General features: G+C 61.4%; 97 protein-coding genes, 5 tRNA genes and 2 pseudogenes (2 of these 104 running past the window's edge). 47 read left to right on the top strand and 57 right to left on the bottom strand.

Translation table 11 applies throughout. The annotated features are described in order from the left end of the window. Positions 1-4554 carry the 5' portion of an alpha-2-macroglobulin family protein gene (locus V4R08_RS04365; RefSeq protein ID WP_335578213.1) on the bottom strand. Its footprint begins 663 nt before the window's first position, so 4554 of the gene's 5217 nt are visible here — the first part of the coding sequence; the start codon lies at positions 4552-4554; its stop codon lies beyond the left edge, outside the window. A gap of 275 nt (positions 4555-4829) precedes the next feature. On the opposite strand from V4R08_RS04365, the gene V4R08_RS04360 reads away from it, so the two are divergent. Beyond that, positions 4830-4906 (top strand) — tRNA-Arg (locus V4R08_RS04360). 111 nt (positions 4907-5017) lie between these two features. Here the strand turns inward: V4R08_RS04360 and V4R08_RS04355 are convergent. Continuing rightward, positions 5018-5506 (bottom strand): single-stranded DNA-binding protein, encoded by a 489-nt coding sequence (locus V4R08_RS04355; RefSeq protein ID WP_335578212.1) that lies wholly within the window; start codon positions 5504-5506, stop codon positions 5018-5020. Between the two features lie 396 nt (positions 5507-5902). Here V4R08_RS04355 and V4R08_RS04350 point away from each other — a divergent pair, with 396 nt between their 5' ends. The 6 genes and pseudogenes from V4R08_RS04350 to V4R08_RS04325 all read left to right on the top strand — a co-directional run bounded on the left by V4R08_RS04350 (position 5903) and on the right by V4R08_RS04325 (position 16749). Further along, entirely contained in the window at positions 5903-6670 is a 768-nt protein-coding gene (locus tag V4R08_RS04350) for an outer membrane protein (RefSeq protein ID WP_335578211.1), read from the top strand. Positions 6671-6965: 295 nt separating this feature from the next. Next, a complete protein-coding gene (gene uvrA, locus V4R08_RS04345; protein ID WP_335578210.1) occupies positions 6966-10010 on the top strand; it encodes an excinuclease ABC subunit UvrA in 3045 nt (1014 codons plus the stop codon). Between the two features lie 328 nt (positions 10011-10338). Further along, on the top strand, positions 10339-10884 hold the full coding sequence (locus V4R08_RS04340) for a BA14K family protein (RefSeq protein ID WP_335578209.1): 546 nt from the start codon (positions 10339-10341) through the stop codon (positions 10882-10884). 816 nt (positions 10885-11700) lie between these two features. Next, positions 11701-15106, top strand: a pseudogene (locus V4R08_RS04335) (adenosylcobalamin-dependent ribonucleoside-diphosphate reductase); the annotation flags it as partial. A gap of 471 nt (positions 15107-15577) precedes the next feature. Continuing rightward, complete coding sequence (locus V4R08_RS04330; RefSeq protein WP_335578207.1) at positions 15578-16234, top strand: ImmA/IrrE family metallo-endopeptidase; 657 nt, start codon at positions 15578-15580, stop codon at positions 16232-16234. Between the two features lie 311 nt (positions 16235-16545). Next, positions 16546-16749, top strand: a complete 204-nt coding sequence (locus V4R08_RS04325; protein WP_335578206.1) for a hypothetical protein — start codon at positions 16546-16548, stop codon at positions 16747-16749. A gap of 548 nt (positions 16750-17297) precedes the next feature. On the opposite strand, the gene V4R08_RS04320 is transcribed toward V4R08_RS04325, so the two are convergent. From V4R08_RS04320 to V4R08_RS04310, 3 genes are all read right to left on the bottom strand, one after another. Further along, positions 17298-17660 carry a hypothetical protein gene (locus tag V4R08_RS04320; RefSeq protein ID WP_335578205.1) on the bottom strand — a complete coding sequence of 121 codons (363 nt, stop codon included), beginning with the start codon at positions 17658-17660 and terminating at the stop codon, positions 17298-17300. Positions 17661-17821: 161 nt separating this feature from the next. Further along, complete coding sequence (locus V4R08_RS04315) at positions 17822-18037, bottom strand: hypervirulence associated TUDOR domain-containing protein (protein WP_335578204.1); 216 nt, start codon at positions 18035-18037, stop codon at positions 17822-17824. A gap of 26 nt (positions 18038-18063) precedes the next feature. Beyond that, entirely contained in the window at positions 18064-18753 is a 690-nt protein-coding gene (locus tag V4R08_RS04310; RefSeq protein WP_335578203.1) for an ROK family protein, read from the bottom strand. A gap of 162 nt (positions 18754-18915) precedes the next feature. Between V4R08_RS04310 and yghU the strand changes: the two genes are divergently transcribed. The 6 genes from yghU to V4R08_RS04280 all read left to right on the top strand — a co-directional run bounded on the left by yghU (position 18916) and on the right by V4R08_RS04280 (position 23103). After that, entirely contained in the window at positions 18916-19788 is an 873-nt protein-coding gene (yghU, locus tag V4R08_RS04305) for a glutathione-dependent disulfide-bond oxidoreductase (RefSeq protein WP_335578202.1), read from the top strand. 44 nt (positions 19789-19832) lie between these two features. Beyond that, positions 19833-20513 (top strand): 3-oxoacyl-ACP reductase FabG, encoded by a 681-nt coding sequence (gene fabG, locus V4R08_RS04300; protein WP_335578201.1) that lies wholly within the window; start codon positions 19833-19835, stop codon positions 20511-20513. Positions 20514-20646: 133 nt separating this feature from the next. Beyond that, on the top strand, positions 20647-21189 hold the full coding sequence (fabA, locus tag V4R08_RS04295; RefSeq protein ID WP_335578200.1) for a bifunctional 3-hydroxydecanoyl-ACP dehydratase/trans-2-decenoyl-ACP isomerase: 543 nt from the start codon (positions 20647-20649) through the stop codon (positions 21187-21189). 38 nt (positions 21190-21227) lie between these two features. Further along, on the top strand, positions 21228-21902 hold the full coding sequence (locus V4R08_RS04290) for a DUF2161 domain-containing phosphodiesterase (RefSeq protein WP_335578199.1): 675 nt from the start codon (positions 21228-21230) through the stop codon (positions 21900-21902). A gap of 398 nt (positions 21903-22300) precedes the next feature. Beyond that, on the top strand, positions 22301-22600 hold the full coding sequence (locus tag V4R08_RS04285; RefSeq protein WP_335578198.1) for a hypothetical protein: 300 nt from the start codon (positions 22301-22303) through the stop codon (positions 22598-22600). Positions 22601-22857: 257 nt separating this feature from the next. Beyond that, entirely contained in the window at positions 22858-23103 is a 246-nt protein-coding gene (locus V4R08_RS04280) for a DUF6719 family protein (protein ID WP_335578197.1), read from the top strand. 45 nt (positions 23104-23148) lie between these two features. Here V4R08_RS04280 and V4R08_RS04275 read toward each other — a convergent pair whose 3' ends face one another. Next, a complete protein-coding gene (locus V4R08_RS04275; RefSeq protein WP_335578196.1) occupies positions 23149-23712 on the bottom strand; it encodes a CreA family protein in 564 nt (187 codons plus the stop codon). 204 nt (positions 23713-23916) lie between these two features. Here V4R08_RS04275 and V4R08_RS04270 point away from each other — a divergent pair, with 204 nt between their 5' ends. The 3 genes and pseudogenes from V4R08_RS04270 (at position 23917) to V4R08_RS04260 (ending at position 26420) form a co-directional block, all read left to right on the top strand. After that, positions 23917-25404: a L,D-transpeptidase gene (locus V4R08_RS04270; RefSeq protein WP_442935626.1), complete on the top strand. Its 1488-nt coding sequence runs from the start codon at positions 23917-23919 to the stop codon at positions 25402-25404. A 173-nt stretch (positions 25405-25577) separates the two neighbouring features. Then, positions 25578-25817: pseudogene (locus V4R08_RS04265) on the top strand (polysaccharide deacetylase family protein); the annotation flags it as partial. 24 nt (positions 25818-25841) lie between these two features. After that, complete coding sequence (locus V4R08_RS04260) at positions 25842-26420, top strand: dihydrofolate reductase family protein (RefSeq protein WP_335578194.1); 579 nt, start codon at positions 25842-25844, stop codon at positions 26418-26420. A 5-nt stretch (positions 26421-26425) separates the two neighbouring features. Here V4R08_RS04260 and V4R08_RS04255 read toward each other — a convergent pair whose 3' ends face one another. From V4R08_RS04255 to aspS, 3 genes are all read right to left on the bottom strand, one after another. Then, positions 26426-26875: a DoxX family protein gene (locus V4R08_RS04255; RefSeq protein WP_335578193.1), complete on the bottom strand. Its 450-nt coding sequence runs from the start codon at positions 26873-26875 to the stop codon at positions 26426-26428. A gap of 106 nt (positions 26876-26981) precedes the next feature. Next, complete coding sequence (locus V4R08_RS04250) at positions 26982-29282, bottom strand: NADP-dependent malic enzyme (RefSeq protein ID WP_335580178.1); 2301 nt, start codon at positions 29280-29282, stop codon at positions 26982-26984. Between the two features lie 167 nt (positions 29283-29449). After that, positions 29450-31354: an aspartate--tRNA ligase gene (gene aspS / locus V4R08_RS04245; protein ID WP_335578192.1), complete on the bottom strand. Its 1905-nt coding sequence runs from the start codon at positions 31352-31354 to the stop codon at positions 29450-29452. Between the two features lie 222 nt (positions 31355-31576). Here aspS and rnd point away from each other — a divergent pair, with 222 nt between their 5' ends. Then, a complete protein-coding gene (rnd, locus tag V4R08_RS04240) occupies positions 31577-32725 on the top strand; it encodes a ribonuclease D (protein WP_335578191.1) in 1149 nt (382 codons plus the stop codon). 114 nt (positions 32726-32839) lie between these two features. Here the strand turns inward: rnd and petA are convergent, their stop codons facing one another. The 5 genes from petA to V4R08_RS04215 form a co-directional block, all read right to left on the bottom strand. Further along, positions 32840-33499: a ubiquinol-cytochrome c reductase iron-sulfur subunit gene (gene petA / locus V4R08_RS04235; RefSeq protein WP_335578190.1), complete on the bottom strand. Its 660-nt coding sequence runs from the start codon at positions 33497-33499 to the stop codon at positions 32840-32842. A 149-nt stretch (positions 33500-33648) separates the two neighbouring features. Further along, the gene (gene ppx, locus V4R08_RS04230) at positions 33649-35160 is read right to left on the bottom strand and encodes an exopolyphosphatase (protein ID WP_335578189.1); all 1512 of its coding nucleotides are present in this window, start codon (positions 35158-35160) and stop codon (positions 33649-33651) included. A gap of 7 nt (positions 35161-35167) precedes the next feature. Beyond that, positions 35168-37369 (bottom strand): RNA degradosome polyphosphate kinase, encoded by a 2202-nt coding sequence (locus tag V4R08_RS04225; protein ID WP_335578188.1) that lies wholly within the window; start codon positions 37367-37369, stop codon positions 35168-35170. Positions 37370-37494: 125 nt separating this feature from the next. Next, positions 37495-38175: a P-loop NTPase family protein gene (locus V4R08_RS04220; RefSeq protein ID WP_335578187.1), complete on the bottom strand. Its 681-nt coding sequence runs from the start codon at positions 38173-38175 to the stop codon at positions 37495-37497. Positions 38176-38224: 49 nt separating this feature from the next. Then, entirely contained in the window at positions 38225-38767 is a 543-nt protein-coding gene (locus tag V4R08_RS04215; RefSeq protein WP_335578186.1) for a CDP-alcohol phosphatidyltransferase family protein, read from the bottom strand. 173 nt (positions 38768-38940) lie between these two features. On the opposite strand from V4R08_RS04215, the gene purM reads away from it, so the two are divergent. Both purM and purN read left to right on the top strand, forming a co-directional pair. Continuing rightward, the gene (gene purM, locus V4R08_RS04210) at positions 38941-40011 is read left to right on the top strand and encodes a phosphoribosylformylglycinamidine cyclo-ligase (protein ID WP_335578185.1); all 1071 of its coding nucleotides are present in this window, start codon (positions 38941-38943) and stop codon (positions 40009-40011) included. 14 nt (positions 40012-40025) lie between these two features. Beyond that, positions 40026-40676, top strand: a complete 651-nt coding sequence (gene purN / locus V4R08_RS04205; protein ID WP_335578184.1) for a phosphoribosylglycinamide formyltransferase — start codon at positions 40026-40028, stop codon at positions 40674-40676. A 92-nt stretch (positions 40677-40768) separates the two neighbouring features. Here the strand turns inward: purN and V4R08_RS04200 are convergent, their stop codons facing one another. The 3 genes from V4R08_RS04200 to ndk form a co-directional block, all read right to left on the bottom strand. Continuing rightward, positions 40769-40972, bottom strand: a complete 204-nt coding sequence (locus V4R08_RS04200) for a cold-shock protein (protein ID WP_335578183.1) — start codon at positions 40970-40972, stop codon at positions 40769-40771. Positions 40973-41357: 385 nt separating this feature from the next. Continuing rightward, positions 41358-42179 carry a YjbE family putative metal transport protein gene (locus V4R08_RS04195; protein WP_335578182.1) on the bottom strand — a complete coding sequence of 274 codons (822 nt, stop codon included), beginning with the start codon at positions 42177-42179 and terminating at the stop codon, positions 41358-41360. A gap of 26 nt (positions 42180-42205) precedes the next feature. After that, positions 42206-42628 (bottom strand): nucleoside-diphosphate kinase, encoded by a 423-nt coding sequence (gene ndk / locus V4R08_RS04190; protein ID WP_335580177.1) that lies wholly within the window; start codon positions 42626-42628, stop codon positions 42206-42208. Between the two features lie 290 nt (positions 42629-42918). On the opposite strand from ndk, the gene V4R08_RS04185 reads away from it, so the two are divergent. Beyond that, a complete protein-coding gene (locus tag V4R08_RS04185) occupies positions 42919-43266 on the top strand; it encodes a DUF6481 family protein (RefSeq protein ID WP_335578181.1) in 348 nt (115 codons plus the stop codon). Positions 43267-43288: 22 nt separating this feature from the next. On the opposite strand, the gene V4R08_RS04180 is transcribed toward V4R08_RS04185, so the two are convergent. From V4R08_RS04180 to V4R08_RS04165, 4 genes are all read right to left on the bottom strand, one after another. Next, positions 43289-45322, bottom strand: a complete 2034-nt coding sequence (locus V4R08_RS04180; protein ID WP_335578180.1) for an acetyl/propionyl/methylcrotonyl-CoA carboxylase subunit alpha — start codon at positions 45320-45322, stop codon at positions 43289-43291. A gap of 2 nt (positions 45323-45324) precedes the next feature. Continuing rightward, positions 45325-46929, bottom strand: coding sequence for a carboxyl transferase domain-containing protein (locus V4R08_RS04175; protein WP_335578179.1), 1605 nt, complete (start codon positions 46927-46929; stop codon positions 45325-45327). A 208-nt stretch (positions 46930-47137) separates the two neighbouring features. Then, complete coding sequence (locus tag V4R08_RS04170) at positions 47138-47443, bottom strand: ETC complex I subunit (RefSeq protein WP_335578178.1); 306 nt, start codon at positions 47441-47443, stop codon at positions 47138-47140. 201 nt (positions 47444-47644) lie between these two features. Then, positions 47645-49456: a carbamoyltransferase family protein gene (locus V4R08_RS04165; RefSeq protein ID WP_335578177.1), complete on the bottom strand. Its 1812-nt coding sequence runs from the start codon at positions 49454-49456 to the stop codon at positions 47645-47647. 504 nt (positions 49457-49960) lie between these two features. Between V4R08_RS04165 and V4R08_RS04160 the strand changes: the two genes are divergently transcribed. Continuing rightward, positions 49961-50287 carry a hypothetical protein gene (locus tag V4R08_RS04160; protein ID WP_335578176.1) on the top strand — a complete coding sequence of 109 codons (327 nt, stop codon included), beginning with the start codon at positions 49961-49963 and terminating at the stop codon, positions 50285-50287. A 315-nt stretch (positions 50288-50602) separates the two neighbouring features. Here the strand turns inward: V4R08_RS04160 and V4R08_RS04155 are convergent, their stop codons facing one another. The 4 genes from V4R08_RS04155 to V4R08_RS04140 all read right to left on the bottom strand — a co-directional run bounded on the left by V4R08_RS04155 (position 50603) and on the right by V4R08_RS04140 (position 52851). Continuing rightward, positions 50603-51022 (bottom strand): GTA-gp10 family protein, encoded by a 420-nt coding sequence (locus V4R08_RS04155; RefSeq protein WP_335578175.1) that lies wholly within the window; start codon positions 51020-51022, stop codon positions 50603-50605. 182 nt (positions 51023-51204) lie between these two features. Next, positions 51205-51281, bottom strand: a tRNA-Pro gene (locus tag V4R08_RS04150). Between the two features lie 250 nt (positions 51282-51531). After that, positions 51532-52023 carry a DUF192 domain-containing protein gene (locus tag V4R08_RS04145; protein ID WP_335578174.1) on the bottom strand — a complete coding sequence of 164 codons (492 nt, stop codon included), beginning with the start codon at positions 52021-52023 and terminating at the stop codon, positions 51532-51534. A gap of 174 nt (positions 52024-52197) precedes the next feature. Then, positions 52198-52851, bottom strand: coding sequence for a cold-shock protein (locus V4R08_RS04140; protein WP_335580176.1), 654 nt, complete (start codon positions 52849-52851; stop codon positions 52198-52200). Positions 52852-53295: 444 nt separating this feature from the next. Here V4R08_RS04140 and V4R08_RS04135 point away from each other — a divergent pair, with 444 nt between their 5' ends. After that, positions 53296-53502, top strand: coding sequence for a hypothetical protein (locus tag V4R08_RS04135; protein WP_335578173.1), 207 nt, complete (start codon positions 53296-53298; stop codon positions 53500-53502). A gap of 46 nt (positions 53503-53548) precedes the next feature. Here V4R08_RS04135 and V4R08_RS04130 read toward each other — a convergent pair whose 3' ends face one another. After that, positions 53549-53884: a hypothetical protein gene (locus V4R08_RS04130; RefSeq protein WP_335578172.1), complete on the bottom strand. Its 336-nt coding sequence runs from the start codon at positions 53882-53884 to the stop codon at positions 53549-53551. A 208-nt stretch (positions 53885-54092) separates the two neighbouring features. Here V4R08_RS04130 and V4R08_RS04125 point away from each other — a divergent pair, with 208 nt between their 5' ends. Further along, the gene (locus V4R08_RS04125) at positions 54093-54542 is read left to right on the top strand and encodes a VOC family protein (RefSeq protein WP_335578171.1); all 450 of its coding nucleotides are present in this window, start codon (positions 54093-54095) and stop codon (positions 54540-54542) included. Between the two features lie 106 nt (positions 54543-54648). Here the strand turns inward: V4R08_RS04125 and V4R08_RS04120 are convergent, their stop codons facing one another. Continuing rightward, the gene (locus tag V4R08_RS04120; RefSeq protein ID WP_335578170.1) at positions 54649-54900 is read right to left on the bottom strand and encodes a hypothetical protein; all 252 of its coding nucleotides are present in this window, start codon (positions 54898-54900) and stop codon (positions 54649-54651) included. A gap of 278 nt (positions 54901-55178) precedes the next feature. Between V4R08_RS04120 and V4R08_RS04115 the strand changes: the two genes are divergently transcribed. Next, positions 55179-55253 (top strand) — tRNA-Glu (locus tag V4R08_RS04115). Between the two features lie 695 nt (positions 55254-55948). Next, positions 55949-56215, top strand: coding sequence for a BolA/IbaG family iron-sulfur metabolism protein (locus tag V4R08_RS04110; protein ID WP_335578169.1), 267 nt, complete (start codon positions 55949-55951; stop codon positions 56213-56215). Positions 56216-56621: 406 nt separating this feature from the next. On the opposite strand, the gene V4R08_RS04105 is transcribed toward V4R08_RS04110, so the two are convergent. The 3 genes from V4R08_RS04105 to V4R08_RS04095 form a co-directional block, all read right to left on the bottom strand. Then, on the bottom strand, positions 56622-57317 hold the full coding sequence (locus V4R08_RS04105; RefSeq protein WP_335578168.1) for a phosphatase PAP2 family protein: 696 nt from the start codon (positions 57315-57317) through the stop codon (positions 56622-56624). A 360-nt stretch (positions 57318-57677) separates the two neighbouring features. Further along, positions 57678-57762: transfer RNA gene (locus V4R08_RS04100), tRNA-Leu, on the bottom strand. A gap of 229 nt (positions 57763-57991) precedes the next feature. Then, positions 57992-58255 (bottom strand): FliM/FliN family flagellar motor switch protein, encoded by a 264-nt coding sequence (locus tag V4R08_RS04095; protein ID WP_011510634.1) that lies wholly within the window; start codon positions 58253-58255, stop codon positions 57992-57994. Between the two features lie 42 nt (positions 58256-58297). Between V4R08_RS04095 and lipB the strand changes: the two genes are divergently transcribed. Continuing rightward, positions 58298-59023 (top strand): lipoyl(octanoyl) transferase LipB, encoded by a 726-nt coding sequence (gene lipB, locus V4R08_RS04090; RefSeq protein ID WP_335578167.1) that lies wholly within the window; start codon positions 58298-58300, stop codon positions 59021-59023. A gap of 369 nt (positions 59024-59392) precedes the next feature. Here the strand turns inward: lipB and V4R08_RS04085 are convergent, their stop codons facing one another. Continuing rightward, positions 59393-59701 carry a hypothetical protein gene (locus V4R08_RS04085; RefSeq protein WP_335578166.1) on the bottom strand — a complete coding sequence of 103 codons (309 nt, stop codon included), beginning with the start codon at positions 59699-59701 and terminating at the stop codon, positions 59393-59395. A 149-nt stretch (positions 59702-59850) separates the two neighbouring features. Between V4R08_RS04085 and V4R08_RS04080 the strand changes: the two genes are divergently transcribed. Then, the gene (locus V4R08_RS04080; RefSeq protein WP_335578165.1) at positions 59851-60183 is read left to right on the top strand and encodes a hypothetical protein; all 333 of its coding nucleotides are present in this window, start codon (positions 59851-59853) and stop codon (positions 60181-60183) included. Between the two features lie 29 nt (positions 60184-60212). On the opposite strand, the gene V4R08_RS04075 is transcribed toward V4R08_RS04080, so the two are convergent. The 3 genes from V4R08_RS04075 to V4R08_RS04065 all read right to left on the bottom strand — a co-directional run bounded on the left by V4R08_RS04075 (position 60213) and on the right by V4R08_RS04065 (position 63472). Then, positions 60213-60512, bottom strand: coding sequence for an acylphosphatase (locus V4R08_RS04075; RefSeq protein ID WP_335578164.1), 300 nt, complete (start codon positions 60510-60512; stop codon positions 60213-60215). Between the two features lie 70 nt (positions 60513-60582). Next, positions 60583-62598 (bottom strand): acetyl-CoA carboxylase biotin carboxylase subunit, encoded by a 2016-nt coding sequence (locus V4R08_RS04070; RefSeq protein WP_335578163.1) that lies wholly within the window; start codon positions 62596-62598, stop codon positions 60583-60585. Between the two features lie 313 nt (positions 62599-62911). After that, positions 62912-63472 carry a cytochrome P450 family protein gene (locus tag V4R08_RS04065; protein ID WP_335578162.1) on the bottom strand — a complete coding sequence of 187 codons (561 nt, stop codon included), beginning with the start codon at positions 63470-63472 and terminating at the stop codon, positions 62912-62914. 15 nt (positions 63473-63487) lie between these two features. Between V4R08_RS04065 and V4R08_RS04060 the strand changes: the two genes are divergently transcribed. The 3 genes from V4R08_RS04060 to V4R08_RS04050 all read left to right on the top strand — a co-directional run bounded on the left by V4R08_RS04060 (position 63488) and on the right by V4R08_RS04050 (position 66057). Then, positions 63488-63787: a hypothetical protein gene (locus V4R08_RS04060; RefSeq protein WP_335578161.1), complete on the top strand. Its 300-nt coding sequence runs from the start codon at positions 63488-63490 to the stop codon at positions 63785-63787. A 73-nt stretch (positions 63788-63860) separates the two neighbouring features. Beyond that, the gene (locus V4R08_RS04055) at positions 63861-64520 is read left to right on the top strand and encodes a peroxiredoxin (protein WP_335578160.1); all 660 of its coding nucleotides are present in this window, start codon (positions 63861-63863) and stop codon (positions 64518-64520) included. 409 nt (positions 64521-64929) lie between these two features. Continuing rightward, positions 64930-66057: an S-(hydroxymethyl)glutathione dehydrogenase/class III alcohol dehydrogenase gene (locus tag V4R08_RS04050; protein WP_335578159.1), complete on the top strand. Its 1128-nt coding sequence runs from the start codon at positions 64930-64932 to the stop codon at positions 66055-66057. A 9-nt stretch (positions 66058-66066) separates the two neighbouring features. Here the strand turns inward: V4R08_RS04050 and V4R08_RS04045 are convergent, their stop codons facing one another. Both V4R08_RS04045 and V4R08_RS04040 read right to left on the bottom strand, forming a co-directional pair. Further along, positions 66067-68367: a CHASE2 domain-containing protein gene (locus V4R08_RS04045; protein WP_335578158.1), complete on the bottom strand. Its 2301-nt coding sequence runs from the start codon at positions 68365-68367 to the stop codon at positions 66067-66069. 287 nt (positions 68368-68654) lie between these two features. Continuing rightward, positions 68655-69995 (bottom strand): tetratricopeptide repeat protein, encoded by a 1341-nt coding sequence (locus V4R08_RS04040; protein ID WP_335578157.1) that lies wholly within the window; start codon positions 69993-69995, stop codon positions 68655-68657. Positions 69996-70363: 368 nt separating this feature from the next. Here V4R08_RS04040 and V4R08_RS04035 point away from each other — a divergent pair. Together V4R08_RS04035 and V4R08_RS04030 are read left to right on the top strand one after the other, a co-directional pair. Beyond that, positions 70364-70440 (top strand) — tRNA-Arg (locus V4R08_RS04035). A gap of 336 nt (positions 70441-70776) precedes the next feature. After that, complete coding sequence (locus tag V4R08_RS04030) at positions 70777-71142, top strand: PRC-barrel domain-containing protein (RefSeq protein WP_335578156.1); 366 nt, start codon at positions 70777-70779, stop codon at positions 71140-71142. A 434-nt stretch (positions 71143-71576) separates the two neighbouring features. On the opposite strand, the gene V4R08_RS04025 is transcribed toward V4R08_RS04030, so the two are convergent. The 3 genes from V4R08_RS04025 to istA form a co-directional block, all read right to left on the bottom strand. After that, positions 71577-72365, bottom strand: a complete 789-nt coding sequence (locus V4R08_RS04025) for a nodulate formation efficiency C protein (protein ID WP_335578155.1) — start codon at positions 72363-72365, stop codon at positions 71577-71579. Positions 72366-72521: 156 nt separating this feature from the next. Further along, the gene (gene istB, locus V4R08_RS04020) at positions 72522-73283 is read right to left on the bottom strand and encodes an IS21-like element helper ATPase IstB (RefSeq protein ID WP_335578154.1); all 762 of its coding nucleotides are present in this window, start codon (positions 73281-73283) and stop codon (positions 72522-72524) included. A 15-nt stretch (positions 73284-73298) separates the two neighbouring features. Then, entirely contained in the window at positions 73299-74837 is a 1539-nt protein-coding gene (istA, locus tag V4R08_RS04015; protein ID WP_335578153.1) for an IS21 family transposase, read from the bottom strand. 684 nt (positions 74838-75521) lie between these two features. Here istA and V4R08_RS04010 point away from each other — a divergent pair. The 3 genes from V4R08_RS04010 to V4R08_RS04000 all read left to right on the top strand — a co-directional run bounded on the left by V4R08_RS04010 (position 75522) and on the right by V4R08_RS04000 (position 78377). Beyond that, positions 75522-77129: an L-lactate permease gene (locus V4R08_RS04010; protein ID WP_335578152.1), complete on the top strand. Its 1608-nt coding sequence runs from the start codon at positions 75522-75524 to the stop codon at positions 77127-77129. Between the two features lie 183 nt (positions 77130-77312). Further along, positions 77313-77747, top strand: a complete 435-nt coding sequence (locus tag V4R08_RS04005; RefSeq protein ID WP_335578151.1) for a hypothetical protein — start codon at positions 77313-77315, stop codon at positions 77745-77747. 279 nt (positions 77748-78026) lie between these two features. Beyond that, positions 78027-78377, top strand: a complete 351-nt coding sequence (locus V4R08_RS04000) for a GrlR family regulatory protein (RefSeq protein WP_335578150.1) — start codon at positions 78027-78029, stop codon at positions 78375-78377. Between the two features lie 99 nt (positions 78378-78476). Here the strand turns inward: V4R08_RS04000 and V4R08_RS03995 are convergent, their stop codons facing one another. The 3 genes from V4R08_RS03995 to V4R08_RS03985 all read right to left on the bottom strand — a co-directional run bounded on the left by V4R08_RS03995 (position 78477) and on the right by V4R08_RS03985 (position 86462). Next, complete coding sequence (locus tag V4R08_RS03995; protein ID WP_335578149.1) at positions 78477-81158, bottom strand: PAS domain S-box protein; 2682 nt, start codon at positions 81156-81158, stop codon at positions 78477-78479. A gap of 136 nt (positions 81159-81294) precedes the next feature. After that, positions 81295-84792: an indolepyruvate ferredoxin oxidoreductase family protein gene (locus V4R08_RS03990; RefSeq protein ID WP_335578148.1), complete on the bottom strand. Its 3498-nt coding sequence runs from the start codon at positions 84790-84792 to the stop codon at positions 81295-81297. An 854-nt stretch (positions 84793-85646) separates the two neighbouring features. Continuing rightward, the gene (locus tag V4R08_RS03985) at positions 85647-86462 is read right to left on the bottom strand and encodes an isocitrate lyase/PEP mutase family protein (RefSeq protein ID WP_335578147.1); all 816 of its coding nucleotides are present in this window, start codon (positions 86460-86462) and stop codon (positions 85647-85649) included. Positions 86463-86734: 272 nt separating this feature from the next. Between V4R08_RS03985 and V4R08_RS03980 the strand changes: the two genes are divergently transcribed. Further along, positions 86735-87016 (top strand): GCG_CRPN prefix-to-repeats domain-containing protein, encoded by a 282-nt coding sequence (locus V4R08_RS03980; RefSeq protein ID WP_335578146.1) that lies wholly within the window; start codon positions 86735-86737, stop codon positions 87014-87016. A gap of 458 nt (positions 87017-87474) precedes the next feature. On the opposite strand, the gene V4R08_RS03975 is transcribed toward V4R08_RS03980, so the two are convergent. Beyond that, positions 87475-89595: a sodium-translocating pyrophosphatase gene (locus tag V4R08_RS03975; RefSeq protein ID WP_335578145.1), complete on the bottom strand. Its 2121-nt coding sequence runs from the start codon at positions 89593-89595 to the stop codon at positions 87475-87477. A 242-nt stretch (positions 89596-89837) separates the two neighbouring features. Continuing rightward, entirely contained in the window at positions 89838-91025 is a 1188-nt protein-coding gene (locus tag V4R08_RS03970; protein WP_335578144.1) for a pyridoxal phosphate-dependent aminotransferase, read from the bottom strand. Between the two features lie 103 nt (positions 91026-91128). Here V4R08_RS03970 and V4R08_RS03965 point away from each other — a divergent pair, with 103 nt between their 5' ends. From V4R08_RS03965 to V4R08_RS03915, 11 genes are all read left to right on the top strand, one after another. Next, positions 91129-92547, top strand: coding sequence for a M48 family metalloprotease (locus V4R08_RS03965; RefSeq protein ID WP_335578143.1), 1419 nt, complete (start codon positions 91129-91131; stop codon positions 92545-92547). 213 nt (positions 92548-92760) lie between these two features. Continuing rightward, positions 92761-93528 (top strand): DsbA family protein, encoded by a 768-nt coding sequence (locus tag V4R08_RS03960; protein ID WP_335578142.1) that lies wholly within the window; start codon positions 92761-92763, stop codon positions 93526-93528. 196 nt (positions 93529-93724) lie between these two features. Next, positions 93725-94453, top strand: a complete 729-nt coding sequence (locus V4R08_RS03955; protein ID WP_335578141.1) for a DUF1236 domain-containing protein — start codon at positions 93725-93727, stop codon at positions 94451-94453. 294 nt (positions 94454-94747) lie between these two features. Next, a complete protein-coding gene (aroQ, locus tag V4R08_RS03950; protein ID WP_335578140.1) occupies positions 94748-95218 on the top strand; it encodes a type II 3-dehydroquinate dehydratase in 471 nt (156 codons plus the stop codon). Between the two features lie 40 nt (positions 95219-95258). Then, positions 95259-95747: an acetyl-CoA carboxylase biotin carboxyl carrier protein gene (gene accB / locus V4R08_RS03945; RefSeq protein WP_335578139.1), complete on the top strand. Its 489-nt coding sequence runs from the start codon at positions 95259-95261 to the stop codon at positions 95745-95747. 25 nt (positions 95748-95772) lie between these two features. Further along, positions 95773-97128, top strand: a complete 1356-nt coding sequence (gene accC / locus V4R08_RS03940) for an acetyl-CoA carboxylase biotin carboxylase subunit (protein WP_335578138.1) — start codon at positions 95773-95775, stop codon at positions 97126-97128. A 144-nt stretch (positions 97129-97272) separates the two neighbouring features. Then, on the top strand, positions 97273-98805 hold the full coding sequence (locus tag V4R08_RS03935) for a sensor histidine kinase (protein ID WP_442935677.1): 1533 nt from the start codon (positions 97273-97275) through the stop codon (positions 98803-98805). Then, entirely contained in the window at positions 98802-99242 is a 441-nt protein-coding gene (locus tag V4R08_RS03930) for a response regulator (RefSeq protein ID WP_335578136.1), read from the top strand. Before V4R08_RS03935 ends, V4R08_RS03930 begins: the two co-directional genes overlap by 4 nt. Next, positions 99239-100327, top strand: coding sequence for a sensor histidine kinase (locus tag V4R08_RS03925; protein ID WP_335578135.1), 1089 nt, complete (start codon positions 99239-99241; stop codon positions 100325-100327). The genes V4R08_RS03930 and V4R08_RS03925 overlap by 4 nt, the downstream gene beginning before the upstream one ends. Positions 100328-100617: 290 nt before the next feature. Beyond that, complete coding sequence (gene aat / locus V4R08_RS03920) at positions 100618-101295, top strand: leucyl/phenylalanyl-tRNA--protein transferase (protein WP_335580175.1); 678 nt, start codon at positions 100618-100620, stop codon at positions 101293-101295. Beyond that, complete coding sequence (locus V4R08_RS03915; RefSeq protein ID WP_335578134.1) at positions 101216-101647, top strand: DUF3551 domain-containing protein; 432 nt, start codon at positions 101216-101218, stop codon at positions 101645-101647. The genes aat and V4R08_RS03915 overlap by 80 nt, the downstream gene beginning before the upstream one ends. 142 nt (positions 101648-101789) lie before the next feature. Here V4R08_RS03915 and V4R08_RS03910 read toward each other — a convergent pair whose 3' ends face one another. The 13 genes from V4R08_RS03910 to nuoN all read right to left on the bottom strand — a co-directional run. Next, entirely contained in the window at positions 101790-102488 is a 699-nt protein-coding gene (locus tag V4R08_RS03910) for an ABC transporter ATP-binding protein (protein ID WP_335578133.1), read from the bottom strand. 9 nt (positions 102489-102497) lie between these two features. Then, positions 102498-103778 (bottom strand): lipoprotein-releasing ABC transporter permease subunit, encoded by a 1281-nt coding sequence (locus V4R08_RS03905; protein ID WP_335578132.1) that lies wholly within the window; start codon positions 103776-103778, stop codon positions 102498-102500. Between the two features lie 73 nt (positions 103779-103851). After that, positions 103852-105171, bottom strand: coding sequence for a proline--tRNA ligase (proS, locus tag V4R08_RS03900; RefSeq protein ID WP_335578131.1), 1320 nt, complete (start codon positions 105169-105171; stop codon positions 103852-103854). Positions 105172-105360: 189 nt separating this feature from the next. Continuing rightward, on the bottom strand, positions 105361-106905 hold the full coding sequence (locus V4R08_RS03895) for a copper resistance CopC/CopD family protein (RefSeq protein ID WP_335578130.1): 1545 nt from the start codon (positions 106903-106905) through the stop codon (positions 105361-105363). 48 nt (positions 106906-106953) lie between these two features. Then, positions 106954-107484, bottom strand: a complete 531-nt coding sequence (locus V4R08_RS03890) for a YcnI family protein (protein WP_442935624.1) — start codon at positions 107482-107484, stop codon at positions 106954-106956. Beyond that, the gene (locus V4R08_RS03885; protein WP_335578128.1) at positions 107484-108014 is read right to left on the bottom strand and encodes a copper chaperone PCu(A)C; all 531 of its coding nucleotides are present in this window, start codon (positions 108012-108014) and stop codon (positions 107484-107486) included. The genes V4R08_RS03890 and V4R08_RS03885 overlap by 1 nt, the downstream gene beginning before the upstream one ends. An 89-nt stretch (positions 108015-108103) precedes the next feature. Beyond that, complete coding sequence (locus V4R08_RS03880; RefSeq protein WP_335578127.1) at positions 108104-110326, bottom strand: TonB-dependent receptor family protein; 2223 nt, start codon at positions 110324-110326, stop codon at positions 108104-108106. A gap of 93 nt (positions 110327-110419) precedes the next feature. After that, positions 110420-110785, bottom strand: a complete 366-nt coding sequence (locus V4R08_RS03875) for a DUF2946 domain-containing protein (RefSeq protein ID WP_335580174.1) — start codon at positions 110783-110785, stop codon at positions 110420-110422. 736 nt (positions 110786-111521) lie between these two features. Next, positions 111522-111797, bottom strand: a complete 276-nt coding sequence (locus V4R08_RS03870; protein ID WP_335578126.1) for a DUF1467 family protein — start codon at positions 111795-111797, stop codon at positions 111522-111524. Then, positions 111797-112201 (bottom strand): methylmalonyl-CoA epimerase, encoded by a 405-nt coding sequence (gene mce / locus V4R08_RS03865; RefSeq protein WP_335578125.1) that lies wholly within the window; start codon positions 112199-112201, stop codon positions 111797-111799. The genes V4R08_RS03870 and mce overlap by 1 nt, the downstream gene beginning before the upstream one ends. A gap of 114 nt (positions 112202-112315) precedes the next feature. After that, entirely contained in the window at positions 112316-113986 is a 1671-nt protein-coding gene (locus tag V4R08_RS03860) for a ribonuclease J (RefSeq protein ID WP_335580173.1), read from the bottom strand. After that, complete coding sequence (locus tag V4R08_RS03855; RefSeq protein ID WP_335578124.1) at positions 113986-114798, bottom strand: biotin--[acetyl-CoA-carboxylase] ligase; 813 nt, start codon at positions 114796-114798, stop codon at positions 113986-113988. Before V4R08_RS03855 ends, V4R08_RS03860 begins: the two co-directional genes overlap by 1 nt. Positions 114799-114812: 14 nt before the next feature. Next, on the bottom strand, positions 114813-115343 hold the end of the coding sequence (nuoN, locus tag V4R08_RS03850) for an NADH-quinone oxidoreductase subunit NuoN (RefSeq protein ID WP_335578123.1). It continues 906 nt past the right edge of the window; the window shows 531 of its 1437 coding nt (coding positions 907-1437); its start codon lies off the right edge, out of view; the stop codon is at positions 114813-114815.

Below are 115343 nucleotides of genomic sequence, written 5' to 3'. Positions count from 1 at the left end.
CGTCGAGGTAAAGGGCGTCAGCCCCCGCGCCGCCTCGACCCGCTGCACCGCCTGCGTCACCGTAGCCCGCGGCGCGTTGCCCTCGCTCGCCAGCGACACCAGCGCCGCGGCATCGCGCAGGGCCGAGCCGTAGTCCGTCCGTCCGAATTCGATGACCGGTTTGGGCGTCAGACTTTCAGCCGCCGCCGCATACACCCGTTCCGCCCGCGTCCGGTCGCCGACCAGCGCCAGCGCCGCGGCCAGTTGCGCCTTGGCGATCGGTGTCGCCAGATTGTTCAGCTTGGTATCGGCCAGATAGCGCAAATCCGCGATCGGGGCGGCGCCGTTCCTGGCGAGAACGTAAAGTCCGTAAGCCAGATCGCGGCCGCCGTCCTTCTCCGGTTCGGAGGCATTCACGACCGAGTTGCGAATGCGATCGAGCGCGCTCCTGAACAGGGGATCGGGAACCGCAAATCCCTTCTCGCGGGCGCGGGTCAGGAAGTCGGTGACATAGGCGTCGAGCCACGCATCGCCGCCGCCGGATGACCACAAGCCGAACGAGCCATTCGAGCCTTGCCGGGCCAGCAGACGGTCGATCGAGCTTTTGATGCGCTCGTCGATGCCGGTATCCATCGCGAGGTGTGCTCCGGCCGCGAGATCGTTGACATAGAGCAGCGGCATCGCCCGGCTGGTGATCTGCTCGGAACAGCCGAAAGGATAACGATCAAGGGCTTTCAGGACGCTCGCGGCATCCAGCGCGGACGACAGGCCAACAGACATCGACACCCCGCCTGTCCCCTCCACGAGGTCGGAGAACATGTCCGAGGTCAGCGTCAGGCTCTCGCCTTTTGCCAGCGTGCGGACCGAGCGTCGGGCCAGTATCTGGGTCGCGGGCTTGACGTCGAGATCATAGTGCCGCGCCAGCGTCAGGCCGTTCGGCCCCCTGATATCGACATCGAATTGCGCTGTGCCGGCGGAGCCGCCAGCATTGAGCGTCAGCGCCGTCGAGTTGCGCTGCCTGGCCGCGAGCGTGACCGTGGTCGCGGGATTGCCGACCACCGTCACGGGCCCCGAGGTCTTGACGTTGATGGTATAGTCGCCCGGCGCACCCTCGACGTTGTCGAGATCGAAGCTCATGGTGCCCTGGTCGCCGGTTAACAGGAAGCGCGGCAGGGTCGCCGTCAGCACGACCGGATCGCGCACGGTGACATCGACCGTCGCACGGCCAAGCTTGGTCGCGCTCCAGGCAACCGCCATCACCCGCGCGGTGCCGGCGAATTCCGGAATGTCGAAGCTGATCTCGGCCGTGCCGTCCGCGGCCACCGTGACGATACCGGAATAGAGCGCGAGCGGCTTCTGCGTCGGCGGGCTGCCCTGCAACTCCATTCCGGCGGAATCGCCGCCGGTCCTGAGCTGGCCGCGTGTTCCCTGCATGCCGTCGATCAGTTGCCCGTAGAGATCGCGGATTTCCGAGGTCATGCGACGCTGGCCGAGATAGTAGTCGTCGGGCGCGGGCGGCTTGTAGTTGGTGAGGTTGAGGATCCCGACATCGACGGCGGCAACGACGATCTTGGCGTCTTCGCCGGGGCTTAGACCGCCAATCTTCACAGGCAGCTTCAGCGTTGTCGATGGCCGCACCAATGCCGGCGGTGACAGGTTAACCGACAGAGTGCGCGCCGTCCTGTCGATGCCGAACCATTTGATGCCGATCGCCCGGCCGGGCATCCGCTGGGCGGCGACATCGAGCGGCCGCCGCAGCGTCGCCACCACATAGGCGCCGGTGCCCCAATCCTTGCCGACCGGGATTTTGACCTGCGACGTGCCTTTCTCGACATCGATGGTCCGGGTGGTCAGCAGCCGGTCGCCGAGAACGTTGATCGTGAGTTTGCCGGCGGCCCGGGCATTGACCGAAACGGTCATGGTGTCGCCGGACTGGTAATCCTGTTTGTCGATCGAGGTTTCCAGCAGATCGGGCGTGTCGGCGCTGCCGTCGGAATACCAGCCGACGTCGAACTGAACCGACGTCAGCGGACCGTTGGGATCGGACGATTTGACATCGAGCCGGTAGCGTCCCGGCTGGGGAGAGAATTCGATCCGCGCTGGCTTATTGGCGGCAATCGAGATATCGCCGTCGGCCACCCGCTTGGTCGATTTCACCGGCTCGTATTCCCAGGACGAATTCTGTCGATACCACTGATAGCGGCTCTCAAGCTTGAGCAGTTCGTAGCGCAGGCCTCCGCGCGCAAGCGCGGTGCCGTCCGGGGCGACGAAGGCGACATCGAAACCGGCCTTGTCACCTTCCGCGACGTTCTTGTCGGCAAACAGCGGCTTGACGCCGATCATGGCGGCGGCGGGGGCGACTGGGAGCACCAGTTTCCGCTCGACCGCGCGTCCGCCGGCCTCCGCCATGCGAACGAAGATCTGCGCTTCCTGCGGGCGGGTCGATGCCGGCGGCGTGGCGAGGCTGACCGGGAATGTGGCGACGCCGTTGGCGTCGGATTCGGGCAGGTTTTCGATCGGCGTGCGCTCGTTGCTGGTGGTCTCGTCGTCGGCGACCCCGAACTGATATCCGGCATAACCCGGGCGGCTGGCTGCGGGTGCCACCAGCATGTCGCCTTCGAGTTGCAGGGCGGATGCCGGCGCACCATAGAGGAAATGGCCGTCAACCTTAAGTTCTACCGGAGCTTGAGTATCGATCTGCTTCGCTTTGGTTGTTAAGTCGAATTCGATCCTGTCTGGTACATAGTCTTCGACCATGAAGGTGGTTTCGCCGACCGACGGCCCCTTCGGGTCGGTGAACGCGCGAACCCTCCACGTTCCGGTCGGGACCGCCGAATTGAGCGGCAGGGTCAGGCTTCGCCCGCCCGCGCCCTGATCGGGCAGCACGGCGCGGTGGAATTCCACACCGTCGGGCCGCTCCACCACCAGCGTCAGCGGTCCGCCGGTCACGGCGTTGCCCTGCCCGTCGCGCAGCAGCGCCGTGAGATAGACCGTCTCCCCGGAGCGATAGACGCCGCGCTCGGCGTAAACGAATGCGTCGGCCCCGGCAGGCACGGCTCGGCCCGACACACCGCGATCGGTCAAATCGAAGGCGCTCGACTTCAAGCTCAGGAATGCATAGTCGGCCTTGTCGGTGGTCACCGTCAGCAGCGCGGGCGACAGGCCGCCCTCGCCCCGGGCGAGACCCGGCTCGAACAGCGCATGACCGGACTCATCGGTCTTTCGGGTCGCAAGGATTTCATTGTTGCGTGCGATCAGGCGGACTTCCGCCCTGCCCACCGCATCGGTCGTGGCCAGCGAATTGACGAAGACATGGATGCCGTCATTGCCGGAATAGGCGGTCAGGCCCAGATCGGAGACGATGAACCACTGGGTCGCCAGCGAGCCGGACTCCTCGTCACCCGCCGAACCCGGCCCCTTGGGCGCGGCCGTCATCACGTAGACGCCTGGCTGGAGGTTTCCGAGCGCCTCATCGACGGGAAACGCAGTGGTCACATCGGCGTTCAGCGTGGAGGCCGTCGTAACCTCGCCCGACCAGACCTTGACCCCGCGCTCGTTACCGAGATCGGACAATTGATAGCCACTGAGCGTCTTCTGGAAGTCGCTGTCGATCACGGTGTTGATGAGATTGCGGTCGCCGATCCGGAATACCTGCACCGACACCGCCTGGGTATTCACACTGACCAGCGGAATGCCGCGCTGGCCGGTGCGCGGCAGCACGTAGGCGCGCCCGGTGAAGCGGACAAACGGTTTGCGATCCCGCACATAGACGTTGAATTCAGCGGATTTCGGCAGGCTTTCCTTGACGGTCGATGGCAGGCCGGCGCGCAGATTGATATTGTATCGCTCGCCGTGCTTGAGGCCCTCGACGCAAAGCTGCTTGTCTTCCGACGACAGCGCCGGCCGGTCCGCACCGGCGAGCGCGACGAACGGTGAAAAGTCGGTCCGCTTGGCAAGGTCCTCCGAGAACTGAAAGCAGACCCGCGGCGAGGTCGAATCCGAATCGACGGTGTAATCGAGCAGCCGGAAGCCGTGGTCGTCGCGCATTTTTTCGTACTGCTCGCGAACGTCGGCGACCTCCCGCAGATCAAGCGACAGACGCAACGTGTCGAGTGCCGGTCGCCACAGCTTGCGTTCCGAAAAGGCGCGTCCAAGAACCGCCAATGCATCCGCCTCGGCACCGGGATCGTTCGCCCGCTGATAGGCGATATAGGCGGCGGTGGAGGCCCGCTCCCGCAGGAAGGTCTGTTCCTGGCTCGTGGTCGGCTTGATCTGGAAAATCGTCCGCGCCAGCCGCAGCCAGTTGCCGCTATCGTCGGGTGCGACGGTCGCGATCTGGCCGAGAATCTGGAGGCCGCTGCGAAAATCGGATCGCTTGAAGGCGGCGTCGGCATCGGTCCGCAGCGTCGGGGCCGATTTGACGATGGTGCCGGCTTCGCTCTTGATCTGGGCCTCTAACTTGATCGCCGAGTCGGCGAGATCGTCGCGCTTGAAAGCCTTGTCCGCTGCCTGCGCCGAAACAAGCCCGATCGCCAGCGCCACACAGAGGACCACCGCACGAACCAAACCGGTCATGAAAGCTCCCTGCGCGGACAAATGCCGCCTAACGTTCCCGAATTCAAAGTCCGCCTCACTGCGCCTTCCGTAGCGAACGTCGGATTCGAAAGGATACTAGCAAACTTATGATTTGAGTGTGGTTCAGGTTCAAAGGTTGGCTTGGCAAACCCAAGGGCTTCGGACAAAACAGCGGGCGCCCGTACCGGTTCGTCGTCCGATCCATCAGAATGGTCCGGATCGGGGCTTGGCGCGAGGGCGGATTTTTCATATTGCGGTGATATGGCGACGTTAACGGTCCCGTAGCTCAACTGGATAGAGTAGCGGATTTCTACTCCGCGGGTTGCAGGTTCGAATCCTGCCGGGATCGCCACCATTTTTATAAAGACCGCCAGCAAGTGCAGGTTACCAGTGGAGTTTTTACATTCGCGTCCGGGACGTGCGGCCTGGGTCGCGAATGTCGAATTCACTCCACCAGACTCCACTAGAACGGAATGTCGTCGTCCATGTCGCTGCGGCGGGCACCGGCCGCAACGGCGCGGCGCGGCGTGCCGCCGGAGGGACTTCCGGACCCGAAATCGCCGCCGGAGTCGTCCGATCCGAAATTGCCGCCGCCGCTGTTGCGGCCGTCAAGCATCGTCAGCGTCGAATTGAAATTCTGCAGCACGACTTCGGTGGAGTATTTTTCGACGCCGTTCTGGTCGGTCCATTTACGGGTCTGCAACTGACCCTCGATGTAGACCTTCGCGCCTTTCTTCAGATATTGCTCGGCGACCTTGCAGAGGCCCTCGTTGAAAATCACGACGCGGTGCCACTCGGTTTTTTCCTTGCGCTCGCCGCTGGTCTTGTCGCGCCAGGTTTCAGACGTTGCGATCCGCAGATTGGCGATCGGCCGGCCGTCCTGGGTCCGCTTGATTTCGGGATCGGCGCCGAGATTGCCGATCAGAATGACCTTGTTCACGCTACCCGCCATCGCCGTTCTCCAATCTCCGGTCCCGATTTGCCAACACGCACAGGCGCCGCCGGTTCATCCCCGGCATCGCTCTTTGCGGCTTCGTTCTCGAGCCTATACTCCCGTCACATCGTCGAGACGGTCAATTGACGGGTTATCCACCGGTCGAATATACAATGTTCCATATTTGTTCTCAAGGCCGGCAATGCGAACAAAACTGCGGATCGGGCTTAGAAAGATTCCACGCTGGTTTCAGATAAATGGGCTTCGGGACGGATCAATTTGGCCCGGAGTGTTGCACTTGAGAGACGGCATTTTGCAACGGCGGGCGGTATAGTGCTTCACGAGTTTCAAACTGCCTATCCAGCGCTCGCGCCTGAGTTTGTTGAAAATAAAGCGGAAATCCGGGGAATCGCAATGAACAAGTTACTGATCGGGGTCGTCGGTGCTCTCGCCATTGGCCTCGGCGCCGTGCCGGCCACCGCGGCCGATCTCGCCCCGCGTCATTATACCAAGGCTCCTCCGATGATGGCCGCGATCTACGACTGGAGCGGCTTCTACATCGGTGCGAACGGCGGGTGGGGATCGAGCAGGAATTGCTTGACCCTGACCGATCCGATTGTAGCTAGCCCTAATGAAGGTTGCCACGACGCGACCGGCGGCACGGTCGGTGGCCAGATCGGCTACCGCTGGCAATCCAATAACTGGGTGTTCGGCCTTGAAGCTCAGGGCAACTGGGCCGATCTGAACGGCCGCAATGCCAGCCTCTTCAACCCTCTCGTCACCAACACCAGCCGTCTTGATGCGTTCGGGCTATTCACCGGCCAGATCGGCTACGCCTGGGATGCGACCCTGCTTTACGTGAAGGGCGGCGCCGCGGTGACCTCCAACCGCTATGGAAGGCTCGATACCGCGACCGGCACTCAGTTGACCGACAACGTCAACAACACGCGTTGGGGCGGCGTGGTCGGCGTCGGCCTTGAATATGGCTTCGCACCGAACTGGTCGCTCGGCTTCGAGTACGATCACATTTTCATGGGCAACAGCAACCACAACTTCATCAACAACGGCGTCGCCGGGGTGCCTGGTACGCTGTTCGCAACTGACAAAACCAGTCAGGATGTGGATCTCGTGACCGCGCGCATCAACTACCGCTGGGGTGGCCCGGCCGTTGCGCGGTACTGATCTTATCTGATCAATACTTCTCTCGGAAAACTATGAAAGGCCGGCTTTTCGCCGGCCTTTTTGTTGATCCCGCTGGTATCGGTATGCGGTCGCTGGAGGCCGCTACGAAAATCGGCGGCCGGCGGATATGACCGGCTTCCTCGCGATGAAATCGGTGATGATCGCTGACGCCCTCTGGAAATCGCCCGCCGTTCTATCTACGTTCCACAGATAGCTACACACAGCGCCAGCCTGGATTTCCTCGGTACGGCGCGCACGAACGCTGCGCCGCCGTCGCGGTCCGGAAAAGCCTGTCATGGATGAAGTCATCAAGGCGAAGCGGCAACAACCCGGTTCCGCCACACGCGCCATCACGATTCGCGGCGCTCGCGAACACAACCTGAAGAACGTCGATCTGGAAATTCCGCGCGACAGGCTGGTGGTGTTCACCGGCCTGTCCGGCTCCGGCAAGTCGTCGCTGGCGTTCGATACCATCTATGCCGAGGGCCAGCGCCGCTATGTCGAGTCGCTGTCGGCCTATGCGCGCCAGTTCCTGGAGATGATGCAGAAGCCAGACGTCGATCAGATCGACGGACTGTCGCCGGCGATCTCCATCGAACAGAAGACCACCTCGAAGAATCCACGCTCGACGGTGGGCACCGTCACCGAAATCTACGACTACATGCGGCTGCTGTGGGCGCGCGTCGGCGTGCCCTATTCGCCCGCAACCGGCCTGCCCATCGAAAGCCAGACGGTGTCGCAGATGGTCGACCGCGTGCTGGCGCTGACCGAAGGCACGCGGCTCTATCTGCTGGCGCCGGTGGTGCGCGGCCGCAAGGGCGAGTATCGAAAAGAGCTGGCGGAGTATCTCAAGAAGGGTTTTCAGCGCGTCAAGATCGACGGTGCGTTTCACGAACTCGCGGACGTCCCGGCGCTCGACAAGAAATTTCCGCACGACATCGACGTGGTGGTCGATCGCATCGTGGTGCGGCCGGACATCGGCCAGCGGCTGGCGGAGTCGTTCGAGACCGCCTTGAAACTCGCCGAGGGGCTGGCGGTGATCGAATATGCGGATGCGCCTGCGTCATCACCGGGCCGTACCGAGGGTGGGAGACCCGGTGGTCCAACATCTTCGAAAGAGATGGATGGCCGGGTCAAGCCCGGCCATGACGAGAAGAAAAAAGTCGCAAAAATCCACGACAAGAGCGGGCCCGAACGTATCCTGTTTTCGGAAAAGTTCGCCTGCCCCGTGTCCGGCTTCACCCTTCCCGAGATCGAGCCCCGGCTGTTTTCGTTCAACAATCCCTACGGCGCCTGCCCGAAATGCGGCGGCCTCGGCATCGAGCAGCATGTCGATGAAGACCTCATCATTCCCGACAAGGAACAGACGCTACGCAAGGGCGCAATCGCACCATGGGCGAAATCGTCGTCGCCCTACTATGTGCAAACGCTGACCGCGCTCGGCAAATTCTACAAGTTCACGCTGGACACCAAATGGAAGGACCTGCCGAAGAAAACGCAGACCGCATTGCTGCATGGCTCCGGCGACGACGAGATCAAGTTCTCCTACGAGGACGGCGTGCGCTCATACGACACCAGGAAGCCGTTCGAGGGCGTCGTCACCAACATCGATCGCCGTTTCCGCGAGACCGAAAGCGAATGGGCGCGCGAGGAACTCGGGAAGTATTTTTCCGACGTGCCGTGCGATGCCTGCAAGGGTTATCGGCTCAAGCCAGAGGCGTTGTGCGTCAGGATCGGCGGCAAGCATATCGGCGAGATCAGCGAACTATCGGTACGTCGCGCCGGCGAATGGTTCGAGACCGTTCCGAAAATGCTGTCGGCGCAGCAGAACGAAATCGCCGGCCGGGTGCTCAAGGAGATCCGCGATCGGCTGTCGTTTCTGCTCGACGTCGGCCTCAACTATCTTACGCTGTCGCGCGCTTCCGGCACGCTGTCCGGCGGCGAGAGCCAGCGCATTCGGCTGGCCTCGCAGATCGGTTCGGGCCTGACCGGCGTGCTCTATGTGCTGGATGAACCGTCGATCGGTTTGCACCAGCGCGACAACGCCCGCTTGCTCGAAACCCTGAAGCGACTGCGCGACCTCGGCAACACGGTGATCGTGGTCGAGCATGACGAGGACGCCATCCGCCTCGCCGATTTTGTGCTCGACATGGGTCCCGGCGCCGGCGTTCACGGCGGCCATATCGTCGCGCAGGGCACGCCGGCCGACATCATGAAAAACCCGAAGTCGCTGACCGGCAAATATCTCACCGGCGACCTGGCGGTCGAGGTGCCCGAGCGGCGGCCGCCGAACCATCGCCGCACCATCAAGGTGGTCAATGCGCGCGGCAACAATCTCAAGAACGTCACCGCCGAAATTCCGCTCGGCCTGTTCACTTGCATCACCGGCGTCTCCGGCGGCGGCAAATCCACGCTGCTGATCGACACGCTCTACAAGGCTATCGCGCGAAAGCTCAACAATGCCAGCGAAGGCGCCGCTCCTCATGACCGCATCGAGGGCCTCGAGCACATCGACAAGATCATCGACATCGACCAGTCGCCGATCGGCCGCACGCCGCGCTCCAATCCCGCGACCTACACCGGCGCCTTCACGCCGATCCGCGAGTGGTTCGCCGGCCTGCCGGAGGCAAAGGCGCGCGGTTATGCGCCGGGCCGCTTTTCGTTCAACGTCAAGGGCGGCCGCTGCGAGGCGTGCCAGGGCGACGGCGTCATCAAGATCGAGATGCACTTTCTGCCTGACGTCTACGTCACCTGCGACACTTGCAAGGGCAAGCGCTACAACCGCGAGACGCTGGAGGTATTGTTCAAGGGCAAGTCGATCTCGGACGTGCTCGACATGACGGTCGAGGAAGCCGCCGAATTCTTCAAGGCGGTCCCGCGCGTGCGCGAAACCTTCAAGACGCTGCATCGCGTCGGCCTCGACTATATCCATGTGGGACAGCAGGCCACCACGCTGTCAGGCGGCGAGGCGCAGCGCGTCAAACTCGCCAAGGAGTTGTCGAAGCGCGCGACGGGACGCACGCTTTACATTCTGGACGAGCCGACCACCGGCCTGCATTTCCATGACGTAAAGAAGCTGCTGGAGGTGCTGCACGAACTGGTGGCGCAGGGCAATACCGTCGTGGTGATCGAGCACAACCTCGAAGTCATCAAGACCGCGGACTGGGTGATCGACCTCGGTCCCGAAGGCGGCGACGGCGGCGGTGAGATTGTCGCCTGGGGACCGCCGGAAGACATCGCAAAAGCTTCGCGCAGCCATACGGGAAAATTTTTAAAGCCGGTGCTGGAGAAGGCAGGAATAATGCCGAAGCGGCGGGATGCCAGCGAGGCGGCGGAGTGACACCAATCGAGTCTGCGTATCAATCAGGCAATCGATAAGTGATTTTGACGATGGCTTGTCTGGATTTGGCCGGAAATCCTGCGCCCACGGTTGAAGTCATAATTGAGGAAAGCCTTACATCTATTTAGTCTCGTTAGGAAAATTTTACGTCACCTTCGAGCGGCAACAATAGATTCCGACAGGCTGAAAAGTGAGCCCCTCTCAAAAGTGAGAATACCCCAATCATGACAATTCCGTAACGCGCGTAGCGGAACTTGCCTCTTATCGCCACGTTGAGGTTCTGGAGCAAAGGCTCGATTTATTGGAAATCCGATACGGAGTTACAAATATGTTCAATTTCAAACCAGTATTGGCTGCAACAGTCATCGCACTTGCAGTGCCGCTGGCGACGACATCCCCAAGCTTCGCGCAGACAATAGGTCAGTACTCTGGCCTTGGCGGCGGTCACGGAGGTCACGGGGGCGGCGGTCACATGGGCCACGGGGGCGGCGGCCACATGGGGCGCGGTGGCGGCGGCGGTCACATGGGCGGTGGCGGTGGCCACATGGGTATGCGTCCGGGTGGCGGTGGCGGCCGACATATGGCCGGTGGTGGCTGGCACGGCGGTGGGCACCACGGCGGCTGGCATGGCGGCCACCACCGTCATTTCGGCGGATTCTATCCCGGCCTCGTCACGGGGTTCGGGATCGGCAGTGCATTCGCCAGTCCCTATTACTACGATGACTCCTACGGGTATTATGACGACGGTCCGGACGTTGAAGTCGTTCCGAACAGTGGCGACGCCGTCGCCTATTGCCAGCAGCGGTTCAAATCATACGACGTGCGCTCGGGAACCTATCTTGGTTACGATGGTCTGCGTCACCCCTGCCCGTAAACACGTGGCCGGGCTCGCGATTCGCGAGCCGTTGCCCTCAAATCCAGGAGCGGTGCCTTCGTGCACCGCTTTTGTTTTTAACGCTCCGTACTCCGTACACACGACTGTAATTCGAGCCCCGAGTTACTCTCTGGCATTGATTGAAGAATCCGGCGGAATTGACCGCCAGAACGCCGGTTATGACGACGCTGCGCTCTCGCCCAGGCCGGTTCGCCAGCTACGCCGCGGTGCGGCGCGAGTCGCGCTTAAAGCAATCCCTCGCGAGCAATAAATAGTTGTCCTGTGAACAGCGTGCGAAGCTCGTCCGAAGAGTGAATTGGAGGATTCTTTCGCTTGGGAATCCCTGAGGACTCACTGATACTTGGGACCATCCAAGGCGCGGGTTTGATCCCTGGCTTTCCTCTCTTTCCACCATATTTAGTATTTGATTTAGAAACTCGTACTACTCCTTGACGGGTACGACGGAGTCGTCATAGCTTCGATCCTGTTCGGCGCGAGTGTGTTTCGGGTCTTCGCCGGTCGCTCCTGAAGGGTTCCAGAATGGCCACTCCGTCCGCCGGTCGAGGCAGCGGAGCGTGGACGTGTCTGCTCTGAAACCGGGGCTATCAGGGCGGCCAAAAACCGGGGGCCGGCTCAAATCGAGGTGTAAGGCGTTGAGTCCGAAGCGTGGCCGAACCGGAAGGTTCGGGCGGATCGGGCTTCCAGGAAAACAGGGCCGGAACCACCGGCTGAAGCTGCGGGCCGCGAAAAGTCCGCGAATGGAAATCGCCGATGCCGCGCCGAAGCGGTTACGGGCAGTTACGGGGCACGAAGACAATGCGATTCCAACGGCGCTACACCAAAGATGGCCAGTCACCCTATGCGGAGATCGATTTCCGGCTGACGACAAGCGAGATCCGTAATCCGGACGGTTCGGTGGTGTTTCGCCTCGAGAACGTGGAAGTGCCGGAGTTCTGGTCGCAGGTGGCTTCCGATGTTCTGGCCCAGAAGTATTTCCGGAAGGCGGGCGTCGCGGCGCGCCTGAAGAAGGTCGAGGAAGAGACCGTGCCGTCGTGGCTGTGGCGCTCAGAGCCGGACACCGAGGCGCTCAGCCTGCTGCCCGAAAAAGAGCGCTTCGGCAGCGAACTCTCCTCAAAGCAGGTGTTCGATCGCCTCGCGGGGTGCTGGACCTATTGGGGCTGGAAAGGCGGCTACTTCACGAGCGAAGACGACGCTCGCGCCTTCAACGACGAACTGCGCTACATGCTGGCGCGCCAGATGGTGGCGCCAAACTCGCCGCAGTGGTTCAACACCGGACTGCACTGGGCCTACGGCGTCGATGGACCCGGCCAGGGTCACTACTACGTCGACTTCAAGACCGGCAAGATGACCAGGTCGAAGTCGTCCTACGAGCATCCGCAGCCGCACGCCTGCTTCATCCAGGGTATCGAGGACGACCTCGTCAACGAGGGCGGCATCATGGACCTGTGGGTGCGCGAGGCGCGCCTGTTCAAATACGGCTCCGGCACCGGCTCCAATTTCTCGCGGCTGCGCGGTGAAGGCGAACGCCTCTCGGGCGGCGGCCGCTCCTCCGGCCTGATGAGTTTCCTCAAGATCGGCGACCGCGCCGCGGGCGCTATCAAGTCGGGCGGCACCACGCGCCGCGCCGCCAAGATGGTGGTGGTCGATGCCGATCATCCGGACATCGAGCAGTACATCGACTGGAAGGTGAAGGAGGAGCAGAAGGTCGCGGCGCTGGTCACCGGCTCGAAGCTGAACCAGAAGCACCTCAAGGCCATCATGAAGGCCTGCGTCAACTGCGAGGGCTCGGGCGACGACTGCTTCGATCCCGAGAAGAACCCGGCGTTGCGCCGCGAGATCAAGCTGGCGCGCCGCGCGCTGGTCAACGACAACGTCATCAAGCGGGTGATCCAGTACGCCCGGCAGGGCTACAAGGACATCGACTTCCCGGTCTACGATACGGACTGGGACTCCGAGGCCTATCTCACCGTCTCCGGCCAGAATTCCAACAACTCGGTGTCGCTAAAGGACGACTTCCTGCGCGCGGTCGAGACCGACGGCGACTGGAGTCTGGTCGGCCGCACCAACAAGAAGGTGACGAAGACGCTGAAGGCCCGCGATCTCTGGGAAAAGATCGGTTACGCCGCCTGGGCATCGGCCGATCCCGGCCTGCACTTCAACACCACCATGAACGACTGGCACACCTGCAAGGCATCCGGCGATATCCGCGCGTCGAATCCGTGCTCGGAATACATGTTTCTCGACGACACTGCCTGCAATCTGGCGTCGCTGAATCTGCTGACGTTCTATCGCAGCAGCGCGGCAGACGCTTCCCTGTTCTCTCCCCCCTTGTGTGGAGAGGGGGATAAAGCTGCAAACGCTGGCACCAATGGTTTACCCGCCTCCCTACCCTCCCCCACAAGGGGGGAGGAAAAAGATCGCGCCTTCGACATCGACGCCTATGAACACACCGTCCGTCTCTGGACCGTCGTGCTGGAAATCTCGGTGCTGATGGCGCAGTTCCCGTCGAAGGCGATCGCGGAGCTCTCTTACGAATTCCGCACGCTGGGCCTCGGCTTCGCCAACATCGGCGGCCTCCTGATGACCATGGGCCTGTCCTATGACTCGAAGGAAGGCCGGGCGTTGTGCGGCGCGCTGACCGCGGTCATGACCGGCATCGCCTACAAGACCTCCGCCGAAATGGCCGGCGAACTCGGCGCCTTCCACGGCTACAAGAAGAACGCTGGCCACATGCTGCGCGTGATTCGCAATCACCGCCGCGCCGCGCTCGGTCAGTCGCACGGCTACGAGGCGCTCGCGGTCAACCCGGTGCCGCTCGACCATGCCTCCTGCCCGCAGTCCGACCTCATCGCCCATGCGACGAAGGCGTGGGACGACGCGCTCGCGCTCGGCGAACAGCACGGCTACCGCAATGCGCAAGTGACCGTGGTGGCGCCGACCGGCACCATCGGCCTGGTGATGGATTGCGACACCACCGGCATCGAGCCCGACTTCGCGCTGGTGAAGTTCAAGAAGCTGGCCGGCGGCGGTTACTGGAAAATCATCAACCGCGCCGTGCCGGAGGCGTTGCGCGCACTCGGCTATCGCGAGAGCGAGATCGCCGAGATCGAGGCCTATGCGGTCGGTCACGGCTCCCTGTCCAACGCGCCCGGCATCAACGTCTCCACCTTGAAGGCCAAGGGTTTTACCGACGAGGCCATTGTGAAAGTGGAGAAAGCGCTGCCGACTGCGTTTGACATCAAGTTCGCCTTCAACAAATGGACGTTCGGCGAAGACTTCATCCGCGACACGCTCGGCATCGGCTCCGAGGCCCTCGCATCGCCGACCTTCGACCTGCTCGCGGCGATCGGCTTCAGCAAGCGCGAGATTGAGGCCGCCAACGTGCACATCTGCGGCGCGATGACGGTGGAAGGCGCGCCGCACCTCAAGGCCGAGCACTATGCGGTGTTCGACTGCGCCAACCCCTGCGGCAAGATCGGCAAGCGTTATCTGTCGGTCGAGAGCCACATCCGCATGATGGCGGCGTCGCAGCCGTTCATCTCTGGCGCGATCTCCAAAACCATCAACATGCCGAACGACGCCACGGTGGACGACTGCAAGTCGGCCTATCTTTTGTCCTGGAAGCTCGCGCTGAAAGCCAACGCACTCTACCGCGACGGCTCGAAGTTGTCCCAGCCGCTCAACTCGCAGCTCATCAGCGACGACGACGAGGATGACGATGCGATCGAGACGTTCTATGACAAGCCGATGGCGGCGCGCACCGCGCAGGTATCGGAAAGGGTCGTGGAGAAACTGGTCGAGCGTATCGTCGTGCTGCGCGAACGCGAGAAGATGCCGGACCGCCGCAAGGGCTATACCCAGAAGGCGGTTGTCGGCGGACACAAGGTTTACGTCCGCACCGGCGAATACGACGACGGCCGCATCGGCGAGATATTCATCGACATGCACAAGGAAGGCGCGGCGCTGCGCTCCTTCATCAACAACTTCGCCATCGCGGTGTCGCTCGGCCTGCAGTACGGCGTGCCGCTGGAAGAGTATGTCGACGCCTTCACCTTCACCCGCTTCGAGCCTGCCGGCCCGGTGCAGGGCAACGACTCGATCAAGTACGCGACCTCGATCCTCGACTATGTGTTCCGCGAACTCGCAGTGAGCTATATGGGCCGCTACGACCTCGCCCATGTCGATCCCAGCGAATCCGGTTTCGACGCCATCGGCAAGGGTGTCGCCGAAGGCAAGGAGCCGGAAGGCCAGCAGGCCACCCGCTACGTCTCCAAGGGCCTGACCCGTTCGCGCACCGACAACCTCGTCGTCATGCGCGGGGGTGGAACTGATATCGCGAACACGGATGCCGTCGCCAAATCTGATCAGCCGAGAATGGGATATTCGGATAGCAAAAGCGAAAACACAGTAACGGCTTTGAGGCTTGAGCCAGAACGTGATCGGTCGCCAACCGAAAAGCTTGAGGCACAAGCGCGGAGCAAGCCTGGTTCAGCACAAGCAGCATCAGTGCAGTTTGGGCCTTCAAAAGCCGAACGACGCGCAGAAGCTCAAGCGAAAGGCTATGTCGGCGATATGTGCGCAGAATGCAGCAGCTTCACTTTGGTGAGAAACGGAACTTGTTTAAAATGTGACACTTGCGGTTCAACAACGGGCTGTAGCTGAGACGACGACTATGGCCCGCGATCACAAAGTTCGAATCAATGACCGCAAAGGCATCGCTAAAATTGCGATGTCTTGGTGGCTCGTTGCTAATAGGCTTGGACACAGCTTTAACATCTGCACATTTGTTACCGAGATACTTGCAAAAAAGCTGCGCAACAAAGGCACCCTCAAAATAATTTACTACCGCCATGAAGATTTGCACGAGAAGGCATGCGTGACCTTCGACCCACTAACGCTACACATCGTCGAGCAAATCTGGATCGACGCGGACTTAGGTAAACCATACGCTCGACGAATAGTCGCCCACGAAATTGGTCATATCGTGCTCCACGATCGTAATGCGGTAGCGTTCTCGGACGACAAAACTGCGCAGCTCAATTTCATTCAAGACGAAGAATCTGGCGAGTGGCAGGCAAACATTTTTGCCGACTATTTCTTGGTGCCCGATCATGTAGCTGTAAAACTTAAGATACCCGACGTTATTGCCGGTCTGTGCGTAGTGACCGACGAACTAGCCGAACGACGAATCCACGAAGCTAAGTCTGAGAAAGAAATATTGATGCCGACTTATGGGGGCGACATGTGTCCCGATTGCTCGAACTTCACATTGGTTCGTAACGGTACTGTCCTAATGTGCGACACATGTGCTCGCCGGGCGGAATGTTAGAAAATACGGTTTCGAGAAACGCTTTTCGTATTCCTCAACAAAATTGGGGACAACCTGCAAAGGTTAGGTTTTACAAAACGAACAAAGCATGACCGTTCATAGTATAAAAGAAATGATTCGTTTTCCTGAAATACCAATGCCGAGGCGCGAACCTCGGCATTGGAACCCGTGAAGCACAGTTGAGGTACTTGCGGGGGCGCCGAGAAAGCATCGCTTCCTCTCAGTCGCGTGAGCAGTTAAGCGATTCTATCATCCGGCGTCCAGCGGAGCCTCAGCGTTTTCCAACGCCCAATGGGCAGAAGACAAGACAAATGGCTAAATACGACAGGAACTCAGGCAAAGCTTGGACGCCAAGCGAAGTGAAGCAACTTCGCCAAGAAGCGAAGGACAACACTCCGACTCGTGTAATCGGACTGCATCTTGGCCGCACTGAAACAGCGGTAAGAGCGAAAGCGTCAGAAAATGGCGTTTCGCTGAAGCCGACTAATCAATCTCCCTATAATCGCCGGAAATAACCTCGGGCAGACAACAGGAGAGAGTGATGACGCAGCATTACTTTGCAATGAGCGGCAATTGGATAGGCTTCAGGCGAAGTCCAGATGACAAATACTTGTTCGACAAGAATGGGAGGTGGGTTGGATGGTTTCCTTGGAGCGACAATGATGCGGTCGATACAAACGGAAAATACCTAGGCACTGCTGTAGGCAACCGGTTTGTACGATTTAATTCGCGACCGTATCGAGGTTATCCGGGATATCCGGGTTACCCAGGCTATCCAGGATACCCCGGTTATCCGGGTTACGCTGGTTATTCCGGTTACATTTCGGGTGCTCAGGACGTGAATATTTAAAAGTAGTCACTCGTAAACGCGCAATGCGACCGACGTGTGGACGCCGTTCGCACTGCGTAATTTTGGTTCTGTAGCGATGCACGACGAAGGTTGCGGAAGCCATACTTACTTATTCATTGGTGAGATTGCCAACGCAGCAACCATTAGTGAATAGCAAGCCGGGTATACAGAAACGGCACCGAATTGCGCTTCGATCTAAACGAGCCTACCGCCTCACCCACACGTCCACACCGGCCCGATCGGGGTCTGCGTCCAACATGGGCCGATGCTGCCGCCGTTGAAGCGGCCGCGGTAGAAGCCGGGACGGCCGGGATAGCGCCATTCGCCGCTGCGCCAATTAAAATATTGCACGTTCGGGTCGATGTACCAATGGCGGCGGGCACGACGCGCGTTGCGCAGCACGACAGGCTCCTGCTTGAACAGCGGAGCGGCGTTGTTCAGCGGTTGACGATAACCCGGCAGAAAGCCGTAATTGTGCGAGCGATGCATGTGCTTCTTATGGCGCGGCGCCGCCTCCGCTGCGACGGACGGCAGCGACATAACGATGACCATCGATAGGCACAGGAGTCGCAACATAGGTTGATCCTAACGCATTTCAGATTTTGACTGAAACGCTTCATGCATATGTCATTGCGAGCGAAGCGAAGCAATCCAGTTCTTCTTCTGGCTTTCTAGATTGCTTTGTCGTTTCGTTCCTCGCAATGACGGTGGCTGGGAACCGCGCGCCGCTCGCGCCCTCACCTGCGGATATGCTCAAGCGCGCCATCCTTGTGGGCCGCGACGTGAGCGGTCTTGTCGCTTTTGATTTCGTACTGCGGGTCGTCTTCCGATGCGCGGTGGGTGTGGCCCTTGTAGTCGAAATCCCCGGTGTGGATGGCGACGATTGTCCCAGACACCCGGCCCGCTTCGGAATTCCAGCTCACATGATCGCCGATCTTGAATCGCTTTGCCATCGTGTTTTCCCGGGTCGGGCTACGCGCTAACGCCGTCCTTTGTCCCACAACCGAAAGCCTCCCTCGAATGCGTCGGCGTTATCGCCACGCCGTGACTTTGGCGGCAGCTTGTCGAGATGCTCGACATTGCCGCCGCCGATCAGCACCTCATCGGGCTCCAGCGCGGCGGCGAGCTGCTTGACGATATCGGTGACGTGCTTCCGCCATTTCCTGTCGCCGCGGCGCTCGCGCCCGGCTTCGCCGGCATAATCCTCGTAGGTCTTGCCCTTGCGATACGGCAGGTGTCCCAATTCCATCGGCTCCAGTTCGCCGTCGACGATCATCGCGGAGCCGAGCCCGGTGCCAAGCCCAAGAAACAGCATCCGTCCGCCTTTGTAACCGCCGAGCGCCTGCATCAGCGCATCGTTGACGACCTTGGTCGGTTTGCCGAACGCCTTCTGGAAGTCGAAGCCCTTCCACCCCTCGCCGAGATTCCACGGCTCGTGCAGCGGACGATTGCCTGCGACGGGGCCGGGATAGCCGATCGAGATGACGTCGCAGGACCAGTCCTTCGTCAGCGCCTTGACCCTGCGCACCATTTCTTTCGCCGTGAGATCGGGTCCGGATTCGAACTCGCGTTTGATGCGGTCCTTGCTGGTCATGACCTTGACGTGAGACCCGCCGACGTCGATCGCGAGAATGGATCGGGCGGTTGGGTTCGTGCGCGCTGTTTTCATGGTGTCTGTCCCTAGAACGTCTCATCTATGCCCAAGGTTCCGATGAAGCGATCAAATGCGGCCGTATTGCCGTCGCCTGCCTTACACACAAACCGGCTTGCGGCCTCTCGCATTCGGACCTAACTAGTTGGGATATCCCGCCTTTCCCGGAGTCCTCCTTAGATGACCGATGCCCCCTACAAGCCGCCCAAAGTCTGGACCTTTGACAAGGAGAATGGCGGCAGATTCGCCTCGGTCAACCGGCCGACCGCCGGAGCAACCCACGAGAAGGTATTGCCCGTGGGGAAACACCCCTTCCAGCTTTATTCGCGGGGAACGCCGAACGGCCAGAAGGTCACGATCATGTTCGAGGAGCTGCTCGCGCGCGGGCACACCGGCGCGGAATATGACGCGTGGCTGATCCAGATCGACGGCGAGCAGTTCGGCTCGGGATTTGTCGAGGTCAATCCGAATTCGAAGATACCGGCACTGATTGACCGCTCGAGACCTGTGCCGTTCCGCGTGTTCGAGTCCGGCGCGATCCTTTTGCACCTTGCCGAGAAATTCCGCGAGTTTATTCCGAAGGCAACGGCGGCGCGCGCGGAATGCCTGTCCTGGCTGTTCTGGCAAATGGGGAGCGCGCCCTATCTCGGCGGCGGCTTCGGGCATTTCTACAACTATGCGCCGGAGAAGATCGAATATGCCATCAACCGCTTCGCGATGGAGACGAAGCGGCAGATGGATGTGCTGGACCGCCGGCTTAAGGACAACGAATATCTGGCCGGCAAGGAATACACGATCGCGGACATCGCGGTGTGGCCATGGTACGGCGGCCTGGCCCAGGGCAGGCTCTACGGCGACAGCGCCACCTTCCTCGACGTTCAAAGCTACAGGAACGTGCAACGCTGGACCGCGCAGATTGCAGCCCGGCCTGCGGTGAAGCGCGGTCGCATCGTCAACCGCACCTCCGGCGATCCCGCAAGCCAGCTCCGCGAGCGCCACGACGCCTCCGATTTCGAAACCCGGACGCAGGATAAGCTGGCGAAACAAGCCTAACGCTCGCCTGCATCATTTGCAGCCATTCCGACCTGGAGCCCTTCATGCATGGAAAAGCCGTCGTCGTCACCGGAGCCTCCGGCGCGCTGGGCAAGGTGGTCGCGGACGCCGCTGTCGCGCGCGGCGCCCGAGTGGCTGGCATCAACCGGGCTGCAGCGAAAGGCGGCGCCACGGCCGACCGCATCGATCTCGGCGGCGTCGATCTGTCCGACGCGGCGCAGGCCTCGCGGGCCGTCGACGCGGCGGCCGCGCATTTCGGCCGGCTCGACGCCCTCATCAATATCGCCGGCGCGTTCACGTTCGAGACCGTCGCCGACGGCGACCCGAAAACCTGGCAGCGTCTTTACGCGATCAACGTGACCACCGCGCTGAACGCCTCGCGGGCCGCGATCCCGTATCTGGTTGCGTCCGGCGCCGGACGCATCGTCAACATCGGTGCGGTGGCGGCGTTGCAGGCCGGCAGCGGTATGGGTGCTTACGCCGCGTCGAAAGCCGGTGTGCATCGTCTGACCGAAGCGCTCGCCGCCGAACTGAAGGGAAAGGTCACCGTCAACGCCGTGCTGCCGTCCATCATCGACACGCCAGCCAATCGCAGGGACATGCCCGAGGCGGACTTTACGGCCTGGGTGACGGCGGATGAACTGGCGAACGTCATCCTGTTTCTGGCAAGCGATGCGGCGAGCGCCGTGACCGGGGCACTGCTGCCCGTGCGCGGACGTATTTGAAGCCTGATTTTCCGCAGGATACAACACCGCGGGTAAGTAACCCGATATTAATACCGTTGCCATTCAATCAAGCGGCGCAGCCGCGCTGTTTGCTACCCTTGCCGGCGACAAATTCCCGCAGGATCAACAACGCATGCATGGGCTCCGCAGTAGCTACGACTACGAGGACTTGCTGGCCTGCGGCCGGGGCGAAATGTTCGGGCCCAATGAGCCGAAACTTCCGCTGCCGCCGATGCTGATGTTCGATCGCATCACGGAGATCACGGAAGGCGGCGGGAGGTACGGGCGCGGGCTGGTGCGCACGGAACTCGACATCAAACCGGATCTCTGGTTCTTTCGTTGCCACTTTCAGAACGACGCGGTGATGCCCGGTTGCCTTGGCCTCGACGGGCTGTGGCAAATGGTTGGATTTTATCTGGTCTGGCTCGGCCGCGACCGCCATGTGCGGGCCCGCGCCCTCGGCCTCGGCGATCTGAAGTTTACGGGGCAGATCCTGCCGCACGTCCGCAAAGTCGCGTACACTGTGGATATCAAGCGCGTGATGCGTTCGAAACTGGTGATGGCGATTGCCGATGGCACGGTGTGCGCGGATGGCGAGGTGATCTATCGCGCCAGCGATCTTCGGCTCGGCCTGTTCAAGCACCTTCCTGACTCGCCGATTGAACCGGCCGGCTGATAAACTCAGGCCGTGAGTCATCCGGAGTCGCCGCACCCGTGGAAACCGCTCTTTATCTCCCGGTCAAACGTCATCTTGAAAGCCTCGGCTTCACGGTCAAGGGCGAGATCGGCGGCTGCGATCTGGTCGCGCTCAGCGGCGACGATCCGCCTGTCGTGGTGATCGGCGAGTTGAAGCTCAGCTTCAATCTCGAATTGATCCTGCAAGGCGTCGACCGCGCCGGCGCCTGCGACGAGGTCTGGCTTGCCGCCAGGCTGTCGATGCGCGGCAAGGGTCGCGAGCGTGACGCGCGCTATCGCAACCTGTGCCGGCGGCTCGGCTTCGGGATGCTTGGGGTAACCGAGCGGGGTGGCGTTGAAGTGCTGGTCGCGCCCTCCGCCGCCAGTCCCCGCCGCAATCCCAAAAAGCGGTCCCGGCTGGTCGCGGAGCACCAGCGCCGCAAGGGCGATCCCGTGGCCGGCGGCACCACACGGACGCCGATCATGACAGCCTATCGCCAGCAGGCGCTGAGCTGTGCGGCCGCGATGGCCGCGGGTCCGCGCTGCGTGCGGGATCTCAGGCCGGAAAATCCGGACGCCGGAAAAATCCTTCTCCATAACGTCTATGGATGGTTCGACCGCGTCGAGCGCGGGACCTATACCTTGACCGACGCGGGCCACGCCGCGTTGAAGCGATGGCCACAGCATTTCCCCGGATCGTCGCCAACCGCCTGACACTGCCGGGCCATGAAGATCTCTTCGATGAGGCTCCCAGCCGTGCCTCGAACACATGCATCACTCGCGCGAGGCGCGGCTGCATGTCTCATGCGGTTCATATCGACTGCGACAATCCGTAGCCGCAAGCGCGTCAAAATGCATAGCTGTCTTGCCAAGGCAAATTCCGTATTGAGATACAGCATCAAGTCTCATAAAGCGGAATGAGATTTGATTGAATCGTTGTGTTCCGGTTTCTGCCGGACATCACGTCCCGAGTTTGAATCGAATTGAAGACGTGAGTGTACGGGACAAAGGCGAACGAAGCGACGTCGTTCGTCGCACGGCTATGATGCGTTGAAGCGCTTCATCGTCAATTTTCTCGGGTTTTAGGTTTGCGAAACACACTGAGGCGACCGATGAACGAAGGCTGGCAGACGAAATATGGCATCCGGCGGGTCCGCCGCGATCCTCCCACGCTGGACGAAGCCATCTTCGCGGCCACTGGCATCACCGACGATCTCGACTCGCAGGCCGAGATCGCGGCATCGTTGATTGGGATGCCGTTCGATGTCGTTCACGCCGAGGTCAAGAAAGCCGCCCGCGTCATTGCGCGGTCGCCCACGACGCGCGTGATTGCCGGCGAACAGGGCGCGCTGCGCTCGGTCGTAGTCGAGCGCCGCGTGGTCCGCAGATTCGGCAACGATAAACGAATCTGATCCGGATCGTCGCCGCGACCAGCTTGCCGTCCCGCGTCAAAATCAAAAACATAGAGCCCCGCTTCTGCATCAGAAGCGGAAAGGCTGTGTTGGTCCGACTCTAAATTCGTATCCCGTTCAGCAACGCCGTCTCGCGAATGCTAGAATCGAAGGACCGCAATATAAGTTTATAATAGAGTTTGGATTTGACATTCGCTTGCCGGGTTTGCTGCAAATTGTGTAGCGAATGTCAAATTCACTCCACAAGGGGGCCGGGAATGCCGGGAAATCGTGACCTGCTGTTTCTGACGGTCGGTGCGCTGATCGTCGCGGCGTCCGCCGCAAACGCTTCGCAAGTGTCGCGAGAAACCGACATCGTCACGCTGCGATTGGGCGAACGCATCCTCGTCGACGACGGATCCTGCCCGGCGGGGCAGATCAAGGAAATCTCCGGCGCGAAACTCGGCCCGACCGGCGTTGTTCGTACACGCAAATGCGTACCACGGACCGGCTTGAGACGGTGAATGCGGGTCGCAACCGCAACTCGAAACGCAGCCTGCGGCCAAAACCTAATGCGAAAAGAAATCACCGCATTTTTGCACGGCCGTATCCGCGGCGCCCCATGGCATGATTGGCACCGAGGATGTCGAATTCTTCGGCGAACCTTCGATCAGCCGGTCCGAATAAACCATGTAGACCAGCACGTTTCGTTTCGCGTCGCAGCCGCGCACGATCTGCATCTTCTTGAAAAACAGCGAGCGCCTTTGCTGGAACATGTCCCCGCCCTGCTCCATCTTTTTTCCCTTGAAACGAATCGGCCCGATCTGGCGGCAGGCCAGCGAAATATCCGAGACCTGCTCCGCCAGCCCCAGCCAGCCCTTGACGCCGCCCTTCTCCGGCACGGTGAAATGGCAGGCGACGCCCTCGATCTCCGGGTCATCGACGCCATAGGTCGCAAGCTTGTCATTCGGAGTCAGCAGGTTGAATACCGTCGAGCGGCGAAAGATCAGGTCGGGTTCGTCCGCCGCATGGGCTTGCGATCCGGCGAGCACCGCAATCGCCAGGATGGCGAAGACGAAGGAGATCCAGGCCGTTCGGCGCTTGTCATCATCAGTCTGGTCACGAAATGCCATCATTCGCTCCGTTTGCTGGTCCAGGCGTATGTAGGATCGCCTGGTTCCCACGGAAAGATGCCGATCGCCAAGACGGCGGGCATTAGACTCGTGTGAAGACATTCAAACTATTTTTGACCGAACGAGGGCTCCGGACGGGCCGTGCCCGGCGAGTATGAGCGTCTGCGACGTTAACATCTGAGCCATGATTCGAGGAACAAAGGCGTGAGCGAGTACTGGTCTTTCCTCCCGACGGCACGATGGTGTTCATTGTTGGGCAAACTTTTCCCGGTCCGAGCGCCTGCATGTGTCGGCCCGGTGCGGCTCTGGATCGGACCGGTCACCGCTATCCTGATCGGACTGATGTCACCCGCGCAGAGCCAGATTTTCTGGCAGAACGATTATCCGGACGATTATCCGGAGGTCTATATCGAAGAGCCTCCTCCACCTCCCGCCACGAAGCCCCGGCCGCATCGAGCCAAACATCACCGCCTCGCAAAGTCCAAATCAGCCGCCAAGGTTGCGCGCAAGCCTCAAGGTCCGATCATCATTGCCATTTCGATCCGCCGGCAAATGCTCAAGGTCTATGACGCCAACGGCCTTTTCGCCGAAACGCCGGTATCGACCGGAATGCGCGGCCACTCGACCCCAATGGGCGTTTTCAGCATCATCCAGAAGCAGAAATGGCACCGCTCGAACATCTACAGCGGTGCGCCGATGCCCTACATGCAGCGCATCACCTGGTCCGGCATTGCGATGCACGCGGGCGTGCTTCCGGGTTACCCCGCATCGCATGGATGCATCCGAATGCCCATGAGCTTCGCGGTGAAGATGTGGCGCTGGACCAAAATAGGCGCGCGGGTGATCATCACCCCCGGCGAAGTGACGCCCGCGGATTTTTCGCATCCGCTGCTGTCGACGCATCGGCCAGAGCCCGCTCCTGTCGCCGCCGAAGTGCTGACCGCCGATGCCGGCGGCGCAACGGTGCAGCGGGCGGTCCTATCAACCGCGACCGATTCTCCTGTGGCGGGCGAGTTTCAAACACCTGAGCCGGCGGCCGACCCGATCAAGGCCGATGCAGACAACACGAAGGACGCCGACGTCACGGCGGCAGCAGCCGTCAAGCCTGACGCGGATACGGCCAGGACCGAAGGCAAGCCGCAAAGCGCCGGATCCGCCGCCGACGTCACGGCGACCGCGCAGGATCAATCTCAACCATCGCCGGCGAGCGACGTGACCGCCGAGCCCATGGCGATCTCTGCGCTCAAGCGGAGCGACCGGATCGCGGTCTTTGTCAGCCGCAAGGACAGCAAGATTTACGTGCGGCAGAACTTTGCACCGCTATTCGATGCTCCCGTCACCATCACCCCGAGCGACCGGCCGTTGGGAACACACGTGTTCACGGCCGAAGCCGACAAGGACAATAAGGACGACTTCCGTTGGTCGGTGGTGTCGCTCCCGGCAATGGCGCGCCGCACGGCCCGGGTGCGTGTCCGCGAAAAGCGGTCGCGCGAGCGAACGGACGCAAAGTCCAGACCGGCTCCTGTTCCGGACAGCGCTGCCGATGCGCTGGACCGCATCTCCCTTCCTCAAGACGTCATGACGAAAATCGCCGAATCGCTTTCGTCCGGCGACTCCATCGTCGTCTCCGATCAGGGCATCGCCGGCGGTGAAACTGGCAAAGGCACTGACTTCATCGTCAAGCTCCAATAGCCGAGGGAACAGTTAACCGACGGAGATTAAACGCCGTTTCTGTGGAAGGGCTCTGCGTAGCTGCGCTAGGATGACGAGGGACGGAAGAAGCGCGGGTGATTCAACGTGCGACAACCTCTGAGGTGATCGATATGCGCTCGACTTCCTGCGCGACAAGGAAGTGGTGCTGAAAGAAACTCGACAAGGTCGGCAAGGGCGTTATTTTAATGCACGATTTCCAGAAGCATACCGCCGAGGCGCTGCCGGAGATTCTGCGCAGGCTGAAGGCCGGAGGCTACAAGGTGGTGCAGATGAAGACCAAGGCGCCAGTCGAGACGCTCGTGCAATACGACGAGGAGTTGAAGAAGGATACCAGGCTGCCGACCGTGAACACGCGTCCGGTCGATAGCGTGGTCCAGACCATCTCCGAATAGCCAGCGACGATCCGGGACGCACAAATGCTTCGTATCGAAGGTTACGTCATCGTGTCGGCGAACGGAATGCTCGCCGATGCGAACCGGGTTATGCCCGAAGCGCTGAAATTCAAAGGCGACCTTGAGTTCTTCACCGGGGGGCTGGATCGCGTGGATATCGTCGTGCACGGCCGCAATTCGTTCGAGGATCAGCCCAACTCGCCGCTTCGTAAGCGGATCATATTGACTCATCGCGTCACGGGTCTGGCCGCCGATCCGGAGAACGCAAAGGCGACCTTGTGGAATCCTGCCGGCGCTTCGTTCGAGGACGCCTGTGCTCACGCCGGTGTTCGAGACGGAACCGCCGCGATCATCGGCGGCCCCGGCGTGTTCGAAATGTTTCTCGATCGTTACGACACGTTTTGGCTGTCGGAGGCTCCGCTCGTGACGCTGCCCGGCGGCGAAGGCTGCTTCCCGGGCGTTCCCGACGATTCTCCGCAAGCCGTGCTGGCGGCGCATGGGCTCCAGCCTCGCGAAGTCAGGATTCTCGATGCGGCGAAGGAGGTTCGCGTCACCGCCTGGCGCCGCGCACGCCCGTACTTGTTGCGGGCATCCACGTCTTGACTGGCTCAAACTCCGCCAGCCGGCTCTGACGTTTGCGGACGACGGTCGATCCCGGCGATGATGAACAACGCCCCGACCAGCGACAGGTTCTTCAACGCGTGGATCAAGTTGTTGGTCGATTCGAGCCCAGCCTGGTTCCAGAAGTCGTGGTAGGAGAACGTCGCCACGACGATGAATACCGCCAGCACCCACGAAAAGAAACGCGCTCCGAGGTTGAGCGCGATGAACACGCCGCAGACAAGCTCAAGCACGCCGACTGCGATGGCCAGCATGTGAGCGGTCGGCATGCCTGTCAGCCCCTCAAGTTGCGTGGTGAATCCCATCAGCGCGGATGGGATGACGACCTTGGACGCAATCCCGTCTGCTGTCGCCGCGATGTCGAACAGCTTGGACGCGCCTGAAACGATGAACAACACAGAAAACAGGATTCGTCCGACAATGATAAACGCTGGCATGATCGGCCCCCAAAATTAGGCAGACGTGAATCGTCCCTCAAGAGTTCGAGTATGGACGCTTCGCGCAGCGTTTTGAAAGATCGAAAAAAAGCCCGCCCGTCATATTTCAGCCGAACAAGGTTGGCTGTCGACTCGCACGCTCCTGTGCCTCGACCACTGCCACGGCCGTCATATTGAGTATGCCGCGCGCCGTCACCGACGGGGTCAGGATGTGCGCCGGCCGCGCGGGACCGATCAGAATGGGGCCGACCTGCAATCCGCTGCCAAGCACCTTGATCATCTGATAGGCGGCATTCGCCGCATCGAGGTTGGGCAGAATCAGGACGTTGGCGACACCCGTGAGCCGGGAATGCGGCAGGATCAGTTGTCGCGCCGACTCCGACAAAGCGGTATCGCCCTGCATTTCGCCGTCAGCCTCGATCTTGGGATGGCGCTCAGTGAACAGCTCGGTCGCCCGACGCATCTTGCGCGACGATTCGGTATCGTAGCTGCCGAAATCGGAATGCGATACGAACGCGATCTTCGGCTTGATGTTGAAGCGTTGCACATGCACCGCCGCCCGAGCCGCGATGTCGGCGAGTTCTTCCGCGGACGGATTCGGACGCACTTGCGTATCTGCGATGAAATACGCGCCCTTGCCGGTGATCATCAGCGACAGCGCGGCGAAGTCGCTCGTGTCGGGCATGTACCCGATGATTTCCCGGACGTGCCGGAGGTGGCGCATATAGCTGCCTTCAACTCCGCACAGCATCGCGTCGGCTTCGTCGCGCACCACCGCAAGCGCGGCGATCACCGTCGCATTGGTGCGGATCGTGGTCCGGGCGACATCGGGCGTCGCACCGTGCCGGCCGGCGACGTCGATATAGGACTGCACGTATGAGCGGTAACGGGGATCGTCCTCAGGATTGATCAGGTCGAAATCCTTGCCAGCCCTGATCGCGAGACCGAGGCGTTTGATCCGCGTTTCCACGACGGAGGGACGACCAACCAGAATCGGAAGCGCGAGTCGCTCCTCAAGTACCTGCTGGGTGGCCCGAAGCACCCGCGTATCCTCGCCCTCGGCGTAGATCACCCGAACGGGCTGTGTTTTCGCCTTGGCAAACATCGGCTTCATGACGAGGCCGGAGCGGAACGCGAAGCGTTCGAGCCGCCCGTGGTATTCGTCAAAATTCGTGATCGGCCGCGTTGCGACGCCCGACGCCATGGCGGCTTTCGCAACCGCGGGCGCGATGCGCAGGATCAGCCGCGGGTCGAACGGACTCGGAATCAGCGAACCCGGTCCAAAACCTTCGGTCTCGCTATCAAACCGGACCGCCGCATCGGACGGCGGTTCGCGCGCGAGCTGCGCGATGGCATCGGCCGCGGCGTGCTTCATGTCCTCATTGATCGCTGTCGCGCCGACATCGAGGGCGCCGCGGAAGATGAAGGGGAAGCAGAGAACGTTGTTCACCTGATTGGGGAAGTCGGAACGCCCGGTGCAGATCATGGCATCGGGCCGCACCTTGCGCGCCTCGTCCGGCATGATTTCCGGAACAGGATTGGCGAGCGCCATGACCAGCGGCTTGTCCGCCATCTGCGCGACCATCTCCGGCTTCAGCACGCCACCGGCCGAGACACCGAGAAACACGTCAGCGCCCGCGATCACGTCGGCCAGCTTGCGCTTGTCGGTCTTCTGCGCATACGCCGCCTTCCACTTGTCCATCAACGTATTGCGGCCTTCATAGACCAGGCCGTCGATATCGCAGACCCAGATGTTCTTGTGCCGCGCGCCCATCGACACCAGCAGGTTGAGGCAGGCGATAGCCGCCGCCCCCGCGCCGGAAGCAACGATCTTGATGTCCGCGAGCGTCTTGCCATTCAGCAGCAAGCCGTTGGTGATGGCAGCGGCGACGATGATGGCGGTGCCGTGCTGATCGTCATGGAACACCGGGATCTTCATCCGGGCTTTCAGTTGCGCCTCGATCTCGAAGCACTCCGGACCCTTGATGTCCTCGAGGTTAATCCCGCCGAAGGTCGGCTCCAAAGCTGCGACCGTCTCGACCACACGCTCGATGGTGTCGGCGGCGATTTCGATGTCGAACACGTCAATGCCGGCGAATTTCTTGAACAGAACCGCCTTGCCTTCCATGACGGGCTTGGCCGCTAGCGGCCCGATATTGCCAAGGCCGAGCACGGCCGTGCCATTGGACACCACGGCGACCAGATTGGCCCGGCCGGTGAGGGTCGCGGCTTCCGCCGGATCGGCGACGATCTCCTCGCAGGCCGCGGCAACGCCCGGCGAATAGGCAAGCGCGAGGTCACGCTGGTTGGCGAGCGGCTTTGTGGCCTGGATTTCAAGTTTGCCAGGACGCGGGTTGCGGTGGAAGGCTAGCGCAGCGGAGCGGAGATCCTCAGAATACGACACGATAAACGCTCCCCGGAGATTTCATAAGACCGCTAAAGAGACCGCTAAAGCGGGATGAAATCAGTTGAACCGTCATTGCGAGCGAAGCGAAGCAATCCACCGCCACGAGACAAACTGGATTGCTTCGCTTCGCTCGCAATGACGCCAATTGGGCTTTAACTCATCCCTTTCTAGTCCTGCGGCAGATTGAGCCGGATATGAAGTTCGCGCAACTGCTTCGGCGTGACGTCGGACGGCGCGCCCATCAGGAGGTCTTCGGCCCGCTGGTTCATCGGAAACAGTGATATTTCGCGGAGGTTGGTGGTGCCACAGAGCAGCATGACGATGCGATCGACTCCGGCGGCCATGCCGCCATGCGGCGGCGCGCCGTATTGAAACGCGCGGTACATGCCGCCGAAACGCTCGACCACGTCGTTCTCGCCATAGCCCGCGATCTCGAACGCCTTCACCATCGCTTCCGGCCTGTGATTCCGAATGCCGCCCGAGGCGATCTCGTAGCCGTTGCAGGTGATGTCGTACTGGAACGCCGGAATTGATAAAGGGTCCAATGACTCAAGCGCGCCTAAGCCTCCTTGCGGCATCGAGAAGGGGTTGTGCGCAAAATCGATCTTCTTGGCCTCTTCGTCATATTCATACATCGGGAAATCGACGATCCAGGCCATTGCGAACTGTTCCTTGTCGATCAAGGCGAGTTCTTCACCAACTTTAGTGCGCGCAGTGCCTGCGAACTTATATATGTCCTTTGGAACGCCCATCACGAAGAACACAGCATCACCATCGACAAGGCCACTTGGTCTTAGATTGCGATAGCTATTCGCGACCTCGATTGGAAAAGTTTCCGCAAGCAAATTTTCAAGACTGTTCTGTTCTTCCATTGGAACGGGTACGCGAACGAGTTGCCCGAGCCGACCGTTCAGCTCTCGCTTCAGTTGAGCCGCAAGTTCAGGCCCAATGTTTTTTGCAATGGGTCCGGCGCCAGCATTATCTCCGTCCCGCCAAAAAATGTATCCGAGACCGGGCTGACCTTCACCCTTTGCCCAACCATCCATACGATCACAAAACGCTCGGCTCCCACCCTTCGGCGCCGGGATTGCCCAAATTCTTACGTTGGAATCGCGCGCGATTCCTCGCGCAAACAAGCCAAATCCGGAATCGCGGAACACGTTCGTTACGTCGTGTATCATTAGCGGATTGCGCAGGTCAGGCTTGTCTGTCCCAAAGGCCCGAACGGACGCGGAATGAGAAATGCGCGGCCAGTTCTTTGTCACCGGCTTGCCCTTGGCGAACTCCTCGAACACCCCGGTGATGACCGGCTCAACTGCAGCAAAAACATCATCCTGCTCGACAAAGCTCATTTCAAGATCGAGCTGGTAGAACTCGCCCGGCAGGCGGTCGGCGCGCGGGTCTTCGTCGCGGAAACACGGCGCGATCTGGAAATAGCGGTCGAAGCCGGACATCATCAGCAACTGTTTGTATTGCTGCGGCGCCTGCGGCAGCGCGTAGAACTTGCCGGGGTGGATGCGCGACGGCACCAGGAAGTCGCGCGCGCCTTCGGGCGAGGAAGCCGTCAGGATTGGCGTCTGAAATTCGAAGAACCCCTGCTCTTTCATGCGTTTGCGCATCGAATCGACGATGGCGCCGCGGGTCATGATGTTCTGGTGCAGCTTCTCGCGACGAAGGTCGAGGAAACGGTACTTAAGCCTTATGTCCTCTGGATATTCCTGCTCGCCGAACACCGGCAGCGGCAATTCGCCGGCCGGACCCAGCACCTCGATCTCATTGATGTAGATTTCGATCTGGCCGGTGGGCAGTTCCGGATTCTCGGTGCCCGCTGGCCGACGCCGGGCCTTGCCGTCAATCCTGACGACCCATTCCGATCGCAGCTTCTCGGCCTGCGCAAAGGCCGGCGAGTCTGGATCGGCCACGCACTGGGTCAGCCCATAGTGGTCGCGCAGGTCGATGAACAACACCCCGCCGTGATCGCGAATACGATGGCACCAGCCGGACAGGCGGACCGTCTGATCGATGTGGCTGTCGCGGAGCGCGCCGCAGGTATGGGACCGATAGCGATGCATGGAAATCCCTGGAGAATGCGTCAAAGGCGGAATCAGAGGTGGACCGAGCCGGGTGGAGAGCGTCAGGGTTTACCCGAGCCGGGAGAGTGCGGCAACCGAATGAGGGAACTTGCAATGGCGGGTCCGGGATGCCGTTTTTGACCGGAAAAGCGCGAGAAAAACAAGGGTGCTGCGTGGCGAATGCGGGGCGACAAGGGTAAAAAGACGGGCTATGGAGCGCACATGGACCTGATCACGACTACCGCGGAGCTGGCTTCCGTCTGCGCCCGCCTCGCCAACTACCCCGTCATCACCGTCGACACGGAGTTCCTCCGCGAGACCACCTACTACCCCCTGCTCTGCGTGGTCCAGATGGCGAGCCCCGACGAGGCCGTGGTGGTCGATGCTCTCGCCGAGGGAATCGACCTGAAGCCCTTTTTCGACCTGATGTCGAACGAGCGCGTCCTGAAGGTCTTTCATGCCGCCCGCCAGGACATTGAAATTGTCTGGCACCAGGCTGGCATCATTCCGCATCCGATCTTCGATACGCAAGTGGCCGCCATGGTCCTGGGGTATGGCGATTCCATCGCCTATGACGCGCTGGTCGAGCGCGTCAACGGACACCGTCCGGACAAGACCCATCGTTTCACCGACTGGTCGCGCCGGCCGCTGACCAGGGACCAACTCGAATACGCGGTGGCGGACGTCACCCATCTCCGTGACGTGTTTGCCGCCCTCGATCCCGACCTCAAGAAACGCGGCCGCGGCGATTGGGTCAGCGAGGAGATGGAGGTTTTGACCTCGCCGAAAACCTACGACTTCCACCCCGAGCGCGCCTGGGAGCGGTTGAAGACCCGGGTTCGCAAGCCGAAGGATCTCGCTGTCCTGATGGAAGTAGCGGCCTGGCGCGAACAGGAAGCCCAGAGCCGGAATATTCCGCGATCGCGCGTACTGAAAGACGACGCCGTCGGCGATATCGCGATCCATGCACCCGCCAGCCAGGAGCGGCTGGCGACGCTGCGCTCGCTGCCAAAAGGTTTTGAAAAATCGCAGTGGGGCGCCGACATCGTCGCTGCGGTCCAGCGCGGCCTCGCCCGCGACCCGCGCGAGTTGCCCAGGATCGAGAAGCCGCGCAACAATTCCAACGGCGCCGCCACCGTGGAGCTTCTCAAGGTTCTCCTGCGCATGACCTCCGAGCGCCATGCCGTTGCCAGCAAGGTGATCGCGACCGTGGACGACCTCGAACAGATCGCCGCGGATGACGCGGCCGACGTCGGTGCGTTGCACGGCTGGCGGCGCGAACTGTTCGGCGAGGCCGCGCTCGCGCTAAAGCATGGTCGGCTGGCATTGGCGATCGAAAAGGGGCGCGTGGTGCGCGTGGATCGAACCTGAACGACTTCCGCCATCCTGTCAGAGTCTGATTCAACTTACATTGATATAGACTCTAACCCTGTTTCGATTGAGCATGATCTTATCCAAACCGGTTTCCACTTTTCGGGATCGTATCTAGATCTGCCGAATATCCGAAAAATTGAAATTCGAGTTTGACGGGTTTTCTCCAATCCGGATCGTGCTGTGGCTAACGAAGCGATACGGCGGCACCGGCAGGTTGTACGGTGCAGGCACGCCGCTGAAGACCCGCCCCGCAAGATCGTATTTCGATCCATGACACGGGCAGAAGTAGCCGCCGAGCCAGTCCGCCGCCGGATGGATGGCATTCGGGTCCGGGTAGTAAAGCGGGATGCAGCCGAGGTGAGTGCAGATCCCGACGAACACTCCGTATTCCGGCTTGGCTGAGCGGTGCCAGTTGCGCGCGTATTTCGGCTGCTGAAACTCGCTGGACTGAGGATCGGAAAGCCGGGCCAGCAGCTTCGGATCCTGAAGGGTCTTCAGCGCCGCATCGGAACGGTTGATGACCAGGATCGGATGATCGCGCCAGCGGACGATCACCTGCTGCCCCGGCTGGACTTGGGAAAGATCGAGTTCGACCGGACCGCCTGCTGCGAGCGTCGCCTTATCCGGCTCTAACTGCGAGATCATGGGTACGATCGCCGCGGCAACTCCAACGGTGCCGACGGCCGCGGTCGCGATATAGAGGAAATCGCGCCGGGTGGGACTGCCGTCCGAAGATTTTTTGATCCGCGCGCCGGAAGAGATATCGGTCATGGTTTGCTCCACGAAAACACTGGAGCCCCCGATGCCGGATAATGCTACGACGACAGCAGCACACCGACATCACGATAACCGGCACGATCCGAATTCGAACCGTCGGCGCGGTTCACAATGGTGAGACCGAGAATAAGGGTACGAGATTGTCAGCGCCGCACGATCGAACCCGAGCGACCGATGAAACGCGCCAGTTGCTTGAACCGACCGCCGACGCGATCCGCGACCAGATCGACCAGCCGGTGTTCGAACACAAGCTTCAGCTTGCGGCCGCTGCTCCTGAAATGCGTCGCGGGCAATACACCAGGCCTGGCCGCCGAGATCAGATGCGCGACGCGAAAGGCTGCGCCGAGAATGCGGGCTCTCTCGTTCATGGCAGGCGTCACCAGCTCGCGCACCACGAGGGACGGTTCGTTGACCTCATTCAACCCGGCATAACGGTAATACACCGACAGCGCGACGAAGGTCCGGCCTTGATGGTCGATGTCGCCGAAATTGCCGTTCATAATCAGATTGAGCGTCTGCTCGCCGCGATAGTCGGGATGGATGCGCCAGCCAATGTCCGAGAGTAGGCAGGCGGCGTGACGCAGCCGGCGATCGTCTTCGGCCTCCGGCAGCTTTCCGATCCGGATCAGCCGATCGGTCCATCCGATCAGTTCTTCGGCATGACGCGCCGAACGCGAGAGCAGGCCGTTCAGCGTTTGCGCGGCGCAGATCAATCCATCCCTGGACCGTTCGGCGGCGGGCAGCATCGAATAAAGCAGGCCCTCGCGGACGCCATAGGTCGAAAACACGATGGTCTTCGGCTTCGCGATCCGGATGATATATTCCAGCACAAGAGCGGCATAAGTCAGCAGTGGCTGCCGTGCCTCGGCGACCGCGTCGATATCCGCCAGCGTATCGGACGCCGCCAGACGACGCAGTCGCCTGGCGAAATCGAGCGCGTCGGCGGCGGGAATGGAATAGCCGTGCATGACGCGAAGCGGGTAGCCGCTCTGGATGATGTGAATCCGCGCCAGTGCCCGCCACGTTCCACCGACCGCATAGAAGGTGCGGCCCTCCCCGGCCTTGAGCGGCACGGCACCGGAAAGCTCGGTTTTCACGATACGCTCGGCGTGCTTCAACGATTTCTTCGATGCGTCCTGCAATGCGAGACTGCCCAGCGGCAGCGTCACTCCGCGACGGACGCGATGGCCGCGCACGTCGGTCAACTCCAGCGAACCGCCGCCCAGATCTCCGACGATTCCGTTCGGCTTGTGGACACTGGAAACCACGCCCAGCGCCGCCAGATGCGCCTCCTCCGAACCCGACAGGACATCCACCGGCACACGGCAGATGCGTTCCGCCTTGGCGATGAAATCCGCGCCGTTCGTGGCATCGCGGCAGGCGGCGGTTGCGATGGCATAAACGCGGCCGACCTTCATCACCCTGCACAGCGCATGAAAGCGTCGCAGCGATATCAGCGCCTTGTTGACCGCATCGGGCGCGAGCAGGCCGGTGGATTGCACCTCGCGGCCGAGCCCGCACAACGCCTTCTCATTGAAGATCGAGACGAGGCTCCGCTCCAACGTTTCATAAACGACAAGGCGGACGGAATTGGAGCCGATATCGATAACGGCGACGCTGGAGGCCGGCTTGCGCGGGCGCGGATATTTTTGCACAGGTCCCCTACGCCGGCGGCTGCCGCTCTGCGCGACGCGTGAGGCGGCGTGGCGAGGATTCCTTGAGCGACTTTCCACGGCCGGACAAACTCGGATTCGTCATGAAATAGTTGTGCAGGTTGAAGGGCTCCTCACCCTTCGCGACCTTCATACGCGTTGACGATCCATCCGGCAATAACTGCCAACTCTGTTCGGTATCCTTCAGATTCGCGACCATGATCTGCTCAAGAACCTGCTGATGCACCGTCACATTTTGCAACGGGCACAGCACTTCGACGCGCCGGTCGAGATTGCGCGGCATCATGTCCGCGGACGAGATATACACAGCGGCCTTCGGTCCGGGCATGTTCTGCCCCATTCCAAAACAGTAAATCCGGCCGTGTTCCAGAAAGCGGCCGATCACGGACTTGACGCGAATGTTTTCCGACAATCCGGGAACTCCGGGCCGCAGACAACAAATGCCGCGCACAATCAGCTCCACTGAGACGCCGGCCTGGGACGCTTCATACAGCGCATCGATGATATCGGGATCGACCAGCGCATTCATCTTCATCCAGATCGCGGCCGGCTTGCCGTGGCGCGCGAAACCGGCTTCGCCGCGAATGTGGTCGAGGATCCGGTTGCGCAAGGTCAGCGGCGACACCGCCATCTTCTCGATGTCCCTCGGCTCTGCGTAGCCCGTGATGTAATTGAACACGCGCGCCGCATCGCGGCCGATGATCGGATCCGACGTAAAATACGACAGGTCGGTATAGATGCGTGCGGTCACCGGGTGATAGTTGCCGGTACCGGTGTGAACATAGGTCGAGAGACTGCCGCCTTCCCGGCGTACCACCAGCGACAGCTTGGCGTGCGTCTTCAGTTCAAGGAAGCCGTAAACCACCTGCACGCCGGCGCGCTCGAGATCGCGCGCCCACCGGATGTTGGCTTCTTCATCGAACCGCGCCTTGATCTCAACGAGCGCCGTGACCGACTTGCCCGCCTCCGCGGCCTCCGCCAGCGCCCGCACGATCGGCGAGTTGTTGGATGTGCGATAGAGCGTCTGCTTGATCGCAACGACGTCAGGATCGCGCGCGGCCTGCTGCAGAAACTGCACGACGACGTCGAACGATTCATACGGATGATGAACGATCAGGTCCTTCTGCCGGATCGCAGCGAACACGTCGCCGCCGTGATCGCGCACGCGCTCGGGATGGCGCGGGACGTACGGCACGAATTCAAGGTCGGGCCGGTCGAGCCGTGTCAGTTGCGACAGCTCGTTCATGGCCAGGACGCCGTCCACCAGCAAGACTTCGTCGTCGGCCGCCGACAATGCGCGCTGAACGAATGCACGCAGCTCGGCCGGCATTGCAGCTTCGACCTCAAGCCGGATGACGGACCCGCGGCGGCGGCGCTTCAACGCGGTCTCGAACAGGCGAACCAGATCTTCCGCCTCTTCCTCGATCTCCAGCTCAGAGTCCCGGATGATGCGAAACGCGCCCTGCCCCTTGACCGTGTAGCCTGGAAACAGCCGGTCGATGAACAGGCTGGTGGCGCCTTCAAGCGTGATCAGCCTGACGGGGTCGTCCTTGCCGGCCGGCGGCAGCCGCAGAAACCGGTCGATCTTGCCGGGCATACGGATCAGCGCATTCATCGGCTTGCCGTCGGAGGTGCGCGCGAGCTGCAGCGCGATGGTGAAGCCAAGACTCGGAATGAATGGAAACGGATGGGCCGGATCGATAGCGAGCGGCGTCAGCAAGGGGAAGATATTGCGGAGAAAGTGGTCCGCGATCCACGTCCGCTCGGCCTTGGTGACGTCCTTACCGTCGATCAGGACGATGCCGACCTCAGTCAGCACGTGGCGCAGATCCCGCCAGATCGCCTGTTGATCGCTCGCGAGATTCGAGACGGTTTCGTTGATGAGAACGAGCTGCTCCGACGGCGTCAGCCCATCCGGACTACGCTCCGTGATCCCTTCCCGCACCTGCGCCTTGATGCCGGCGACACGGACCATAAAGAACTCGTCAAGGTTATTGGCGGAAATCGACAGGAAGCGGACGCGTTCGAGCGCGGGATGGCGGGGATTAACCGACTCTTCAAGCACCCGGCGATTGAAATTCAGCCAGGATAGCTCCCGGTTGATGAACCGTTCTGTGCTGGTCCGTATTGCGAAATCGGGTTCCGGACTCAGATTTTTCTCTTCAATAACAATAGCCTGAACTGATTCCATTGATATGTCGGTCCGTATCCTCATCGGGTCGCGCGGCAGCCGCAAACTTTGGGCCGGCTCGATGACGTTTCAATGACATTGATGTTCCCGAAGGCCGGCGCGTCAAGGGCGGCCGGCGGGATCGCTCAGTCGCGGTTCCGCAGCAATTCGGCGGCAAGCGCGCGCGTCACCGGCCTGCCAAGCCGCAGCGATTCGGCATCGAGCCTTTCGATGGCGTGGCGGGCGGCAGCAAACGAGCGCTCGGTCCGCGTTGCGATAAAATTGACGACCGTCTCGTCGATGGTCATCTGGCGGTCCGCACAGAACTTGATAATCAGCGCCCGGAGCAACTGATCGTCGGGCGGCATCAGCGTCACGACGGGCACCGCGCGAAGTCGCGACTGAAGGTCGCGCAACCCGATCTCGACGGCGGCCGGAGGCACCCGCGCCGTCATCAGGACGAACGCGCCGTCCTCGCGGGCGAGATTCATCAGGTGAAACAGCGCAAGCTCGTCGAAGGCTTGCGGGTTGAGGTCCTCAACGACGAGCGCCCCCGTCGCCAGCGCTCCCGGCACCGCCGCCGCAGTCAGGCCGTGCGCGCTTATGGAACGCGCGCCCGCCTGCTCCGTCCAGATCGTCGCAAGATGGCTCTTGCCGCAACCTTCAGGGCCGGCCAGCAGCATGACCCGGTTCGGCCATTCCGGCCAACTCTCGATCAGCGACAGCGCCGCCGCGTTCGCGGGACCTTCGAGAAAATCGTCCCGCGAAAGACTTTCCGCGTGGGGCAGCGCCAATGCGAGTTGACGGGGTCGGGGACGGCCTGCCACGCATCTACTCCTTGCCGGAACGAACTCGCGCCTGCCGTCGATATGGTCGTCAGCTTTGCTCGATGGTGCTCATGTGGCGCACCCACTCGACGACATAGAAGGCGACTGAAAGCAACGTCAAGACCGCGACGATCGCCATGAGAATAGCCTCGTAGGGCGAGGAATCGAATCCAAAGCCGAGCGCAGCCAGCACCAGCGCCGCGAACGCAACCTGCGCTCCCGTGTTGAGCTTCGAGACCATCAGCGGCTTCATGGGAATCGGTTTGTTGAATAACCACGACACGATCACGGCGCCGACGATCATGATGTCGCGTGAGACCACCAGGATGACAAGCCAGCGGGGAATGGCGCCCCAGATGCCGAGCGCCACAAAGATCGAGACCAGCAGCGCCTTATCGGCCAGGGGATCCAGAAGCGCTCCCAGTTCGCTCGCCATGTCGAAGCGCTTGGCGAGAAATCCGTCCACCGCATCGCTGACGCCGGCGATCACAAAGATCGCAAAAGCGATTTCCATCTGATTGGAGGCGATAGCCCAGACAATGATCGGCACCAGCAGAATACGGCCGAGTGTAATAATATTCGGAATACTCACGCGACGCTTCCCGCCTCCGGCCCGTTTCCGCGCAAGCGGCTCGGGGATTCGAGGCTTCCGCGGCCCGGATCAACCTCTTGTCTACATAGTATATGCTTGATGGGGCTTTGCGAGCCATTGCGCGAGTCCGGAATCCGACGTAACCAGCCGGAAAATTCTTCGGACGTTATTGCATGACCGATCGGAAGAGCGGCCTTACCTATGCAGACGCTGGCGTCGATATCGACGCCGGCAACCGGCTGGTTGACCTCATCAAGCCGATGGTGCGCGCCACCGCGCGCGCAGGCGCGGATGCCGAAATCGGCGGCTTCGGCGGACTGTTCGACCTCAAGGCGGCTGGTTTCACGGACCCGGTTCTGGTCGCGGCCAACGACGGCGTGGGAACCAAGGTCAAGATCGCAATCGAAACCGGAATGCACGACACCATCGGGATCGATCTCGTCGCCATGTCCGTCAACGATCTCGTCGTTCAAGGCGCGGAACCTCTGTTCTTCCTCGACTATTTTGCCTGCGGCAAGCTCGATCCCGAGGTTGCGTCGGCGATTGTGGCCGGCATCGCGGTAGGTTGCCGGGAGGCGGGTTGCGCCCTGATCGGCGGCGAAACGGCCGAAATGCCGGGTCTCTACAAGGACGGCGACTACGATCTGGCGGGTTTCGCAGTCGGCGCGGCCGAACGCGGCACCCTGCTGCCCGGCCGCGATATCGCCGCCGGCGATGCGGTGATCGGGTTAGCTTCGTCCGGGGTCCATTCCAACGGCTATTCACTAGTCCGGAAGATCGTCGAGGCTTCGGGGCTGGGCTTCAGCGCCCCTGCCCCATTTGCACCGGTCACCACGCTGGGCGGCGCGCTGCTGACGCCGACCCGGCTCTACGTCAAATCCTGTCTGCGCGCGATCCGCGAAACCGGCGCGGTGAAGGGGCTTGCCCACATCACCGGCGGCGGCTTCACCGAAAACATTCCCCGCGTACTGCCCAAACATCTCGGCATCCGCATCGACCTCTCCAGATTGACGATGCTGCCGGTGTTCAAATGGCTGGCAAAACAGGGCGGCATCGCCGAATTCGAATTGCTGCGAACCTTCAACTGCGGTGTCGGAATGATCGCGATCGTGCGGCGCGACGCGGTCGAGCAGGTCGTGGACGTGCTGACGCAGACCGGCGAAAGGGTTGCGTTGCTCGGTAGCGTTATCGAGGCCAGCGGCGACCGCGTCGTTTACGACAACCACCTCGATCTCGCGATATAAGGCAGGGTGAGACGATGAAGCGCGTCGCAATCCTGATTTCCGGGCGCGGATCGAACATGACGGCGCTGGTGGAAGCCGCAAAGGCCGAGGGTTTTCCGGCTGAAATCGCCGTCGTTATTTCCAACAAGGCCGGCGCGGAGGGCCTCGCCAGAGCCAAGGCGGCCGGCATCGACACCGTCGTCATCGAAAGCAAGCCGTTCGGCAAGGACCGCGCGGCGTTCGAAACCAAACTGCAATCGGCGTTGGACGACAAACGCATCGAGCTGATCTGCCTCGCCGGTTTCATGCGGCTGTTCACCGCCGAATTCGTCCAGCGCTGGCATGGACGGATGCTCAACATCCATCCGTCGCTGCTGCCGTCGTTTCCCGGCCTCGATCCTCACGGCCAGGCCTTGCGTGCCGGCGTGAAGATCTCCGGCGCCACCGTCCATTTCGTCATTGCGGAAACCGATGCCGGCCCCATTGTCATGCAGGGCGCGGTCGCCGTGCGAGGCGACGACACGGCGGAGACGCTGGCCGCGCGCGTGCTGGAGATCGAGCATCGCATCTACCCGGACGCGCTGCGGCTTGTCGCAAGCGGCGGCACACAACTGGATGACGATATCTGCCAGACGTCGGCAAATGCCAGTCCGGACGACAGCCTGATCTCGCCATCGGTGATCTGACCGGATCCGGACCGGACAAGAACGAATCCCCCGGCCTGCGACCGGGGGAGAACACGTTACGACGACCCGCACAATCGCGAGAACGTGACGAATTATGAGACCTTCAGATTTTCAGCGGAGGTCTTGCCGCGATTTTCGACCAGGTCGTATTCGATAACCTGATTTTCATTGAGAGTGCTGAGGCCAGCGCGCTCAACCGCAGAGATGTGAACGAATACGTCCCGGTCATCGGTCATCGGTTTGATGAATCCATACCCCTTCGTCGGGTTGAACCATTTGACGGTGCCCTTCTGCATCGTCTGTCTCCTGTCTGGATACAAAAAAGACGCGGCCACGCACCTCGCGCACCACGCCGCAAGCGGGCCTCCTGGTGTCTGCTGAACCTCCGCATAGCGAAACGCACAAACGAGCGGGCTCGGATCCGACTGCGCCAAGATTGCAACACGAAAATTACCTCTTAGCAAGTCATGACAAGTGATCGTGAAACTGACCGAATCCGCGGTTTCAAAACAACGACGCGGCGACCGCACCGGTTGATGATAAAGCGTTTCAACGCCTCGTGGCGGGGCGCGGCCGTTCCAACACCGCCGTCGCTTCGCTCGCCGATGTTCCAAACTATCCACATGTTTGAGCGCGTTCAGGACGTGGATTGCCGGGACGACGAATATCGATCTACCCGCTTCAGAAACGCTCTGCGCCCTGCATTCGATTGCGCCAGATCCAGCCGGCGATCAGCACGATCATCGTTCCCAGCACGGCACAGAAAATCTCGTCACCGGCTCCGCCGGCGGCGAATTGCGGCGCGATGCCGAATCGCGCCAGCACCGCATCCAGGAAGACGCCGGCGCCCGTGTCGAACAGCCCATGCAGTCGCGGCGCGACCGCCGGATCGGTCGCGATGACTTCGCCTGCGATCCAGCCCAGCAACGCCGCGCCGGCCCACACCAGAAAAGGCAGGCGTGTCAGCAGCATCATGATCAGCGCGGCACCTGCCACGATCAGCGGAACGCTGACGGCCAGTCCGATGACCAACAGCGGCACGCTGCCGTTCGCCGCGGCCGCGACCGCGATCACATTGTCCAGGCTCATGACGATGTCGGCGACAACCACGACCTGAACGGCGGTCCACAGATGCCGGGCCGCCGCGACCTCCCCGTCCTCTTTTTCCGGCACCAGCAATTTGGCGGCGATCACCAGCAACGCGAGCCCCCCGGCCAGCTTGAGGTAGGGCAACTCCATCAGGGTCGCGACGATCCCGGTAAAAACGATGCGGAGAACAACCGCGGCGGCGGCCCCAAACACCATGCCCCAAAGGCGCTGCGGCGGCGCCAGCCCGCGGCAGGCAAGCGCAATCACCAGCGCGTTGTCGCCGGACAACAGAACATTGATCCAGATGATCTTGCCGACGGCGAGCCAGAATGCCGGATGCTGCACCTCGCTCCGAAATTCAGCGAAGACCGATGTGATCGCCGCCAGATCGAAGATGTGCAGCAGCGAATCCAATGCCCGTCCGTCCCTCGCCTCGCCGCCTAGCCGACGATCTCGTTGCCCGAGAAGAACTGGGCGATTTCGACCGCAGCGGTCTCGGCCGCGTCCGATCCATGCACGGAGTTTTCACCGACCGACTTCGCATGGAGCTTGCGAATGGTGCCGTCGGCTGCCTTGGACGGGTCGGTCGCGCCCATGATGTCACGATGCTTGAGCACGGCGTTCTCGCCTTCGAGCACCTGCACCACCACGGGACCGGAAATCATGAACTCGACAAGCTCTCCGAAAAAGGGACGCGCCTTGTGCACGGCATAAAAGGTCTCGGCCTGCTCGCGGGTCATGCGGATGCGCTTTTGAGCCACGATCCGAAGCCCGGCCTTCTCGATCAGGGCGTTGATCGCGCCGGTCAGGTTTCGCGCGGTTGCGTCCGGCTTGAGAATCGAAAAGGTGCGTTCAATCGCCATGATATCGTCCTTGATGTAGCGGTCGTGGGAATTGCGGCGCTTATATCGGCGCGCACCATCGACGGCAAGCATGGCCGGCGCGCGGACGCCAAGCCAAAAGCCTTTGCGGGGCCAATGCGGGGAGCAACACGCGCCGGGGATCACGCGGCGCCGAAAATCCGTTAATTTTCGTGCAATATGGTGACGACAAGGGATAACAAAGCGCGCCCGCGAATGCGTTTTTCACAACGCATGGATGGCGAAGCTGCTATAAGCCCTCCGCATTGCGATGAAGGAACAGGCCTCGATAGATGAGTGGATTCAAGGAGCCCGGCTTCGCTGACCGCCAAAAGGCGGCGCTTGAGGCCCGGAAAAGTATTCTCGACAAGTTTCGCGCGAAGCCCGGCCCCGACGACCCCGCCGTGAAGCAAAGGCAGGCCGAACGCGAGGCCTTGGCGGCTGCCCGCGACAAGACGCGGCAGGCCCGCGAGACCGAGAAGGCCGCGCGAAAAGCCCGCGAGGCGGAGGCCGCTGCCAGCGCCGCCGCGCAGCTCGCCCGGGAAAAGGAAGAAGCCGCAGCAGCCGAGGCCGCGCTCGAGGTCGAACGCAAGGCGGCGCGCGATGCCCGCTATGCCGCCAGAAAAGAGCGGAAGAAATAGCCGGCGATACAACGGACGTTGGTCATGTCGACGTTTGCACCAGTCCGGCTGAAACGGCAGCGGCGGGCTCGATGTCGGCGAGTTCGACGCCCTCCTGCACGATATCGCCGACCTTGCATTTGAGCTCTTTCAGCCTGCCGGCGTAGGGCGCGCGCAACGTCTGCTCCATCTTCATCACTTCCAGCGTGAGGATGGGTGCGCCCTTCTCCAGCACCGCGCCCTCCTCCGCGAGCAGCGCGACCACGATGCCGGGCAATGGCGCGACAATGCGATCTTCGCCGGCCTGCTCCTCGTCGTCTCCACCGAAGGGATCGGCCAAGTGCAGTTCGAACCGGCCGTTGCGCGTCCGCAAGTACAGGTCGCGCCCCTGGACGACGGAGACAACGTGGCTTCGCATTCCGTCCAGCGAGAGCACAAGGCCTCCGGCGTCGTCCAGCGCGTATGAGAATGCGAGGTCCCGCTCCCCGATCCGGATTTGGTCCGGCCCGTTGCCATAGGCGAACGTGACCTTGTGCTCGGTCTGGCCCGTACGGAATGCGAACCGCCGCTGACGACGGCCAACCGGCATCCATCCGGCGGTTTGCCAGGGCGATGCCGCGTCCGGTCGGGACGCCTTGCTTTCCGTTTGCAGGATCGCGGCGACGGCGGCGACAAGCTCGGTCTCGCCCGGCACGGCCGGCGTCCCGGTCAGGTCTTTCAGGTGTTGCTCGATAAAGCCGGTGTCGATCGCGTTGGCGCGCACCTCGGGGTGCGTCACCAACGCGGACAGGAACGGAATGTTGGTAATCACGCCGCGGACATCGGTCTCTTGCAGGGCGCGGTCGAGCCGGCCGATCGCGGCCTCGCGTGTCGGAGCCCACGCGATCACCTTGGCGAGCATGGCGTCGTAGTTCGGCGAGACCGTATCGCCCTCGCGGTAGCCGGAATCGATGCGCAAGCCGTCGACCTCGGGCGGCGTCCGCCAGGTCCTGATACGACCGACAGACGGCATGAAGTTCTTGTTCGGGTTTTCAGCGTAGACGCGTGCCTCGATGGCGTGGCCGTTCAGTCTGATCTGATCCTGCGTCAGCGGCAGCTTTTCGCCGAAAGCGACGCGGAGTTGCCATTCGACGAGATTGACGCCAGTGATGAGTTCGGTCACGGGATGCTCGACCTGCAAGCGGGTGTTCATTTCGATGAAGAACACGTCATTGCCGTCGGACACGAACTCGACGGTGCCCGCGCCGACATAGTTCACCGCGCCGGCCGCCTTGCGCGCTGCTGCGCAGACGGCCTCGCGTCCCGCTGCATCGAGCGTCGGCGACGGGGCCTCCTCGACCACCTTCTGGTGCCGCCGCTGCAGCGTGCATTCGCGCTCGAACAGCGACAGCAGATTGCCGTGGCTGTCGCCGATCACCTGCACCTCGATGTGCCGGGGATTGTCGACGTATTTTTCGATCAGCATCCGGTCGTCGCCGAACGCCGCCATGGCCTCGCGCCTGGCGCTGACGATGGCCGGAGCAAGCTCCGCCGCCGACCGCACGATCCGCATACCGCGGCCGCCGCCGCCGGCGGATGCTTTCACCAGCACCGGATAGCCGATCCGATCTGCCGCACCTTGCAGCGTGGCGTCGTCCTGCGCCTCGCCGTGATAGCCCGCCACCAGCGGCACGCCCGCCTTTTCCATCAGCGCCTTGGCGCGCGACTTCGAGCCCATCGCGGTCATCATGGTAGCGGTCGGACCGACAAACACGAGGCCAGCATCGGCACAGGCCTGTGCGAAGGCGGCATTCTCGGACAAAAATCCGTAGCCGGGATGGATGCCTTCCGCGCCGCTCCGACGGGCGGCAGCGATCACTTTGTCGACATCGAGATAGCTGTCGCGGGCGGGCGCAGGTCCGAGCAGCACGGCATCGTCGGCCATGCCGACGTGCAGCGCGTCGCGATCGGCTTCTGAGTAGACGGCAACGGTATGCAGGCCCATGGCGCGGGCGGAACGGATCACGCGGCAGGCGATCTCGCCGCGATTGGCGATCAGGAGCGTCTGGAAACGGCGGTACTGCGGACGCTTGGCCATGGTCACATCCTGAACAGGCCAAATGTCGTCGGCTCGATCGGCGCGTTCGCTGCCGCCGACAATCCGAGCCCCAGCACGAGGCGGGTGTCGGCGGGATCGATCACCCCGTCGTCCCACAGCCGCGCGGTGGCGTAATAGGGATTGCCCTGGCTCTCGTATTGTGCGCGGATCGGCGCCTGGAATTCGCGCTCCTCCTCCGCGGACCATGTGCCGCCTTTGGCTTCGATGCTCTCCCGCCGCAGCGTGCTCAGCACCGTCGCGGCCTGCTCGCCGCCCATTACGGCAATCCGCGCGTTCGGCCACATCCACAAAAATCGTGGAGAGTAAGCGCGGCCGCACATGCCGTAATTGCCCGCGCCGTAGGAACCGCCGATCACCACGGTAAACTTCGGCACGGCAGCGGTCGCAACCGCCGTGACCAGCTTGGCGCCGTCGCGCGCGATGCCGCCTGCCTCGTACTTTTTGCCGACCATGAAGCCGGTGATGTTCTGCAGGAACACCAGCGGAATGTTTCGCTGGCAGCATAGCTCGATGAAATGCACGCCCTTCAGCGAGCTTTCGCTGAACAGGATGCCGTTGTTGGCGATAACGCCGACCGGATAGCCCCAGATATGGGCGAAACCGCAAACCAGCGTCTGGCCGTAAAGCTTCTTGAATTCATCGAACTCGGAGCCGTCGACGATGCGCGCGATGATGTCGCGCACCTCGAACGGCTTGCGACCGTCCGCCGGTACCACGCCGTAGATTTCGTCTCTCGCGAACAGCGGCTCACGCGGCGCACGCATATTCAGCAACGCGCGCTGCGGCGGTTTCAGAGCGGAAACGATGCGGCGCGCGATCCCGATCGCATGGGCATCGTTCTGCGCATAGTGATCGGTGACGCCCGACTGCCGCGAATGCACATCGGCGCCGCCGAGTTCTTCGGCGGTAACGACCTCACCCGTGGCGGCCTTCACCAGCGGCGGACCGCCGAGAAAGATCGTACCCTGATTGCGGACGATGATGCTCTCGTCCGACATCGCCGGCACGTAGGCGCCGCCCGCGGTGCATGATCCCATGACGATCGCGATCTGCGGAATGCCTAGCGCCGACATGTTGGCCTGGTTGTAGAAGATGCGGCCGAAGTGGCGCTCGTCCGGAAAGATCTCGTCCTGCTGCGGCAGGAAGGCGCCGCCGGAATCCACCATGTAGATGCAGGGCAGATTGTTCTGCCGCGCGATATCCTGCGCCCGCAGATGCTTCTTCACGGTCATGGGATAGTAGGTGCCGCCTTTGATGGTGGCATCGTTGGCGACGATCACGCATTCGCGGCCGGAGACGCGTCCGACACCCGTGATGATGCTCGCGGAATGGATATCGCCGCCGTACATGCCGTTCGCCGCCAGCGGCGACAGTTCGAGAAACGCGGTGCCGGGATCGAGCAGCAGATCGACGCGGTCGCGGGCCAGCATCTTGCCGCGCGACGTATGGCGGGCGCGCGCTGTCCCGCCGCCTCCGCCCGCGACGCTCGCGAGCTTGTCGCGCAGTTCGTTGACGAGAGTCTTCATCGCCTCGGTGTTGCGCGCAAAATCGGAGGATGTGGGATCGACACCGGAACGAAGCGCCATGACAGTCCAGGATGGTTGGCAGGCGTTGACTCTCACGCCCGCAATCCCGGCCTAGGGTGCCCCGCCCTCCCCGGCAAGGTCAACCGTGGTTCGGCGCTTCCTCCCGGCAGCCGGCCTCGCGCGCTAAGGCGGGATGAAATTTGATTGAACCGTCATGCCCGGCTCTATGCCGGGCATCCACGCTTGAAACCCGGCAATGACGGGTAGTCTAATGCGTCCAGGGTTCGCTGCGGCGAAAGGCAAAATTGTCGGCGTAGGCGGCCTTTCTCGCCACCTTTACCGTCGGCTCGATCACCTCATAGGGAATGCCCTCGCGCTCGCAATAGGCGATCGCATCCTCCCTGGTCTCGAAGCGAAGCGTGATCTGCTGTTTCATGTCGCCGGAACTGGTCCAGCCCATCAGCGGCTCGATCACTCGCGCCTGCTCGGGCTCGTAGTCCAGTTGCCATTCCTTGGTCTGAGCGACCCCCGATTGCATCGCGTTTTTAGCGGGCTTGAAGATACGTGCTGTCATGGATCGCTGTGACCTGCTGCTATGCGAACTTGCGCCGATCTGTTTGAAACCGGCGCTTTTTCCGAAAAACTCGCCGGTCTGGAATTCGACCTGCGTATCCGTCGGCAGAAGCGCCTAACGCCCTGCTGAATATAATCTTTATGTTGCGACATGACAATCTCATGTTCCGCGCCAGCAAGGCACGACGGCGCATCCGGTCGATCAGGCCTGCCTGAGGTTCGACATAACGACGGCGCCGACGTCGGTATAGATGCCGACAAGCGGCCCCACGATCCGGTGCAGCCCCTTCTTGGAAATCACCGTATCGTGCAGCACGAGATGATCGATGCCCGTGGTCAGGAAGCAGCGCATGGCATCGCGCGGTGTCTCCACGATCGGCTCACCCTTGACGTTGAATGACGTGTTGATCAGCACGGGAATGCCGGTCAGCTCCTCGAATTCCTTCAGCAGCCGATAGAGCGCAGGGTTCGTCCTCTCGCGCACGGTCTGCACCCGTGCGGTGCCGTCGACGTGAACCACCGCCGGAATCCGGTCGCGCCACTCTGGCCGAACCGCCTTGGCGATCAGCATGAACGGCGAGTCCTCGTCGCCCTCGAAGATATCCGTCATGCGTTCGGCCAGCACAATGGGCGCGAAAGGGCGGAACGGCTGGCGGTGCTTGACCCGGCTATTGAGGATGTCCTTCATATCGGCCTTGCGCGGATCGGCGATCAGGCTGCGATTGCCCAGCGCGCGCGGGCCGAATTCGGAACGCCCCTGAAACCAGCCGATGACTTTCTGATCCGCCAGAAGTTTCGCGGTTTCGGCGTAGACGTTCGAGCTTCGCACCGCCGCCGTCTGGACCTTGACGATCGCGCGCTTGGTTGCTGCGTCGACCTCGGCATCCGAGTAGCTGCGGCCGACATAGGCGTGCTCCATCACGAATCCGCGACGCTGTTTCAACACTTCGAGCCAGCCGTAATAGGCGCAACCGATCGCAATGCCGTCGTCCCCTGCCGCGGGCTGAATCCAGACATTCTCAAATCCGGCCTCCCGCGCGATGCGTCCGTTGGCGACGCAGTTCAGCGCCACGCCGCCGGCGATGCAGAGGTTCTTCGCGCCGGTGGTTTCCCGCAGCCACTTGGCGCGTGCGAGCAGCACCTTTTCGGTGTCGTCCTGAACACGCCACGCCAAATCCTCCCAATGGCGCATGGAGGGGCTGCTGTCCCATTTTCCGCCGCCGTCGACGACATAGGGCTGGTTGAACTCGGCCGACCAGCGCAGGACCGTGAGCTGATTGTCGGCGATCTCCATCAGCGACTTGACCTGCTCGCGGCGCCCGTACGGTGCGAGCCCCATCAACTCGCCGCATTTGTTCCAGTCGCCGAACACGTAGGTCGAGGCGCGGCTGTAAAGCGCTCCGAGGCCCGGCATGTTGTAGAACTCGTCGCTGAAAAAGCCGCGGTCCGGCTCCATCCAGACCTTCTTCAGGCTTTCGAGAGTTTCGCCGCTGAACCGGTAGTAGCTCTCCGATTCCCGCGCGAGCGGCGATGCGGCGTCGCTTTCCGGATAGGGCTCGGTCACGTCCGAACGATAGCTGCCGACGCCGTCGACGATCATAATCGCGCCCTCATCGAACGGGCAGGCCGCAAAGGCGCTGTAGGCGTGCGCCAGATGGTGGGAGATCGACACCACCTTGTCGGAGCGCGAGCGGAAATACGGATGGTCGTGCGCATCCGGGCGCTCCTCGGCGGGAAGGAATCCCGGCATGTCCTGATAGATCAGCCGCTCCTCCATCTCCGCAACGGGAAGGATGTAGCAATTGCGGACCACCAGATCGACGTCGCCGATGCCGATGCCTTCGGCGCTCAGGCAATAGTCGATGACTTCCTTAAAAAACCCGCTGGCGTGCTTTTCGCGCGTGATCCGTTCCTTGGCGATGGCGCAAGCGACGGCGCCGTCGCGAAGCAGGCAGGCGCTCACGTCGTGATCGTAGGTGTTGAGACCGAGAACATAAGTGTGCTGTTTTGACATGAGCCTCTGCCGGGGCAATCTGGAGGAAGAATTCGGGCTCCGCACCTTTTCGAGGAGCCGAGCCCGTACGCGAATGAGTGGTTAACGCGCCACACCGCCGGCGGGCCACGTTATGCCTGCCCTTGTGCGTCGCTTGTGCGGGAAATTAAGTTCATGGCGGCCGGAACAGAAAATGGGCCCAAATGGGCCGATGCCTGAAAACGGCCCATTGCAACCGGAGGATACGCAGGCCGGGGATGGCAATGCCGGGTTTCTCATTGACATCCCGCAACATTTCCAGGCTTTTTCACCACGACGCTTGAACCTGCAAGCGTCACGGGCCGACCTTTGACCGGGCGGGAAGCCGACCGAAACCCTGAACGGCGACACGCTCAAATTCGTTGATCTGTATTATTTGCATCATGCACCGAACCAAAGCGAACTGACCGCCTTATAATCGCGACAATGCTTGTCGCGATAATGGTCTGGCTCAAGACGGTGCCAACAGAATGGGAGTTTCTCCTGATGGCTCAAAAAAGTTCGAGCGCGCAACGCAGCATCGTCACCCGCGTCCTGGCGGCAGCGGCGATGGTTTGCGTGTACTTTGTCAGCGTTGCCGGCGTGTCTTCGGTTGTGATCGCCGGATCGACCACGTCGGCGGCAGCCCGCGGGCGCGGCGGTGGACGCGGCGGTGGCCGTGGTATTGGCCGCGGACGCGGCTGGGGTCGCGGGGGCGGCTGGGGTCGCGGTGTTGGCCGCGGACGCGGCTGGGGTCGCGGGCGCGGCTGGGGCTTCGTGGCGCCCGGTTGCTACTACAGCCCGCGCTGGGGCCGCACGATCTGCCCGTACTGATCCGCCCGGTCTTTTCGCAAGCACTAAAGGGGTGCGCCGGTCCGCTGGCGCGCCCCTTCCCTTGGATGGGATGCATTCAAGAGAAGATGACACCTATCAGAAAAGTCTTGTTGGCGTTAATGCTCTGCCTTGCTTCGACCGCTCATTATCCCGCGATACGGGTTTTGAGAATGGCGCGGCGAACAAACCGATAAGGTAGAACATCAGCCCGGCTAGAGCATTTCCCGGTGAAGTGGACACCGGGTCACCGTAAGGAAATGCGACCACTCAAAAGCTTGGAGCGCCTGTTCTGATTCCATCAGAACGGTAAGCCTCCTAGGGCGTCTGTTTCGTTCTCTCGCTGCGGTCGCACAGCGCGGCAATGGTTTCCGATGCAATCAGCGCGTTGGCTTCGAGTGGCTTACCAGTGACATGCTCATCGACAAGCGCGAACGCTTCATCTTCGGCCATCCCGCCACCAATCAATCCGAGCGCGATCACGTTCTCCACATCCGTAACCGAATAGATCTGTTCGAGAAAGCGCTTATGGCAAGCCTCCGGGGTGTCGCCGTATTGTCCGGCAAACGGCGCCCTGCCTATGCCGAGACGAGCAATCGTGACCATCTTGGCGACCTGCTTCAATTTCGCCCCGCCTGCGATCATGGCGAGAACCCTGGGGTCATTCAAATTGAAGGTGCGAACCTTGCCGGCAAACTGAAGCTGCCGAGAGCAAGTGCTAGTGCTGCGGTCGATCATTTCAAAACCTCTTCGATTGCTTTGGTGATGCTGTCGGCGATCTTGCGACGCCGGCGCTGACCTCGAGGGCGCGGGGCTTCGCTCCCGAAATATGTCGACATCACAATATTCCCATAGCCTTCCCGGTCGAATTTTATGGGAAGATTTGCGTGCTGAAGAACTATCAAAGCCATTGATTCTATTGGTCGGGGCAGCTGGATTCGAACCAACGACCTGCAGTACCCAAAACTGCCGCGCTACCAGGCTGCGCTATACCCCGATCTGCTGGGAACCGATGTCGTTACATGCTTCCGACTGGCCCAGCAAGCCGCCCAGAGCCTCCGCTCCTGATGGAATCGCAAACGGGGCTCTATGACTTTGATTTGGCGCGTTTTCTTGACGCGAACCGTGACCCGTCCTCGGGTCAAGCCCGAGGACATGCTTCGCTCGAAAACGCTCCAAGCTATTGAGTGGTCGAATTTCCTTACGGTGAACCGGTGCCACTTCACCGGGAAATGCTCTAACGGACCTCAATGGCCGTTGAAGAGCGGGTGCGAGACCCTGTCGCCCGGCGCGATGCCATACTTTTTCGCGGTCCCCGCGATCACCTCAAGCACACCTTTGGCCGGACCGCGTGAGGGAATGATCCGGGTCGAGAGCGGCTCGGTGTTCTCGGCGATCCGGAGGATGCGGCCATCAGGGCCGATAAATATCATGTCGAGCGAGATGTAGGTGTTTTTCATCCACATCGACACCTGCTGAGCCGGAGAAAAATCGAACAGCATGCCCTGCCCGTCCGGCAGATGCTTCCGATACATCAGTCCAGTCTCCTTCTCCTTCTCGGTCGTCGCCATCTCGACCGAGAATATCTTCACGCCGGCTCGGGTCGCGATTTCCAGCGGCTGGAATTCGGCGGCATGGACACCGGCGCCGCCCGGCGCGACCACGCCGATCCACCAAAGCAGCGCAATCCACAAGCCGGCGCGCAGCCACCCAAGACCGACCTTCCGCACTCGCATCATCTGGCAACCTGTCAGGAACAAAGGATCATGCGTAGCCGCCGGAAACGGACCACCAGCCACGACGCGAGCAATAGCCGGCCGGCCGTGCGGCCACAAAACACGATTTCCGGAAGGTCGGGCCTCAAGCGGTCAAACCCGGCGCGGGGCGCCTTCGGCGGCGGTCCGCTCGCCAGATCAGTGAGAGGACAGGCTGGGGGCGCCGGTTTCCGGCTGGATTTCTGCCGCCATCATGCCCTTGGAGCCCGGCCCGAACCGGACCAGCACGAACTGTCCCGGTCGAAGCTCCGTCATGCCGAAGCGCCGTAGCGTTTCCATGTGAACGAAAATATCCGGCGTCCCTTCGCCGCACGTCAAGAAACCAAAACCGCGTAACCGGTTGAACCATTTCACCTGCGCCCGCTCCAGGCCGCTGGTCGGCGTTACGCTGACATGGGTCCGCGGCGGCAGCATCTGCGCCGGGTGAATTGCGGTGGACTCGTCCATGGAGGTGATCCGGAACACCTGATAGCCCTTTGCTCGCTGCACGCATTCGCAGATCAGACGGGCGCCCTCGTAAGCCGTCTGATAGCCGTCGCGACGAAGCACGGTGACATGCAGGAGCACATCCGACCAGCCGTTATCAGGGACGATGAAACCGTAGCCCTTTGAAGCGTCGAACCATTTGATGACGCCGCTGATCTCGACAATGTTCGCGGGGGATTCTCCAAGCCCCGTAAACGGACCAACCCCCGATTCCCGATCCGCCGTTCCAGAAAAGTCCTTCGACCCGAGGTGATCGCTCACCGCCGAGCCTCCAAACTTCCTGGATTCAAAACCATCCGACCCCATGACCCAGGACCCCACACATCACTGCGGCTGTCGTCTGTGCGACACCGTCATTAACAAACGTATATAGCCCCACGAATCTCACGAATCAAAAGATAACACTCTCGCCGGCGTCGCAAGACAAAAAATAAATTGACCGCGACCTATGAACAGTCTTGCACATGTGCGAATCAATTTTTTCCGATTCCAGATCGACCATCTATGTGACGCCGATGTCGATCCGGATGACAAAATCGGCTGTCCGACGGCTCTTCGTCGAGGATCATCAGCGCCGCGCCGCGTTTGCTGGCCATGATCGCGGGAGTCGGGCGGCACACCTCATTATTTCATTCATCGGGCGTTGCGGGCGCGAATAGCTCCTTCGCAAATACGTTCGATTGACGCGCCCCATCCGCTTTGTTGAAATTGTTCCAAACAGAGCGCAAATGCCGGAGTCAAAGAATCGTAATGGCGCACGAACAAAAAAATCAGACGGGTCCGGAAGACAGGCCAGGATCGGAGCGAGCCGACATCGCGCGGCGCGTCGCCAATTTCAAGGCGCATCAAGCCAAGCTCCAACAGGAACGGGACGAATACTACAAATCCGTTCGCGCTCGTATAGGCAGAACACTCGACGGGTCGCAGCCGACCAACGTCGCCAATACCCCTGAATGATGCGCTTCATCCCTGAGGCATTGCGACCTGTGATCCCTGCGTCGGATCACCAGTGATGGTGCCGATGATGCCAGTGCCGATGATGCCAATGTCGGTATGGACCTCCGTAATACCCATAAGAGCCGCCGTAGTAGGCTGGGGACCACCCGCCGTAGTAGACCGGTCCATAATACGGCCGGTAGTAGCGCGGCCCGTAATAGCCTCCGGAATACCCGTAGGGTCCATAATAGTATGAACTCGCCGCTGCGCCCGCGGCCAGCGCGCCGATGGCAAGGCCGAATCCAAGACCCGGCCCTATTCCATGCGCCTGAGCCGGTGCCGGCGCCGCCACAACAGCGCCAATTGTCGCCACGGTCGCAATCATGATCGCCGTCTTTTTCATGTCCCTGTCCTCTCGCGAAGCATCGGCGAATTAACGCGGTCCATTTGGTTTGGTTGCAGAACCGGAGCGGCCGGATTCAATCCACCCGTATTTTTTGCTTTTCCCGGAAATCCGCTTTTGTCTGCTCTCACATGGATTTTGCTGTTATCAGGTGACAAAGCAAAATTATATGTCCGCAGGGAGACTTGGAAGCAGGGAGACTTGGAACATGCGCTATCTCCACACCATGCTGCGCGTGCGCAATCTCGAGATCGCACTGAAGTTTTACGTGGATGCGCTGGGACTGAAGGAAGTCCGGCGCGTCGACAACGACAAGGCGAAATTCACGCTGGTGTTTCTGTGCGCCCCCGAGGACGAAAACCTCGTTAAGCAATCCAGCGGCCGCGGCGCGCCGCTGGTCGAACTAACCTACAACTGGGACGAGGAGACATACGGCGAGGACCGCTATTTCGGCCACCTCGCCTATGAGGTCGACGACATCTATGCGACGTGCGACCGATTGATGAAGCTCGGGGTTACGATCAATCGCCCGCCCCGCGACGGCCAGATGGCGTTCATCCGCTCGCCGGACCTGCACTCGATCGAGCTGTTGCAAAAGGGCGATGCCCGGCCGCCGGCCGAGCCGTGGAGTTCAATGCCCAACACCGGTCATTGGTGAGGCCGCGGACGGCTTTTGATCGGTCTCGCTGAGCGGGCGTCTCATGCCTGCGCGCTCGTTGCGCCCTATCGGTGTGCTGAACGCGCTCCGGCATCCCGACGCAGCGTCAGCGTCCCGTGCCGGCATCGACGCCGATGCTGCCGCCGATGTGCACGCAACTCGACGATCCCTCGACCCTGACGAAGCCGGGTCCGAATTCCGGACAGGGTTTTCGCGCGGACGGCCCCGATTTTTTGACCGGCTGCTCGGTCTTGATGTCGCGGCCGGAGAAGTGTGAATCGCGCGTTTGTGCCCACGCGGACAAGTCGGCGACGGACAGCACCACAAGCAATCCATACAACGATCGCCATATCATCATGCCGGATGCTCCATCGGAGTTGACGCCTCGGCCTGCCCGCGGCCTCGTCTGCATCGCTTTTTCGGCCAGGCTAGACCCTGCACCGCTTCGGCATCGTTCGGGGAGAATGCTTGCCCCTCCGGGCAAACGCCACTATACGTTCCGCCGCTGCCGCCGGTCCGGTTCACCGCCGCCCGGAGACACCGTCTGATCAAATCATTATAGGATATTGATTTAACGGCAATATCGCAGCGGATTTGAGACTGAAACGACGGCGCGATTCGTCGCTGAAAAGTTCAGCTCCCTTCGTCTATCGGTTAGGACGCCACCCTTTCACGGTGGAGAGAGCGGTTCGATTCCGCTAGGGAGCGCCAATCCCGAAATAAGTTACTGATATATCGAATGTTTTACAACTCGGTGGGCCACGCGGAATCGAACCGCTTTCTCGGCCAACGTCTCACACTTCGGCCTTCACTCACTGGAGAAACTGACATGAGAAGGGCATCGACTCGTCGCTACTCTTGACGCCGGCCGCACAGGGCTACATCAGCATTGCGTTGCCCGACGGCGGACATGCTGCAGATATGTCAGAAGCAAACGCGAATGACCCATTGCAGACCTTCGCCGCCACGGCTCCGATGTCAGTTGCTGACCCACAAACGACCTAGTGGTGAGAAGGAGCCAAGATGAAACTATGGCACTCACTCAACTTAGACGTCTCAACAGTTCACATTTGCCTATAGGTAGAGGCGGCGAATACGATCAAGGTTCATACAACGAGCCGCCGAATAAAGACGAGCGGGTCGCTAGCAGCGACCCCTTCTTCGTTTTTAGCGCTCACTTTCAAGGTGCAATAAGCTGCTGTTGAGCTACGAAGCCGCCGACGTGCTGGATTCACCAGAGATGTGATGGGATCAAGGAATTCTCCCAGTGGCCCATGATTCCGCAACTGTGCGTTGACGGACAGTTTATCGGGGGCTACGGACATCGTCCGCGAGATAAATGCGTCGGGGGAGTTCCAGAGTTTCATTGGCGCAGATCGCGACATTGCCATATAAAAAGGAGCACTATGTCATCCCATCCAACCGATTTCCAAGGTTCCGTCATCGACGCGCTGCGCGAGGCCATCGAGCAGCAGATTCACGATTCACAAGCCACAGTCAACGGCGGTGGGGGACACTTCAGCATCGAAGTGACGTCGCCCGTGTTCGCCGGCATGAGCATGCTTGCGAGCCAGCGGTTGGTGTACGGCGCAATCGCCCACTTGATGCGGGGTGACGCGCCCCCGGTGCACGCCGTCGACAGTCTGAGAACTCGAACGCCCGCTGCGTCTTGAGCCGGATTTAGCAGGCCAGCTTCCACCGGAACAGAACGCGCGCAATGTGACGTGACGTCTGCTTTTGGCCCTTTTCGGACATGAGGCGACGTCCGGTTTGAGTCTACAATTCGCCGGATAGCGGACAATGGGTCGAAGCCGTTCACGAACCTCGATTTATGAGTACACGCCCCAGCGCGCGTGGCGCCAGATAAGAACAAACGCCTTTGTGATTTCTGCGGGCTGCCCTTGCTATAGCCATCAGGCAGAAACAAACCGGAAAAGTGGGCCACACGCCTACGGAAAGCACCGGAATACAACGAAACTGATTTGTGACCCACTTCCGTCTAAGTATCACCAGCAGCACATTTTTCGGCTCCGCTAGGGAGCGCCACCTCTCATCTAAACCATTGAAAAGCTGAAACATCTAGGCGTGAAGCAATCGCGCGAACACTTTTCCAAGAGCTTGCAAGCTCGGGAACAGGTCGAACGATTCCGCCAAAAAAATGAATAAAAGTGCGTGAACGATATACAGGCGACCTTCGAACCAAGTGAGCGCGTGTTCAAACAGGCCCCTTGGGTATGGAAGCGCGGTAAAAATGAAAACGATTGCCGTTCCAAGAACAAACGAACCAATGATGTCGCTTGGATAGTGGAGTCCGACAACGACCCTGGGAATCGCGACTAGTGCCGCGACCCAAACAAAGCAGAAAAATCCGACCAAACGCTTTTCTACAAAGATTACGGCAGCAAGGCCGAAAAACAAGGTCGCTGTGTCGCTCGGAAACGAATTCGTTCGGTCCCATGGTGTTCGCGGAATGACGGTGTCGAGAGGAATTGCCAAGTCCAAAATTGGCCGCGTGTGGACCGCGATGTGAAACTGCGACCAAACCGATAGCATTGTCGCCAAACAGACCGCCAACAGTCCGGCCAGCATTCGACCACGACGCTCCGGTTGATCGCTGGAGAACCACAGGGCGGGAATCGAAAAGAACAATGGAAATCCCCTGAAGAGCGAATTGTTCGCGAGATCCCAGAGGTTGTTATTTCCTCCACCGAATGCGTTGAGCGAAAGCAGAATTTCTTTATCAAGACTCATAAGTGTCGTCGTTAATGAATTCATCACATCAACCTGGAGTTGGCCGCGATCCTGCTATTACCTGCACCCTCTGCTGGTCAATAAAACAATCGTGCGGCGCGCCTGAGCGGCTTGATCTTGTTGAAGCAGCGCTCGTGACGTTGCGCTCCCTGTAGAGATCGGCGTCGTAAGTGTTCGGGAAATCATGGATGGGTTGTTGTTCTGCGTGGCAGATTGCCACCTATCGCGTTTGGTCTTGTTCGCGATAAGGGCCATCCGCGCATGGCTTTGCTCCGTCTACATCAAGAGCTTGAATTCATAACTCAGCCGCGCACAAAACTCCCATCAGCCAATTTTCAAATGACCTCCAAGAACGAAAATGATCTCAGAGTCGATTTTGTGAAGTGGTGCGCTCGGAGGGACTCGAACCCCCACGATGTTACTCACTGCCACCTCAAGGCAGCGCGTCTACCAATTCCGCCACGAGCGCTGAAAATCGAGCCGAAGCTGGCGCTCCGACCGGATCGACGGCGCCGATGTAACAAAACAATGGTGGGGGGACAAGGCCCAGCTAGAGGTTGTTCCCCTTTCTGAAGAGGCTCGGAAGAGCATCGCCGCCGGAACCAGAACGATATTGGAATCAGTAGCTTCAAGCGCCCTCCTGATCCGGGCTCCGATCCCGGCCCGGACCTGTGGACTTCAAGTCCGAGCCGAGAGGCTTATCTGTGGTCCGGCGTCCGCGGCAGCATCTGCTTGACTTCGACCGCGATGCGATTGCGATTGACCACCACCACCCCGCTGGCGACCGGCAGGTTGTTGGCGAGGATCTTGACCTCGTCCTGCTCGGTGGCATCAAGCTCGATGATGGCGCCGCGGCTGAGCCGCATGACCTGATGAACGGGCATCGACGTGGTCCCCAGGACCACCATGAGATCGACGGATACTTTATCGAGCGTCGCCACGAATACAGACTCACGGACCATGCAAATTGCTGCGGTTCCAGACCACCACGTTATGGTTAGACAATGGTTAACAACCGCCAGACCCTCGATTTGAAGCCGTTTGCAGCCTCGCCCAGTGAGCCTGTGGACTGGCTGCTGTCCGATGCTCCCGTGCCCTATCCGGAGGCCGTTGCCGCCATGGAAGCGCGGGCGGCGGCGATCGCCTCGGGCGAGGCTCCGGAACTGGTCTGGCTGCTGGAGCACCCGCCGCTCTACACCTCCGGCACCAGAGGGCGCGAAGCCGATCTGCTCCAGGCCCGCTTTCCGCTGTTCGCGACCGGCCGTGGCGGCCAGGTTACCTATCACGGCCCCGGCCAACGCGTGGCCTATGTCATGCTGGATTTGAAGCGTCGCCGTCCCGATGTGCGGGCGTTCGTCGCCGGCCTCGAGGAATGGATCATCCGAACTCTCGATGCCTTCGACGTCAAGGGAGAGCGGCGGGAGGATCGGGTCGGCGTCTGGGTGGCGCGCCCGGACAAGGGACCGGGCCATGAGGACAAGATCGCGGCAATCGGCGTGCGGCTGCGCCGCTGGGTGTCGTTCCACGGCGTCTCGCTCAATGTCGAACCCGACCTCAGCCATTTCGACGCCATCGTGCCCTGCGGGATTACGGACGCGCGCTACGGCGTCACCAGCCTCGCCGATCTCGGCGTTCGTGTCAGGCTGACCGATGTCGATGCCGCCCTCCGGCGCGCATTCGGAGAGGTGTTCGGCCCGTCGGAACTGCGCCTGCCGGAGACGACGGCCTGACGATCAAGAGGCTGGGCTATTCTTGCGAGGCCGATCTTGCGAGGCCGAGCGATTGCAGTCCGAGTACTCCGGTGCGATTTTCTGTGCGCCGCGCGCGCCTTCGGTAGACTCGGCGAGACCGAGAATATCTCACAGATCGGATCGGAGCAGCCGGAAGTAATTTGCATTTTTTGCAAAGAAGTCCGGTAATGCCTCGGCCTTGCATCGGCCCGCGCTGACAAGCACACATCGCATAGCAGCGTCGCCAAAATGACGATAACTCGCATGGTTTCTTCTCAGATATACTTTAGAGGCTGGTTAGTAGTGTCTCCGGCAATGGGACTGCCGGGTCCTACAGTTCCCTTGAGACCGGCAGTCCCGATTTACGCTTCAGCGCATCCGGCTTTCGTTGCGGATCAATTCCAGCATGGTCTTGCACGCCAGCAGTGCATCCCTGGCCTCTTTGAGAAGCTCGGTCGCTCGGCGGCTTTCCTCAGCCGTGTCATGCACCGCCGCCATCATGTCGTGCAGCGGCCACATTATGAGCCATTGCGGGATCTGCTCGCGCGGTGTGGCCCTGTCCTTGCTGGCGCGGAAGATCAGGTAGACGCAGCCCAGCAGAATCAGTACCGCGACGGCCGCCTGTATGATCGGAAACTGCCCGAGAGCGCCGAACGCTTTGCCAGACACCCCGTCCATGGCGGCCGATATATCCGCAACTGATAGCGCTCACTCGGTCACCGTCAGCATTGGCGACACGATCGACATCAAACTTGTGGTGTCCGGCTCTGCGACTCAAACGATCCATGACGCGGTCGTCCGCTTCATAATTTAAGGATAATCCAGAAATGGCTGAAGGCATCCGAACGCCAACCGTTCCACTTGGAACCGACCTTGGTGAATTCCTCGGTCATGAAATCGTCGGCGCGACGAGGTCCATAAAACGGTTCTCGCGGTCGAGCGTCCTTGGTCCGATCGATGCGGCTGTTCACGGCTTCAACGCGGGCGGCGGTGTCATCTTCACGACGAAGGCGCAAGCCAATTCCTCTCTTGCTTATGATGCAAACAAAATGGCGTGGGTCATCAACGATCCTACACCAGCGAACAATGGCGTATATCAGAAGCAGGGCGCGTCAGGTTCGGAATCGTGGACAAAGGTCGCCGAACTTCCGGTAAGGTAAGGTTTGGCTGCCGTGGCGCGAACGTTCGCCTACGCCGTCGGGAGTTGCGAAAAACGCTCGCCGGGCCGGATCATCTTCAAGGCGTTCGCCGTCACGGGCTGATCTTCGACCGCATCAACGCGTGCGGACTCCGGTCCAAGCCGGCAGCGTGCCACCATGTCCGCGACGGCATCGGCCGGCCCCGCGAACAAGGCCTCGACGCTGCCGTCGCGGCGATTACGCACCCAGCCGGCAACGCCGAGACGGATCGCCTCGCGCATCGTCCAGTAGCGAAAGCCGACGCCCTGAACGCGGCCGCGGATCACGATCTGACGAACCACGTTGGCCATCTAGCCTTTCATTTCCGGCAACTTCACACCGCGGGCATACAAGGTTTCAAGGCGCTGGCGAAAGTCTCACTCACGCAAATTCGAGGATCAGCGCATCCACCGCCAGCGTCGCGCCGGGGACCGCCGCGATCGTCTTGATCACTCCGTCGTGCTCGGCGCGCAGCACGTTCTGCATCTTCATGGCCTCGATCACCGCCAGCGTCTCACCAGTCTTGACCTCCTGTCCCTCGGTCACCGCAATCGAGACGACGAGGCCTGGCATCGGGCACAGCAGCTTCTTGCCGGTGTCTGTCACGGCCGCAACCGGCATCAGCCGCGCCGCCGCCGCCTCGGTTTCGGTAAACACGTTGATCGCAACTTCGAATCCCTGATGCGCGAGCTGGATGCCATTGGGCATCGGCCGCACCTGCATCGCAATGGGATGCCCGTCGAGCGTGCCTTGCCAGACCGGTTGGCCCGGCACCCATCGCGAGAGCAATCGATGTGCATTGCCGACATCACCATCCTCGCTGACGAAGCGGACCGCGATGGCGTCGCCATCGCGCGCGACATCGAGCAGGATTTCATCGCGGTCGAGCCAGACTGCGCGGCGGCCTTCGCGCGTCACCACGCGCCCGTTCATCTGGCCGGAAATCTGCCGCTTGCGCTCGCCGAGCATGTGATCGATTGCGGCCGCCACCGACGCGAGTCTCCGCGCGATCTCGCCTTTCGGCGCTCGCGTCGTGAACCCCTTTGGAAATTCCTCGGCGATGAATCCGGTCGAGAGATTGCCGGCGCGCCAGCGCGGATGATGCATCAAGGCCGACAGAAACGGAATGTTGTGCCGGATGCCGTCGATATAAAATGCGTCGAGCGCATGAGCCTGCGCTTCGATGGCGGCGGCGCGCGACGGCCCATGGGTGACGAGCTTGGCGATCATCGGGTCGTAAAAGATCGAAATCTCGCCGCCCTCGTACACGCCGGTATCGTTGCGCACAGTAATGCCGTCCTGGCTCATCTCGGCCGGTGGTCGATATTTGACAAGACGCCCGATCGAGGGGAGGAAATTGCGGAACGGGTCTTCGGCATAGACGCGCGATTCCACCGCCCATCCCGTTAGCGTCACGTCCTTCTGCGCGATCGCGAGCTTTTCTCCGGCAGCAATGCGGATCATCTGCTCGACCAGATCGATGCCGGTGATCAACTCCGTGACGGGATGCTCGACCTGCAGCCGCGTGTTCATTTCGAGAAAGTAAAAGCTCTTGTCCTGCCCCGCGACGAATTCGACCGTGCCCGCCGAATCGTAGTTCACCGCCTTGGCCAGCGCGACGGCCTGCTCGCCCATCTTGCGCCGTGTGGTCTCGTCGAGCAGCGGTGACGGCGCCTCCTCGATAACCTTCTGGTTGCGGCGCTGGATCGAACACTCGCGCTCGCCGAGATAGATCACGTTGCCGTGCTTGTCGCCGAGCACCTGAATTTCGATATGGCGGGGATCGACGATGAATTTCTCGATGAAGACCCGATCGTCGCCGAACGACGACTTCGCCTCCGCCTTCGCGAGATTGAACCCCTCGACGACCTCGGCGGTCGCGTGCGCAATGCGCATACCTTTTCCGCCGCCGCCGGCCGACGCCTTGATCATCACGGGATAGCCGATCTCGTCGGCGATTGTCACCGCGTGCCTGTCGTTCTCAATCACGCCGAGGAAGCCGGGGACCGTCGAGACCCGGGCCTTGGCCGCAGCCTTCTTGGATTCGATCTTGTCGCCCATCGCGGCGATCGCGCCGGGATTGGGGCCGATGAAAATCAGGCCAGCGTCCGCGAGCGCACGCGGGAACGCCTCGCGCTCGGACAGGAAGCCGTAGCCGGGATGCACGGCCTGCGCACCGGTCTTGCGGCACGCCTCCACGATCGTCTCGATGACGAGGTAGCTCTCGGCCGCCGGCGGCGGGCCGATCAGCACAGCCTCATCGGCAATCTCGACGTGAAGCGCGTCGCGATCCGCCTCCGAGTATACGGCAACGGTTTCGATGCCCATCCGACGGGCCGACCTGATGATCCGGCAGGCGATCTCGCCGCGATTGGCGATCAGTATCCGTTTGAACATGAGCCTGTTGACCTGCAACCTTGAGGCGCGGTCCAATCCCCCGGACGGTGCGCGCGATCTGGCCTACGGACGCGGCGTACCCGTTCCGTCGTACAGAAAAACAAAACGGGAGCAAAGGCTTTTCAGCAGGACCGTGCCTCGGACGAGCTTACTGCCAGAAACGGGATTCATGTTTTTGGTTTGACGCGTTTCTTCACGCGAACCGGCATCCATCCTCGGGTCAAGCCCGAGGACATGCTTTCGTTCGAAAACGCTACAGAAACGGCGTGAGCGAGCAACCCGTCGTTCGTCGTCTCAGCAGGTTTCGCACGGCCTACATGCCGATATCAAAAAGGTTTGGAAGATGCGTCAGCGGCAGGGTCGCCGCCCCGATCAGGCTCGCGACCAGCGCCATCAACTGACGATTGCTGCGGCGTTTGCCGCGCATCTGGCTTGCGATCCACTCCAGCACTTCGATATTGACGCCCACCGCCCTGGTCGGCGCCCAGCTCTCGATGGCCGTGTCCGGCGACAGCGCGATGCTGCGCGGCGGCACCGGAAGACCTGATGCAGCCGCGGCGTGGTGCACGATCGCCTTGGCAAAAAGATCGTCAAACCGCCCGTCATCGCTTCGCTCAGTCGCAACATCGTTAATTTCGAAAAGAACTTCCGCCTCCGCCCGGCTCACCGGCTGGTTATTCACGGCGGCGGCGGTCAAAAGGCGCACGCACCAGGACGCGTCGGTGGGGTCGAGCACGCGGGAAAAATGAACGCGGCCGCGCGCGGTCGGTCCCTCCCCCGTGATCACGCTGTCACGGACCGTGGCAAGCGCCGCGACCACGGCCTCCCGGCTGACAATGGCGGAAATGTCGATCGGGCCGCCGGCGGCGGACATGTCGGAAAGCATGGGGTGGTTCTCGCTTCTGGATCAAATCAGCAATTTCACGCGGGCGTGAATCGTTCGTTAAAAATCAGACAATCCGTCGTCGTGCTTTTGAATTTACCCGACTGCTCGGTTTGTCACGGCGATGTGGATCGCCGTTCAAGACGATCGCAGCACGTTCCGGCGCGGGCGGGGCAACATCACGGCATTCCCGATCACAATGTCGTAGGCGTTGTCGTAGGCGTTAATTCGCCGCACCTGCCGGCTATCGACAGGAAGATGCTCCGCAACGCCCGCCGGGAAAAAAGATATTGCCCTTTTTCATAACCGGTTTCGTTTCGTAATCGTGCGGCCTATAGTTGCCGCACCTATGGGTTAACTGTGACACGAGGACGTAACTATGACTTTATCGATTGGTACGCCTGCCCCTGATTTCGAAGCCGAGAGTACCGAAGGCCACATCAGCTTCCACAAGTGGCTCGGAGATGGCTGGGCTCTGTTTTTCTCTCACCCGAAGGATTTTACGCCGGTCTGCACCACTGAGCTGGGCGCCGTCGCACGGCTCAAGCCGGAGTTCGACAAGCGAGGCGTCAAGCTGATCGGCATCAGCGTCGATCCCACAGACAAGCATCACCTGTGGTCCAAGGACATCGAGGAGACGCAGGGCGTCGCGCCGAACTATCCGTTGATCGCCGATGTCGATTTCAATGTCGCCAAGCTCTACGGCATGCTGCCGGCTAGCACCTCGGGCGATGTCAACAAGCGGACGCCGGCAGACAACCAAACCGTGCGCAACATCTTCGTGATCGGCCCCGACAAGCAGATCAAGCTGGTACTCATCTACCCGATGAGCACCGGCCGCAACTGGCAGGAAGTGCTGCGCATCATCGACTCCCTGCAGCTCACCGCCAAGCACGGCGTCTCGACTCCGTCGGACTGGAAACAGGGCGACGACGTGTTCTTCTCCGCCGCGGTCCCGGAGGAAGAGGCCCGCAAGAAATTCCCCAAGGGCTGGAAGTCGCCGAAGCCGTATTTCCGTATTGTCGAGCAGCCGAAGTAACGCAGACAGGCGTCGACCTCAGAAAAGCGCATGAAGGGACGCCCTCGCGTCCCTTCATGATGATTACGCACCCCTCGATGCCTGGCCCGCAGCCGAAATCGAGACGTGTCGATTCCGAATTGACCGCGCTCTGTAATTGGTGACGTTCCTGAGAATCTGAAGTTGCTTCGGCGTCCTTTATTTGCCGTGACAGCATTCGGCCCCGGGCAGCCACCTTGCGCCTGCCGCCCCACAGAGCCCCCACCCGGCCACGCAACACCGCGATGCCAAGCCATGCCGGCGTGTTACAAAATCGCGATTCATCGTTTGCGGCCTATAGCGCCCGAACCTATGCTATGCGGCAACACGAGTTTGCCGCGGGGTGCTCGCGCGCTTTTCACATAAGCACCGACAAAGAAGAGAAATTGCCATGCAAGTTCGCGCCGCAGTCGCCGTTGCCGCCGGTAAGCCGCTTGAAATCACGACCGTGGAACTTGATGGCCCGCGCGAAGCCGAAGTCATGGTCGAAATCAAGGCCACCGGTGTCTGCCACACCGACGAGTTCACCTTGTCCGGCGCCGATCCGGAAGGGTTGTTTCCGGCGATCCTCGGCCATGAGGGCGCCGGCGTGGTCGTCGATGTCGGCAAGGGCGTGACCTCGGTGAAGAAAGGCGATCACGTCATTCCGCTCTACACGCCGGAATGCCGGCAATGTCCGTCATGCCTGTCGCGCAAGACCAACCTCTGCACGGCAATCCGCGCCACGCAAGGCGCCGGGCTGATGCCCGACGGCACGTCGCGCTTTTCTTTAGACGGCAAGCCGATCCATCACTACATGGGCACTTCGACTTTCGCCAATTACACGGTGCTGCCGGAGATCGCGGTCGCGAAAATCCGAGAGGACGCGCCGTTCGACAAGGTCTGCTACATCGGTTGCGGCGTCACCACCGGCATCGGCGCGGTCATCAACACCGCGAAGGTCGAGCCCGGCGCCAAGGCGATCGTGTTCGGCCTCGGCGGCATCGGACTGAACGTGTTGCAGGGCCTGCGGCTTGCTGGCGCCGACATGATCATCGGCGTCGATCTCAATGACGGCCGCAAGGCATGGGGCGAGCGCTTCGGCATGACGCATTTCGTCAACCCGACGGAGCTTGGCAAGGACCTCGTCCCTCATCTCGTCGACATGACCAAGTCCGGCGCCGATCAGATCGGCGGCGCCGACTACACGTTCGACTGCACCGGCAACGTCAAGGTGATGCGCCAGGCGCTGGAAGCCTGTCACCGCGGCTGGGGGCAGTCGATCGTGATCGGCGTCGCGTCCGCCGGCGCGGAGATCGCGACGCGGCCGTTCCAGCTCGTCACCGGTCGTATCTGGAAAGGTACGGCGTTTGGCGGCACACGCGGCCGCACCGACGTACCGAAGATCGTCGACTGGTACATGCAGGGCAAGATCCAGATCGACCCGATGATCACCCACACCATGCCGCTCGACGACATCAACAGGGCGTTCGACCTGATGCACAGAGGCGAGTCGATCCGCAGCGTCGTGACGTTCTGAGAGGCCGAGCTAATAATTCGGTGATCCTGCCGAAGCGGGCCGTTGCAGCGGCGCGCCGTCGAGCCGTGCGATCTGTTCGGCAAAATGGCGATAAAAATCCTGCATGTCCTCGCTGGCGAGTTCGTGACACCCCGCCAGCGCGGCGCTCGCCTCATGCGCACGACCGGCTTTGATCCCGGCCAGCAGCGCGCCGTGCAGACGCCTCCATTCGACGAATTCCGGCGACGCCGCCACCGCCTCGTCGCCCGCGATCGCGTAAATCTTGGTCGGCCGGGACTTGCCTTTCAACAGGATTTCACCTGCCTCAAGCAGCGCGATCCCCCTGGCCCGCTGCGCCACGTCTTCCGAGACCAAAAGGTCAACATTGAGCGCCTTGCTTGCCGACTCGATCCGGGCCGCCACGTTCACAACATCGCCCATGGCGGAATAATTGAAACGCCTTTGCGATCCCATGTTGCCGACGCAGGCCAGTCCGGCATTGATGCCGATCCCGATCCTGACGCGGGGGTCCTCGAAACCGCGCGCGGAAAACCCGAAGACGTCGGAGTCGTTGAGCGCGTCGAGCGCCTCGCGCATCTTGAGCGCGGCGCGGCAGGCCCGTGTCGCATGATCGGGAACGTCCACCGGCGCGTTCCAGAACGCCATGATCGAATCGCCGATGTACTTGTCGATCGTCCCTAGCTCGTCCTGGATCGCATCCGACAGCGGCGACAGCAGCGTATTGATGAAATCGACAAGTTCCGTCGCCGTCAGAGCTTCGGAGATCGGCGTAAAGCCACGCACATCCATGAACATGACGGAGATGTCGCGGGACTCGCCGCCGAGCCGCATCGCCTGCGGCGAATTCTCAAGCTGCGACAGCAGCTCCGGCGCGAGATACTGCCCGAAAGCTTGACGCACGAATTTCTTCTCGTGATCGGAGGCGACGTGAAGCACGCGCTCGACGGCGATATAGACCGCCAGCGCCGCCAGCGAGGGGAAGATCGGATCGATCAACAGCCGGAAATGCGAAAACGCGATCCACGATCCCGCGAGCCCTGCCACGAACACCACCACGCCGGCATAGAATGAAAACCGGGCGCCGAACGTCAGAACCAGGCCTGCGACCAATGCGCCGAACAATACGGTCAGGACGATCTCGAGCCCGTCGGTCCAGTCCGGGCGCTCGATGAAGTCCTGCGCGAGGATCTGTTCGATCAGTTGCGCCTGGATCGCCACGCCCGGGACCAGCCCGCCGAGCGGCGTCGCGCGTGCATCCATCAGACCCGCGGCCGACGCACCGACGAGGACGATCGCGCCGTCGATGCGGGGCTTGACCTCAGCCTCCTTGGCAGGGTCGAGAACGTCTTTCACCGACACGTAACGTTGCGGCCGGTCGCGGCTGAAATAGACCCAGGACTCGCCGTTGCTGGTCAGTGGCAGCTTGAACGCGCCGACGCGCATATCGATCAGCGCCGCGTGACCGGTGTCGCTGTCGCCGCTCGATCCGGTCCCGCGGACGATGATGCTTTTCTGGTTCTGGGCGACGCGCAGCGCCTCGATCGCAAGGCCGGGATAGATGTGCGCACCGTCGGAAAACAGCATGGGGACGCGGCGGACGATGCCGGCGCGATCGTGCGAGCTCAGATTGATGCCGCCGATCCCCGCGGCCGCGTCGTTGAAGATCGGCAGGTTCGATACCGTGCCATGAAACGGCGCAAGCACCTTTGTCGGATTGACGCCGACAAAGGCCAGTCCGGCCCGAACCGGCGGACGCTTGTCATTGGCGGCGTTGCCGGCGGCAAAGCCGAGCACGACCCCCGTCTTGCCGATAGCATCCGCGAACGCCCGATCGTGATCCGGCAGGTTCGCGAGCAGTTTCATGGTCTGGTCGAGATCGGGTGAGCCGGAGTCCTTCAAGTCGTTGGCAAGCCGGCTCGGCGTGGTGCGATCGGGTTCAGAAAAGATGACGTCGTAGGCGATCACGCCGGCGCCAAGGTCGGCAAGCCGGCGGGTCAGCGCGGCAAGACGCGTCCGCGGCCACGGCCATTGTCCGTATTCGGCGATCGAGGCCTCGTCGATATCGACAATCCGCACCGGCAGGTCGGTATAGTCTCGCGGCTTAAGCCGCTGATAGGTATCGAACGTGCGCTCCTTCAATTCGGTGACGATGCGCGGATCGTAAGCGCGCAGCGAGGTGAGCAGCACAAGCGTCGCCACCGCCGCACCGACGGCGCGGAGATTTTTATTGCGCATCAGGCGGCGTAGACGCGCCCACGCCAGCATGGCCCGCACGCGCAAGGTGCCGCGCAAACGCGCCGCAGCCTTCATCGTCCGGCCTCGATTGCAGATGCGACCAGATGGCCAATGCTGCCGATGCAGGTCGAAAGGTGAATCATCGATCCGCGGCGCGCTCCTGCGAACCACCCGGGCAAGCTGAGATCGGCGCAACGAAGGGACGACGACAAAGGTCTTAATCCGGTTCGATGATTTGCGATCGGTGGTTCGACAACCCGCCGGAACAGCGAGACGGCGCGAATGTTACCGGCACACTAGCGCGTATTCCGCAAAACCGGTATCCACTTTTGCGAAGTACGCGCTTAGAGAACACGTCCGGCTCAAAACCGCGCGGTCGGTCCGATCGAGACTGAAAAGTTGTCGGTCGTGTAATTCGGCAGCGTGGAATCGATCTTCATATATTGGACCTGCGTCCGCACGCCGACGTTTTTGTACACTTGCGCATCGAAGATCGCGCCGTAGCGTTGCTCCCTGTCGTTCCGCGCCGTGAAGGGGTCGACGATCGGATTGGACGCATCATAATTCGCCCAGCTAAAGCCGATCGTCGGCGCGATCACGAACTGATGCGGCGTTCCGAACACCGACAGGGTGAACCCGTACGGAAAAGCCATGTCGATCGAGTAGCGCTTGTAGGAGTAATAGTCGAAGATCGCGCGATTCTGATCGTATCCGGCGCGCGCCGTCCAGTGCAGCGGTCCGAAGCGCAAATCCGACGTCACCGCCGCCGACAGCAGATCGCCGGTCTGCTGGCTGGCCGTCGGAAAGTTGGGCGAGTCCGAGAAATCACGGTGCCGCTGCTCGACGAACGCCTCCAGAAGCCCGAGATCGCCGACCGTCGTGCGAGCGGACACGCCGCCGCCGCCGGCCGAGAAATAATTGGCGTCCCCGAGCCAGACCTGATCGCCGATTCCGTAAAGCTTGAACGATGCGTTTTGGCCGATCCCGATGCGCGGGCCGACGACGAGTTCGACCAGGCCGAGATTGAACTGGTTGAGCTTGTACTGGCGTGAATTGACGCCGAGGAAGCTCGCTTCGATGGCGTCCCCACGCGTGCCGATCTTGTAGGCGTAGTTGGCTGTGAGTGTCTGGAAGAAATTCCAATCGGGCCGTTTGCCGAACGCGCCGTCGAGAAGTGCATCCTGACCCAGGGCGCGCACCATCAGGCTGCTGGGACCAAAGTTGGCGTTGGTCTGATAGCGGAAGCCGGAGGTGGTAAACACGCTGAACTCGTATCGCGCCAGCCGGCGGTCGATTTCGGTCAGATAGGCGCGGACCTGAGCCCTGATGTCATCAGGGGCGTCGGCAGCCTTGATGGCCTCCTGAAAATAACTGCGCGCGAGTTCATACGAGCCGAGCTTGAAATACAGCACGCCCAGTTCGAGTTTCACGCGCGGCAGATTCGGATTGAAGAACAGCATGCGTTCGAGCGCGCCGATGGCGGCTTCATAGTCGCCGCGCTTCACGGCCTGCTCGGCGAACTTGAAACTCACCTCCAGGTTGGAGGGGTTTTTGTACATCTGCTGGAACAGCGCGTCGTAGTCCTGCTGGACCACGACCGCTGCCGTGACAGGCGGCGCCGGCGATTGCGCCGCAGCCCCGGAGCAGCAGGCAATCATCGTGAGCAAAATGGATACGGTTTTCGCCGTCCGAACAAGTTTCACACCGCCACCCGAAACTATTTTTGATGCGAGGCTCCCTTTCCATCTCCGTGGAATATCGAGGAAATCCGCAACGTAATGGGCATCAGATTAGCGTCGGACGGCCCAATTGAAACAACCATAGCTGACGAGCGGGGTGATTTCAGCGCGGCGTCACCTTTTTGCCACACATTGAATTATTGAAATCAATGACTTGGCGGCGGCATGTCCCGAGTGATACGCAAGCCATAGAGAGACAGAAGCCCTCGCCCCGGTCGCCGCGATAGCCGCTTCGGACCGTCGGCGCAGCCATCGCTCCGGCGAGAGAAACGTGGCTGGTCCGAGCAAACCGCGTGACATCGAGACCCTGCCCTTTCTATAAAGGGACGCGTGCGCTCGTAGCTCAGCTGGATAGAGCATCGGATTTCGATTCCGAGGGCCGGGAGTTCGAATCTCTCCGAGCGCGCCACCTCCGCATTTAGACAAAAAATTATTCAATAGTTCAATAATGCGTGCTCGCGCTGATCGCTGTCGGGCCGGCACCGGGTCCAGTCGAAGCGCAGGAAGCCGTCCTGGAATCTACAGGGACGGCGATATGACCGCCATCCGCGACCTAGCAGAACTGGCTGAGTCAGGCAGAGCATCGATCGCGAATTGAACGCGCTGGTCAACGCCTCCCTCCGAAGTGAAAAGCGCGGCCAGTTCGCCCGAGTAACGAGAGTTGCCTGCCCAAAGTGCGACAGATCGCGCGGCCCCGGAACGTTTCAAGCGCCTGTCGCTTAACTAATTGTAGAGAAAGGAGAATATGTCCATGAAAAAAAGGAGAACCGACCACTTGATCGCCAGCGATAGAAAGTCTGGGAAAGCTGTCTACGGCGCCGAGAAAAAGAAGATAGGTTCAATCAAACGTGTGATGGTTGACAGGAAGAGCGGGGAAATTGCCCACGCTGTACTGGGTTTCGGCGGCTTTCTTGGCTTCGGCGATGATCATCACATGGTACCTTGGAATCTGCTAAGATACGACGCTGATCTTGGTGTGTACAGTTCCGACATAAGCGGGAGCCGACTGAAAGGCCGCCCGAAGCATGGCACCGAAACCATCTTTGATCGGAATGCCCGATACGCAGTGCTCCACAAGCATGATAACGAGTGGGTGATGCATCCCGGCTAAGCATTGGAATTTCAGTTACTGAAACTTACCCGCCGGGATGCCCGGCGGGTTTTGTGCGCCAGGCGTGATATCTGCCCCATTATCTTGGTGCCTGAAGGCCTGGGGACGACAGCCACTTGTCGATGCGCGACGCTGTTTCAGCTTGTCGTGCCTTTCGGATTAACCGCTCTCGCTCAACGCCGGGCTGAGTACCGCGCGCCTCCTTACGCAGGCGCTGAGCTTCATCCGACCATAACCAGACCCGCGCGACCGAAACCCAAAAAGAAAAATCAGCGTTCATTGGTTGAATTGGGACTGATCGACAAAATAGCCGCCGAACGATAGCGGCTCGACTCTTTCAGCGCCGCCATTAGGCAATGTCGGTATTTGGGTGCTGGAGCGGTGCATGCTTCGCAAACCGGCGATGGACGAATGGGCGTATTGCGCCGCAAGCGCTACCGCGTTCCCTTGAGCGCTTTGCGGACCGCATCAAACGTTCTTTTTTCGTCTGGTTCCTCCTGTTCGAACCAATGTCCGGCAGGATATTTGGCGATGCGGTGAGCAAAAAATGAGGCAGGCTGCCACGCGTCACGATTCTTCTTTTTGAATATGATGATGCCATCGCGCGTAAAGTACGACGGGCCTGTGATCTTACAATTCACCGAAAGCTGTAGCCGCCAAAGATCATCCTTTGATGCCTCGTCGGGCAGGACAACGTACTCGAGAGATACAGGGTTGCCGATTGTGCAGCGCCCTTTCTTCAGTAGATCGCCTAGTCCACCCTGCGCCGTAGCGACAAAGTCGTAGTTGGACGTATCACGTAAGAATGTAACGTCAGGCTCTGGGTAGTGGTCCGCTACCTCACGAGCAATCAGAGACAGCGCAAACGGTCGCCAGCCGAGTTCCATTGTTTTCGCGTAGGCTGGCCCGAGTGACATGACGCCGCTCGCCGATATATCCCATGTGATTGTGTGCTCGTCGTCTGGCTTGTCGCTTTGGCTTCTGGACCACGACAGGAACACGGGGTCTTCAGAGTCATGCTTCTGGCCGACCCCCCACCCTCTCGGGACAAAATGGGCAACCTTGGTAGCGTGAGACAGTATATCGTCTGTCGTCGCTCCATCTTGCGCTCGCCACGTTGTCTTGACCCTTTTTATCAACACGTCTTCTTCGGCGTATGCGCGCCCACAAATTGCGCCTATTATTGCGAACGTAGCAAAGAGCAGCGACCAACGATGGAACATAGGATTCTTGCGCCTTAAACAGGTTGCTTGATGCTTTGCGCATTTCGGTGATCGTGAGCGGCGATTTCACTCGATGGTGAGCGCTCGTTTCATTTGATCGTGAGCAGACATTTCAGGCGATCATGAGCAGCCGCTTTGGCCGACTTGGTGATTGGTTCAGGGGTTCGCGGCTTCGTCAAGCGTTCTGTTTCGCGCGTTCTGTTTTCGCATGCTTTCTCCGCTGAGTTGGAGGCGGTGGGCGTTGTGAACGAGGCGGTCCAGGATGGCGTCGCCCAATGTTGGGTCGCCGATGACGGCGTGCCATTGATCGACCGGGACCTGGCTGGTGACGACGGTGGAGGCGCGACCGTGGCGATCATCGAGGATCTCGAGAAGGTCGCGTCGCTCTGACGGGTTGAGCACCGACAGGCCCCAATCGTCGAGTACCAGCAGCTGCACGCGGCTGATGGTTTTGAGCAGGCGGCCATAGCGGCCGTCGCCGCGGGCCAGCGCGAGCGCCTCGAACAGGCGGGGCACGCGATGGTATTGGACCGATCGATTGTCGCGACAGGCCTTGTGGCCAAGTGCACAGGCAATCCAACTTTTGCCGAGCCCGGTTGCCCCGGTGATCAGCAGGTTCTGATGACGGGCGATCCAATCGCCGGCGATCAATTTGGCGAACACAGCGCGATCGATGCCGCGCGGCGTGCGCAGGTCGATATCTTCCACGCATGCGTTTTGCCGAAGGGCTGCGAATTTGAGGCGGGTGGTGAGACGTTTGGTGTCGCGCTCTGCGGCCTCGCGATCAACCAGCAAGCCGACGCGCTCCTCGAACGACAGCGCGTTGAGATCGGGTGATCGTCGTTGTTCCTCCATGGCCTTGGCCATGCCGGTCAAGCCGAGCGTGATCAGCCGTTCGTGGGTAGGATGTGTCAGCATAGGGATCTCCAGGGTTCAGTGGAAATAGTCCTGACCGCGGATGTTGCCGTGGCGCAGGGGGTGGTCGTCGGTTGCCTCGTCGAGGAATGCGCGATCCAGTCCGTTCTTGAGGATCGAACGGATCGAGGCGACGGAATGCGCCTTGATCAGGATGCCGCGCCGGCAGGCGGCGTCGATGCGGGCATCGTCGTAGCTCCTGGTCAGCGCCAGGATGCCGAGGCAGGTGCGAAAGCCTTGTTCTGGATGCGGCCGGGCCGCGATGACGGCCTGGAAAAACGCCGCGGTCGATGGGCCGATCTTCTCGCCGGCGGCGATCAGCCCTCCCGGCGTCCACTTGCCGTAGCGGCGATGCGCGCTCGGCATGTGGTCGGCAATTGTGGTGTGGCCGCGCCGGTTCGGCGCACGCGGGTGGCTGGCAATCCTCTGGCCCTTGTGGAAGATCTCGACCGTCTTGTCGGTGATGCGAACATCGACGAGTTCACGGATCAGGCGATACGGCGTGGAATACCAATGGCCATCGACCTCGACGTGATAATCGGGGGCGACGCGGCAACGCTTCCAGCGCGCAAAGACATAGGGCTGCTCCGGCAACTCCCCCAGCTTGGGACGGTCGACCTCGGCAAACAGTTCGGCACGGCTGGTGCCGAATCCGCGCATCTGCCGGGCGTTGAGCTCGACAACCAGGGTACGAATCGCAGCATTCAGCTCTGCCAGGGAAAAGAACCGTTGATTGCGCAGGCGCGCCAAAATCCAGCGCTGTGCGATCTGGACGGCGACCTCGACCTTGGCCTTGTCCTTCGGTCGTCTCGGCCTCGCCGCAAGGATCGCGGTGCCGTAATGACCGGCCATCTCGGCATAGGTTCGGTTGATCCCGGGATCGTAGCGATCGGGGTTGGTCACGGCGGCCTTGAGATTATCGCAGACCACGAACTTCGGCACGCCGCCGAGATACCTGAACAGGTTGGTATGCACGCCGATCCAGTCGGACAGGCTCTCGCTTGGGCAAGCCTCGGCGTAGGTGTAGTTCGAGGCTCCCATCGCCGCGACGAACAGCTTCATGGCGTGCGCTTCGCCGGTGATCGGATCGACGACGTCGATGGTGTCGCCGGCAAAATCAACGAACACCTTCTCCCCGCCGATGTGGGTCTGGCGCATCGACGGGCGCACGCGGTTCTTCCAGGCCTCGAAGGTCGTGCAAAACCAGGTGTAGCCAAAGCCGTCCGGATTGGCGGCGCGATACTCTTCCCAGAGCAGCAGGCGCGTCACGCTGCGGCGGCGAAGCTCCTTCTCGACAAAAGCCCAGTCCGGTATCGGGCGCCGGTCGCTTTGCGACGCTGACGCCGGTGCCGGGAATAGCAACAGTTCCAAGCCATCGTCGTCCATTCCTTCCGGAAGTGGCCAGGCGAGCCCCGCCAGGCGCGCTCGCCGCACGTAGCCATGGACCACGCCATTACTCACCCCCAAGGTCCGCGCGATGACCCGCTCGGTCAACCCTTGGTGCCTCAAACGTAAAACTTCTCTGATCCGGCGCATCGACAATCTCTCGGTAGGCATCGGGCTTCCTCATCGGTTGAATGAGGAACCCGTAACCCGGTTGAGTTTGTCGGCCGAAGCGTCAGGCACCCGCGAAAGGGGTGCTCACGATCGCCTGAAATCGCTGCTCACGATCCCGCGAAATCCCTGCTCACGATCATCTGAAATCGGTGCTCACGATCCCGCGAAACACGCAATGCTTCCGGTCGAAACGATAATTCCGCCTCGGAGAGCAATAAAATAAAGCACTATACGGCCCGCGTCAGATAGCTCAATGCACGTCATCGCTCTCCGCGTCCATCCCACCCCTTGTCACGCCAGACCGGCGTATCAAGGTTACGAGTTCAACTCTCGCAGGCGGCTCGCGAAGTTGCGGCAAGTCTCTCGGCCAATCTACACGACGACCGCAACCCCATAGCGGAATCGGAGAAGGTCATCTCGTCCCCCGGTTACCCGCCGCCTCCATGCAGGAGAGGCGGCGTGGGAGACCAGCCATGTCCTCCTGGAATCGAGGCGCATCGCAGGCTGGGAAGCTGCCGCTGAAGCCGAGTGGCGGTCACGGTGACAAGCACCTCCTCCCGTTGCCGAGCGAGGTCTTCATCCCTAGGTTGATAGCGCAGAGCGACGTGCTCTGCTTGTTCACTCGAAATCTGGCTCAGGGGGCAAAGTAGAGAAACAGACGTCATAACGTGGAGGTTATTTCCCATGTTCACGCAAATTCTCGATCCCACTGGCAATCTGTTTATGACATGGCTGGTCGCGCTCATTCCGGTCGCGGCCTTGCTCTTTATGCTGGCGGCATTGCGTTGGTCGGCCTGGGTGGCCACGCTCGTCGGCTCGCTGATTACGGTCGCGCTCGGCCTCTGGGTTTGGCATATGCCGGTGGACGACGGCATCCGGGCCTATGCCTACGGCTCGGCCACCGGTGTCTGGAACGTCGACTGGATCACGTTCTGGGGGGTGATGCTGTTTAACACCCTGGTCATCACCGGTACCTTCGACAAGCTGCGCCGCTGGCTGGTCGCGCAAGGCACGCAGGATGTGCGGGTGCAGACCATTCTGTTCGCTTGGGCCTTTGGCGCGCTTTTGGAAGGCTTGGTCGGGTTCGGTTATCCCTGGGCATTCGTGGCGCCGATCCTCATCGCGCTCGGCATTCCCGATCTCGACGCCATCCGGGTGGCGGCGATCGCCAACAACGCGCCCGTTTCCTATGGCGCACTTGGCGCCCCCATCATCGCGCTCGCCGCCGTCACCGGCTACCCGCTGCTCGCACTCTCCGGTTCTATCAGCAAGGTTGTCGCGGTGCTGGCGCTGCTGCCGCCCTGGATTCTGCTCTACCTGGTATCCGGCAGGAAGGGTATGTGGGGTGCGTGGCCATTAGCGGTGGTCGGTTCGCTCGGCTATATCGCCGGCCAATTGCCGGTGGGCCTCTATCTTGGCCCCTATCTGCCGGACGTTGCTGGCGCGATCGTATGCTTCATTTGCATCCTGATCCTGCTCAAGATCTGGCGCCCCGCGGAAGTTCTCGGCTACGGCGGCACGCCAGTGAGCGGCGGCACCGTCATGGCGGAGGCGCACGGCCTTTCTGGCCGCGATATCGTGCAGGCCTGGATGCCGATCGCGGTCCTGATCGTCGTTGTGGTCGCCTGGACCGGTCCCTGGTCGAAATTGCCAGGCGTCACGCTGCTGCATATGCAGGTGGCAGCGGCATCGTCAATCGCACCGGGCGCGACCATCGCGGCGGCCTTCAATTGGACACCGTTCGTGGGCGGCTCGGCGATCCTGGCTTCATGGATCATCGTCGCTTTGCTGCTGCGGGTGAACGGTCAGCAGCTTTCCGAGATATGGCGCAAGACCTGGTCGCAGATGTGGGGCGCTTGCCTGGTCGGCGTGTTCATCTTCGGCTTGGCCTACGTCTATAACTACTCGGGCATGGCGGCTTCGCTGGCCAAAGCCTTCTCCGCGCTCGGCGCTGGCTTTATCATTGTCGCGCCAATTCTCGGCTTTATCGGCGTGGCACTGTCGGGCAGCAACACCTCGACCAATGCCATGTTCGGCAAATTCCAGGCGTTGGTCGGGCAATTGCTGGGTTTTCCCGCGCTGTTATTGCCGACGGTCAACTCGGTGGGCGCCGAGATCGGCAAGCCGGTGGCACCGCAGACAGCGAGCGTCGGCGTTTCGACCACACGCTTTGTTCGCAACGAAGGCGAGGTCATCCGGCATAATTTTTTCTGGTGCCTGGTGGTGCTGGTTTATCTCATCATCATCAGCGTTGGCTTCTATGTGTTGGCTCCCGGCGCGATGACAATTTAAGGGAGCAGAACAAATCTTGCATGAAAGGGGCGCTTAAATCGCGCCCCTTTTTGCAACTGATGCTTGGCACCTTGGACGATCTACCGTGGAGACTTTTGTCGTAGTCGCAGCCTCTGTGATGGAACCGGGTGGAACTTTCGGCGCAATCAGGCATTATTGCCGGCATTCGCAACGGAGATTCCGATGAAAAAGATCGCATTTGCAACGTCGCTGGCCCTTGGGGCTGCGCTTCTCACGACTCCGGCCTCGGCGTTGCCTGCGAGCGGGCCGACCTCGATGCCGTCGCCCAGTGCCATCCAGCCGGTCCAGTTCTTTTACGGCGGACGGAACTACTGTTGGTACGACAACGGCTGGCGCGGCCCCGGCTTCTACTGGTGCGGCTATGCGTTCCGCCGTGGCATGGGCTGGGGCGGCGGCGCAGGCTGGCGTGGCTGGCATCACGGCGGCCACCACTTTGGCGACCATCGTGGCAGTCCTGGTCATGGCATGCATCGCGGCGGTCCAGATCGCTCCGGAATGCATCACGGCGGCGGAAGAGGCCATGGCGGAGGCCATCACGGCGGTGGTCATGGTGGCGGCGGTCATCATGGCGGTGGTGGTCATGGCGGTCGCCATTAGGCGGGTCCATCCTCGGTCGGCGTAGCGCGGGCTGCCGCGCTACGCTTTTCCCCTCCCCCGAAAGCCCTTTGAGAACGCCGCATAACTCAGGGATTGGTCTGCCATGTTGTGCGCGCCGGGATGAAGCACGTGCACGATGCTCATCCTGCATCGCGTCGATTGCCAAGCCTTCGGTTGCCCAAGCCGTTCCCCGCGGTCTTGTCGCATTGACGCGCTCGCGCCTTATTTGACATAATGGCGCCGGGACAAGACAAAAATGCCGGTTGCGAGCGGATCACCATGAAAAATGGGCTGTATTCGGTTCATATCGCCTTGCTCGACGGACGTGTGGGCAAGGGCAGCGGCGTCGTGATGTTCCGCGACGGCAAGATCCTCGGCGGCGATGCCTATCTGTTCTATACGGGCAGCTACTTCACAAAAGACGACGGTACATTCAGAGGCGAGGTTCTGGTCCAGCGCCATACACGGAGCCCCGATGCCAACCTGCTGTTCGGCAGTTCCGAATCCGTTGGCATCGGCGTAACCGGCACATTTACGGATACGACCGGCACGATGAACGGCACGGCGCTGGTCGGAAAGGCCAGTCAGATTTTCCAAGCGACGCTGCGCAAGCTGGCCGATGCGGATTGACCGCTATAAAGCCCCGCGGTTTTGTAGAACCCATAACGTCGCTCGCAGCCGTCGTTGCGAACCCCGGTATGACGTAGGCAACCACACTGGCTCGAGTCGTTACTCCGCGGCCAGTTCCATCGGTGCGACGCGCGGCAAAACGATGTGGACCCGTGTGCCCTCCCCGGATCTGGAGTCAAGATCGAGGCGCCCGCCGAGACGGTTCGTCACGATGTTGTAGACGATGTGCAGACCGAGACCGGTGCCGCCCTGATCGCGCCGCGTCGTGAAGAACGGGTCGAACGCCTTGCGCCGCACATCGGGGCTCATGCCGCAGCCGTTGTCGGAAAACAGAATCTCGACATTGTCCCGGCCCGCTCCCCTCACAGTGATATCGACCGCGCCGCCGTTGCCGTCCGGAAAGGCGTGCGCCAGCGAATTGAGGAAAAGATTAGTCAGCACCTGGCCGTAAGGCCCGGGATAGCTGTTCATCTTGAGATAGGGTTCGCAATCGACCGTCAGCGTCACATTGTACTTGCGCAGGCCGGGACGCAGACTCATGACGACCTGCTCGGTGAGTTCGCCGAGGTCGAAGGTCCGCTTGTCCGAATAGCTGCGGTCAGCGGCAACCTGCTTGAATGACTGGACCAGTTCGGCGGCGCGATTGAGATTGGCGACAAGCTGCGACGCCGCATCGCGATTGGTCGCGACGAACTCGTTCAGGCTCGAGCGCCGCAACGCCCCGCGCGCAACTTCTTCGGCGAACAGAGCGATCTTGCGCTCCAGCGACGAGGCCACCGTCAGGCTGATACCGACCGGATTGTTGACCTCGTGAGCGACGCCCGCCACGAGACGACCGAGTGCCGCGAGTTTCTCCGCCTCGATCAGCGAGTTCTGGGTTTCGCGCAGGTTGCCAAGCGCCGACTCGGCCGCGTCCTTGGCCTGCCGCATTTCCTGTTCGCTGCGTTTACGGTCGTCGATATCGAGCGCGACCGTGACGATGTTCTCGACGCGGCCGTCGGCGCCGCGGATCGGCAGCTTGTTGACCAGCCATTGCCGCATCGCACCCGACGCATCCTCATACTCTTCTTCGTAGAAGCCAAGCTCCTTGCCGCCCTCAAGAACCCGCCTGTCGCTCTCGTCGGTTTTTGCCGCACCGTAACGCGTCATCAGGTCGCTCGTCGTTCGCCCGATCGCATCCGCCGGTTCGATCGCGAAGATGCCGGCCATGTAGCGATTCATCAGGACGTAACGCAGGTCGGCATTCTTGACGTTGATCATCGCTGGCACGGTGTCGATCACGAGCTGCAGCAAGCGCCGTCCTTCTGCGATCGCCTCTTCGGCGCGCCGCTGCTCGGTGATGTCGCGAACCACGCCTTCGTAGCGGACGACGCGCCTGTTCTCATCGCGTACGGTGGTCGCGCTGTCAGAGAGCCAGAGAATGTTGCCGTCGCGCTGGCGCACCTGATACTCAAACCCGCGGACGGTCCCGTCGCGTTCCATCCGCAACTGGTATTCGGCGCGCGCATTCGGATCGACGTAGATCGTTTGCGCGCTGTCACCGATGTCGCGCATCAGATCATCCGGGGTGTCATAGCCGATTATCCGCGCCAGCGCCGGGTTGGCATCGAGCAGTTGACCAGCAGGCGTCGTGACATAGATGCCATCGACCGAGCCTTCGAACAGCTTGCGGTAGCTCTCCTCGGCAAGACGCTGCTCGGCCAGCGCGCGAACGGCGGCTTCCCGCGCCGAGTCCGCTTCAGCGAGCGTCCGGCGAAACACTTCGGCGGCGCGCGCGATATCGCCGATTTCGTTATCGACGTCGGTTGCAGGAATCGACGTCTCCTTTTCGCCGCCGGCCAACTTCCGGATCGCTCTCGCGATCGCCTTCAGGGGCCGGATCGTCCGCCGCACCACGAACATCGCCGCAAGCAGGCCAATCAATATTCCTACGCTGCCGAGAATGATGCTCTGCCATTTGGTTTCGGCCAGCGTCCGCGCGAAATCGCGCGACAGCACCTGCTCGCGTCGCGTGCTGAGTTCGCGCAACAATTCCGTTACCTGTCCGATCTTCCGGCCCTCGGTGCCCAGCACATCCCTGTCGAGATCGGCGATCCGATGCTCCCGCAGCGATATCGCAATCACGGCATCGGCGTAGACCTCAACGGCGGCACGCACCGCTGGCTCGTCGATGGGGATGGCGCGCATCTTTTCCGCCGACCGCTCCGCGGTGGTGGGATCATGCCCGAGCAGCGCGGCAGCGACATCGCTCTGGGCTCGAAACAGTGTTTTTGAGGCAGACTGATCGGCCACCTGCTCGATTACAGTCTCGAGTTTTTCGCGCAGCGGCGGCAGGGTCTCGATCAGCTTCGCGCGGCTTGCGATCAGGTTCGTCACCTGCTCTATGCCCTTGCGATAGGCCTCCAGCCGCGTCGTGACGCCGTCGATCATCTCCCGCTGCTCCGGCGCGAGCTTGATACGCGTCTTCTTCAGCAGTTCGTTCAGCGACGATGCGGCCCCCCACACCCGGCCGGACTGCGCACCTGGATCGGTGACGTAGTCTCGCGCCGCAAGTCGCAATTCGTTCATGCGGCGGTCGATTTCCTCGGCGAGGTCGCCGACGCTGTCCAGCCGCTGCAACTCGGCGAAGGTATTGTCGAGATGGCGCGTCGCGACGACGTTGGCCACGCTGGTTATCACCATGATCGCCAGCACCAGCGAAAAACCGCCGAAGGTGATCTGGCCGATCGACAGCGAGGATGACCGCATCCGCTGCAAAAATGCTCCGAACCCAGATAACATGATGTTTAAGACCGGCTCCCGACGGCCCAATATAGGCCGGATTGCAGCCTCGGGGAACATCAGGTCCATGTTAACGGGAGTGTCCCGCCCGGGTGGCCCGGCTTTTAGCCCAGAGGGCTATTGTCGCGCGCTCGTCCTATTCCGCGGCCATCTGCCGCGGCGTTGGCGGAGGGTCCGCAAAATCGCGCACCAATTCCGCATAACGGACTTTGGCGTCGGCCACCGCCTTCTCCTTGACCGGACCGTAACCGCGGATGCGATCCGGCAGTGACAACAGTTCGGTCGCGATCTCAATGTTAGCCGGTGAAAGCCTGTCGAGCACGAAGGCCACATCCTTTTCGTAACCCGCAATCAGATCGCGTTCCAACCCGCGCTCGGTGCTGTAGCCGAACACGTCGAAGGGGGTGCCACGCAAACCCTTCATCTTCGCCAGCAGACGAAAAGCCGGCAGCATCCGCGACCCGTCGTAGGGCTTCTTGGCGGGTCGCCCGAGCGCGTCCTTTTTGTTGTTGGCGAACATCGGCGGCGCGAGGTGGAAGCTGATCTTGTAGTCGCCTTCGAACCGGTCGCTTAGCTGTTTTTCGAAATGGCCGTCGGTATAGAGTCGCGCCACCTCGTACTCGTCCTTGTAGGCCAGCAGCTTTGCGTAATTGACGGCCACCGCGCGCGGCAGCGTCTCCCCGTAGCCGCCATCGCTTGCCGCCTGACGTACCCGCGTCACCATCGCGCGATATTTTTCTGCAAGCCTCTTGTTCTGGTAGTCGGCAAGGTAGGCCGAGCGGTGCGCAACGATCTCGTCGAGCGACATGTCTTCGAGCGTCTTCGGCGCCACGGTCTCGTCCTTCCCCTTCATCATCGCCGCGAGACGCGCAGGATCGGCCGCCGCAAGCCGCCCCAGCCGGAACGCCTCGATATTCATCTTGACGGCAACACCGTTCACCTCGATCGCCTGCTCGATCGCCGCCGCCGACAGCGGCAGCAGGCCTTTCTGATAGGCGTACCCCATCATCATCATGTTGGTGGCGATGGAGTCGCCGAGCAGCATCTCGGCCGGCCTGGTGAAGTCCAGGAAGGTCGAGTCCTTGCGCAACGCGGTTTCAAGGACGCGGCCGACCTTGCCGCTCTGGAAATTGAAATCGCGGTTGAGAACGAAGCCGGCAGTGGGAATGAGGTGGGTATTGATGACCCCACGGGTGCGGCTCGACTCGCACAGCATCAACGTATCCCTGGCAGCCGCCACCACCTCATCGGCGGCTATGACGAGATCGGCGGTGCCGGTGACGATGCGCGAACAGGTCACGTCAGCGGGTTTCTCCGACAGCCGGACGTGGCTCAGAACCGCGCCGCCCTTCTGGGCGAGGCCTGACATATCGAGGATCATGCTGGCCTTGCCCTCGATATGCGCGGCCATGCCGAGCAGCGCGCCGATGGTCAGCACGCCGGTGCCGCCGACACCTCCGACCGCGATGTTATAGGGTTGCTCCAACGATAGCCGCGAAGGCGGTTCGGGCAGTTCGCCGATCGCGCCAAGGTCAGCCGGCGCGCGCTGGCGCAAGCGCCCACCGTCGACCGTGACAAACGACGGACAGAATCCCTTGATGCAGGAATAATCCTTGTTGCAGGACGACTGATTGATGGTGCGCTTGCGCCCCATCTCGGTCTCCAGCGGCTCCACCGAAATGCAGTTCGACTGCACCGAACAGTCGCCGCAACCTTCGCAGACGGCGGGATTGATCAACACACGGCGCTGCGGATCTTCCATGGTGCCGCGCTTGCGGCGGCGGCGTTTCTCGGCGGCGCAGGTCTGCACGAACACGATCGCCGAGACGCCCTTGATCTCGCGGCAGGTTTTCATGACCGCATCGAGGTCGTCGCGATGCGCGGTTCTGGTTCCCGGCGCGATATCGGCAGCCGGATAGGCGTCCGGATTCTCGGACACGAGGTAGATGTCGCGTATGCCTTCGGCGTGAAGCTGGAAAGTGATCCGCTGCGGCGACAGTTCGCCATCGATAGGCTGGCCGCCGGTCATGGCGACGGCATCGTTGTAGAGAATTTTATAGGTGATGTTCGCCTTGGAAGCGACCGCCTGACGGATCGCGAGGCTCCCGGAATGGAAATAGGTGCCGTCGCCGAGATTGGCGAAGATGTGCTTCTCCCCGGTGAACGGCGCGATTCCGACCCACGGCGCACCCTCACCGCCCATGTGAGTGAACGTTTCGGTGTTGCGATCCATCCACAGCGCCATGAAGTGGCAGCCGATGCCCGCCATGGCGCGGCTGCCGTCAGGCACCCTGGTCGAGGTGTTGTGCGGACAGCCAGAGCAGAAATACGGCACGCGCGCGATCGGGGCCGCCGTCTGCATCTGCGTCGCCTGCCGGCCGTTGAACCAGTCGGCTTTAGCGCGCAGCATTTCGGCGATTTCCGGATTGAGGTTGAGACGCAGCAGCCGCTCGGCCAGCGATGTCGCCAGCGATGCGACGCTCAATTCCTGCGCGAACGGGAGGAACGGCTTGTCGCGATCGTCCATCTTGCCGATGATGCGCGGCCGCACGTCGTCGCGCCAGTTGAACAGCTCCTGCTTGACCTGATTCTCGACGATCTCGCGGCGTTCCTCGATGATGAATATCTCCTCGAGTCCGACGGCGAATTCGCGCACGCCCTGCGGCTCCAGCGGCCATGGCATGCCGATCTTGTAAAGCCGCAAGCCGATTTTGGCGGCGACCTTCTCGGTGATGCCAAGCTCGTGCAAGGCCTGACGAATGTCCTCGTAGCTCTTGCCGGACGCCATGATGCCGAACCGCGCGTGCGGCGAATCCATGGTAATGCGGTTGATCTTGTTGGCGCGTGCGAACGCGACCGCGGCAAAACCCTTGTGATCCTGCAAGCGCCGGTCCTGATCGTAACGGTCGTCGGGCCAGCGCAGGTTCAACCCGCCCGGTGGCATCTCGAAATCGGTTGGCATGACAAACGGAGTCAGTTCATCGGCCAGGTCGATCTCGGCGGTGGTCTCTACCGTCTCGGTGATGACCTTCATCCCGACCCAGCAGCCGGAATAGCGCGACATCGCGATGCCGAGCAGGCCCATCTGGATTATTTCATGGATCGAGGATGGATAGAGATAGGGCATCAGCGCCGCGATGAACGCGTGGTCCGACTGATGCGGCACGGTCGAGGATTTGGCGCCGTGGTCGTCGCCAGCCAGGCACAACACCCCTCCGTTTCTCGCCGAGCCGGCGGCATTGCCGTGACGGAATACGTCGCCGCAGCGATCGACGCCGGGACCCTTGCCGTACCAGATCCCGACGACGCCATCGTAGCGTGCACCCGGCGAAAGGTGGAGCTGCTGTGATCCCCAGACCGCAGTCGCCGCGAGGTCCTCGTTCACGCCGGGCTGGAATTTGATGTTGTATTGGTCGAGATGGCTGCGCGCAGCGACGAGCTGTTGGTCGTAGCCGCCGAGCGGCGAGCCGCGATAGCCGGAAATGAAGCCCGCGGTATTGAGGCCCGCGGCGCGGTCGCGGCGGATTTGCGCCATCGGCAGCCGAACAAGCGCCTGAATGCCCGTTATGAAGACGTGGCCGGTGCCTTGGGTGTATTTCTGGTCGAGACTGATCGGACCCTGGTTGATTCCCATTGCGTCCTCTTGGCTCGCGGCTGCGACGGCTCTCTTACAGTTAGTTATGCGAAGCCTTTAGGACCAGTCTCTATCGCGGCACGAACCGAACACCTCAAAAGGCCGGAAGTTGGCATAAGCGTTCAAGCGGAACGCAATTTCGCTGCGAGACCAATTACCAAACGCCGGAGCTTTATGCCGCTATAACGCCCTATCCTGCAAGAACGCGATCGCGAGCTTCCAAACGGGTCGTGAACGCAACGCGACAAACCGAGCCAGCCTAGCCCGCATCACGACTGAATTGCGATGCAGGCCGGAACTCCTGATGGCCCAAACGATTTTCCTTATTGGGGAACGGAGGATGAGTATGGCTAACGAACGAACTTCGTCCGATCCTAATCAGCGCGACCTTGCCAATCACGACGTGCAGCCGGCCGAACGTCTTAGCGACAAACCGCAGCCGGAACTTGCGAGGAGCCCTGCAGGGAGCGGTGGCATCGCACTGTTGGTGATCGCCACCGTCGTCATACTCAGTACAGTGTTCTATGGCCTCAACAGCTCAGCAGGCCCAACCCAAACCAGTTCGGCCGCACCGCAATCGACAAGCCAGAACATGGCGCAAAACAACGCCCCGAAGCCGCCAGTGACGCCAGTTGCTCATGACGTAACGCCCTCCAACACGCAACCGGGCATCACCACCGGCGCAGCCTCAGCAAATTCAACCCAACCGGCGAATCCGCAGAGCAGTAATACGCCAGTTCCAGCACCAGGAAGTAACCGCGAGGCCACCACAGCAACCGCGAGCACCGCCGCAGTCGTTCATCGTCCCGTTGAGCATAAAAGCCTCACTCACCGTCCCGTTAAGCATAAAAGCCTCAGACGGCAAACATCGCATTCAGTTCACCACCGGGGTAGCTCGCGCCGAGTCCATCGAATGTACCATTCTCGGCAATCTCATTCGCTGCGCGCAAAAAGCCACCCCACGCCGCGCGGGCCAAGGCACCACCGACGCTGATGCGGCGAACGCCGAGATCGGCGGCCTCGGCGACACTGAGACCTGGCCAACCGATCAGCAGGTTGAACGGTTTGGGATGAACGGCCTTCACCACGGCGGCGATGTCGTCTTTCGATTTCAAGCCCGGTGCATAAAGGCAATCGGCACCCGCCTCCGCATAGGCCTGCAATCGCTCAATCGTGAGCTTGAGATCGGGCATCCCCCACAGGAAAGCCTCACAACGACCCACCAGCAGCACGCCGCTGCGATCGGCACCGATGGCTTGGCGGGCCGCGCGGATGCGCTCGATCGCCAGCGTCTTGTCGTAGAGAGGCTTGTCCCTGTCGCCGGTGGAGTCCTCGATGGACAGGCCGGCGACGCCTGTCTTCGCCACGCGCGATACGTTGGCTGCGACGCCTTCCGGCTCGTTGGCGAAGCCGTTTTCGAAGTCGGCGTTGACGGGCAGACCAACCGCCGCGCACAGCGCGGTCAGATGATTGCAGACCTCGTCCAGCGCGATGTGGTTGTCGGCCTTGCCGATCGACCATGCGAACCCGGCGCTGGTCGACGCCAGCGCCTTGAAGCCCATGCCCTGCAACGCCCTGGCGCTGCCGATGTCCCACGGATTGGGAATCACGAAGCAGCCGCTCTCGTGCAAAGAGTGGAATGCGGCGCGCTTTTCTGCGGTCGATGGCATCCTAAAGTGTCCTTCCCGTCTCGTTCGAGAGCGACTAATGTAAGCGATCGTGTATTTGTATATGTCCGCTTCCTCGACGTGAATGCTTTGGTATTGTTCGGCCCTGCCATCGAATCAAAAGCTTCAATTATCGTTTCGGTCGGGAAACAAGCCATCTGACCCGCGGCGCAGCGCCAATCGTGTTGCCAGATTTTCGACAGAGTTGTGGCCGAACCTCCCCGTGCGAGTCGCTAGAGTCGCCGCGCTGTCGCGGCCGAATGAGAGGACGATTTATGAAAGCACTTTTTGCAGCAGCATTTCTCGCTGGCACCATTGCGACATTCGGTATTGCCGACGCCATGCCGTTGGCGCCGGCGTCGGGCGTGAATGCTGACGTCATTCAGGTCGCCGGCGGCTGCGGTCGTGGTTACCATCGCGGGCCCCGCGGCGTCTGCATCGCAAACCGGCGCGGTCCGGCGTTCGATCGGCGGGAGCGTCGGTGGGAGCGTCGTATGGAGCATCGTCGGTGCCGACACTGGGGTCCGGGCCGCCGCGCCTGCCGCACCTGGTGGTGAGACACAGGATTCCCACCATTCGGCGGGATTCCTGTTTACATTGCGCGAAAAGGGCGGGACCGATCCCGCCCTTTTTTATTTCAGAGCCTTTTCGCTTCTGATGGAATCAGAAGCTGGGCTCTATGATTTTGAATTGATGCGTTTTCTTCACGCAAACCGGTGCCCATCCTCGGGTCAAGCCCGAAGACACGCTTCGCTCGAAAACGCTCCAGTTCTTCAGATTGTCTTAACAACTCCGCTCGCGACCGAATCTCGGGTCGGTGGCCGCTGGCGGGACGTTTCCGTGCACATTCCGGACGCAGCCGAACTTCGGCATTCGCGATCCGGCGTTCTGCGGTTTTCTCACTTGCTGTGGCCGGCTTACGAGCGACGTTCACTCCCCGTCGATGCTCATGCCTCAGGCGCAAGAAAACCCGCGGCTCGCACCGCGGGTTTTCTTTGGATCGCATTATGATGTCTCAGTGCGCCAGAACCGCCAGCAACAGCAGTGCCACGATGTTGGTGATCTTGATCATCGGATTGACCGCAGGACCAGCCGTGTCCTTGTAGGGATCGCCCACGGTGTCGCCGGTCACCGCCGCCTTGTGCGCATCGGAGCCTTTGCCACCATGATGGCCGTCCTCGATGTACTTCTTGGCGTTGTCCCATGCGCCGCCGCCCGAGGTCATCGAGATCGCAACGAACAGGCCCGTCACGATCACGCCGAGCAGCATTGCGCCTACCGCCGAGAACGCAGCGGACTTGCCGGCAGCACCACCGCCGGCGATCACGTAGATCAGGAAATAGACGACGATCGGCGACAACACCGGCAACAGCGACGGAATGATCATTTCCTTGATCGCCGCCTTTGTCAGCAGGTCCACCGCCTTGCCGTAGTCCGGCTTGTCGGTGCCCTTCATGATACCCGGCTTTTCGCGGAACTGACGACGCACTTCCTCGACGATCGCACCGGCCGCACGGCCCACGGCGGTCATGCCCATCGCGCCGAACAGGTATGGCAGCAGGCCACCGAACAAGAGGCCGACCACGACGTAGGGATTGTTCAGCGAGAAATCTGGGTTGACGCCTTGAAAATAGGGGTATTGCGCGGCATCGCCGATGAAGAACTTGAGATCCTGGTTGTAGGCCGCAAATAGCACCAGCGCGCCGAGACCGGCGGAACCGATCGCGTAGCCCTTGGTGACTGCCTTTGTGGTGTTGCCGACCGCATCGAGCGCATCGGTCGATTTACGCACTTCCTTCGGCAGGCCAGCCATTTCCGCGATACCGCCGGCATTATCCGTGACCGGACCGAACGCGTCGAGCGCGACGACCATGCCGGCCAGCGCCAGCATCGTGGTGGTGGCGATCGCGATGCCGAACAGGCCGGCAAGGCTGTAGGTGACGAGGATGCCGGCAATGATGACGATCGCCGGAAGGGCTGTGGCTTCCATCGAGATCGCGAGGCCCTGAATGACGTTGGTGCCGTGCCCGGTCACCGAGGCCTGGGCGATCGACTTCACCGGGCGGTAGTCGGTGCCGGTATAGTATTCGGTGATCCAGATGATCAGTCCGGTGACGAAGAGGCCGGCCACGCCGCACGCGAACAGTTCGAGGCCGGTATAGCTGACGCCCGCCAGCGGGCCGAAGCCGACCAGCGAATAGATAACGGCGCCGACGCCGATCAGCGACAGGATGCCGGTAACGATCAGGCCCTTGTAGAGCGCACCCATGATCGACTCGCTGGCGCCGAGCTTGACGAAGAACGTCCCGATGATCGAGGTGATGATGCAGATGCCGCCGATGGCGAGCGGCAGCGTCATCATGTTCACCAGCAGCGGCGAGGTCGCGAAGAAGATCGCGGCGAGCACCATGGTGGCGACCGCGGTCACCGCATAGGTCTCGAACAGATCTGCGGCCATGCCGGCGCAGTCGCCGACGTTGTCGCCGACGTTGTCGGCAATCGTCGCCGGGTTGCGGGGATCGTCTTCCGGAATGCCGGCTTCCACTTTGCCGACGAGATCGCCGCCGACGTCGGCGCCCTTGGTGAAGATGCCGCCGCCGAGACGGGCAAAGATCGAGATCAGCGACGCGCCGAAGCCGAGTGCGACCATCGCGTCGACAACCGTGCGGCTGTTCGCGGCGTAGCCGGCGCGGTGGGTCAGGTAGGCGAAATAGATCGTCACGCCGAGCAGCGCCAGACCGGCGACCAGCATCCCCGTGATCGCGCCGGCCTTGAAGGCAAGCTCGAGTCCGCCGGCCAGCGACTTGGTCGCCGCCTGCGCGGTGCGCACGTTGGCGCGAACCGAGACGTTCATGCCGATGAAGCCTGCGGCACCCGACAGGATCGCACCGATGGCGAAACCGACTGCCACCAGCACCCCGAGGAAGTAAGCGAGCAGTGCGAAGATCACGATGCCGACGACTGCGATCGTCGCGTATTGCCGGCGCAGATAGGCCTGCGCGCCCTCGCGCACTGCCGCGGCGATTTCTTGCATCCGCGGATTTCCCGCATCAGCCTTCAATACGGACGAGGTCGCCCAGATGGCATAAACGATCGAAAGCACTCCGCAGAGCACGATCATCCATAATACTGTCATTGAATTTGCCTCGGATCCCTGAAGTTGCCCCGATAACGCCGCGAGCCGCGAACGCGGGGCGGGCGTACAAAAAGCGAAGTCCGCCTTGTGGTAAGGCGACCTCAAATCGGCGGGACCATGCCAAAATCGAACCTCATGCGCAACGCCGCCTTATGGTTAAACGGCCGATTCCCGTCATGAATTGCCGGGACAAGCCCGGCAATTCCGGGTCACCGAAGGCGCCCGTCCAGGCCAGAACCACTCTAAGTCAGCCACCGCGTGATACGTGCCACCGCATCGTGCATCTCGGCCGCCGAACGGGCATAGGAAAATCTCACGAACGAGCGGCCGCGAACCGGATCGAAATCGACCCCGGGCGTAGCGGCGACATGCGCCTGCTCCAGCATCTTCCGGGCAAACTCGTAACTGTCCGACGTGAACTTCGAAACATCGGCATAGAGGTAGAACGCGCCATCCGCTGGCAGGAATTCGCTTAAGCCGGCGCGCGGCAAGCCCGCGATTAAAATCTGGCGGTTCGCCTCATAACCGCGCTTCACGGTTTCCATCTCGTCACGGCCGGCGAACGCCGCCTCGGCCGCGATCTGCGACAGCGTCGGCACCGAAATCGACAGGTTCTGCTGCAACCGTTCGATCGGCCGCACCAGTTGCTCCGGCACCACCATCCAACCGACGCGCCAGCCCGTCATGCAAAAATATTTCGAGAACGAATTGATTACCAGCGCGTGCGGCGACAGTTCGGCGGCGGTCACAGCGGGGAAGGCATAGTCGAGGCCGTGATAGATCTCGTCGGAGATGAAGCGGATGCCTTCGCTTTCAGCGGCCGCCATCAGAAGCGTCAGCGCCTCGCGCGACATCATCGTGCCCGTGGGATTGGCCGGGCTGCCGACCAGCACGCCCTTCAGCGGTGTCTTGCGGTGCGCCGACAGCAGCGTCTCGCCGGTCAGGGCGTGACGGTTTTCGCTCGACGTCTCGATCAGCACCGGCTCGCAGCCGAGCGCGGTCAGGATATGCCGATACGGCGGATAGCCAGGCAACGTCACCGCAACCCGGTCGCCGGGGTCGAACATCGCGAGGAACGCGAGGACGAAAGCGCCCGACGATCCCGTGGTCACGACGACGCGTTGGGGATCGACCATGCAGCCATAGGCGTCGCGGTAGTGTTGCGCGATCCGCTCCCGCAGCGAGGAAATGCCGAGCGCGGAGGTGTAACCGATCTGGCCGCGCTCAAGCGCCGCATGGGCGGCATCCAGCGCGGTTCGGGGCGCCGGCGCCGAAGGCTGCCCCACCTCCATGTGAATGACGTCGCCGCCCTCGGCCTCGATCCGCGCCGCCGCCGCCATCACGTCCATGACCATGAAGGGCGGAACCTGGCTGCGGCCAGATGCCGCCAGCAAGGCTTTGACCCGGTCTCTCAATGTCGCATCGAGCATGGAAATCTGTTAATGCGCTTTCACCTGCGGCAAATGGCTGAAGCCGCGTTACCGCCGTATTCAGCGGGTTGTTAGGACATATAACGTATTCGAACCATGGCCAATGACTAAAGATGTGACCACGCGGCCGGGCGCGGCCGCACGCCGAGCTTTGTCGAAACTGACTGCGCTGGTCACGGTCTGCGTGCTGGCGAGTGCCTCGCTACCGGTCCACGCTCAGCGGGCCAAGGGGCCGCCGGTGTTGCGCGATACCGAGACGGAGCAACTGCTGCGCGACTATACGCGGCCGATTCTGCGCGCGGCGGGCCTGGAGAAGCGCAACATCCAGATGGTCATCCTCAACGACAAGTCGTTCAACGCCTTCGTCGCCGATGGCCGCCGCATCTTCGTGAACTATGGCGCGATCATGCAGTCGACCACGCCGAATCAACTGATCGGCGTACTCGCGCACGAGACCGGGCATCTCGCCGGCGGGCATCTCTCCAAGCTTCACCAGCAACTCGCCCGAACCCAGACCCAACTGATCATCGCCATGCTGCTTGGCGCAGGAGCTCTCGCCGCGGGAGCCGCCAGCGGCGGAAGCAACGGCGCCGCCAGCAATATCGGCGCCGCCGCGATCAGCGCGCCGCAGGCGATCGCGCGCCGCAGCCTGTTGTCCTACCAGCGCCAGCAGGAGGAGAACGCCGACCGGGCGGCCGTGAAATTCCTTAACGCCACCGGGCAATCCGCCAGGGGGATGTACGAAACCTTCAAGCGCTTCACGGACGAAAGCCTGTTCGCTGCACGCGGCGCCGATCCCTACGTGCAGTCGCACCCGATGCCGGCCGATCGCGTTGCCGCGCTCGCAGAACTCGCCAAGACAAGTCCCTATTGGGACAAGAAAGACGATCCGGCGCTGCAAATGCGCCACGACATGGTGCGCGCCAAGATTTCGGCGTTCATGGAACGGCAGGACACGGTCTACCGGCGCTATCCGAGCTCCGACACCAGCCTGCCCGCCCGCTACGCGCACGCCATCAGCACATATCTGCACGGCGATCTTCGCTCAGCGCTGGCGCAAATCGACGCCCTGATCAAGGTTCAGCCGCAAAACCCCTATTTCCACGAAGTGCGTGGGCAGGCGCTGCTCGAGGGCGGCCGACCCGAGGAAGCAATCGCTCCGCTGCGGCGGGCGGTCCAATTGTCCCATAAGGCCCCGCTCATCGAGATGTTACTCGGACAGGCGCTCGTCGCATCGAATAATAAGGCCTACACTGAAGAAGCTATTGCCATTCTGCGCGCGGCGCTGGCACGGGAGCCCGAAGCCCCGCTTGGATATATGCAACTTGCAATGGCCTACGGCCGCAAGGGCGATTATGCCCAAGCCGATCTGGCATCGGCACAGGCCGCGTCTCTGCGAGGCGATAACAAGACAGCGCGCGAACTCGCATCGCGCGCAAAAACCCGTTTCGCGATCGGCACACCGGGATGGGTCAAGGCCGACGATATCGTCTCGGCCAAGATACCCGACAAGAAAGACTAGTGGAGTGGATTTGACATTCGCTAACCACCTGCTGCGGGCTCGCAAGGCGAATGTCAAATCCAAAACTCCACTAGAAACTTATAGTTGCTAGTGGTCCCGTGGTTCTAACATTCGCAAAGGACCTGCTGAAACGGGATGCGAATGTTAGAACTGCTAGACGGCGCCAGCCACGCACCTCCGAACAACGAGATTCCCTGTCCAAAGGATTGAACAATGCCCTCGCTTCGTTTTCTTGCTCCTGCTCTCTTTGCGCTCGCACTCGGAGCAGCGCCCGTTGCCGCCTCGGCGCAGAGTTTCTCCGACAGCCAGCGCGGCGAGATCGAACAGATCGTCAAAAGCTATCTGCTCGCCCATCCCGAAATCCTCGAAGATGTCTCGGCCGAACTCAGCAAGCGTCAGTCGGCTGCCGAGGCACTCAAGCATGAGGCCGCAGTCACCAAGAACGCGGATGCCATTTTCAATTCGCCGCGCGGCGTGACGCTGGGCAACAAGAACGGCGACGTCAGCTTCGTCGAGTTCTTCGATTACAATTGCGGTTACTGCAAGCGCGCGATGGCCGACATGCTCGAACTGTTGAAATCGGATCCCAAGCTCAAGGTCGTGCTGAAGGAATTTCCGGTGCTCGGCCCCGGCTCGGTTGAAGCCGCCCAGGTCGCGGTGGCCGTTCGCATGCAAGACCCCGACGGCAAGAAATATCTCGACTTCCATCAGCGCTTGCTCGGCGAACGCGGGCATGCCGACAAGACGCACGCGCTCGCAGCCGCCAAGGCGGCTGGTCTCGACATGGCTCGCATCGAAAAGGACATGAGCAGCCCCGAAGTCCGCGCAACGCTGGAACAGAACTTCAAGCTTGCCGAGTCGATGGGCATGAACGGAACCCCGAGCTATGTGATCGGCAAGCAGGTTGTAGTCGGCGCGGTGGGTCTCGATACCCTCAAGGAAAAAATAAATACGGCGCGCTGCGGCAAGGCGTCTTGCTGATCGCTTGACACTGATCGAACGCTGAGGCCCCGCGCACAGCGGGGCTTTTTTCGTTGGCCCCCCCCTCCATGGCGTTCACGCACCGGCCCGTTTACCGCGCGTTCAGAAAACAAGTCCGGGGAACCCGGATTGCATCGGAACACACTCCTCATCGCGCCGTTGTTTGGTGGGCAAAGCAACATGTGAGGAGATACCAATGACCAAACAATTTCTTTTATCGACGGCGGCCGCGGCGCTGATCGCTGGAACAGGATTTGCTTACGCGCAGGGAACAGGCATGGGCCGGGAGGGTGCCGGCGGCGGATCGACTATGCAGCAAAACGCGCCGTCGACGGAACAAGGCCGCGGCTCCGCAACCACTCCGATGCGCAACGATGCCTCGGATTACAACGGTATGTCGCATGAGGGCACGACCCGCGGGAGCGAATCCAAGCAACACGCGCAGGACACGAAGCACGGCAAGATGCAGAACGAAAAGTCCGCCGAAGACTATGGGAAAAGCGGCGCGAGCAGCGACCACTCGAAGGGCATGCGTTCGGAGAGCCATGAATCGGGCAAGTCCGAGAAGAACATGCGCGCCGAGGAACGCAACGGGAAGTCCGATTCCTCGAAGAGCGCGGTGGACACCAACAGGTCATCAACCATGACCACGGGTCAGGCTGGTGGCGGCGCCAAGCTCTCGACGGAACAGCGCACCAAGATCACCACGGTGATCAGGGACCAGCACGTGCGACCGACAACGAACGTCAACTTCTCGATCGCCGTCGGCACGCGGGTGCCGCGCACCGTGAGTTTCCACCCGCTACCGGCGGAAATCGTCAGCATCTATCCGAGTTGGCGCGGCTATGAATTCTTCCTGGTTCGCGACGAGATCATCGTCGTCGATCCGCGGACTCTGGAAATCGTAGCGGTTCTGAACGCCTGATCGGAACTCTTCAAATAGCTGCCGCGCGGGCCGATCCAAGGCCCTCGCGGCCGCTGTGACGCAACCGAATCACAGCGCAGTTCGCCCGTCCCGTTATCGCTCGCCCCCGGTTAACGCTCCCAACCTTGGTTAACGAGCAATTTCCGTATGTTCTAAATAGCTTTTCGCGAACAAAGTGAGGTATGTGAAGCCGAATGCCAGAGGGTTCAGGCTTCCCCTTGGCCCTCTTGTTACATATAACGGCCCGAACTCCGGTGCTTGGGTGCGCCGGAACGCCTGTTTTCGGGATTTCAGATGGCTAGGACAATTTACGTGCTCAACGGCCCGAATCTTAACATGCTCGGGACCCGGGAGCCGGAAACCTATGGCCGTGCCACTCTGGCGGACGTCGAAAAGCTCTGCGCCGACACGGCCAAGGACTTCGGACTGGCCGCGGATTGCCGCCAGTCCAATAGCGAGGGCGAACTGATCGACTTCATCCACGACGCCCATGCGAAGAAGGCGGCCGGCATCGTTATCAACGCCGGCGGCTACTCGCACACCTCGGTTGCGCTTCACGATGCGCTGGTGGCGGTGAATATCCCAACCGTCGAGGTTCACATCAGCAATATCCATGCGCGCGAGGACTTCCGCCATCACTCGTTCACGGCAAGAGCCGCCTTTGCGAGCCTCTGCGGGTTCGGCATTGATGGCTACCGGCTCGCCATCGCCGGCCTTGCCGCCAGGATCGGCGCGGAAAAATCCGGCGCAAAAGTCAAATCCTGACGTATCAGTGTCATCCCACAGAAAGTTTCGGATCGAGATCATGGCCCGTCAGCCTGGAGACCCAGCACAAACCAAAACCGGCGACGAACCGCGCGAGGAAAGCGAGGTGATCCGCGAGCTTGCCGCGCTGCTCGACGAGACCAATCTCACCGAGATCGAGATCGAGCGCGACGGGCTCCGGGTCCGGGTCGCACGCAATGTCGGCGTTGGCGCGGCGATGCCCGCGAGCTATCAGCCTGCAGGGCCGATACCTGCCGCCGCGCAGGCCCCCGCCCCCGCCGACATCAGCAAGCATCCGGGTATGGTCCCGTCGCCGATGGTCGGTACAGCCTATTGGGCGTCGGAGCCCGGCGCCAAGCCCTTCATCGAGGTCGGCTCCAAGGTCACCGCAGGCCAGACGCTGCTGATCATCGAGGCCATGAAGACAATGAACCAGATTCCGTCGCCACGGGCCGGCACGGTCACGCAGGTTCTCGTAGAGGATGGCCAGCCCGTCGAGTTCGGCGAGCCGCTGGTCATTATCGAATGATGACGTTCGAACCGCGGGCGCAGTGATGTTCGACAAGATCCTGATAGCCAATCGCGGCGAGATCGCCCTGCGTATCCTGCGCGCCTGCAAGGAGCTCGGTATCGCGACCGTCGCGGTGCATTCCACCGCCGACGCCGACGCCATGCATGTGCGGCTTGCGGACGAGAGCGTCTGTATCGGACCGCCGCCGTCGAAGGACAGCTATCTCAACATTCCGGCGCTGCTGGCCGCCTGTGAGATCACCGGCGCCGATGCCGTGCATCCCGGCTACGGCTTTTTGTCCGAGAACGCCCGCTTCGCCGAAATCCTCGCTGACCACCGCCTGCATTTCATCGGCCCCAAGGCCGAACACATCCGCCTGATGGGCGACAAGATCGAGGCCAAGAAGACCGCGAAGCGGCTCGGCATTCCGGTGGTTCCGGGCTCCGACGGCGGCATCGGCCCGGACCACGACGCCATGGCGATCGCCAAGGCGATCGGTTTTCCCGTGCTGGTGAAGGCGGCCGCCGGCGGCGGCGGACGCGGCATGAAAATCGCCAAGACGCCCGACGACCTGATGATGGCGATATCGACCGCCGGCAACGAGGCCAGGGCGGCGTTCGGCGATGCTTCCGTCTATCTGGAAAAATACTTGCAGAAGCCGCGCCACATCGAAATCCAGGTGCTCGGCGACGGCCGCGGCGGCGCCATTCATCTGGGAGAACGCGACTGCTCGCTGCAACGGCGCCACCAGAAGGTCTGGGAAGAAGGCCCTTCGCCTGCGCTGACCGCCGCCGCCCGCAACAAGATCGGCGAAACGGTCGCCAGGGCGATGCGTGAGATACAGTATCTCGGTGTCGGCACCATCGAATTCCTTTACGAGGACGGCAAGTTCTATTTCATCGAAATGAACACCCGCATCCAGGTCGAGCATCCGGTCACCGAAATGATCACCGACATCGATCTGGTGCTGGAGCAGATCCGCATCGCCGCCGGCGGCGACCTTCCCGCGACTCAGAAGGAAATCGTCGTAAACGGCCATGCCATCGAGTGCCGGATCAACGCGGAGAATCCCGTCACCTTCCGGCCCTCGCCGGGCAGGATCATGCGATTCCATGCGCCCGGCGGGCTTGGCGTCCGGATCGATTCCGCTGTTTATCAGGGCTATGTGATTCCGCCCTATTACGACTCGCTGGTGGGCAAGCTGATCGTCCACGGCAAGACTCGCTCCGAATGTCTGATGAAGCTGCGCCGGGCACTCGATGAGATGGTGGTGGATGGCATCGAGACCACCTTGCCGCTGTTCCGGGCGCTGGTCCGCGAGGCGAGCATCATCGACGGCGACTATCACATCCATTGGCTGGAGCAGTATCTCGCCAGTGGCGGCCTAACGGGAGCTTGAACCGCTCCTCCGCGGCTCGGGGCCATGGCAATACCCGGAAGGTACGGGAACCGGCCTCACGCTGAGGCGTTTTAACAAAGGCGATGCACGGAAACCGTGCGGGGAGCTATTTAGGCTGTCTCAAACCAAACATGACCCATGGCGGTGATCCCCGTGAAATCATCGCGCCACGCGCTCGGCCAGGTTATCCTGCTGGGCGCAGGCCTCGTGGTGCTGACCCTGATCAGCGCGACCTCCGTGTATCTCGTCAACAAGGCGCGCGAGGATTCGCGTTGGCTCCTGCACAGCATGGAGGTCGAGAATGAAATTTCCGTCGCCCAGTTGCGGATGCGGCGCGCCGAAAGCGCGCAGCGCGGCTTCCTGCTGACGCAGCGCGCGGAATTCCGCAGCGCGTTCGACAAAGCAGCCAGCCAGATTCCGCCAAGTTTCGAACGGCTGAAGGCGCTGACGATCGACAATCCCTATCAGCAGCAGTTGCTCAAACAGATGATCCCACAAACTAATCAGCGGATCGAGCAGTTGCGGCACGGAATCGACCTAACGCAGGCGAACCGGCTCAACGAAGCTACCGAGATCGCGCGTCAGGAGGCCGACCACGACGCGATGGGACAGATCCGCGATCTGGCGGGCAAGATGCAGGCTGAAGAAGGCCGCCTGCTTGCGGCGCGAACGGCGTCGGCCGATGCCAGCCAGTCGCTCTCGGCTTCGATCACCAGCATCGGCTCGGGGCTGGTCGTGGTGTTTGCGGGACTCTCGATCTTCCTGGTGCGACGATCGAGCCGGGCGCGCGACGTGGCTGAAGCCCAGTTGCGCGACAACAATCTCAACCTCGAATCCACCGTGGAGCAACGCACCAGCGATCTCCGCGAGGCCAACGAAGAAATCCAGCGTTTCGCCTACATCGTCAGCCACGACCTGCGCTCGCCGCTGGTCAACATCATGGGCTTCACCAGCGAACTCGAGGAACTGCGCGGCGACATCTTCAGGCGGATCGCGGGCCTGAGCCGGCCGGACCGCCTCCCGCCTCCGGCGACGGAAGATCCGGCGGCCGTCGTTGAACCGGTTCTCGACGAACCTGACAAGCAATTGTCGCAGGACTTCACCGAGGCACTCGGGTTCATCAAGTCGTCGATCGGCAAAATGGACCGGCTGATCAGCGCGATCCTCGTTCTCGCCCGCGAGGGCCGCCGCGAATTCCACCCCGCCCCGATCGCCATGCGCGATCTGATCGAGAACATCGCGTCGACCGTGGCGCATCAGGCCGCCGAGGCCAACGCCCAAATCCGGGTCGGGCCGCTACCCGATATCGTCAGCGACCGCCTCGCGATCGAGCAGATTTTCTCGAACTTGATCGATAACGCGCTGAAATATCTGAAGCCCGGTGTCCCCGGCGACATCGCTATCCACGGCCGGCGCAAGCTTGGCTTTGCGATCTATGAAATCACCGATAACGGCCGCGGCATCGATCCGAAGGACCACCAGCGTATCTTTGATCTATTCCGCCGGGCGGGCCCGCAGGATCGGCCTGGTCAGGGCATCGGCCTCGCGCACGCCCGCACGCTGGTCCGAAGGCTCGGAGGAACCATGTCGGTCGCTTCGGGACTTAACACCGGAAGCACATTTAGTGTTACTCTTCCGGCCGCATGGGCAGGCAGCAATGGGGACAAGCAACCATGAGTACGCCAGTCACCATTATCATGATCGAGGACGATGACGGTCATGCCCGGCTGATCGAGCGCAATATCCGGCGTTCAGGCGTCAACAATGAGATCAAGCCGTTCAACAACGGTACAGATGCCGTCGATTACCTGTTCGGTGCGGATGGCAGCGGCCTGGCGCACAAGGGCGAGGCGTTGCTTATCCTGCTCGACCTCAACCTGCCCGACATGACCGGCATCGATATCCTGCGACGGGTGAAGGAGAACAAATATCTGAAGTTCGCGCCGGTGGTCGTGCTGACGACGACCGACGATTCCCAGGAGATCAAGCGATGTTACGAGCTCGGATGCAACGTCTACATCACGAAGCCGGTGAACTATGAGAGCTTCGCCCACGCGATCCGGCAACTCGGCTTGTTCTTCTCCGTCATTCAGGTTCCGCAAGCCGTTCCATGAGCGACAAGCCTACCCTTTTATACGTGGATGACGACAAGGCCCTGGCCCGGCTGGTTCAGCTCGGCCTGACACGTCATGGATTCTGCGTGGAGCACGCTCCCGACGGCGAAGCCGGGCTCGCACGCATCGCGCAAGGCGGCATCGATGTGATCGCGCTCGACCAGTACATGCCGGGCCTCGACGGGCTGGAGACGCTGGCGCGGATTCAGGCGATCCCCGGCGCGCCGCCGGTGGTGTTCGTCACCGCGTCGCAGGACTCGAAGATCGCCGTGACCGCGCTCAAAGCTGGCGCCGCCGACTATCTCGTCAAAGATACGCTCGGCGAGTTCGTCCCCCTGCTGCAGGTCGCGGCCGAAGTGGCGATCCGGCAGGCGCGCATCCAGAAGGCGCACGACGACGCCGAGGCCGAAATCCGCGCCTCGCGCGACCGCTATGCGGCGCTGGCCGCCGAGCGCGAGGTGCTGCTGCGCGAGGTCAATCATCGCGTCGGCAACAGCCTCCAGATCATCGCGTCGCTGCTGCACCTGCAGGCCAATTCCAGTCCCGATGAAGGCGTCAAGGCTGCGCTCACCAACGCAATGGGCCGCGTGGCGGCCGTGGCGCAGGTGCATCGCCGGCTCTACACCTCACACGACCTGAACAGCGTGCTGCTGAACCAGTATCTTCAAGCGCTGCTCGAGGATCTCCGGCGCTCCGCCGAAGGCAACCGGATGTCGCGCCTCGACCTGAAGGCCGAACCCGTCGAGATCGATCCGGATCGCGCCGTGGCGATCGGAATCATCGTCAACGAACTGGTGATGAACGCGGTCAAATACGCCTACCCCGACGGCCCCGGCCCGATCCACGTCGAACTCGCGGTCGACGGCGGCGACGTCGAGCTATCGATCACCGACGACGGCGTCGGCCTCCATGCAAGGACCGATCCGCACTCGACGGGAATGGGCCAGCGGATTGTTTCCGCGATGGCGCAGAAACTCGACGCTCAGGCCGAGCGTGATCCGACCCATGCCGGCACGCGTATCGTGTTGCGATTCCGCCGCGAGTTTTCACCGGCCGCGAAACCCAGGTCTGCAATCGTGGCCTGAGCACGGGCAACCAATGGTAAAAAACACGCCTCTGCGCACCTAGAGCGTTTTCGAGCGAAGTGGATACCGGTTCGCGTCAAGAAAACGCGTCAAATCAAAATCATAGAGCCCCGCTTCTGATTCCATCAGAAGCGAAAAGGCTCCAGAGTCTGATTCAACTGCGTTGAATCAGACTCTGGCCTTATCCTTTTGATCGAGCATGATCTTATCCGAAAACCGGTTTCCACTTTTCGGGATCATGCTCTAGCAGATTATCGGCCCGGCAGCGCTTCAGCTCTGCTATAATGCGCATGATGTCCCGCGAGACCGCCTCCTCCGAGATCACGCCCGAGCTGCTGCTGCGCGCCTACGCCTGTGGCATCTTCCCGATGGCGGAAAGCGTCGACGACCCGACGCTGTTCTGGGTCGAACCGAAGCTGCGCGGTGTGATCCCGCTCGAGAATTTTCGGGTTCCGTCGCGGCTCGCGCGCACGGTGCGATCGGACAGTTTCGCCGTGACCGTCGATACCGCCTTCAACGCGGTAATTGACGGCTGCGCCGCTCCGCAGCCTGGCCGTGACAATACCTGGATCAACCGCCGCATCCGGGAACTTTACGTCGCCTTGCACGAACTGGGCCACTGTCACAGCGTCGAGGTCTGGCAGGGAGACGAACTCGCGGGCGGCCTTTATGGCGTCAGGCTCGGCCGGGCGTTTTTTGGCGAGAGCATGTTTCATATCGCGCGGGACGCCTCGAAGGTCGCGCTGGTGCATCTGGTCGCCCGATTGATCGCGGGCGGCTTCCTGCTGCTCGATACGCAATTCGTGACCGATCACCTGCGCGGGTTCGGCGCGATCGAAATCCCGCGCAGGCGCTACCGGGCGCTGCTGGACGCTGCGCTGGAAGGCCATGCCGATTTTGCGGCCCTGCCGCTTGACCGGCCGGTTCCCGGCGCGGATGCGCTCAGGATCATGGCCGACCGTGCGTAAGAGCCACCAGCGCGATTCTTTCAAAAATCCGATATGCTGCCTCAAAAGCCGGCCAGGGGCGCTTGTCGGCAGCCGCCCATTCCGAGGATTCTTGTTGATGCGTGCAGTACTCTTGATCGCTTCGGCCATCATCTGCTCGTGCACGACTGCTCACGCACAAGCCTGGGACAGCCGCTATCCGGTCTGCATGGTGATTTACGGGCCGATCGCGTACAACGACTGCCGGTATATGACCCTCCGGCAATGCAGGCCGCTGGCGTCGGGACGTCCCGCCCAATGCGTGGAGAATCCGTTTTTCGGCGACCCGAAGGACGGCTCGAATCGGCGGTCGCGCCGACGGCACGGCCGTTGACTGGAGCGCGTGTCCGGCTTCGCGATCGTGCGGCCCGCTTCAGAGCCTTTTCGCTTCTGATGGAATCAGAAGCGAGGCTCTATGATTTTGATTTGACGCGTTTTCTTCACGCGAACCGGTATCCGCTTCGCTCGAAAACGCTTCAGTCCAGTTCGACGACGTGACCGTTCTCCAGCGATACCCGCCGGTCCATCCGATCCGCGAGTTCCATGTTATGCGTCGCAATCAGCATTGCCACCCGAGTCGCTTTCACAAGCTGCATCAGCGCATTGAACACATGATCCGCGGTGTGGGGATCCAGGTTGCCGGTCGGTTCATCGGCCAACAGCACACGCGGCGCATTGGCGACGGCCCGCGCGATCGCGACCCGTTGCTGTTCGCCGCCGGATAGTTCCGCCGGACGATGGGTGACGCGGTCCTCGAGGCCGAGATAGGCGAGAATTTCGCGCGCGCGCTTGACCGTCTCCGAGCGTCTGAGGCCGCGGATCATCTGCGGCAGCATGACGTTTTCGAGCGCGGTGAATTCCGGAAGAAGACGGTGAGATTGATAGACGAACCCGACATCGGTGCGCCGAATCCGGGTGCGCTCCATGTCCGAGAGGCCCGACGTCGCGGTTCCTCCGATATAAACCTCCCCGGCATCCGGACTCTCGAGCAGCCCGGCGATATGCAGCAAGGTCGATTTGCCCGATCCCGAAGGAGCCACGAGTGCGACGGACTGGCCTGCCCACAAGGCAAGCTTCGTGCCGTCCAGAATGGTCAGTCTTGTTTCGCCCTGCGTATATTGACGCCTGATGTCGTGAAGATAAACAACCGGTACCTCCTTTGCCCCCTGCTCCATGTCCGTCGCTCACTCGTACCGCAAGGCGTCGACGGGATCGAGGCGCGCGGCACGCCACGACGGATAAAGAGTCGCGAGAAACGACAGTGTCAACGCCATGATTACAACAGCGCCGGTCTCCCGAAAATCGATCTCAGCCGGCAGTTTGGACAGGAAGTAAAGCTCCGGCGAGAACAGCTCGGTGCTGGTGAGCCACGACAGGAATTCCCGGATCGACTCGATGTTGAGACAGATCACCAGCCCGACGATAAAGCCGGTGAGCGTGCCGACGACACCGATCGCAGCCCCGGTAATCAGGAAGATACGCATGATCGATCCCTGCGACGCCCCCATGGTGCGCAGGATCGCGATATCGCTGCCTTTGTCCTTGACCAGCATGATCAATCCCGAAACGATATTCAGCGCCGCAACGAGGACAATCAGCGTCAGGATCAGAAACATCACATTGCGCTCGACCTGGAGCGCATTGAAAAACGTCGAATTCCGCTGCCGCCAGTCGACCAGAAACACCGGCCGGCCCGCGGCTTCTGTCACCGACTTGCGAAATTCATCGACCTTGTCCGGATTGTCCGTATAGATCTCGATCGCGGTGACATCGTTGGCGCGATTGAAATAGGCCTGCGCCTCGGACAGCGGCATGAACACGAAGGTGGAATCGTATTCGGACATCCCGATCTCGAACACCGCCGCGACCTTGTACGGCTTGATGCGCGGAGTCGTGCCCATGGGGGTCACAGCCCCGCGCGGCGCGACCAGTGTGATGCTGTCGCCCGCGTGCAGCGAGAGCTGATCGGCAAGGCGCCGGCCGATGGCCACGCCCTGCCCGTCGTCAAATCCCTCGAGCGTACCCTGTTTGATATTTTTGGCGATGGAGGTGAGATTATTGAGGTCAGCGGCCCTGATGCCCCGGACGAAAACGCCGGCGGCATTATACGGCGAAGACGCGAGCGCCTGGCCGTCGACGACAGGCGCGGCGAGCCGTATACCCGGCACCTGACTGATGCGGTCGGCAACATCCTTCCAGTCGGTGAGAGGCGACTCCAGCGGCTGAACCAGCAGATGCCCGTTCATGCCAAGAATCTTGCTGAGAAGTTCCGTGCGAAATCCGTTCATGACGGCCATCACGATGATCAACGTGGCGACGCCGAGCATGATGCCCAGGAACGAAAAGCCGGCAATGACCGAGATGAAACCTTCCTTCCGCCGCGCCCGCAAATAGCGCCCGGACAGCATCCACTCGAAGGCGGCAAAGGGCTTGGTCCGGAGCGGCTCGTTCATGGTCTCATCCATCGTTCGATAATCCCATGATTCGCGGCCAATTGTGGCCGGAATGGCATTGAATGCCGCGCGCGGTGGATAATCGCTACTCCATCAACCGCTCAACTGCATCTTCCAGCGCGACATTCTCGCGCGTCCCGTCCCCGCGCCGCTTGATCTCGACCTTGCCTTCGGCGAGCCCCTTGGGGCCCACCATGACCTGCCAGGGAACGCCGATAAGGTCGGCGGTTGCGAACTTCGCACCTGCCCGCTGGTCGGTGTCATCGTAAAGCACGTCAACTCCCTTGGCGGATAGCTCACGATAGAGCCGTTCGCAGGCCGCATCGGTATCGCTGGCGCCTTGTTTCAGGTTCAGGATCGCTATCGTGAACGGAGCGACGGCTTCCGGCCACTTGATGCCCGCCTCATCGTGACAGGCCTCGATGATTGCCCCGACGAGACGGGAGACCCCCACTCCGTAAGAACCGCCGTGGATCGGCTGCTCGACGCCGTCGGGGCCGGCCACCAGCGCTTTCATCGATTCGGAATACTTGGTGCCGAAATAGAAGATCTGGCCGACTTCGATGCCGCGGGTGTGAACGCGCCTCTCCTCCGGAACCTCGCGCTCATAGCGCGTTCCGTCGTGAACGTCCTCGGTCGCGGCATAGGCGGTGGTCCATTGTTTGACGATCGGCGTCAGATCGCCGTCGTAATCCACGTCCGTGCCCGGCACCGGAAGATCGAGAACGTCCCTGTCGATATAGACGCCGGACTCTCCGGTGTCGGCGAGAACGATGAATTCATGGCTGAGATCGCCGCCGATTGGGCCGGTTTCCGCTCGCATCGGGATCGCCTTCAATCCCATGCGCGCGAATGTGCGCAGGTAAGCGACGAACATCCTGTTGTAGGAAAGCCGCGCGCCGGCTTCATCGATATCGAACGAATAGGCATCCTTCATGAGGAATTCGCGGCCACGCATGACGCCGAAACGGGGACGCTGCTCGTCACGGAACTTCCACTGGATATGATAGAGGTTGAGCGGCAGGCTCTTGTATGAGCGCACGTAGCTCCTGAAAATCTCGGTGATCATTTCCTCGTTGGTCGGCCCATACAGCAACTCGCGCTTATGGCGGTCCTGAATCCGCAGCATCTCTGGGCCATAGGCGTCGTAGCGGCCGCTTTCGCGCCAGAGGTCCGCGAGTTGCAGCGTCGGCATCAACAATTCGATGGCGCCAGCGCGGTTCTGTTCCTCGCGCACGATCGCCTCGATCTTCTTGAGCACGCGAAGGCCGAGCGGCAACCAGGCATAGATACCGGCAGCCTCCTGCCGCATCATGCCCGCCCGCAGCATGAGCCGGTGCGAGACGATCTCGGCTTCCTTCGGAGTCTCCTTCAGAATCGGCAAAAAGAACCGCGACAATCGCATGGGCCTGCCTGGGAATCGTTTCGGGACACGGGACGTTCGAGTGAAACCGGATCGGCTGACAAAATACAAGGGTTTGTAAGACGACAGGCCGCGCGAAAGCGGCGGAATTCCGCTCGCCTGAGACAAATTTATTTATGCTTATTTATGCGTCCGGATCGCGGCCGCGCCCCGAACTACTGCCACCATGTCTTACTTGATCTGGATTTCGGCCTCGGCATGAAGCTGATTGAAATCCGAGATCAGGATATCGAATGCAAGGGTCCATTGTCCGGCAACCGGGGCCGCCATCGAGACCCGCCACTGTCCCTCGCCGAGAGATTGCGCTTCGGCGGTCGAAGGCTCGATGCCGTTGTCCGGACTGGACAGCCTGGCGGAAACGCCCTTGGCGGCCAGCACCTCCTCGTCCGGCGTCCGCAACTGGATTTCAATACTGATCGGCCCCGCCCGGTCCGGCGACACGGTAACGTCCGCCATCATCTGCCCGGTATGAAGGTGCGTGAAGAACGGCTCGGTTGCGACCATCAGCGCGCGAGGCGGCGGAGTGAAGCGCCAAAGCCCGACGATGCCGAGAATGCCGGCCACCAGAACCAATTCGGCGACGATCGTTCGTCGCATCTGACGGCGAGAGTTGACGCGGCCCTTCCCGATCCGCGGGGTAAGATACAACCGATTCCAGAGCGCGACCGCCAGCAGCAAGGCCACCAGCACGAGCTTGAACGTGAGGACACGGCCATAATTTGTGGTCCACAGCGCGTCCAGCCGTTCGAGTTGTATAACGGCGAGCAGCAATCCGCTCGCCAGCAACGCGGCGACGGCGAACGGGATGACGCGGGAAAACCGTGTCAGAACGTCGATGACAGTCTGGCGAGGCCCGCGCATCGCCAGCGCGAGCGGAACCAGCGATCCGACCCAGAACGCCAGAGCAGTGCCATGCACGAACACCGCAGGCGCGGTTAGCCATCGCGGCGAGGCAGTGGCGGCATGACCGGTTGTCGCCAAGGTCAGTCCAACACCGACCAGGGCACCGAGCGACATCACCCTGGCGCGTGGCCCGCCGGCCCGATGCGACAGCAGAGCGAGCAGCAACGCCGCGGCCGCGAGCGCAGCCGACAACCCAAATGAGCCGCGAGCGCCAACGGCCCACACGTCCGGATCCGGTAACGACGACAGCGGCAAGGCAAGAGCATCGAGCCCTTGCAGTCCGACCGAAAGCGCCAGCGCGGCCAACGCGACCAGTTCGACGCTGCTGCCGATGACGCGCATGACCGGCGCGGACGGCGCCCGCATCCAGGCGACGAAGAACGCGCCGCCGGCACCGACAAACAAGCCGAAGTAGATGGCGAGCCGCGCCAGCCAGATCGCGCCGCGAAGCCGCATGTCGTCCGAGCGCACCACCTGCGGCGCATCGCCGTCGCGGCGGCCAACCCAGAACGTCGTGGAGCCGCCCACCGGATGACCGTCCGCCGAAATCACCCGCCAGCTAATGACGTGCGCGCCATCGCCCAATGTCGCCGGCGGCGTCAAAATGAGATGCGCCCCGTCGCGACGGATCCGGGTGATGTTCGCGCCCGTGCCGCTCTGATCGACGATCCGGATCGTCAGCGGTTCGACCGGCTCGTTGAAGGTCAGCGTCAGCGTCGCCGGCGCGTGCGCCAATAGAACGCCCTTCGCGGGATCGCTGGCGATCAGGCTGGCGTGAGCCCAGGCCGCCGAAGGCAGCAATACCGCTGCCAACAGCAAGCACCATCCCAACTGCGCCAGACCTCTCACGAATGACGATTCTCAGTGGCTGGCTTTCAGATGAACCACCGGCGCCGGCGCTTCCAGCTTGTCGGAGCCCTGCCCTGCGGACGGGATTTCAATCCAGCGCTCGACACCCTTTTCGCACTCCTGCACAACAGGAAAATAGAGGCTCTGTCCCGGCTTGTCCGGAAGCCGCACGATCAGACCGAATGTGTCATAGAGGTTGTCCGGCAACGGGCCGCCGCGCCAGGCGACCTCGTCGACGACATCCGTGATGGATTTGCCGTGCGGCCCTTGCACCGGAGCTTCGAGCTTTCTGCTCTTGATTTCGACCTTCCAACCCGGCTTCATCTGCGGCTTCGCGGACAGAATTCCTTCCGGCAACTTGATCCGCAGCGCCGTCGTCGCACTGCCGTTGCAGCCGTGCGGCACGGTGAAGACGAGATGCGCATAGCTGTTCGCGGGCGCGTCCGTGGGCTGGACCGTGACATGCGCCAGCGCCGCGTTACACGAGACCACCGCGGCAGCGGCCGCAATGATCGTGCCGATCCACAATCGCGAGTCGCGCATCACTTCTTGTTTCCGTCATGCTGATGATCCGTCATCGCTCCGCCTGCCGGCGCGCTCGGTGCGCTCGCGCCGATGCCTTGCACATCGAGCGAGACCGCGACCTTGCCCGCCTTTTCGAAGTCGAGCGTCACCGGCACCGTCTCGCCCTGTTTGAACGGATGCTTGAGATCGAGCAACATCAGGTGATAGCCGCCCGGCGCAAGCTTGACGGTCTTGCCCGGCTCGATCGTGAGGCCGCCCTCGACCGGATGCATTGTCATCACGCCGTTGTTCATGCTCATCTGATGAACTTCGAGCTTGCCGGCCGCATCGGTCGAGCCGCCGAGCAGTTTATCGGCAGTCGCGCCCTTGTTCTCGATGGTGAGATACCCGCCACCGACCTTGGCACCGCCGGGCGTGGCACGGGTCCATGCCTGCGAGATGACCAGATCGCCGGCCTTGACGGACTCGGCGTTGGCCGAGGCACCCACGCCAAGTGCGGCGATCGCGACCGCGCCGATCATGATGCGAAGCGTCAATGACAAATTCATGACATTCTCCTTTTTGGTTCTGTCACGTAGGAAGTTCGACTCGTAAGCGCGGAGGTCGTGACGGTAGACACGCACAATGCCTGACGTGCTCACCATCGCACCTTGAACCCAGCATAGACCGCACGTCCGGTTCCGGGTTCAAACAATGGTGATGTGGCATTGGCGCGATCGATGATCGAGCTGGAGGCGATATAGGCCTTGTTGCCGATGTTGCGGGCCTCGATATAACCGGAATACCGGCCGCCATCGTCAAAGCCAGCCTTCAGTCCATAAATGGCGTAAGCATCGGTGCTCAGCGTGTTGGCGCTGTCAGCATAATAGCCCTGCGGCACCCATTCGAGATTCGGGCCGATGTAGAACCCGTTCGGATGCTTGTAGAGCAGTTCGGCGCGGACGAAGTGCCGTGGAGCGCCCGGCAGCAGGTTATTGCCGAACACGGGATCGTTCTCGAAGCGGAAATCGTTGAACGTATAGGCCACGTTGAGCCAGAGCCGGTCCGGCCGATCGCCGCGCACAAACAGGTTGCGAACGATCGCAGCGCCAGCGCCGGCCTCGATGCCCTGATGCATAGTCCGGTCGGCGTTGGTGACGTTGCAGTTGCCGAACACACTATAGAAACAAAGCAACTCATTCTTGATCTGGGCGCGGTACGCCGTCAGTTCCCAGGTAAAATCCGGACGTTTTCCACGCGTACCGATCTCATAGGTGGTCGCGGTTTGAGGACGAATGCTGGTGAACGGAATCGTCGGAATTCCGGGGCCCATCGCACTCTCGCCGAAGCTCGGCACCTCGGCGCTGCGAGAGACATTGGCGTAGGCCTGCCAGGTCGGATCGATCTGCCACAACAGCCCGCCCTTCGGGCTCCACAGGTTGAACTCCGTTCGGCCTGATTGATCGCCGTCGCTCAGGAAGCGGTCCTGCCTGTTGCGCGTCGCGTAGAGAAACTGCGTGCCGGCGACGGCCGCCACATTCGGCAGGAAATAGAAAGAATCCTCGACATAGAGCGATGTGTTCCTCGAGCTGTCGATCGACGACGACAGCAGCGCCCCTTTCTGCCCGGCCAAATTGGCGAATTGCTGATTATCGATGCGGCCATTGAGCACGTTGACGCCGGCCACCAGCCGATTGCGATAACCGCCGATGTTACGATCGTCGGTAACCCGCGCGAACCCGCCATAGTCCTGATAGTGATAATCGAGCCATTGGAAGATCGGGTGCATCAGATGCCGGTCGACCCCGAACGCGCCGAACTCCACCGTCGTATTATCGAATCGCATCGTGGTCTTGTTGCCTATCCGCACGGTGTCGATATTGCGCTGCTGGTCGAGTGCAATATTGCCGGCGGCGGCGGTCTGGGGCGACGTCAGCGCCGAATCCTTGCTGACGGTGCCGGGAATGCGTTGCCGCACATCGTTGGCGTTGAGATAAAACCGCGTCTCGAAATCCGGCGAGAACTGATAGCCGACATTGCCGCTAAGGCGAGTCGAGTGGCCGTAGCTGTGATCGCGAAACCCGTCACTGCTCTGCGTCGATGCTGTGACGAACCCATCCCACGGGCCGTTGCTGCCGCCGGTATTGGCCTGCAACCGCCGAAAGCCGAATGCGCCGGCATCGACGCTGACGCCGTTGACAAATGGATCGCGACCGGTCGGCGTCACGAAATTGATGGCGCCGCCGAGCGAATTGGCGCCGAAGCGCAACGCGTTGCCGCCTTTGAATACCTCGACGTACTTGTAGGCGGTGGGATCGATTTCCTGAAAATCACCGTAGCCGTCGGCGGTGTTGATCGGGATTCCGTCCATATAGAGCTGTACGCCGCGCAGATGGAAGTTGCGCGACAGACTCGAACCGCGGATCGACAGCCGGGTGTCGTCGCCCCATTTCGGTTGGGCGAACACGCCCGGCACGTAATCGAGTATATCCTTGATGGTATTGGAGACCGTCGAGTTCCTGTAGGCGTCGGCCGTCACCAGCGCGACGCCGCCGGGCGTCTGCTGGATTTCCCGCAGCGCCTGCTGTGCGGTCGCGACCGTCAACGAGGCCGGGCCGGTTGCCGGGGCGGTTGCCGGAACAGCGACAGCGACCCGCGATGGCACCCTTGCACGGCGTGGAGCCTGATTTGACCGGGCCGCGCTGCGCGTCGCACGCTTCGGTTGAGGGTTGTTGGATTTCGGCGCCGTTACCGTCACCGTCGGCAGCGTGGTTCCGGAGCTTGACTGCGCGGAAGCCAGAGAAGGCAATAGGATCGCTACTGTTGTCGCGAGCACGCCGCAAAGCGCGCTACCTCCGCCGGGGGCGAGGTGGTTGAACATGATATATTCCTGATACCGGACAATCGCCGGAGCGTTCGAGCAGGCCAGATCACTGCAACGTCATCGCAGCAATCGTTCAAAATTTACTGAAAATCAGGAAATGCCGGGAGGGCCGCGCGCCTGCGCGTTGGAGCCGGCTGCGGATAGCCGCAGTCCGAAGATCCGCTCACGCCAGACGACCGCATCGGCGTCGCGCTCAATCCTAGCAATCGAGGCCTGCGGGTCAGCGGTCGGGGTCGGGGTATGTGCTGCACAGCACAAAGTACAACAGGCACTGTGTGCCTGGTGCGGGTCGGCCGGAGCGTCTTGTGATCCACCGGCGGCGTGCGAACAGATGGCGCCCGCCAGCGGATCGGCCACGACGTTGCTGAACGCCCGGCAAGCAGCGATCGGCGCGAAAATCTGCACCAGCATCGCAAGCATAACGATTGGAAGAAGTCTTTCCAGTCGCCGTCGCATGATTCCCCAGCCTTTCGCGCCGAGAACTACCATGGCCGGAGTCGAGTGTCGAGCCGAGACTCCCGACCGGCTTGCGCCGACGGAATGTTCGAGGAGCGAGGCGAACACGCAAACACCTCCGGCGTATCTTCAAAGACCGCTTCAACAACCGCGCGGCTTTATGTCCAAGCGCGTGCTCCAATCGGACGTGGGATTATAATCCAATGTGGATGCGTGAAAAATGGCACGGGGATATTTGCATCTGCACATGCGGAATCCCGAAATTTCGTTGTCGGGAACGGTGACAGACATGAAAAGATCGACTACGCTCAGGCTTCAGGCTGCCTGCGGGGCATCAGTCTGGTAGTCCAAGTCTCGGGAGGAACCCTAGCGTATCGAAGCGCAGCCCCGTCAAGCAACGATAAAATCCAACTTTTGGGGATATAAGGGCCGATACAATTTTGAGAGTGGGGCTTTGGTCCTGCTCTTTATTTTTTTTAAGAGCACTTTGTTTTCAGGATCAGTGCGGATGATCAACTCGGATAAGTCCGAGAGACAGCAGCCCAGCCGATCGCATTCTTTGAGTGGGTCCGGTGATGCCCCGGCACGATGTGCTATTGGACCGCTCTTCTCTCTGCAACCGGATCGGGCGATCTACAGCCTTTTTGCTTCTGATGAAATCAGAAGCAAGGCTCTATGATTTTGATTTGACGCATTTTCTTCACGCGAACCAGTATCCACTTCGCTCGAAAACGCTCTAACCCGAAAAGCCCATCAACTGCGACAGCCACACGACATTAAGCAAACCTGCATAATACGCCCACGTCGCGATACCATAGATGACCATTGAAAGAACCGTGGTCCCGATCAGTTTGCGGCGCATCAACGGCATCACCGGAGCTCCGGGATCGGTGCCCGGAATGTGCTCGCCGTCTTCATGCTGGCTCCGCACGCCGATCGGCAGCATCACGAATAGCGTTATCCACCATACGACGAAGTAGATGGCAAAACCGGAGGAGATTGTATTAACCATCAGGATTGCTCGATTTCGACAAGCGCGCCGGAAAAGTCTTTCGGATGGAAGAAAAGCACCGGCTTGCCATGTGCGCCGATCTTCGGCTCGCCGTCGCCAAGAACGCGAGCGCCCTCTGCTATCAGCATATCACGAGTTGCAACAATATCAGGTACCTCATAGCAGATATGATGAATACCGCCATCAGCGTTGCGCTCGACAAACTTCGCAATCGGAGAAGCCTCGCCGAGCGGCTGGATGAATTCGATCCTGGTGTTGGGCAGCGCCGCAAACACGGTGATCACCCCATGCTCCGGTAGTGGCACCGCAGCGGAAATATCCGCACCGAAGGCAGTGCCGTAGATCTTCGCCGCTTTTTCGGCATCCCTGACGGCAATCGCCACATGATTGAGCCGGCCCAGCATGTTATCCTGAAATGGTCAATGGTTCGATTCCAACTCGCCACCTGCTCAGGCAGGACTGACAATCACGTCCGACGTCCGGCGCTCGCCGTCAAGGGGCGTGTCAAACTCACTCCACTAGATCACCAGAACGTGAACATAGCACAGCGGCTTCTTGCCCCACTCTTCCGCAACCGCTGCCCGCACGGCGCGGCGCAATGACTCGGCCATCGCATCCGGATCGCGCCGCCGCGTTCGCGGCAACGCCTTCACCGTCGAGACCACCGCATCGAAAACAATGTCGTCGATCACCTCGCCGACCGTATTCTTCTCCGGTATGCCGACGAGATCGATCTCGGGATCATCAACCAGTTCACCCTTCTCCGTAACAGCGAGCGCCACGAACACGCAGCCGGCAAATGCCATGCGCCGCCGCTCGACAACCGCGCGCGACTTTGAATCCTCGAGGATGGCGCCATCCTTGTAAAACCGTCCCGACGGCAATTCATCGATGATGCCAGGGTCTCCGGGTCCAAGCCGGACCAGATCGCCGTTTTTGCAAATCAGGACTTTCGGCACGCCTGCGGCGCGGCCCAACCGCGCATGTTCGGAGAGATGCAAAGCCTCACCGTGCACCGGGATCAGCAACTGCGGGCGAACCCACGCGATCATGTCCCGCAGTTCGTCGCGGCGCGGATGGCCGGACACATGAACCAGTTCGGTGCGATCGGTAATGACCTCAATGCCCTGGGTCACCAGACCATTGATGATCGCGCCGACAGCTTTCTCGTTGCCGGGAATGGTGCGTGAGGAAAAGATCACGGTATCGCCACGGTTCAGCGTGACTTGCGGATGATCATCCTTAGCGATACGCGAAAGCGCCGCCCGCGGCTCGCCCTGGCTGCCGGTGCACAGCGCCAACACCTTGTCCGGCGGAAGATGGCCATACACGTCGGCGCTGCGAAAATCCTGCATCCCGTCCAGATGTCCGGTCTCGCGCGCGACTTGCACCACGCGCTCCATGGCGCGGCCGACCACCACGACCTCGCGTCCAGCCGCGCGCGCGGCATCGGCCACAGCGCGCAGCCGCCCGACATTGGATGCGAACGTGGTCACCGCGACCCGGCCCCTGGCGGCCTTCACCAATTCTGCGATGGTTTTGGCAACTTCGGTTTCGGACGGCGAGCGCCCGTCTCGCACCGCATTGGTGGAATCGCCGATCAGCGCCAGCACGCCCTCGTCGCCAAGTTCGCGCAATCGCCGCTCGTCGGTCGGCGGCCCGATGATGGGGGTCGGATCGATCTTCCAGTCACCGGTATGCAACACGATTCCTGCCGCCGTATGAATCGCAAGCGCATGGGATTCCGGAATCGAATGCGCCACGGGAACAAATTCAACGTTGAAGGGACCGAGATCGATGCGACCACCCGAGGGCACCACGGTCACCGGGATATCCGGCGGATTGCGTTCCGCCGCGCATTTGGCCTCGAACAATGCCGCGCTGAATTTGGTGGCGTAGATCGGGCATTTCAGGCGCGGCCACAATTCGATAATCGCGCCGAAGTGATCCTCATGGGCGTGAGTCAGTACGAGACCGACGAGGTTCTTCCGTTCCTTTTCGAGAAACCGGATGTCGGGCATGATGAGATCGATGCCCGGCAAATGCTCCTCGTCGCCGAAGGAAACACCGAGATCGACCGCCAGCCAGCTTCGCTGATGGCGGTTGCCGAGCCCGTAGATCGACAGGTTCATGCCGATCTCACCCACACCCCCGAGCGGAGCGAACATCAGTTCATCGGGTCGCGCTATCATGTTGCTCCGATCGATGCCGCCGCGCCAAAATACACATCACCGGCGGAGACAGCTACTCGCTTGCCGTCGGAGGTCGCAACGATCAAACAGCCGTCCTCGTCGATGGTATCAAACAGGCCGGATATCGTGGACGCGCCGGACTGGATCGAGACGGGTCGGCCGACCCCCGCCGCCCGGTCGAGCCACAGACGCCTGATGTCGCCGAAACCTCGGCCCCCGTCCCAGATTTGACGAAACTCCACCCAGGCCTCGGTCAGCGCGCGAAACAAATCCTCGGCGCCGATATCAATGCCGAGGTCCCGCAGCGAGACCGCCGGGTGCGGTATTCCCTCGGGCGCAGCGATGACATTGGTGCCGATGCCGACGACCACGGCCAGACGGTCATGTGCGACGGTCTCGGCCTCCAGCAGGATTCCCGCGAGTTTCTTGCCGCCTGCCAGCACATCGTTCGGCCACTTCAAATGAAATGTCGCGTTCTCCGAACCCGGAGACCTCATACGCGCCTCAAGGCTGACCGTTTGCAGCGCGGCTTCGAGCGCCAGCCCCGCCGCGAAGCTCAGGGTCGCCGCTACAGCAGGCGACGTGTCGATGACTTCGAGAACGCTGCTGGCCAGATTGCCCCGAGGGCTGAGCCAGGCCCGCTGCCGGCGCCCCCGTCCCGCGGTCTGCTCCGTCGTCGTCAACCAGATCGGGCCGGTTTCGCCCGCCCGCGCGCGCATCAGCGCTTCGGCGTTGGTCGAGCCTATGCTGTCGAAGGCAGCGAGCCGATAGCCCGCCGATGCAGCTCGTGGGCCGAGCGAAAATGTCATTAAAACGATGCCATTCAGAATAATGACTTCGCAGCCGCCGTGGCGGCGCTGACCAGCGGCCCCGGATAGGCGAAGAACAGCATGTTGAAGAGCGCCGTCACCGCCACCACCGAACGCAATTCGATATGCACCGCGTCTGTCGCTTCGTCCCGCTCGTCGAAATACATCACCTTGATGACGTTGAGGTAGTAGAACGCGCCCACCACGCTGGTGATGACGCCGATCACGGACAGTGTGACCATTCCCGCCTTGATCGCAGCGGTGAAGACATAGAATTTGGCGAAGAAGCCCGCCAACGGCGGAATTCCGGCCAGCGAGAACAGCAGCATTGCAAAGAAGAACGCCAGCAGCGGATTGCTCCGCGACAGCCCCGCGAAATCGCTGATCTGCTCCAGGGCCTGGCCTTTACGGCTCATGGCGAGAATGACGGTGAATGCCCCGAACGTCATGACGGTATAGATGACCATATAAAGCACGACGCCCTGCGCGCCTTCGACTGTGCCGGCAGCGAGACCGACCAGCGCAAAACCCATGTGGCCGATCGA

Source organism: Nitrobacter sp. NHB1, assembly GCF_036964665.1.
Classification (GTDB): domain Bacteria; phylum Pseudomonadota; class Alphaproteobacteria; order Rhizobiales; family Xanthobacteraceae; genus Nitrobacter.
Note: the sequence above shows the minus strand (reverse complement) of the source record. Positions and strands in the feature narration are given on the sequence as shown.

Excerpts from the sequence above, each read along its gene's own strand:
- V4R08_RS04355 (WP_335578212.1), bottom strand. The coding sequence starts at position 5,506 with ATGGCGGGTAGCGTGAACAAGGTCATTCTGATCGGCAATCTCGGCGCC.
- V4R08_RS04350 (WP_335578211.1), top strand. The coding sequence starts at position 5,903 with ATGAACAAGTTACTGATCGGGGTCGTCGGTGCTCTCGCCATTGGCCTC.
- uvrA (WP_335578210.1), top strand. The coding sequence starts at position 6,966 with ATGGATGAAGTCATCAAGGCGAAGCGGCAACAACCCGGTTCCGCCACA.
- V4R08_RS04340 (WP_335578209.1), top strand. The coding sequence starts at position 10,339 with ATGTTCAATTTCAAACCAGTATTGGCTGCAACAGTCATCGCACTTGCA.
- V4R08_RS04330 (WP_335578207.1), top strand. The coding sequence starts at position 15,578 with ATGGCCCGCGATCACAAAGTTCGAATCAATGACCGCAAAGGCATCGCT.
- V4R08_RS04325 (WP_335578206.1), top strand. The coding sequence starts at position 16,546 with ATGGCTAAATACGACAGGAACTCAGGCAAAGCTTGGACGCCAAGCGAA.
- V4R08_RS04320 (WP_335578205.1), bottom strand. The coding sequence starts at position 17,660 with ATGTTGCGACTCCTGTGCCTATCGATGGTCATCGTTATGTCGCTGCCG.
- V4R08_RS04315 (WP_335578204.1), bottom strand. The coding sequence starts at position 18,037 with ATGGCAAAGCGATTCAAGATCGGCGATCATGTGAGCTGGAATTCCGAA.
- V4R08_RS04310 (WP_335578203.1), bottom strand. The coding sequence starts at position 18,753 with ATGAAAACAGCGCGCACGAACCCAACCGCCCGATCCATTCTCGCGATC.
- yghU (WP_335578202.1), top strand. The coding sequence starts at position 18,916 with ATGACCGATGCCCCCTACAAGCCGCCCAAAGTCTGGACCTTTGACAAG.
- fabG (WP_335578201.1), top strand. The coding sequence starts at position 19,833 with ATGCATGGAAAAGCCGTCGTCGTCACCGGAGCCTCCGGCGCGCTGGGC.
- fabA (WP_335578200.1), top strand. The coding sequence starts at position 20,647 with ATGCATGGGCTCCGCAGTAGCTACGACTACGAGGACTTGCTGGCCTGC.
- V4R08_RS04285 (WP_335578198.1), top strand. The coding sequence starts at position 22,301 with ATGAACGAAGGCTGGCAGACGAAATATGGCATCCGGCGGGTCCGCCGC.
- V4R08_RS04280 (WP_335578197.1), top strand. The coding sequence starts at position 22,858 with ATGCCGGGAAATCGTGACCTGCTGTTTCTGACGGTCGGTGCGCTGATC.
- V4R08_RS04275 (WP_335578196.1), bottom strand. The coding sequence starts at position 23,712 with ATGGCATTTCGTGACCAGACTGATGATGACAAGCGCCGAACGGCCTGG.
- V4R08_RS04260 (WP_335578194.1), top strand. The coding sequence starts at position 25,842 with ATGCTTCGTATCGAAGGTTACGTCATCGTGTCGGCGAACGGAATGCTC.
- V4R08_RS04255 (WP_335578193.1), bottom strand. The coding sequence starts at position 26,875 with ATGCCAGCGTTTATCATTGTCGGACGAATCCTGTTTTCTGTGTTGTTC.
- aspS (WP_335578192.1), bottom strand. The coding sequence starts at position 31,354 with ATGCATCGCTATCGGTCCCATACCTGCGGCGCGCTCCGCGACAGCCAC.
- rnd (WP_335578191.1), top strand. The coding sequence starts at position 31,577 with ATGGACCTGATCACGACTACCGCGGAGCTGGCTTCCGTCTGCGCCCGC.
- petA (WP_335578190.1), bottom strand. The coding sequence starts at position 33,499 with ATGACCGATATCTCTTCCGGCGCGCGGATCAAAAAATCTTCGGACGGC.
- V4R08_RS04225 (WP_335578188.1), bottom strand. The coding sequence starts at position 37,369 with ATGGAATCAGTTCAGGCTATTGTTATTGAAGAGAAAAATCTGAGTCCG.
- purM (WP_335578185.1), top strand. The coding sequence starts at position 38,941 with ATGACCGATCGGAAGAGCGGCCTTACCTATGCAGACGCTGGCGTCGAT.
- purN (WP_335578184.1), top strand. The coding sequence starts at position 40,026 with ATGAAGCGCGTCGCAATCCTGATTTCCGGGCGCGGATCGAACATGACG.
- V4R08_RS04200 (WP_335578183.1), bottom strand. The coding sequence starts at position 40,972 with ATGCAGAAGGGCACCGTCAAATGGTTCAACCCGACGAAGGGGTATGGA.
- ndk (WP_335580177.1), bottom strand. The coding sequence starts at position 42,628 with ATGGCGATTGAACGCACCTTTTCGATTCTCAAGCCGGACGCAACCGCG.
- V4R08_RS04185 (WP_335578181.1), top strand. The coding sequence starts at position 42,919 with ATGAGTGGATTCAAGGAGCCCGGCTTCGCTGACCGCCAAAAGGCGGCG.
- V4R08_RS04180 (WP_335578180.1), bottom strand. The coding sequence starts at position 45,322 with ATGGCCAAGCGTCCGCAGTACCGCCGTTTCCAGACGCTCCTGATCGCC.
- V4R08_RS04175 (WP_335578179.1), bottom strand. The coding sequence starts at position 46,929 with ATGGCGCTTCGTTCCGGTGTCGATCCCACATCCTCCGATTTTGCGCGC.
- V4R08_RS04170 (WP_335578178.1), bottom strand. The coding sequence starts at position 47,443 with ATGACAGCACGTATCTTCAAGCCCGCTAAAAACGCGATGCAATCGGGG.
- V4R08_RS04165 (WP_335578177.1), bottom strand. The coding sequence starts at position 49,456 with ATGTCAAAACAGCACACTTATGTTCTCGGTCTCAACACCTACGATCAC.
- V4R08_RS04160 (WP_335578176.1), top strand. The coding sequence starts at position 49,961 with ATGGCTCAAAAAAGTTCGAGCGCGCAACGCAGCATCGTCACCCGCGTC.
- V4R08_RS04155 (WP_335578175.1), bottom strand. The coding sequence starts at position 51,022 with ATGATCGACCGCAGCACTAGCACTTGCTCTCGGCAGCTTCAGTTTGCC.
- V4R08_RS04145 (WP_335578174.1), bottom strand. The coding sequence starts at position 52,023 with ATGATGCGAGTGCGGAAGGTCGGTCTTGGGTGGCTGCGCGCCGGCTTG.
- V4R08_RS04140 (WP_335580176.1), bottom strand. The coding sequence starts at position 52,851 with ATGGGGTCGGATGGTTTTGAATCCAGGAAGTTTGGAGGCTCGGCGGTG.
- V4R08_RS04135 (WP_335578173.1), top strand. The coding sequence starts at position 53,296 with ATGGCGCACGAACAAAAAAATCAGACGGGTCCGGAAGACAGGCCAGGA.
- V4R08_RS04130 (WP_335578172.1), bottom strand. The coding sequence starts at position 53,884 with ATGAAAAAGACGGCGATCATGATTGCGACCGTGGCGACAATTGGCGCT.
- V4R08_RS04125 (WP_335578171.1), top strand. The coding sequence starts at position 54,093 with ATGCGCTATCTCCACACCATGCTGCGCGTGCGCAATCTCGAGATCGCA.
- V4R08_RS04120 (WP_335578170.1), bottom strand. The coding sequence starts at position 54,900 with ATGATGATATGGCGATCGTTGTATGGATTGCTTGTGGTGCTGTCCGTC.
- V4R08_RS04110 (WP_335578169.1), top strand. The coding sequence starts at position 55,949 with ATGTCATCCCATCCAACCGATTTCCAAGGTTCCGTCATCGACGCGCTG.
- V4R08_RS04105 (WP_335578168.1), bottom strand. The coding sequence starts at position 57,317 with ATGAATTCATTAACGACGACACTTATGAGTCTTGATAAAGAAATTCTG.
- V4R08_RS04095 (WP_011510634.1), bottom strand. The coding sequence starts at position 58,255 with ATGGTCCGTGAGTCTGTATTCGTGGCGACGCTCGATAAAGTATCCGTC.
- lipB (WP_335578167.1), top strand. The coding sequence starts at position 58,298 with ATGGTTAACAACCGCCAGACCCTCGATTTGAAGCCGTTTGCAGCCTCG.
- V4R08_RS04085 (WP_335578166.1), bottom strand. The coding sequence starts at position 59,701 with ATGGACGGGGTGTCTGGCAAAGCGTTCGGCGCTCTCGGGCAGTTTCCG.
- V4R08_RS04080 (WP_335578165.1), top strand. The coding sequence starts at position 59,851 with ATGGCTGAAGGCATCCGAACGCCAACCGTTCCACTTGGAACCGACCTT.
- V4R08_RS04075 (WP_335578164.1), bottom strand. The coding sequence starts at position 60,512 with ATGGCCAACGTGGTTCGTCAGATCGTGATCCGCGGCCGCGTTCAGGGC.
- V4R08_RS04070 (WP_335578163.1), bottom strand. The coding sequence starts at position 62,598 with ATGTTCAAACGGATACTGATCGCCAATCGCGGCGAGATCGCCTGCCGG.
- V4R08_RS04065 (WP_335578162.1), bottom strand. The coding sequence starts at position 63,472 with ATGTCCGCCGCCGGCGGCCCGATCGACATTTCCGCCATTGTCAGCCGG.
- V4R08_RS04055 (WP_335578160.1), top strand. The coding sequence starts at position 63,861 with ATGACTTTATCGATTGGTACGCCTGCCCCTGATTTCGAAGCCGAGAGT.
- V4R08_RS04050 (WP_335578159.1), top strand. The coding sequence starts at position 64,930 with ATGCAAGTTCGCGCCGCAGTCGCCGTTGCCGCCGGTAAGCCGCTTGAA.
- V4R08_RS04045 (WP_335578158.1), bottom strand. The coding sequence starts at position 68,367 with ATGAAGGCTGCGGCGCGTTTGCGCGGCACCTTGCGCGTGCGGGCCATG.
- V4R08_RS04030 (WP_335578156.1), top strand. The coding sequence starts at position 70,777 with ATGTCCATGAAAAAAAGGAGAACCGACCACTTGATCGCCAGCGATAGA.
- V4R08_RS04025 (WP_335578155.1), bottom strand. The coding sequence starts at position 72,365 with ATGTTCCATCGTTGGTCGCTGCTCTTTGCTACGTTCGCAATAATAGGC.
- istB (WP_335578154.1), bottom strand. The coding sequence starts at position 73,283 with ATGCTGACACATCCTACCCACGAACGGCTGATCACGCTCGGCTTGACC.
- istA (WP_335578153.1), bottom strand. The coding sequence starts at position 74,837 with ATGCCTACCGAGAGATTGTCGATGCGCCGGATCAGAGAAGTTTTACGT.
- V4R08_RS04010 (WP_335578152.1), top strand. The coding sequence starts at position 75,522 with ATGTTCACGCAAATTCTCGATCCCACTGGCAATCTGTTTATGACATGG.
- V4R08_RS04005 (WP_335578151.1), top strand. The coding sequence starts at position 77,313 with ATGAAAAAGATCGCATTTGCAACGTCGCTGGCCCTTGGGGCTGCGCTT.
- V4R08_RS04000 (WP_335578150.1), top strand. The coding sequence starts at position 78,027 with ATGAAAAATGGGCTGTATTCGGTTCATATCGCCTTGCTCGACGGACGT.
- V4R08_RS03995 (WP_335578149.1), bottom strand. The coding sequence starts at position 81,158 with ATGTTATCTGGGTTCGGAGCATTTTTGCAGCGGATGCGGTCATCCTCG.
- V4R08_RS03990 (WP_335578148.1), bottom strand. The coding sequence starts at position 84,792 with ATGGGAATCAACCAGGGTCCGATCAGTCTCGACCAGAAATACACCCAA.
- V4R08_RS03985 (WP_335578147.1), bottom strand. The coding sequence starts at position 86,462 with ATGCCATCGACCGCAGAAAAGCGCGCCGCATTCCACTCTTTGCACGAG.
- V4R08_RS03980 (WP_335578146.1), top strand. The coding sequence starts at position 86,735 with ATGAAAGCACTTTTTGCAGCAGCATTTCTCGCTGGCACCATTGCGACA.
- V4R08_RS03975 (WP_335578145.1), bottom strand. The coding sequence starts at position 89,595 with ATGACAGTATTATGGATGATCGTGCTCTGCGGAGTGCTTTCGATCGTT.
- V4R08_RS03970 (WP_335578144.1), bottom strand. The coding sequence starts at position 91,025 with ATGCTCGATGCGACATTGAGAGACCGGGTCAAAGCCTTGCTGGCGGCA.
- V4R08_RS03965 (WP_335578143.1), top strand. The coding sequence starts at position 91,129 with ATGACTAAAGATGTGACCACGCGGCCGGGCGCGGCCGCACGCCGAGCT.
- V4R08_RS03960 (WP_335578142.1), top strand. The coding sequence starts at position 92,761 with ATGCCCTCGCTTCGTTTTCTTGCTCCTGCTCTCTTTGCGCTCGCACTC.
- V4R08_RS03955 (WP_335578141.1), top strand. The coding sequence starts at position 93,725 with ATGACCAAACAATTTCTTTTATCGACGGCGGCCGCGGCGCTGATCGCT.
- aroQ (WP_335578140.1), top strand. The coding sequence starts at position 94,748 with ATGGCTAGGACAATTTACGTGCTCAACGGCCCGAATCTTAACATGCTC.
- accB (WP_335578139.1), top strand. The coding sequence starts at position 95,259 with ATGGCCCGTCAGCCTGGAGACCCAGCACAAACCAAAACCGGCGACGAA.
- accC (WP_335578138.1), top strand. The coding sequence starts at position 95,773 with ATGTTCGACAAGATCCTGATAGCCAATCGCGGCGAGATCGCCCTGCGT.
- V4R08_RS03930 (WP_335578136.1), top strand. The coding sequence starts at position 98,802 with ATGAGTACGCCAGTCACCATTATCATGATCGAGGACGATGACGGTCAT.
- V4R08_RS03925 (WP_335578135.1), top strand. The coding sequence starts at position 99,239 with ATGAGCGACAAGCCTACCCTTTTATACGTGGATGACGACAAGGCCCTG.
- aat (WP_335580175.1), top strand. The coding sequence starts at position 100,618 with ATGATGTCCCGCGAGACCGCCTCCTCCGAGATCACGCCCGAGCTGCTG.
- V4R08_RS03915 (WP_335578134.1), top strand. The coding sequence starts at position 101,216 with ATGCCGATTTTGCGGCCCTGCCGCTTGACCGGCCGGTTCCCGGCGCGG.
- V4R08_RS03910 (WP_335578133.1), bottom strand. The coding sequence starts at position 102,488 with ATGGAGCAGGGGGCAAAGGAGGTACCGGTTGTTTATCTTCACGACATC.
- V4R08_RS03905 (WP_335578132.1), bottom strand. The coding sequence starts at position 103,778 with ATGGATGAGACCATGAACGAGCCGCTCCGGACCAAGCCCTTTGCCGCC.
- proS (WP_335578131.1), bottom strand. The coding sequence starts at position 105,171 with ATGCGATTGTCGCGGTTCTTTTTGCCGATTCTGAAGGAGACTCCGAAG.
- V4R08_RS03890 (WP_442935624.1), bottom strand. The coding sequence starts at position 107,484 with ATGCGCGACTCGCGATTGTGGATCGGCACGATCATTGCGGCCGCTGCC.
- V4R08_RS03885 (WP_335578128.1), bottom strand. The coding sequence starts at position 108,014 with ATGAATTTGTCATTGACGCTTCGCATCATGATCGGCGCGGTCGCGATC.
- V4R08_RS03880 (WP_335578127.1), bottom strand. The coding sequence starts at position 110,326 with ATGTTCAACCACCTCGCCCCCGGCGGAGGTAGCGCGCTTTGCGGCGTG.
- V4R08_RS03875 (WP_335580174.1), bottom strand. The coding sequence starts at position 110,785 with ATGCGACGGCGACTGGAAAGACTTCTTCCAATCGTTATGCTTGCGATG.
- V4R08_RS03870 (WP_335578126.1), bottom strand. The coding sequence starts at position 111,797 with ATGGTTAATACAATCTCCTCCGGTTTTGCCATCTACTTCGTCGTATGG.
- mce (WP_335578125.1), bottom strand. The coding sequence starts at position 112,201 with ATGCTGGGCCGGCTCAATCATGTGGCGATTGCCGTCAGGGATGCCGAA.
- V4R08_RS03855 (WP_335578124.1), bottom strand. The coding sequence starts at position 114,798 with ATGACATTTTCGCTCGGCCCACGAGCTGCATCGGCGGGCTATCGGCTC.